Source organism: Mucilaginibacter polytrichastri, assembly GCF_001911425.1.
GTDB classification, from domain to species: Bacteria; Bacteroidota; Bacteroidia; order Sphingobacteriales; family Sphingobacteriaceae; genus Mucilaginibacter; species Mucilaginibacter polytrichastri.
This window is the reverse complement of sequence record NZ_MPPL01000001.1, coordinates 3,213,494-3,305,272: the sequence shown is the minus strand read 5'-3', so window position 1 is coordinate 3,305,272 and position 91,779 is coordinate 3,213,494. Positions and strand designations below refer to the sequence as shown.

Genomic DNA, 91,779 nt, shown 5'->3' with positions numbered 1-91,779 from the left:
TAATGGCGAAACCTGCAAATATAAACCCTACCGACGGTGTAGCACACCTGGTACCGGCGGGTAAGTTATGAACATCGATGTAAGTAGCCAGTATAGAAAAAGCTACGCCCATAAACAGACATAAGATCGTAATTGCAGCAAGGGGTAGTTTAACACGTTTCTGAACATGTAGTATACTCCATATGATATGTATAACCGGGGCCACAATTAATAACAGAAAGCACAATAAAAATACCATATCTCAACAGTTTTTTTGACAACAATTAAGATGGCCAGTTGTTGACTTTACCTAGACAATGTTGATATTAATTTAACATTAAATAGGGGTGCTAACGATAAAAAAAATGCACTTTTTGATTCAATGTAGATTAGAATGGCTCAATTGTTGATAATTTGAGAGTTTATTTAATAGATATATATGCCGGACCAATCAACGTTATATGAGGCTTTAAGAAATGATAATATTCAAGAAGCAAGAGAAATATTAAACGACGAATCAAATTTCCCATCTGATCTTACACCTTTTGATAGGATACAGCTTTTTGAGAAACTAATTCAGCATAAAGCTTTTGATATCATCATCAAGTTTGTAGATCATAAACTTGTAGAAACCGATCTGTACGAATATGACACATTCAATAATACTCTTTTACATAAGGTATTATTTAACTTGAAGGATGACGATGAAAGCATCGCTTTTTTTAATGAATTACTGGCAAAGCTTGAAAATATTAACGATGCGGTGGATAACCAAACTTTATTAGGTTACGCATTTGAAATAGGGGCAGCACCAAACCTAATTAAGAGTTTGATCAATGCTGGCTGTGATATCAATTGGATAAATAATGCAGAGGACACATTTCTGCATAAAATTGCTGCGAATAACCGCATCCAGCCAGAAAAAGCCGCTGCTTACCTTAAGCTAATGTTACAGGAAGGATTAGCTGTAGATGCAGTGGATATTGTGCATAAAACACCTTTGCTAATCGCAATTTCAAACAATAAACCCTTATTGATAGACTTATTGCTCGAAAATGGCGCAAGCTGCAACATCCCCGACGATAAGGGAGAAACTGCATTTTACTATGCCGTGGTGCATCAACAAAGTTTAGCACTCTATTTAAAATTACGCGCATCAGAATCTCCTGATTTTGAGGTAGCTAACAAAAATGGCGAAACTATTTTATTCGAATTTCTGAACAGGTTAAGCCGTCCGTCTGATACAATACTCGAATTTTTAACCACACTAATTGAAGATGGTGCCGATTTATATTTACCCGCCACGTTTTATGGAAGAGAGAAAACACCGGCAGATGTAATTGCAGAGAAGCCTTTTGCTATTTTCAATACCGTATTTCAATTAGGTAAATTAGATGTAGGCAGGGTAGATAAAAATGGCAATTCGATTTTGCATAAAGTTTGTGCCTTTAATGTTAATTACGATAGCGAGATGGCAAAAGACACTTATAGAAAGGTGAAACTATTAATTGAAAACGGTGCCGATGTTAATTTAACCAACAATAACGATGAAACACCGCTCATGTTAGCTTCTACTGATAATCTTAAGTCTAAAACGGTGGAATTGCTGCTTACTCATAAATAATAACAATATATATGTCAATGTCATTTATAATTGCTTGTGAATCAGGCAAAAGAAAAATTGCAGAGATCCTGCTTAAGAATAACGAAGTTGATGTTGCTTATACAGATGAAAAAGGCAGAACCGCTTTACACTATGCCGCCCACAGAGGGTATCTGGATATTGTAAAAGCATTAATTGAGGCGGGATCAGATATTAATTACGAAGATCATAATGGAGAAACACCACTGTTTTTTGCGTGCCTGCAAAAGCAGAAACAAACTGCAATATACCTGATCGATAAAGGAGCGAGGCTTGACATTAAGGATCACCAGGGAAACAGCCTTTTACACTTAGCAGCACAACTAATGCAAGCAGAAGTATTGGAAGAACTGCTGAAAACGGACCACTCTGTTGATCAGGAAAATAATAGGGCTGAAACACCATTAATGTTTGCCGCAAGTAGTAAGAATAAAGATATTATTGCCCAATTTATAAATAAAGGTGCTAATGTAAATGCTGCTGATAAAGGCGGTAATGCGCCATTGTTTTTTGCAGTTAAATCTGGAAGTACGGCCGCTATATTATTTCTAATACAGGGTGGTGCAGATGTTAACCATGCCAACCACCTTGGCGAAACACCATTGCTATTAGCTTGCTACCAGAATAATAATATGGTTATAAAAGTATTGGTAGAGCAAGGTGCAGATCTTACTGTTTCTTCAAATAATGGTTTATCACCTATCTGGTACGCTTGTAATCATAATCAAAAGGAAATAGTGAAACTATTCATCCAAAACGGAATAGACGTCAACTACAGTAAGCCATTGTCTGACGATGCAGATTCGATAAGTTACTATTTGGAATGGGTTCAATCGGCTAATAACTTATCTATTGATAGCAGTTTTTCATTGAGAGAAACTTATGAATACGGTGGTGAAAGCCTGCTGCATGTAGCTGTAAAAAATGGGCATTTAAGTTTGGTTAAGCTTCTTATAGAGAACGGGTCGAACGTAAATATACAAGACGAAAGTGGTAACACACCTTTACACTATGCAGCAGCTAATGGTAAAATTGATATTGTTAAAACGCTGTTAGACCATGGAGCCGATACTGCCGTAGTGAATGTGAAGGAACAAAAAGCTATTGATTATTCAAATATTAAAGGCTTTAACGAAATCACAACACTGTTACTCTCCTATGGGCCGAAAGACCAAGCTAAATCAGAAATTGGCAACATAGCATCTATGGTTACCGAGCCTGCCGCCGCAAATACATCAATCAGTAACAAAAAACAAGGTTTATTAGATCTGAAAGATTTGTTGGATGCAGGCATACTTACCCAGTCAGAATTCGAAATAGAAAAACAAAAGATACTGCAGGGATAAAACAGTATTAATTAACCACTCAACTCTATGACAAATATTTTAAAATCTTTATCCGGTAAATTTTATGTCGCGCTTTTTCTAGTAATATCTGTTTTCTTTCAATCCTGTTCAGAACCTGCAGAAAAGTTTTTTGATGTTGCGCTTCTAAACACAAATACAATAGTTGATTTTGGTACACCTATTTTGGCCAAGCATATTAATGATGAAGCCACTGAGTATCCTAATATTCCGTCGAGCAAGAAAAAAGGTAATGAAGCTTTAACTAATGTGCAAAATAATGTTTTATATATGGAAAAAGCACTTAAAGATGTTAAAGCACTCTCGGCAAATGATGAAAAAAGAAAAGTTATAAAGGCACAATCAATTGCACTTTATGAATACGTAATTCCAGTATATAAAAAAGAATACACGGCTTATGCAAAACTATGCGATGCTAAAGCCCCGCAAGCACAAAAAGATGAGCTTATAAATTTGATTAGGCAAAAATACAATGCCGGATTTGAAAAGCAATATGCTGCTTTGGTATCAAATGGTAAAGCTTTCGCAAAAGACAATAATATAGATGTACACTGGAATTAAGTACAATTAGTTGGACCAATCGAGATATGCACATTTTCGCCGATAAATTTAACCCGTTCACCGGGTAAATATGCCTGTTTACATATTATCTGCCCTTTTGGATAAATTGGCTGTAACGTTTTGATAGTGAGCACGTCTTATTATCGTAATTAGCACAGAGGCTATTACAAATTAAAAGATCATCAAAACATTACAATCATATGAAAACTCAAATTTTAACCATTGCAACAGTGTTATCATTAGCATTAGCAACCAGCACAAACACATTCGCCGCCAACCACAGCAACAACGTTAGTACCGTATTAACAGATGTAAAACACATCAGCAAAATAGAAGTTCGCGGTAACGTTGAACTATACGTATCAGACGGCGCAACAGACAACGTTAAGGTATACGATAAATATTACAGCGAAAGCGCTTTGGTACAAAACCAAAATGGTGTATTGCGCATTTCATCTTACAAAAACGAAAAGTTAGTAGTTTGGGTAACCGCAGCAGAATTACAAAGCATCAGTGCTTACGATAATGCATCAGTAAAATCATTCGGTAAATTATCTGGTATTAACCTGGATGTAAATCTTTACAACCACGCAGCAGCTAACCTTAATATGGAAGCCTACAGCGCCAACATTAATGTAAACGACCAGGCAACTGCTAACTTAACAGGTACCGTTAACGATTTTAACTTAAAATACAACCAATCTGCCACCGTTAACAGCAGCAACCTGGTAGCTACCAACTTAAGCCGTAAAGTTAGCTACGATGGTTTTGCAAAAGCAGAACAGGTAGCCGGTTTATAAGCTAACACACTTTGCAAAAAGTTCATCATATATGTTCACAGCCATCAATTATTGATGGCTTTTTTTGTAGACTTTTCATTGAAGTGCTTGCCAAATCTTTAGAAAGCTTGCCGGCCGATAAGGAATCATCTTAGGTAAATGGATAAAGAATCACGAGGAGATTAAACGCGGAAGTCTGTAAGTGAGGTTAAGCGGCAATTGCTGGATATTTTAATTTTACAGAACTTAAGAATAGTAAATAAGTGCCAGGTAGTTACTAGTCAAATAGTTTTAGTGACAAAATATCAACAATATTGTGCTTAAATTGGCCTTTATTATCTATAGTTATATGAAGGCATTGTTTTCTGTTATCTTGTTGGTTACTTTTTCACATTTATGTTCTGCGCAACAAACTTATGCGCCCGCTGCGTCCTTACCCGCCAAAAATTTGGCCATATTTGGTAGAGGGTTATATCCGGGTAATGATACAACATACCGCTTATTGAAGCATAGCGGGTTTAATACGCTGCTATTATCCAGCTTTTATATTCATGAAAATGGAGACCTGTATTCGGGTGATTCTCATCAACCCATTATTCATAACGGCAAATGGGTAGGAGATTCTTCTTATGTATCAAGGGTGAAAGATCTCAAAAAAAAATCTTCTATATCCCGTATTGAAATTTTACTGGAAGGGCGTTGGTATGGGCAGCCGCCAAATACTTTTGATTTTATTCGTGACTGGTATGACCCATCTAAGACGGTGCCAGGCATCGTAACCGGTATTGGTGAGCAGAGTACGTTATATAATATTTGTAAGGTATTAAAAGAAGTGCTGGGCGCCGATGCATTTTGTATCGATGATGAGTCTGTGTATGACAGCCCTTCTATTATTGCGATGGGTAAGATTGCAGCAAAGCTAAACATGCATATGACACTATGCCCTTTTAGAGGATATGCTTATTGGGGCGATATTTTAAAGGCATCTGATGCAAATGTGGTAGACGCCTTGTATTTACAGTGTTATGATGGCGGTGCAAACAATGAAATTAAAGATTGGGTAGGGGCACTTAAGCCGAAACAGCCAATATATCCAATATTTATGGTACGTGGTTCATTTAGCACTTGCGACACTTACAAGGGAAGTAAATCAGTAGCGGAGATTAAGACCCAGCTCAAAGGCTTTAAGATTGATTATCCGGGAATAAGTGGTGCAGCGATATGGCAGGTAGAAGATTTGAAGAGTTTTGTAATGATGGGATGTGCCGTAAAGCAGCCAGCGTCTGGTAGTGCGGAAAGTGTAGCCGAATTTTTGAGCCAGTTGAAGAAGGCATTGAAAAGTGGATTGTAGTAGGCATAGGTCTGGAGGGAGATGCCTTGTGTAGTGACGCATAACAGTACCAGTAAAGCCTTAAGGTAATTGATTTGGTATGTATGTATTGATACCTCATAATAGCTTATAGCTAATATAGTCATGAAAAAAGCCGGGACAAGCCCGGCTTAACATTTAACTAGTAACCCTAAAAAACTAGTAATCAAGATTTTTATTTAACATCCCAGAATATTTTTGTTGTTCTGGTGTCTTTCGATTTTACACTGTTATAATTGGTATTATAGGCAGTCTCAACAGATGGATATAATAGCCTTGTTGGTGGGGTTTCATAACTAACCAGCGTTTGTGTTGGGAAAGTTAGTTGAGGGTATTTAGTCCTCCGGTATTCTGCCCAGGCTTCATCAGATTGCAAAAATCCAAAGTGTAACCATTTTTGTACATAGATCAATGCCAATTTTTGGGTTGACGTACCTGTGTAGGCTACGGTGGTATTAGCTAAAAAGGTACTAATATCTGTAGCCGTAGGTGCAGTAACGCTACCACCACCAATACTATTTAGATAGTAGTAAAAGTATACCGATTGTGTTAAGGCCGTATTGTATGCAGTTTGCGCATTGCCTAATCCCCAGCGTTCGTAAGCTTCTGCTTTCAGAAAATTAACCTCAGATGCTGTAATTACAATACCAGGCATCTTAATGTTGTTCAGAAAAGTAGTAGAATCTACAATTGAATAATTGGCATAAGCCGTATCCTGTTGCGCAGAGGTATAAGTAATAGGCATTGCTCTGTAATTCTTATTAGGTACAAATACGCTGTTAACCGTTTTACCATACTTATCATACATAACAGGTATGCGTGGGTCATTAGCTGGTAGCATTACCTTATTTAATTTATAATCTGTTGCCCAGTAACTATCAATTTCTGTTAAAGCACTGTACAGAGTACTGCTGGTTGTTGTAGTTAAGGGTTGTAAAAGAACATCTATATTAGCCGGGTTGTAAGTGCCAACGCCGTTACCATCTAAAAGCGGATAAGAAGCAGGACTGTTAAGCATGGTGGTTACCGCTGTTTTTGCAGTTGCTTCATCGTAATTAGAAATACGCATCAATAAACGCAAACGTACAGAGTTAGCATATTGCTGCCATTTTAGTAAACTACCGTTCAGCAAAATGTCAGATTTAGCAAAAGAAGTCTGTACATTGCTACTTGGTTTTGCTGTAGCAAAATAAGTGGCGGCATCGTCCAGGTCTTTTATAATTGTGGTATAAAGCGCCTTCTGATCATCAAATACCGGGTTCTTGATTGTACTTGCAGTTTCCAGATTTCCGGCTTGTGAATAGGGGATGTCTCCCCACATATCAATCATTTTTGCAGCGCGTTCATCCAATACAATTTTGGCTGCCTGCAAATAAATTTGTTGGTCTGCCTGATCGGATGCGGATAAAGTAGGAAGTGTGGCCTGCATAGAGCGATACAAAGCCATTGGGCCGCTTCCGTTACCAGATGGATAGTAAAAGTCTGACCAGTAATTCCCCAGGTATCCATCCGTTGCTTTATATGCAGTATTTACGATATCAAAGCTTGTTGTTTGCGCATAAATAGAAACCTGCGGAAAAAAGAAAGTACGAAGGTTCCAGTAGGCAGGCCTAACACGGTCGCTGTTGAGCATAGCCGTGAAAAATCCGCTGATACTCGGTTTGGTTGATAATTCTGGATTAATGTAATCTTTATCAATTGATTTTTTACATGCACTGAACGAGACAGCCAGTAAAATTATAATATTGATGTATATAAATATTTTTTTCATCGTTGATCAATTTAAATAGTTAAAAAGTGGCATTTAAAGAGAATCCGTAACTTCTGGTTGAAGGTATTGAACCATTATCTATACCCTGACTATACCACTGGCTTCCAATTGCCGTTTCCGGGTCAAGATTTTTTAGTGTGCGGTAGATGTACAGTAAATTGCGACCTATCAGCGAAAATCTTACTTTAGATAGCCCGATATGTTTCACCAGGTTTTGTGGTAACGAATACCCAAAAGCAACCTCACGCAACTTGATGTAGCTGTTATTGTAAATAGCAGTACCATCGTTTACAGAGTTGGGGTCACCGGCGCCAAATTGGTTTTCGTAGTAACTGGCAGCATCAAGTATGATATTATTCGCTTGCCCGTTGGCTAAAACACCCGGTTGGATTACTCCATCGTGGTAAACAGTTTCGCCGGTAGGGCCTGCTGTTGCACTAGAAGCTAATTGTACGTTAACACCCGCGCCATTGGTATAATAGGTTAAACCGCCATGTTGTGCATCCCTATACTTTAGGGTGCTGGTATACATACCTGCGTTTATGCCATATTTTAAAGGCGTAGATATTAACTGGCCACCCAACCTGTAATCAATTACAGTAGTTAATGAAAAGCGTTTGTAAGTAAACGTATTGGTAAAACCACCTACTGCTTTTGGCAAAATGTTGCCCACTTTAACGTAACGAGACTGGTCCATAATATAATAGCCGTTGCCATCTATCATTTTATTACCCTTGCTGTCTGTAGCAATTGGGTAGTCATAAATATTACCTAAAGCTTCGCCTGGTTTTGCAGTAACCTTAATAGAATTACTTTCGGCAGTGTAGAAATCAAGTTCTGGTTCATTAGGAGCCAGTGAATAAACCTTTGTTTTATAAAACGAATAATTCAAACGCACATCCCACTTGAAATTTGGGAATACGATTGGCGTAGCATTTAATGCTACCTCAAGCCCTTTATTGCCTATGGTACCAACGTTTACAATCTGGCTACTGGCGCCGTTACTTGGTGCAACGGTTAAAGGCAAAATCTGGTCATTAACTTTGTTGGTATAGTAGGTTACATCTGCGCCAAGCCTGTCATGTAAAAAACGGACTTCTAAACCTGCTTCATATTCATGTTTTCTTTCGGGCTTAAGGGTACTGTTACCATATGCCGAGGGGATAGTAAGCTGAGAGACCGAACCAGTATTGGTTTGCAGGGAGGTTTGGGCATAAGCAATATTGGAGACGTATGCTGGTGCCGGGTTGCCATTTTGAGTATAAGAAAGCCTTAATTTACCATAACTTAAAAACGATGGCATAGTGTTTTTAAACGCATCACTGAAAATGAAACTTCCGTTTACTGCGGGGTAGTAATAAGTATTATTTGCCGGAGGCAGTGTTGAAGTTGATTCCTGGCGGATTGCTCCTTCTAAAAACAGGTAATTTTTATAAGATAAATTAAGAAGGCCAAACGCACCTTCATTTAAAAGATACTGCCTGGTGTAGGTAGTGCTAAGGATACCGTATGAGTTATTTAAAGAAAAAAAGTTTGCCGATACCAAGCCGTTAGTGGTGCCAGAGGTTTGGTCAAGGTAGCTTTCATGCTTGGCTGTAAAACCAGCATTAACAGAGAAGTTTAAATCTTTTGTGATGTTGTTAGAATACGTTAATAAGGCATCTCCATACAAAATAGAATAAATACCCGATGCCACATTGTAAGCACCCGTACTTGAACTCCCTGCATTAAATGCCACAGGATAGGTGTTGTAATTTTCGGCATCTGTATTGCGGCCGGTGTAATCGTTACCTATTCTCGCCCTGAATTTAAGATGACTTAGTATATCCCAGTTTAAGGTGGCGCTCGAGTAAATACGATTTTCAGTTTCAGTATAGTTGTTTTTTAACGTGCTGAAAAAGTAATCATACAAATTAGGCCTAACGTTAAACACAAAAGCTTCTGCCGGGTTTAGCTGCGTTTTGTTGTATGGCGCATACTCATATCCCTGTGAGGTTAGATATTTTTGCCTAACTAAATCCATTTTCTCTTCCCGTCCAAAAAAACCATCGAATGATTGGGCCAGGCGGTTAGTTTGGTATGGGCGATTATCTGTAATGGTGTTCACATAATTGGCTACTAAGTCAACACTTACTTTTTTGCTCAGGTTAAGTGTGCTGTTTAAATTAAAGCTGTTTTTGTGTACACCAGATTCTCTTTGAATGCCACCATAATCAAGCCGTGTATATGAGATGCGATAATTGGCATTATCTGTTTGATTTGATAATGATACGTTAGCGCTCGAGCTGTAACCCGTTCTGAATATATCTTTATAATTGTTGGGCTGTGGCGAGTAAGACTGTATAGAACCATCCCACCAGCGAACTTGCTGGCCTTCCATTTTGGGGCCAAAGTCTGAATAAGCTCTAAAGTTAGGCCTCCAGCCGGCAGGAGATTTGGCATCTGGTACAGAACCATCTGCATTAAAACCAAGCGCCAGGTTAGTTGCACGGTCATAACCTTGCCCATATACATTTTGGTAATTTGGCAAATAAGCGGCTTGTTCCATTGTGCCGTAATAGTTGAAATCAACTGTAGGGCCTTTGCCTTTTACGCCTTTTTTTGTGGTAATAATAATTACACCGCCTTCGCCATCAGAACCATACAAAGCGGTTGCCGACCCTCCTTTAAGTATATTTAAACTTTCGATATCATTTGGGTTAATATCCAAAACCCCATTACCTTCAATACGTTGATCTGAGTAAAAGCCATTGTTATTGAAGCCGTTTACGCCATACTGCTGTTGGTTGCGGATAATTACTCCGTCTACCACATACAAAGGGGGCTTATTGTAACTTAAAGAGTTAATACCACGTATTTGCACCGTAACGCCGCTACTTGCACCTCCAGGTGCTGTATGTACACTAACACCTGCAACCTTGCCATATAAAGCAGATGCAAAGTTGGTGCTGCCGGCTTCGGTGATATCTTTTCCACTCACAGTGGTTGATGCATAGCCCAATGCTTTTTCCTGGCGTTTAATACCGAATGAAGTTACCACAACCTCATTCAGTCCGCCTGTGGCTGGCTGTAATTTAACAACCAGGGCATTGCCTTCGCCGGCAGGGATTTCCCTGGTGGCGAAACCTATGTAAGAAAAAACTAAAATACTTTTAGCATCAGGAACACTGATACTGAATTTACCATCGGCATCAGTAATCGCTCCTGTTTTACCGTCTTTTAACCTGATGCTTACACCTGGCAAAGGGTCGTTGTTATTATCAAGCACCCGGCCCACAATGGTAACAGAAGCGGCGGCATCAGCAGATATATTTTGATCAGGATCTGCAACCTGCAGTAAAATGGTTTTGTTAATTACTTTATACTTTAATGCGTTGCCTTTCAGGCATTCGCTTAAAGCTTCATCAAGCGAAGCGTCTTTTAATACAATATTGATAGTTTTATTATCAACATCTTTTGAATCGTAAAAGAAAACATAACCGGTTTGTTTGTTAATGTGTTGCAGCACCTGTTTTAAAGGCGTGTTTCTTTCATTCAGATTGATTTTTTGACTAAAGCCTTTTGCGCTGCATTGCAAAAGAGCTATAAACATAATTAGCGTGGTCAATTTCATAACCATTAATGTTTTGGGTAGCCATGCCTTGTGCACAACTAAAGAGAAAGCGTTAAATTTCATACATTTGATGAGTTTGGGTTAACAGAAGCAATACAGTAAAATTCCCGTAATAGGGAGGGTTAGCTCAAACTTTTAGCGCATTCCGATTGCCGTCGGAGTGCGTTTTTTTTGAACAGACCTAAGTGGGAAACCAAGAAATTTAAGGGAGTTTTCGTAAGTCTTTTTTCATAGAATTGGGTTAGTTAAAAAATAGTTTATTGATTTTTATTGTTATGGCATTATAATTATTGATTTTTCTTCTATCCGGTAATGGATTTTTTTGAATGTCAGGATGTCTAATATTTGTGATGCATTTACGTTTCTTGATATTTCGCCAGAGAAGTGCCTGGACGGCAATTTTCCTTCATATTTAATGTCCACATCATACCATCGCGAAAGTTGCCTCATCACTTCCTGAATACTGTTGTCATTAAAATTAAACAGGCCATTTTTCCAAGCCACGGCATCATCTACATTAACTGTTGCCACTTTGATCTTCCCGTCCTTAAACTGGGCTTGCTGGCCAGGCAAAATAGTAATGGCTGTATTGGCTGCTGTTACTTTAACACTGCCCTCAAGCAGGGTGGTATTAATAACGCCCTCATCATCATAAGCATTGATATTAAAGTGCGTCCCTAAAACCTCTACCTGCTGTTGATTGGATACTACCTTAAACGGTTTTTTTGCATCATGCGCTACTTCAAAATAAGCTTCGCCGGTAAGTTCAACTTTACGTTCGCTGCTACCAAAGGCTACCGGGAACTTAATTGATGAGGCAGAGTTTAACCAAACTTTTGTACCGTCTGAAAGGATGAACTGAAATTGGCCGCCACGCGGGGTTGATGCTGTATTATAAATTTCTGTTTCTACAGCAAAAGGTTGTGGTGCAGCGGCATAACTGATTGCGCCGCTTGATAACTTATTAATGGCAGTATTGCCCTGTGTAGCAAGTGTGCCATTTTTTGCGCCATTTAAAATAATTGACTGCCCATTAGATAAGGTTAACAGTGCCTTGTTGCTACCCGGAACCAGATCTGGTTTTGATATATTTTTAACCACTAAAGGCGGCATGGTTTGTTTTTTTATAAAATAAAAAAACAAACCTGCAGAAAGCAGTATAAGCAAGGATGCAGCTATTGATAAATATTGCCAATTTATACCAGAAGGTTTAGTTTTAATATGACGAATGATTTGGTTAAGGCTTTCCTTTTGATCATTTTCCAAAACATCTGCCGGAATGTTTTTTTCCGACGACTGATATTTCAAATACCAAGATTCTACCATGTCCACTTCTTCAGGGCTGGCTTTTCCGGTATTATATCGATCTATAAGTGCTTCTATTTCGTCAGGATCCATAATTAAATAAGGATATATTATCCTTATGTTAACTAAAACAACCTAAGTGTGGCTATGGAGTAGATGAATATTAAAAAAAATGAGAAAAAATGAACGGCAAGCTTAATTCTTAATATTTTGAGTGAATTATTTACCTGTTTTCGCACCGTAAGTGGACTTATGTTCAATTGGAGGGCGATTTCATTGTGCGATAGATTAGCATTTCTGCTCATTTCAAAAATCAAACGCATTTGTGGAGGAAGTGAGCTTACTTCAGCCTCTATAAGGGCCGCCAATTCCTTCATCCGGTATTGCTTATCTGCACTGGGGCTGTTATTGTCAATAAATAATTTGAAAGAACTTATATAGGCTGATTTAACTTTCTGGTGTTTAAAAATATTTAATATCCGGTTTCTTGCCGCAGTATATAAATAGCCTTTTAAATTTAAATCAAAGTTAATTTCATCTCTGTTGTTCCATAAGCCGGTAAACAGTTCCTGCAAAAGATCTTTTACTTCCTCCCTGTCGGGAAACATCTTGTAAGCATGAATATATAATATGCCATAATATCGTTTATGAATTGCCGCAAATGCTTTCAAATCTCCTTGTTTTAAAAGGTTGAGCAAGCTACAGTCATCATATGAGTCGTGTAAAGACATCTCCGATAGGTATGATTAAAGAATGTTTAAATTAATATTAACTTCTTCTCAAATATAAATATCTATAAGTTTATTCACTGATTTTTTTAGATAATAATGTTTATTGCCGTAACTCTTTTTCCTGCAATTTACACAGATACAGTTTCAATAAGTTAAAACGGATAGTAACAGAGCTGAAATTAATCTAACACCCAAAGAGTTTAACAAAGGTCGAAATAGGACTTTTATCTATCACGCACAAACTCAAAAAGTGGAAAGCCCAAAGTCTTTTCAACATTTTGGGCTTTCGATAGTTGAGCAAAATGGCGGAATCGGTCTATCAGCATCCAATCATCACAATCCATTTTTTATGATCTTCAAATAATAACGCCTCCTAATTGACTTATGAGACGGCCTCTTTTATCCCTAAAGCAATCCTAATTAATCAATACACGTTTTTCTGAATTGCTTAAAGTTAGTTTCTTGATATATGATTTTACCGCAGGTTCTATAAAGCCAAACATCTTTAGATAATTGCTTTCGCCCAAAATTTGAACCAATGCGGAAGCCTTAAATGTATCATAATCGCCGCCAATTTCATTATCTGCCAAAAAAGAGAATATGGCATTTCTATACCTTTTGCTGTTAGCATTTTCTGTAGCCTGCCGTTTAATGCCCAGCCATTGCTTGATTACAAACTTGTTATAAGAGTTTACCGGAAAGTTATTTAAGTGTGCATAAATGTTTTTCTGAAAATACAGTTCACCATATTGTTTATTTACCCGGCATTCGAGGTTTTTTCTAACAATGAGTTTAAAGGCAGTATTCAGCATTATTTCTTTAAGATAAGGCACTGCGTCTAACTTATAGTTACTCCAATCTCCACCAAAGCAGTTGTAATGCGTGTTTTTTAGCAAAATAAAACTCATGCGCCTGCAAGCATCAACCGCTTTTACATAATCCTTTTGGGCAAAGTAAATATTGATGAGGTTGATAACCTGCTCTATGCGCCGGTAAATTAAAAGTTCCAGGCCATTAGCTTCTAAAACTGCGCTTTCTGCAAGGCCTTGTAGTAAGTTACTTTCGGCAGTTTTATAATTGTGAGTGCAAAAGTGATAGTAGGCCCATCCCGATAGCCTGTATAAGTTTATAATAGCCCGTTGATCTGCATCGGTAATTAGCGCAAACATATCATCGCCCTTATTAAACGCTTGTCTGCTTTCTGCAACTGCCTTTTTTCGGCATAGCACAACACCATTTAAATAAACATTACAGATTTTTTGTACCTCGATCCTTTTTTCGGCAGAGATCTTTTGGTCTATTTGTTTAGCCAGCAGCAGCTCGTATATTTTGGCATCGTTAATGGTAGTTGCCTCTGTTTTTGGTGCAGGGCTAAAGTTTTTAATCGCTGTAAGAACCTGGTTATCGTAATAAGTTTTCATCGGGTGCTCAATTTAATTACCTAATTCCAGTTGATTTTTAATGAGGTTATAGTAATATCCTTTCCTGCCAACCAATTCATGATGGCTACCAGACTCAATTATCCCCCCTTTCTCTAGCACCACAATATTATCGGCATCCCTAACCGTACTTAAACGGTGCGCAATAACCACCACAGTACGGCCACGGCTAAATACTTTTAAGTTTTCCACAATATCTTTCTCATTATTAGCGTCTAAAGCGCTGGTTGCTTCATCTAAAAAAAGATAATCGGGCTCTTTATATAGTGCGCGAGCAATTAGCAACCGTTGCCTTTGCCCGCCGCTTACACCTTTACCCTGCGAGCCTATCTGGGTGTTTAAACCCAAAGGCTGTTCGCTTACATAATCGCTAAGGTTAACAGATCTTATAACATCTACCAGCTTGTTGGTATCCAGCTCGTTTTCGTTCAATACAATGTTACGGGCAATGGTGTCCGAAAATAAATAGCCATCCTGCATTACGCAGCCGCAACCGGCACGCCAGGCTTTAGGGCTAATCATATTAAAGCTGGTATTGCCCAGTTTTATTTTGCCCGAATCTGCATCGTACACCTTAAGCAGCAATTTCAGCAGTGTTGTTTTTCCGCTGCCGCTTGCGCCAACTATAGCGGTAACCTTGCCTGCCGGTATGGTGAACGATACATCTTTTATAGATGCAGTATTACCCGCGCCGGGGTAGGTAAATGTAAGGTCTTCAATTACAATGTTCTGGCTTACATCTACCTCGTTAATCAGTGAATCTGTAGTAGGTTCCTCATCATCCAGGCGTTGTATCTGTTCTAACCTTTCGGTGCTGATTTTGGCATCCTGGGCGGTTTGCAAAAAGCTCGATAACTGATCTAAAGGGACATTCATTTGCCCTATTACAAACTGTATAGCCAGCATTTCACCAATTGTTAACTGGCCTTCTATTACCGCTTTTGCCGATAAAAAAGAGATCATGATATTTTTGCTCTGGTTAATAAAATGAGCGCCGATCTGTTGAATTTGTGATAGTGACAATACGCTGGTACTTACCTTAAATAATTTGGCCTGGGTACTTTCCCAGCTCCATAACTTTTGGGTGGCACAGTCGTTAATTTTTATCTCATTAATGCCATTAATAATTTCGATGGTTTGCATCTGATTTTTTGCCAGCAGCTCAAATTTTTTGTAATCCAGACGTTTGCGTTTCTTTAAAAACAAGGCTGTCCATAAACAATACAGCGTGCTGCCTATTAAGAAAATCAATAGGATAAACATATTATAATTGGCCAGCACAATGCCGAACACAAAAAACGTCATTAACGAGAATATGGCATTAAGGCTATTATTGGTTAAGAAAGCCTCTATTCTTTTATGGTCGGTAATTCGTTGTAAAATATCGCCGGTCATCCGGGTATCAAAAAAGGATAAAGGCAAGCGGGTTAGCTTGAACAGAAATTCTGTAATGATGGATACATTGATACGCGTACTAATATGCAGGAAAATCCAGCTGCGGATCAACTCAATTGAGATTTGGCTTACCGACAAGATGATTTGCCCTAACAGGATGTAGTAAATAAACTGAAGATTATGTTCGGTTACCCCAACATCTAATATGGCCTTGGTTAAAAAAGGCGACATAAACATAATTAGGCTGCTTACACAGAAGCCGAGAAATAACTGAAACAGCAGCTTTTTAAATTTAAGAATGTATGACAGCAGGAAAACAAGGCCGCTGCTATGCTGAATGGCATCATCGGGTTGCACGTAAAAGGCGTCCAGAGGTTTCAGCAGTAATACAATTCCTTCATGGCCCTGATCTGTTTCTCTGTACGACCAGTTTTCGATAAACTCTTTGTGCGAATATTTAGAGAGTGACCCCACAGGATCGGCTATATAAACACCTCTGTTGGTTGCCTTGTATACAATTACAAAATGTTTTTTTTGCCAGTGTACTATACACGGGAAGTGTACCGACTCTAATAATTTACCAAAGTTAATGCGCCCGCCCACGGTTTGAAAACCGATAGATTCGGCCGCTTTACTAATGCCCAGCAATGATACCCCGGTTTTGCTGATTCTCGATAAATTGCGAATGCGGTCTACATTAAAATTGCGGCCGTAAAACTTCGAGATCATGCGCAGGCAGGTTGGCCCGCAGTCCATCATATCGTGCTGCCTGAAAAGGGGAAACCGCTTAGTTGTATATACCGCTCTCATGTGCTGATAGATTAAAAAGTTCGCTGATGCTGGCTATTACTTCACTTCTGTCTGTGGGTTCGAGGGCCATATTGTAAAAAATAATATCATCGTACCCATAGTTTATAATTAATGTCTCCATGTGGTCTTGCATCTCGGCAGGCGAGCCGATGAAGAGGTGGTCGGGGCTGTCTTTATAAAACGCTTTCATCGCCGCCACGTTTTTAGCATCGGTATGGCAATAACCGCCTATGCAAAGGGTAGTTTGGGGCCGGGTTTTATATTGCAGCTCAAAATTTTCATAATATTCTTGTATCAGATGTTTATCAAAGGCAAGGTCTACACCCGCGTGAAACAGGCTTCGCGAAAAATTGGTTTTGAGTTTTAATGCCGAAACCAAGCCTCGGTTCGATCCACCCAAACTCCATAAATAAGGCTTCACACCTTTATATGGAGGAATAATCACCATGTTTTCCGGATCATCATCTGCATGGGCTTCTTTTTCAAAGTAATCAATAACCGCTTGTACGTTTTCTGTAAAACGGTTCCTAATCTCTTTCATACTCAAACCATCAACCGTAATTTTTGATATGGCTTTATTAATGCCGCCGTTGGCAAAACCAAGATCAATACGATTATAAAACAGGTTAGCCAGCAACTTGTAATTAGCCGCAACCTCGTATGGGTTATGTATGCCCATTAAAATGCCGGCTGCGCCTATTTTTATGTTTTTGGTATAGCCTGCAATAAGTGGTAATAGAATGCTGGGATCTGTCCAGGCCTGCTTAATATCGGGGTTATGGTGTTCGGCCAACCAAAAACGGTTATAGCCAAGTGCTTCGGCACGCATGGCATAATCAAGTACATCACTCACCGCTAATAAACTGTTGGTGTTTTTGTCTCTGCGGCCAAAATCTAATAAGCCTATTTTAAAGTTTGCCATACCTGTTAAATTAAGTCTGTTAATGATTGTATAACCGGCAACTGCATGCTGCTGCCCAATAGATGTATCCCTATACCTGTTATACCAAAGCTGAAGCTAAAATTAGTTACCGGTTGGTTGTTGTAAAAGTGTGATTGAAAGCCAACTGTATCATTTTGCGCAACAGCAAATCCGGGCGTTTTATTATACCAGTACTGGCCGGCTTCTTTGAAATCCAGGATGCCGCTAGCCTCAAAAATTTTAGCGTAAGCAACAGAAGTGCCGCTGGTGCCATATAAAATGGATGCATCTTTAATTTGCGTTTCCTCCACGCTGGTTCTGCGTGTGGTGGCCAGTAAAACATGAAGGGCTTTATCCTGCAGTTTGTTGTTCTGTAAAACCTTGCCTACTTCCAGCAGCGCAAGGGCGGTGCCTAAATCGCCATAACATAAATTAAGGTTGGGCACAGTTGCCCGTTTGCCTGCAAATACCGGGAAATGCGAAATGTATTGCCTGGCTGATTGTTCATTATTTAATATAAAGGTTGCTGCCCCCAGTAAAAGTTCGTCGCATACTGCGGTGTATAGTTCATCTTTCCTTATTTCGATCAAAAAATTAATAATCATGGCATTGCCGTGTGAACTACCGGTATAAAGCCGGGGTTCGGTAAACTCATAATTTGTCCAGTACAAACCATTGTTATCATCGCTCAGTCTATTGGTAATCAGGTAATCAAGCATTTGTTTTTTAACCAGGTTTTGGTAATTGTGCTGAGTACTACGTTTAATGAAATAATAAAACGCGGCACCAGCGCCGTTATAAATGCCCAGATTTTTCCGCCCTATCTTTTTGCAAAACCAATCATATATAACAGTATCGGCGTTTAATAAAATAACATCGGGCAGTAAATCAATATATTTTTGCTGATGAATAAATTCTATTACCCGCCCAAATTCCTGTAAATCGTGGTAAAAGCTGCTGCCTAAAAAGGAGGTATATTGTTGAGGGTCTATGAGCGATAGGGCTTGTATTAAATCTTTTTCGGCCAGTGCAAGATGTTGTTTGCTATCCGTATGTTTGGCATACAGGCAGTTAAAAAGTATTTTTCCGGCCAGGCCGTTGCTTAAGCCAAAACTGTTAAAGCAATAATTGGGGCCATTAATAGCTGCCTCTATCTGGGTAAGTGCTTGCTGGTGCGATATGATTGTTTTGGTTGATAACATAACTTTTAATTAAAACAGCATTAAGTGCTATAGCTACAGGTTGTTTATTTTAGTTATAATTTATAATTTGCTCTTAATTGTTATACAAATCAATGTGATGTTTAACAGTAAACCTTATTATTTCGACAAAGGCAAGTAAAACTTCGACAAGTGATTAGATTAGACGGATTTAAGCAAAAGCTGCTCGTAACAATTGACAAGTGGAAAAAAATAGCCTTGGAAAAATTCCCGATGCGTACACGTATCTCGCTGCATCTAATTATGTGGATCTTTTTGTTTTCGGTTTATTACAGTACCAACAACAGGATCTTACAACCCAATACCACGCTTACACTCATTACCTCTTTTAAAGATCTGCTGCTGGTATGCATTATATTTTACAGCATTTGTTATTATGCTGTGCCACAGCTTTTAAAGTGGCGCATATGGGTATTTGCACTGGTACTGGTTTTATGCCTGGTAATGTGGGTTGTAGTTACGCACGAGTATGCCGTGTTTGTTTTAAATACCTTTAATATCAAAGGTACGCGGGGGTATTTTTATTATAAAAGCTTGGTAGTGGGCAATCTCATGTCGTCATTTTCTATCCAGCAACTTTATTTCTTTTCGCTGGATATTATATACATGGTAATGACGCCCATTGTTATTAAAGGTATTATTACCCTGGCACGCATCTCTTACAAAATGATTGTGCTGGAGCGTAATAAACTGAGTTTGGAGCGCGACAATTTATCGCTCGAGATCAACTTCCTGAAGTCACAGATTAATCCGCATTTTTTGTTTAATAACATGAACAATATTTACTCCATGATAGTGCGTAACGACTCGAGGGCACAAGAGCTGGTAATGAACCTCTCGGATGTAATGCGGTATACGCTTTACGAATCAAACGTATCTAAAATTGAGATTAAAAAGGAGATCGCATTTATAATTGATTACATTAGCTTAGAACAGGTTCGGTACGGCGATAATATTGTAATAAACTGCGACTACCAATACGATTCTGAAGAAAGTTCGATATCACCATTGTTGATGTTTCCTTTTATAGAAAATGCCTTTAAGTACGGCGCGCGAGATTCTATTGAGGATGCCTTTGTGGATATTAAGATCGATATTAAGGATGACGTGCTTAACTTTTCGGTAAAAAACACGTATGATAAAGAAGATGGCGTAAAGGTAGATGATGGCGTTGGAGGTATTGGTATTCAGAACGTTACCAAGCGCCTGCAATTACTTTATCCCGGACGACATCTTTTAAATATTGCCAACGATAGTAATCTTTTTTCGGTTGAAATGACCCTGATGTTAAACTAATAACCTAAAAACCCTTGCAAACTGTATGAGTATTTCCTGTTTAGTAGTAGATGATGAACCGGAAGCCCGGGAGCTGATTGTCAAATATGTTAATGATGTATCATTCCTTGAACTAAAGGGGGTGTGCAATAATGCTTTCGAAGCCATTGATATATTGCAGCAAGAAGATGTTGATCTGATTATATCCGACATACAGATGCCTAAAATTAATGGCTTGGAATTTATACGGTCATTAAAAAATCCGCCTTTTATAATTTTTATAACCGCTTATCCTAATTATGCAGTAGAAGGCTTTGAAATTAATGCGGTTGATTACCTGGTAAAGCCAACATCTTTTAATCGATTTTTTAAGGCCGTAAACAAAGCCGAATCCATGATTAAAAGCCGGATGCCTAACCCGGTAGCCATGGAAAAACGCCTGAAGAACATTTTCTTGAAGGATGGCTTTAAACTTCTGCGCGTACCGATTGATCAGATTGTGTATGTGGAGGGCTTAAGAGATTACGTTCAGATTATGCTGCCCGATAAAAAAGTGATCTCTTACATGCGGATGAAAAACATGGAAAGCATGTTACCGGCCGATCAGTTTATCAGGATCCATAAATCATTTATCATCAATATCGAATATATTAAAGCCATAAAGGGCAACATGATAGAAACCACTGCACAGGTAGAAATACCCATAGGCACGCAGTATAAAGAACACCTACTAAAGGTGATAGGCATGTAGTGCTAAAACAGAAAGCCGCCCTCGGTTATACCAAGGGGCGGCTTGTTATTTTAGGTTGATTGTTGTTGTTTATTTAGCCTGCGTATCATCGCAGGTTGCCAGCGAATTGTCGATACATGATACAAAGTGACAGGATACCTGGCCGCCATCGGTACCGCCTTCAATTTCTTTAAGCTGGTTCTCGTCCAGTTTGGCAATAATATCTTTTTGTAAGTCTAATGGCTGTATTAGGTTTTCTTTTGGCATGGCTTTAGGGTTTTATAATGCGGCTATAGTTAATAGGTAGATGTTGCTGTTATGGTTAGCGAGTTGTTTTTAGCTTCCGATTGAAACTGTGCCTCTATCAGATCTGGTTCTGTGTAAACAATGCTACCAAGATCTAATCTTGAAATAGTTTCTTTTTCAATTAATAAAGCCGGGATTGTGTTAGGTTGATTTTTCATGACATTGCTGGGTTTTGTTGAAACAATGATCACAAAAACGTTTCTCAAAAAAATTTTTATTCGACTAAGGTAAATTCTGATTCGACCAAATCAGGATTTGATAGGTAAAATAAGCGCATTCGTAAAATTTAATTTCAATAATTAATAAAAAACCTTTTATAAATACTGTATTTGCTTTTATTACCAAATTTTAATTAATGAATTGATAATATGGACGTGTTTTTTTAAGACCAAAAAAGAATGCTGAATTTTGTCGAATCAGAATTAGCATTGGTCGAAATAATTGGGCTGATAGTGGCCTGAATGCGTTTTTTGCTTTAATACTAAAATTAAACAAAGAACGATGAAGAACTTTACATTAAAGATTTCGCTACTCCTGACCATGCTACCCGGCGTTAAAGTATTGGGGCAAGGCCTCATTAAAGGCACTATATATGACGAGAAACAGCAGCCACTGTCGTACTCAACCGTAACCATTAAAGATTCAGTTAATAAAATAACGCTGAACCGCATTACCGATAACGACGGAGTGTTTTTGTTTGACAACGTTAAATACGGCAGCTATAAAATATATGTAAGCTCGATAGGTTATCAATCGTTCAGTAAAACAGTTGTGATAAGCAGCAGCGATAAGCAGGCTGAGCTGGGTAAGATTATTTTAAAAACCGACAGCAAAATGCTTGCTGCGGTAACCATTACCGGGCGTAAAAATTTGCTGAGCATACAAAACGGAAAAATTACACTCAATGTTGCCAATAGTGTATTGGGTAACGGTAGTACCGCTGCTGAAGTGTTAAAGGCTGCGCCCTCTGTAAGGGTTGATGAAAAGAGCATCACCATGAAAGGTAAGAGCAACGTACTAATTTTGATTGATGGTAAAGAGGTTCCTAAAAGTACCATGGCCGCTTTATTGAACTCAATGCCAAGCGATCAGATTGATAAAGTGGAATTATTATCTAACCCGCCTGCCAAATACGAGGCAAGTGCATCGGGCGGGGTTATTAATATTATAACAAAAAAAGGGCAGGCCCCTGGCCTTAATGGTACAGTTACCGGCGGCCTTAGCCAGGGTAAGGAGTTTGGCGAAAATGCATCGGGTACGCTTAATTACCGCGATGGCCGCTGGAGTATACTGGGTACGGGCTCGTATAGTAATCGCAACGATTTTGAAAGAGGATATAACGACCGTACTTTTACCCCTAATAATACTTATAGCCAAATACTTAACAGTGATTTTGATCTTGGTGCACAAAAGAGGGCAGCTACCTATAAAGTATCTGTAGACTACCTGGCCAGTAAAAATAATACGCTCACCTTTGCAGTTAATGGATTGTATAACAGGTTAACTAATAATGGCAACTCATTTACCGACGTAATTGAAAATGGTATTACCAGCCAGAATATCAATGCTGTAAGCCAAATGTACAACCGTATCTTTTTCCAAAATTATGATTTAACCGATCAATGGAATATCGATAGTTTGGGTAGCTCGTGGAGCAACAGTTTATTATTTAGCCGTTATAATGATAACTCTACCCAGTTTTTTAACCAGAACTTTGTTTACCCGGGGGGCATTACGCAAAATGGAGCTTTTAGAAATGGCACACCGTCGGTATTTAACTTATACACCTATAAATCTGATTTCGAAAAATATTTACCCGGCCATAATGTGCTGGATGCCGGAATTAAGCTAACAGGTATTAAAAGCAAAAGCGAACCATACCTGGATAGCCTGCTCAATAACCAGTTTATAAGGCAGCAAGATGCTACCCTCAATAAAATTGATTATAACGAAGTGATACTGGCCGCTTACGTAAGCGATACCAAAACTTACAATAAATTAACGGTAACACCAGGTTTGCGGGTAGAGAATACCTCGTATGATATTAAAAACATAGCAAAGCAAAATTATTTCAACCTGTTTCCAAGCCTGAACCTGAGCTATAAGGTAAGCGGCAATTTCACTACCTCGGCCAGCTACTCCCGCAAAATAGACAGGCCGAATTACAGTGATCTGATCCCATATAAACAATACCTGGATAATTACACCGTGCGCGAGGGCAACCCGCTGCTGCAGCCGCAATACTCTAACGTGATAGAGTTGAACGAAGCCTATAAAGACTACATATTCAGCGCTACTTATACCTATGCTACCGACCAGATTGTGCCTTTGTTTACTTATGATAACCAGCAATTACTATACATTTTACAACCCAGGAACTTAAAAAGTGCGCAGATGCTTAACCTGTCATTCAATACGCCGGTTAAGCTGGTAAAATGGCTGAACACGCAATTGGGTATTGATGGTAACTACCAGAATTTAAATATCGATAACATCAGCGGCATCAGCAATGTCTCGACTACCAAATGGACTTACGGTTTTAATGTATACAATAAGCTAACGCTTACCAAAACCATGTCGGCCGATGTGTTGTTTGTATACCAGGCACCGTCACGGTTAGGGTTGATAGATATTAATGCTTATAACACCCTTAATATTGCCATCCAAAAAAGCATCTTTAAGAAAAAGGGAACCATTAAGCTAGGCGCAAGCGATCTGTTCTATAAAACAGCGCCTATTATTACAACTAACTATTATCCGTTTGTAACCCACAGCATTGACCGCAGCGACTCGAGGCGCGCAACGCTCAGCTTTACCTATAGGTTTGGCAAACCGGCCAAGAAAGCCAACTCGAATCCAGATTACCGCGACGAAACTACTAAACGCCTGAACCTGTAAATAAACACTAACTAACTGACCCAAGCCCGCCAATACTGGTGGGCTTTTTCGTTTTATATCAGAATAGTTTCAAAGCTTCATGCTTTACAAGTTTATTGGTTTGCTTCGAAAGATGTGAGGACACTGTAGTTCCCATATCTTTGCCAGAGAAAGCTTTAGGACACGCTGCCACGTCGGGGCTACCTATTTGTAGATAGATCAATAAAAACAAGAAGGCTCCGTAGGTGCGTCCCTCGCTTAGCAGATAAATTACTTGGTTGTGAGTGGGTAGCCCCTAACGAGACAAAGCTCAATAAACATTTATTCCTACAAACAAGCAGCCCCCATGGGGCATGAAAAAATATGGATACACGAATTCTCTCCAAGAAAGGGAATCGCACATGCCCCAAATTCTGGAATATCATGTCTTTCATAGGCTATTACCTCCCAGGAGAGCGAAGATTAACATGTGCTACACCTCGTTACCAAATCCCTGCAAACAAAAAATGCCCCTTTCGGGGCATCTCAATTGTGGTGGTTTAGGTAGAAGATTTCGACGCTTAATTAAGCAGTTTGTTTAACAGGGTAATATGTTTGTTGGTTAATTCGGCAGTGGTAGCGTAGCCGTTTAATATGGGCATTTTGTTAAAGCTGTTTAGTTTATTGAGCTGTATATGGCCCGAAAAGGCAAAGTGATTTTCGGTTACAATTTGCGATACCTGGGTAACCTGGCCGTTAAGTGTACCATTGTTGCCTTTGCCGGTGTTGTATTTTAAATTTATTTTAACAGGCATACCTACGCGCACTTTATCAAAGTTGGCGAGATTTAATGTCCCCTTAAAGGTATAGCTGTTTTTATCGGGCACAACAACAGCAATGGTATCGCCTTTGGCCACACGATCGCCGGATGATTTGATATAGTATAGCGTGCCATTTTGCCTGGTATATAATGGAATCGACTGATTGCTGTCGTCGTGTATTTCACTTACGGCCTTGCCGGTAAGGGCAATAGAGTCGGTGCCGTGCGTGCACAGGCCAGGCTGGTTGGCAATAATGTAGGAGGCATTTTTCTCCAGCGATACAAAAACGTTGCTTTTAATCATATCGGGATACTGAATAAGCGAGGTAACACCGATAATTAATGAAATAGTAAATAATACCATGCTGGTGCCGTAAACCACAAGGCGTTTGGGCGGATCGCCGATAATTTCGGTAATCTCAGAAGAGTTTAAATAAGTATACTTATCCATAAATATTTACTAAGGCAGGTGAAGGGTTTCGGGCCAATACAGATTTATAATATTTGTGCAGGTAATGTGCCACAATAAGTTCGTGCTTGCGTTGGTTTGCCAAAAATACACGGTTTAAAAACATGTGTATATAACTGCTGATAACTTCTTTGCTAAAACCGGCCGTTATTATGCCATCGGCAGTTAACTGATTAATGCCTTGCACAGGCGCAATATTATTTTGCGAACGCAGCGTTAAAATATTGTTCATTATTTTAACGTCTTCACCAAAATAGGTGCCACTCAAAAATTTATAAATAAGGCCCGATACATTGCGATATCTATCGTTAAGCTGTACTTCGAAAGCTTTATCTACCTTAAATTCTTTAAAATAAGCATCCTTGTAACGGGTGATGGTTTCCATTTTTTCGGTCAATGAAAAATCAAAATCGTCCATCAGTTTGTCAACACCTTTGAGGGCAAACAACCAGCGGTAGCGTTCGCCTGCATCGCCATTTAGGTAGGTTAAAAATTCGGCAACAGCTTCGCTATCATTATAAAATATAGCTTCGGCCTGCTCTATACAGGCTGCACTGTAACGGTTTAATTCGCGCTTGTAGGTATCAATTTGTATTTGGGCAATCGTACCGTCGGTGAGGTAATCGGTCAGATGGGTGTATAAGGCATCCATTACATCCTTCCAGAAATCAGGTCGGCTGGAATGATAAAACCGTATACGCAAATGTGCATCAGGGTCTGCATAGCGGATAAAAAACCATTTTTCTATCTTTTGCTCAGCCAAAAAAGTGTTGATTAGCGGCAGCAAAGTTTTTTTCAAAATTTTGTCGGCAGTTTTATGCCCGGTATAAATTTTTATATAAAACCATTGGCTGCCTGGTGCAAATGCATGCGTAACAGCAGGTTTAAAAGTACTGGTAGTTGGCGATTTTTTAGCCAAAGCAATTGGTTTTTCGGCATCAATTGTTTTTACAGGGATTATCAGCTCGCTGCAATAACTGCCTTTGCCTGGCTCATTAATAATATGCCCGTATTGGGCGTCGAGGTTTTCTTTTATAGTTACGCCCCCTTTGGTAAGCTTGTCTGTAAGTATCTGGAGGCTGATACCCAAGGTGAGGTCAAGGGGCAGTTCGTTATCACCTTCAACAAGTGTAACCTGCTCAGGCAGGTTATAGGTGCTTTTTAAATTATCGTAGGTGATATTGGCTTCTTCGTTTTTCTTAATTGCAGCCAGTTTCCATTGGGCTCTTGATAAAATTATGCTGTTGTATTGTACCCGCGGTAAATAGGCTTCGTCGCTCATATAGCCCCAGCTCCAGGTAAAACCTGCCAGGCAACCCTGGCCTTGCAGGTCGCACAAAAATTTGTAGCTGTTTAAGCCAAGCGCATAATTGTGTGCATTGGTTAGTTTGGGTATAATTTCGCGGTCGAGCCGTTGCGATCTTAATATAATGCGGTTGTTTTTTACGCTTACCATTAAGTCTCTTAACGGTATTTGCTGTTCGGGGGGTAATAAAGATGGCGACAGTACCGGAATTTCTAACGCCCGCATATTAGGGCGCATTACCACATTACCAACGCGAGCTTCGGGCAGATGGATAATTTCTGCGAGTAACTTATCGTTGTTTTGCTGCTCGAATTCGGTGCAGTTTAAAAGGTTTTCCTTTAAGCCGGTACACGAGCTGCCAAATCTGCTCAATAAATCTGCACCCGAATTACCGCCGAATGATTTGAGGTTAAACAAGCAGCTATCTTCGGCCTTAAACAAGCTGCCCAGTATATAAGCTGTATGCGATAAATCCTGTTTTTGTTCAGGTTCTGCCAATTGGTCAATATCGGCATTGCTCAGTTGCATTACAGGCGTATTTGGGTTAAAGTTTGCCTTAAGCCAGCGGTTTAGCTTATCCATACTGAATGATTTTTCGGCAGCAACATATCCAGAGAAGATCAGCCCGTCTATAAGTGGGGTAAAGGTACTGCGGTCGCCTTTAGCAAGGCCATACCCAATGCCCGATTCGGCATCAATTGCTTTGAGCAAGGCAACCTCCTGGTCTTCGTAACGCGCTATAAAGCGGCTCTTAAAGTCGTCAAGGTTTTTGCTTTTTCTAACTTTTAGTAGTCGGCTTACCTGCTGTAAGTCGATTGTTAATGGTTCAATAACGTCATAGCCTAAGGTATTTTTTGAGGTATTAAAATAAAGGTCCGTCTGGATAAGGTCTTTTGTGCCTGGTGCAAAAAAATGTTCGGTTAACAATGTGCTGATTTGTTCAAACTTTAACTTTTCGCTCTCATTTGTACTAAGAATGTCTTTGATCTGTTTTAGCGGATCAATTAGGTGCACTATTTGTTGAAGCCCTTGCAGGCGATTAATGAGCGTTTCAAAGGCATCATCGCCACTCACTGAGGGTTCAAGATCTGATAAGATAATCTGGTTATCAATTAGCGAATGAATAAATTCCTGAGCTTGTTCAACTGGTATGTTAAGGGCCGTAATGCAGGCTACCAATTGATTAAATGATACAGGCTGCCTAGCTGCCGACAGGGCATCGTCAAGATAAACCGAACGCTTGATTTCTGAAGAAAAGTATTGGCGCTTGCCTTTGGCAAATTTATATTCGGTGTAGCGGTAATATTCTGTACCCTGGTTATACAGTGTATTGTTAACCGCGTAATTAAGCTGTGTTTTTATAAGCGGATGGTTGGTTAAAAAGCTGGCCAGCTCGGCCACGTGCCACATATCCAGCCTCGAGCTTTTATATAAGGGATTTTGCTGATCGAAGTTAACCTCATAGCCTTTGCCTGCTACCCCGCCCATACTGCAGCCCGCAAAAAGGCCAAATGGGGTGCACCGACCCGACATACGGAGCAAATATTGATATAATGTCTTTACTATTTTTTTGCTGTTTTTTGAATCCTGGTCATCCGCATTAATCCAATGAATCATCTGCTCAAAGAGCTCGGGCGACGAAATGTAGATAGCGTCCTGTATCAGCGGATCAGTGTAAAATTGTTTTAACGCGATAGTAAAACCGGCTTCCGAAGTTTTTAATATATCATTAATTCTGCTTATGGTTTGATACGGAAGCAGAGGTTTGCGCATGATAAAAAAATCGAAAGGGCTTATGTTTTTCATAATCGGTTTAATTAATGTCCACAAATATTTTGTTCACTATTCTCAGAAATTTCTCAAACAAGATGGGTTTATTGAGCAAATGGGTAATTTTTAAATCTGTAAGCATAGCTGCGGGATAGGCTGTGGTTAATATGCAGGTATATTGGTCCATGGCTTCGGCAAAAAATTCTTTCGAGCCCTTTACACTCAGATCTAAAAATATGGCATCTACCTGTGCTTCCTGCAAAAGTAGTTTTACACGGCTATCTATGTGGCTAAACTTACATACCAGAACCAATGAATCAACATTATTAATATAATGTTCAAGCAGGTCAATAGCCGGCTTTTCATCGTCAATTATTACACATTTTATAGGCTGTTCCATGATATTTGCAGTACATGTTGTTAAATAAAGAGCGCTTAAAATCGTATAATTTGCCCCTTGCGGCACTCTTTTTTGATAGTATCAAAGCTATCGGATAATTAACCTTTGGCTTTCTTTTTTCGACGAAGTGCTTAATCGGCTCGACAACGTTAACTATTTAGCTACACCAAAATTTAACTGTAAATTTAACTTTAAGCGGATGTGCCTTGAAGGTCTGAGTGCCAAAAGCAGATGAGCATTAAGCTACCAGTTATTTGGCAGCCTTTGCGGTATTAAGCTTCTTCCTGTATACCGCCTGTAAAGCACGATAAAATACCGCCGGTGCATGATGCCGGGGCTGTAGAACCGCCTTCAATTTCTTTCAGCTGTTCGTCATCAAGCTTGGCAATAATGTCTTTAACCAGCGCCAGGGGGATTGTTAAGTTTTCTTTTGACATGATATTATATTTTTTTTGAGGTGAATAATTTGCGTTGCTGCTGTTAATCCAGCAGGTCATCATCGGTTAATATGTCCCAGATGCCTGTAAAGTCGGTATCAAAGCCACCGCCGTGAACCTTGTCCAGTAGTTCATCATCCATCGGGTAAAAGCCCTGCAAAGCATCAGTGCTTTCAAAAAAATCGTTGCGTATGTTTTTTTCTTTCATGGTCTTTTTTGTTTTAACTAAAGGTATATAAGCTGCTGCTCAACAGGTATTTTATTCGACTAAAGCCCCATTTGGTTCGACAACATAATGGTTTGGCGGATAGCTGTCCTTAACATGTTCTTTTGTCTGTATACTTTAAGTCGCTCTATGCTATCCTTATTAATATTTGTGTTATTAGCAGTGCCGCTATACTCGGCGTTTAATGGAAAACTATTACCAGTGCAGATGCCAAACTCTCATAAAGGGTAATTTATGCTGGTTAAACTTGTGTATACTATAGTTCTGAAGGAATTATATAAAAACAAAAAGACCGCTCAAAATTTACTGAGACGGTCTGTTTTGTTTTGTACCGGGAAGTTTTGCTTATTGAGCTTCTTCAGTTTCTGAAGCAGTAAAGCAAGAAAGGATGCCACCGTTGCATGAAACTGGTACAGCAGTACCGCCTTCAACTTCTTTTAATTGTTCGTCATCTAATTTTGCAATTACTTCTTTGGCAAGGTCTAATGGTTGTTTAAAGTTTTCTTTTGACATGATGTTTGTTTTTTAAAATGTGAATTAAATTGGTTTATTGTATCTGTTAGCTAATTAGATCATTTTTGGCCGGCATCAGGTTTAAAATGCCGCTTGTGTCAGTGTCGAAACCACCACCATAAACTGTGTTTAGTGATTGCTCGTCCATTGGGTAAAAGCCCTGTGATGAATCAGAACCTTCAAAAAAATCATTAAGTAAGTTGCTCTCTTTCATGGTCTTTTGTTTTTCGTTGAATCAAATGTAGGCGAGTATTTGCGCAACAGGTATTTTATTCGACTAATGCTAGGATTGCTTCGACAACCTAAAGATTTTAACCGCAAATCATTAAATAATAGGAGGTAAAAAATAACCGGTTATCAAGAAGTAAGGGGAGGTGAGGCTGTTTAATTTGTGCTGTTTATGCAAAGGCATAATCATACCGTAATACCACTGCGGAGATGAATGCGCCGGAGGCTATTATGAATAGAAGAGAAAAACTTGCCGTATGGGCTGTAAAAGCGTGTAACCAGATACTTTCGTCGAGCGGTTCATGCAGTTATTATAATTATAACGACCTTCCCCGGTGCTAACCGTGTCTGTTTAGAAAAACGCTTTGAATAGCAAGCCAATGTGTATAGAAAAAACTAATTATCAGCATTTCTTTTTTATACTCACAACTTAAAAAAACAGAAGGTTATGACAATGCTAACTAGTAGGGAAAATGAGCGTAACTGAATTGATTATAAGAGCCAAAGATGTTGAAAAGCATTATTAGGGTCGTAAGTTAATGCTTGTTTGGCTATATTAAAATATCGGTTAAGTCTGGGGTCGTTACCTACGCCGGCAAGATAAGCCCAGTTTCCCCAGTTATTGCACACGTCATAGTCAATTAGCTGTTGCTCAAAATAAGCCGCGCCGTAGCGCCAGTCTAACTGTAAATCGTTGCAGAAATAGCTGGCAACGTTTTGCCGGCCCCTGTTGCTCATGAAACCGGTTAGTTTTAATTCGATCATATTAGCATCTATAAATGGCACGCCGGTTTGGCCATTGATCCACTTTTTTAATTTGGTTTTAAACTGCTCATTATCGGCTGATTTTAATTGTTGGTTACTTGATGGTAAGAAATAACGCAAGCTATTTTTCTCCATGCAGAATCCGAAAAAATCCCGCCAAAGCAACTCAAATATCAACCAATAAGTAGAGTCGTTTGCGCCATAAATTGCTTCATAATTTCTTATTGCTTCATAGATCTCTCTAGGAGAAATGCAGCCCAAAGCCAACCATGCAGAAAATTTAGAAGAATATTGTTCACCTACCATCCCGTTACGGGTTTCTTTATAGGTTGATAAAGCCTTTGTTTGATAAAAATAGTGTTGTATGCGTTCATGTGCGGCTTTCGCTCCACCCTCAAATTCTATAGCGGCGCGCGGATCAGCGATTACATTTGAAGTGATCAGGGTCAAATTCATAGCTTCAATTTCAGGAGAAGCGATTGATGGTGGCTTTGGCAGCACTTGCCTAATGGCAACCGTCTTTTCTATCCGCTTTCTAAATTCCGTAAACACATCCGGCAATTGCCCAATCGGGAACGGGAGATCTACCGAATGCAAAAGATTCCGGCATTCAAATGTTGAAAAAGTACAATTCAATTTCGACAGTTCACCGGCAACTTTTTGCTGAGTGTTCAACTCTTCGGGGGCTACTTCTTTTTCGGCATAAATACGTTGCGCACCTTGTTCTTTGGCGAGTTTAAAAATCACTTTTTCAGAGATTCCATTTAAGAGGACTAAACCAGAGCCTGCGCTACGTAGCTCTTCATCCAGTTGCTGCAAACTTTCTTTCAGGAATTTCAGCCGGAAATCTCCTGTCTTTTTAAACCCGAACTTAGATGTTCCAATAAGTTCGTCATCCATGCAATAAAACGGTACGATCAAGTCATTCTCGGCCACCGCTTTCGCCAAACATTCGTTATCCTGTAAACGAAGATTTGTTTTGAACCAGACTAAGGCAATTTTTTTAGAAAGCATGAAAGCGGTTAATTTCGTTTGCTGATTTTATTGTTACTAATTTGCTTTTGCCTGTCACATTTAAACCTGCCGGATAAATTGCCATGTTTAGTCTTCCTCCCTTGTACCCGTTTGCGCCACATCTTAAAGCTGGATGGCTTCATTTCTTTGCGCATCAATTCTATAACCTGCTGTTCGCCAATGCCGAATTGCAGCTTTATTACATCAAATGTAGTGCGGTCTTCCCAAGCCATCTCGATAATACGGTCAATAGCCTCTAAATCAAATTTACGATCAACCATAATTGTATAATTTTATACCAAAAATAAATTAATAAAACGATATTGTACCATTGCTGTCTTGTAAATCAGATTTAATTAGGTATTTCTAATATTGCAATTGTTGGTACCAAAATACCAATATGAAGTAGCTACGATCATCAGCATCAAATTATTTCCGGAGTTGGAAATAACTTTTAAATAAACCTTTGGGAACATTTTGGAAAAAATGATATATGACATAAAACCACTAGCGGTTACCAATGAAAAAGTAACCAGGTGGTAACCCGCTATACTGCACGTGAAAATAAAAAAACTCCTATAAATATTAATTTATAGGAGTTTTTTTATTGTATTATCGAGTAAGTAGGATTCAGGTCGAACACCTAATTCCATTTTTTTAGATTTTTAGATAAGCTTGCTGCAGGGCGGTATAATAACCGGTTATTCAATTACATTGTATATAGTTACAGAATTGGCTTTGTTCTTCAGATTCACAATACCAATTTTTTCGCACTTAAAGGATATCTGTGCTTGATTATGTATTTCCTCTGTAATAATAATCTGTCCGGCTTTTGCGGTTGATTGAAGGCGTTGGGCTACATTAACAACATCACCTATAACGGTATAATCGAGGCGTTTTAAGGATACAGAACCTATATTACCGGTTATCATTTCGCCTGAGTTAATACCGATTGAAATTTGCAGCTGATAGGTTTTATCGCCGGCCGTAAATTGTTCGAGCTCGTTTATTTGCGCTCTAACAGCCAAGGCGGTATCTATAGCCCGGTCTAAATGGAATTTGCCTTTAAAAACCGCCATCACGGCATCGCCCATAAATTTATCTATATGGCCACCCTGTGCTATAATCCCCTTTACAATGGTATCAAACAAACTGTTTAATAACTTTACAACCTCATTTGCTGATGCATGTTCGGTAATTGCGGTAAAGCTGCACACATCAATAAACATTACTGTACCCTCCAGCATTTCGTTTTTCAACAAGCTGCCTTCAAACTCTTTATGGGTCATAAAGTTTAGTACGTTCTCATCCACATACATTTTAAGTATGTTATTTTCTTTAATGGCCTTTATTGTTTCCTGTAATTGCTTTACATGGGTAATTGTTTTTTCCATGGTAACATCCAGGTCGTCAAAATCAACCGGCTTACATACAAAATCAAAAGCGCCCCGGTTCATAGCCATGCGGATATTCTGCATATCGCCATAGGCTGATACAACCACCGCCTTTAGCATGGGGTTGGCTTCGGGCAAACGGCTAAGCAGGGTTAGTCCGTCCATCACAGGCATGTTAATATCACTCAAAATAATATCCAGATCCGGGTGTTCTTTCACTTTCTCAAGCGCTTCTTCGCCGTTGCGGGCAAAAACAAACTCGTAGATATTTTCTCTGATTTTACGTCTGAACTTTTGTTTTATCAGCAACTCCAGATCTTCTTCATCGTCCACTACCAATATCTTGGCCATTATGCTAATAAGGTTTTAAGTTTTTCTTTTAGTAAACTAAAGTCTAACGGTTTGGTTAAAAAATCATTGGCACCGTTTTCAATTGCCTGGCGGTGATTTTCATCATCTCCATAAGCAGTTATCATCATCACTATTGGGGGAGGCGGGGCATTATAATCATGCCTTATTCTCGACAAGAGATCAATACCACTCATTCCCGGCATATTAATATCAGAAAGGATTAACACCACTTCAGAGTGTTTCTCCTGTAAATAAACAAGCGCCTCTTCGCCAGATAAAGCGAAATCAAATTCCAGCTCATGTTCCCGGATCTCTTTCCGGAAACGCTGTAAAAACAGAGGCTGTACATCAGCCTCGTCATCCACTACCAATATTTTCATTTGCCTTAAATATACTTCTTTTAATTATACAGGTAGCCTTATTTCAAATCTGGTATAGCTACCATCCTCGCTTAATATCTCTATTTTACCGCCATGCCCCTTTACCACAATGTCATAGCTTAATGATAAGCCTAAACCGGTACCTTCTCCACTTGGCTTGGTCGTAAAAAAGGGTTGCATTATTTTATCCTTTATTTCATTAGGAATGCCAATGCCATTATCCGTCACTGTAACAACGATGTAGCCGTTTTCTATACCGGTAGCTACAGAAACCTCGGGTTTGTACTCAGCGCCTTTTGTTTTCTTTTGCTGATTTACCGCGTAAAAAGCATTGTTAAAAAGATTGAGCAGCACCCTGCCTATATCCTGAGCTACGATATTAATTAGCGGCAGGTTATCATAAAAATGTGTGGTCAGATCTGCATTAAACGATTTGTCTTTTGCCCTAAGCCCGTGGTAAGAAAGCTTCAGAAACTCATCGGCTATAGTATTAATGTTAGAAATCTGCCGCTCGCCTGTATTACTGCGGCTGTGCTGCAGCATCCCCTTAACAATGTTATCGGCACGTTTACCATGCTGAATAATTTTTTCTTCGTTTTGCTGAATATCATTTGCAATGGCCAATGCTTCATCTACATTACCCGCTTTTAATTCTTCTTTCAATTCATCAATCATTTCACGGTTTACATCCGAAAAGTTATTGACAAAGTTTAACGGGTTTTGAATCTCATGCGCAATGCCTGCGGTAAGCTCGCCCAGGGAAGCCATTTTTTCTGATTGCACCAGTTGGGTTTGAGCTTTTTTGAGGTTCTCTAATGAATGCTGCAGTTCTGCAGTCCGCTCTGTTACCTGCTGTTCTAGCAAATCGTTTTGTTTGGCTATTAATTCGTTACGTTCTTCCTCCTTTTCACGCAATAGGCGTTCTTTATCCAGCGATTGCTGGATGCTTAGATTAAGCACCCCTTTATAACGGTTAAACAAAGACCAGGATATAACTACTACAGCCCATATAATGCTTAACTTAAGAACAACGTTAAACCAATCAGGCAGAAAAAATGAGCTGATAAAAAAAACAAAGAACGGAAAAACGGCTAGCATAAATAACCCTGCAGAACGCCTTTTCTTATACCAATCTATAATGCTGATTACTATAATGCTTAAGACTGAAACAACTACGAGCAGAGCAATAATATACTCCAATAAGTAATCATAGCCCTTCAATACCCTTATCTCAGAATTTATAAATAAAAACAGCAAAGCAATAACCAGTACCAAACTTATGGTACATTGTAGTTTGTATAACCGTGGATAGTTATGACGAACATCCAAAAACATTAGAGTAACTAAAATTGAAAGGCCAACACTAATAGCCCAGGGAAAAAGACTACCATAGAAGTAAATTTGAGGGTATTCTCTAAATAGCAGGCTGATACCTGGCGAAAATATACTTAACCCGCCCAACACAAGCATAATGCTGTAAAGAAGATATACCTTTTCGCGGATGATATAAAAAAAGAACAGGTTAATAAGTGCTGCAAATAGTAAAATTCCGAATATAACGGCGGCAAACAGATCTGCCGCATCACTATCATTATTAACATAACGTGCGTACAGTACTGCATCTTTAAAGCCGATAATGGGAATAGGGTCGGTATCTGAACTATAACAGATGTCGCGCTTGTAAACTGTAATTTCGTTTCCGGCAGGCAATTTATATATAATTTGATCAACTTTTTTTAGTCCATCCCTTTGGCTCCAAGGTACCTGGAAACCTGTACGGTAATAGTGCCATTTCCCATCAGAACCAGATATGAAAATAGCAGCATCCTGCCTACCCAGAATAGTAATTTCCAATACCTTGTTAAGCGTGTTCTTTACCTTATAACGAACCCAATATTCCTGGTATGATTTGTCCGCCTTATCATTCTTTTTAAACAATGTCGAATATTCCGGGCTCGAAACCTGTGCTATGGTAAGTGGTTTTTTTTCTAAAAGGTATTGCCAGTTAGCATCTGGGATATTCAGCGAGGCAGCGGTATCGGCAGTTATTTTAAAAGCTTCGGGAAATGTATTTTTTTGCGCTGCTGCATCAAAACTAATGAGTAATAGCAGTACGCATATCAATTTAAACACTTTCATTGTTTTTACTGGTTAAAGGCAGTTTAATGATAAATGAAGCACCCAATCCTTCCGTACTTTCTATTGCTATGCTTCCCGAATGCCCTTTAACTATAATATCATAGCTAAGTGATAAACCAAGCCCTGTACCTTCTCCTGTTGGTTTGGTAGTGAAAAAGGGCTGCATTATTTTATCTTTTATGGCATCAGATACGCCCTGGCCGTTATCCTTAACTATAATCTCGATAAAATTATCTTTTAAAACGGTGGTGACTTCAACTGTTGGTTTATAGTCTGCACCGGCAATTTTTTTCTTTTGATTAACCGCGTAGAACGCATTGTTAAACAGATTAAGTAATACCCGGCCAATATTTTGTGGTACCATATTAACCGACGGCAGGCTTTCAGCAAAATGGGTAACCAGATCGGCATTAAACGATTTGTCTTTCGCCCTTAGCCCGTGGTAAGAAAGTTTCAAAAATTCATCGGCAATGGTATTGATATCCGAAAGCTGCCGTTCGCCTGTATTGCTGCGGCTGTGTTGCAGCATGCCTTTTACAATATTATCTGCACGTTTACCATGCTGAATGATTTTTTCTTCGTTTTGCTGAATATCATTGGCAATGGCCAGGGCTTCATCTATATTCCCTGCTTTTAACTCTTCTTTAAGCTCGTCTATCATTTCCCGGTTTACGTCCGAGAAATTATTGACAAAGTTTAAAGGATTTTGAATCTCGTGGGCAATGCCTGCGGTAAGCTCGCCCAGTGAAGCCATTTTTTCTGATTGGATCAACTGGGTTTGAGCTGATTTAAGTTCACTGAGCGATCTTTGCAATTCACTGGTGCGCACAGCAACCTCGTTTTCCAGGTTGTCATTCTGCCGGGCAAGCAATTGTTGTTTCTCCTGCTCCTGCGCCAAATTTTGTACCGAAAGCGTTTCTACCTGTACCAGTTTTTTGCGCAGCAGGCTGCTATCCAGCGCAAATTCACGGGCCAGGTAAAGCGATATGCCCAATGCAGGTGCCAAAAATAAGATCAGAATTAATAGCTGATGCGTGAGGTCGCTAATGGTTACCCCGAATAAAAATGGGGCTAGCGCTACTACAGAAACTGCAAAGCCGGAAGCGATAATACCGGCACCACGTTTTTTCATACGTAAGGCCTTAACCGTAAGCCATATTTGTACCAGGCCAAAAATGATAAGCCCTGTAAAAAAGGGCCTATTGATTTGCCAAAATATAATTAAGAATGAAGTAATGATATAAACACACCATAAGCCTATTTCAAGTCGGTTTATTTTGAAACTGAATAAAGTACCCAAAGCCCTGATTACCCATACGGCCCCCATTAACGTAGTTAAAAAAGCTGGGACATATACGCACAGCCAAATTCTACAATCCTGAACCTCGCCTTGCATAACCACTCCCAAAAATCCTAAGGTTGAAATTATGGCATATACTGCAAAAAAAAGATTGGCCCGTTGTGTGGGGTCATACCTGTAAAAAGCGAGATGGAGCAGGCTTAACAGGAAAAAAACGGAAGTGAGCGCAATATAAACTTCATCGCCTTTAATGGTTGTTTTGGTTATTTCTATATATTGATTAGCATCTATGAGTGTTATTTGGCACAAATACAACCAGTTGGAGTTTATGGCAGGGCCGCGCCAGGGTGCAATTCTTACTGCAAATACGTGTTCGGCACCCTGTGTAAGATAAACTTCCTGATTTTGGAGGTTGAGGCCAAGCGGTACTACATTTGATGGATTGGCACTTAGGGTACCGTATTTACCTATTAATTTCCCATCAAGGTATATTTCGGAAGCAGCGCTTTGCAACATATCAAAAATAAATGGCCTGCTGCCCAAATTAGGCCCGGTTTTAAAATGCAACCTTAACCAACCTATTTTAGCTCCCTTAAGTTGTGGAATACGATGTGGCGGATATATTGGGTTAATGCCCCCCCACGAAGCATCGTTGAAAGCAGGCTCTGCAAATTGGGGATTATCCTGGGGGCTGTAACGCCATCCTGTATCCAGCGTAATGCCATTAGCAGGCATAGCATTATAGTTAACAGGTTTTACTTGCGCCTTAACAGTTAAAGTAAGCGTAAAAAGAATAGCAAAAAGTAACTGGAAAGGGTTAAGTGTCATTTAATTAGGGTTGAGGCTAAGATAACAGTAATCATGAACTTTCACAACTTAAAGCTCTTGCTACAATGCCTATTTTGCTAAGGGTAAGGAGATTATAAACTCTGTAAATTCACCTTCCTTGCTTTCTATCTCAATATTCCCGCCGTGCCCTTTAACAATAATATCATAGCTAAGTGATAAGCCTAAACCAGTACCCTCGCCAGTAGGTTTAGTAGTAAAGAAAGGCTGCATAATTTTATCCCTGATAGCATCGGGGATACCCATTCCATTATCTTTTACTGTTATCCTGATATTTTTGCCATCCAGTGTTGTGCTCAGTTCAATTGTTGGTTTATAATCTGCACCGGCATTTGCCTTTTTGTGCTGGGTGGCATAAAAAGCGTTGTTAAACAAATTGAGCAAAACCCTGCCCACATCCTGCGATATGATGTTTACCTCGGGTAAGTTTTCGGTAAAATGGGTTACCAGTTCGGCATTAAACAGTTTGTCTTTGGCACGCAGGCCGTGGTAGGCAAGGCGCAGGTATTCATCGGCCAATTTGTTGATATCCGTAGGCTCTTTAACGTCGCCACCAGAACGGCTGTGTTGCAGCATACCCTTAACAATGCCATCGGCACGTTTGCCATGGTGGATAATTTTTTCCAGGTTTTGCTTAATATCAGTGGCAATAGCAATAGCCTCTTTGGTATCGCCTTTGTTTAACTCTTCCTCCATTTCATCAATAAGTTCCATACTTACCTCCGAAAAGTTATTCACAAAGTTTAGCGGGTTCTGTATCTCATGCGCAATGCCGGCGGTAAGTTCGCCCAGCGAGGCCAGTTTTTCCTGTTGAATTAATTGCGCTTGGGTAGCCTGTAAAAGTTTTACTGTTTCCTGCAACTCATTTTTTTGTTTGGTAAGTTCGGCAGTACGTTCGGTTACAAGCCTGTCTAATTCGGTGTTCCGCTGGGTTGCTATTTGTAACTCTTCGCGTTGTTTTTTAGAGTTAAGCCAACGGGTGTATATCCAGGCAAAAGCAGCCAGTGTCGCAAAACCAAAGTAACTGTTCCATTTATCATGAAAATCGGGGGCTATTAATTCGGTAAGGGCATCTAATAAACCAACAGCAACTAATGGATAGTGTGCATCGATATAAAACTTAAAGGGTTCAAAATCGGGTTCCCTGTTTAAATATTGCAACAGACCAAGCAACACCAGGCAACCAACTATGCTAATGGCAATGCCACCCAATGTGCTTTGTGCAATAGCATAAATAACCCAAATTCCCCAGGCGTAATTGAGCTGATTCTTCCATTTATAATACATCGGTGTATTACTCAATATCTTTTTTAAACGGAGTGTCAGCAAAAATGCTGCGAGGAAGTAAATTATATACATTACTTATATTAAATTTATAGGATGATTGGTATTCGTTTAATTAAAATGGATATGACCATTAATTAGCCAAGATAATTAATTACTCAATTAACCAATTTATAGCCGGATAAACAAATGATGTGCACATAGTAATCTGATTAACAAAATATACCACAAGGTTAGTCAGATGTATTATCGCGTATGAAAACATTTAAATATATTAGCACGGCAAAACACGGCAAAGATGTTGTTTGAACAGGCGGGAGAATTTATTGTGAATAAACTGCGTACTGAGTTATCTGCGCATTTCACCTACCATAATGTAAATCATACTCTTGATGTGTACAGCGCAGCTGAAAGGATAGCTTTACAGGAAGGTATAGCCCCGCAGCAAATGAAACTGTTGCTTACTGCGGCATGGTATCATGATAGCGGCTTTCTGATTAGGACGGATGAGCATGAAGAAGAATCATGCCGGATAGCAATAGATAGTTTAACCGATTTTGAATACAGCACTGATGAAATTGACACATTATGTGCATTAATTCGCGCTACAAAAGTACCGCAATTACCTCAAAATCATTTAGAACAAATATTAGCCGATGCCGACCTTGATTACCTGGGCCGCGAGGATTTTTGGCCTATCAGTGATAAACTATATCAGGAACTTTTAGCTGTCGGCACTGTTAGCAACAAACAAGAGTGGAACTTAATACAGGTAAAATTTTTAGAAAATCATCATTTTTTTACCCAAACTGCAATTAACTCGCGCCAAGCTCAAAAAGACATTAACTTAGCAGCAATTAAAGCGCAGATAAAATAATTATAAAACTAAAGTGAAACAACCGCAATTACCCCATTGGCTTATTGATACCGTTTATATTGTGGCAGGTATATTATTTTGCGGGTTTGCCCTTAAAAGTTTTCTGGTACCCAATCAGTTTTTTGATGGTGGTGTTACCGGTATATCACTTCTATTGCACGAGCTTTATCATTTTAATATTGCTTACGTAATTGTAATATGTAATATTCCCTTTATTCTCATGGGGGCATTCCAAGTGAATAAAAGCTTTGCTATTAAAACCTTTATAGCAGTAATAGGATTGGGGTTATGTTTATCCTTTGTTCCTTATCCGCAAATTACATCCGATAAATTACTGGTATCTATATTTGGTGGTGCCTTTATGGGTATTGGCGTAGGCCTTGCTATACGCGGAGGTTGCGCGCTTGATGGCATCGAGGTGTTGGCATTATACACCGGCCGTCGCATTAGTTTCACCATCAGCGAAATTATTTTAGGCATCAACATTATTATATTTCTTATTGCCGCCATTGAACTGGGGCTGCCAACAGCTTTATACTCTATCTTAACTTACTACACGGCATCGCGCACTATTAACTTTGTAATTGAAGGCCTGGAAGAATATACGGGCGTAACCATTATTTCGAGCGAAAGCACGCAGGTTAAAGAACAATTGGTAATGTCGCTTGGCCGCGGCATAACTGTTTTTAAAGGCGAACGCGGCTTTTTAAAAGAAAGCTTTGATATTAGCCAACCGGTAGACATTGTTTTTACCATTGTAACACGCCTTGAAGTACGCCGCTTGCGTAACCTGGTACATGATATAGATCCCAAAGCATTTATTTTTACCAGCACCATCAAAGAAGCAGCCGGAGGCGTTCTGAAGCGTAAACCGCGCCATTAGTAAATTAACCTCAATAGTTGGCAACGGTCTGAATCTTAGAACGTTTATAAATATCCGATTTTCTATGGTATGGTTAACGGCGTAAATAAAAGTCGGATGCCTGCTTTTTTAACAAAAAATTAAATTAGTTATCCCAATGTGTTAATCGCATAAAAAGGAGATAATCATAATTCACTATCTCCTTAAGTGGAGCCGGAAGGAATGCGGAAAATAACGTAATTAGCTCAAATAAGAATGAAAAGCCCATTACGATTTCTCCTAACAAGCTAATTTTCAAGTATAAGGAACAAGCAATCGGTCAGCCTTTATTTGCTGATGTAGAGGCTATTATAAATGCTTAGAATATAATTGATAAAATTAATGGAGTTTATAATCTTAACTGGAGCATTAGCGGGAGTTACATTGGCTCAATTAAGGCTAAAATAGCCTTAATTGAGCCAATGATTAAAGGATGATTTGCTAATTTAGATGCTTCGGTTAATTTTTTATTACTAACCCAAATTACCTGGCTGTAAGTGCTTCTATCCGGGTAGCCGCATGTTTATTTTGCGGATCCAAGGCCAACGACTTTTTATAGTTAACCAGTGCTAATGTTGGGTTATTAGCAGCTTCCAACACTTCGGCCAGGCTATCATAAGCGTTTGCACTCTGCGGATACATCGACACGTTTAACTTGAAGATGGACAGGGCTGCGAGTATATTTTTTTGACCTAAAAGCTGATAACCCCAGCCGTTAAGTTCGTTCTCGCTCAGGCTAAAAGTTGGGTCATTCTTTTTTAAATGGGCGGCAACTGGTATCGCTTGGTCAAATCCTTGCTGCAATAGCCCGGCTCTTAATTTTTTCAGATTTTTCGGCAAGCCAAAACCGTTGGCCTCGTGCATTTCAGGAATATAGTAGCCCGCAATCTCGTCAATGAATTGATCCGGATTGCCTTGCAACAAATTGGTAAGCACTATAATAGAAAGGTCATCCTTTAAATAGACAAACAGCGCCGATCTGCCGCCACCCACCGGGCCAACCGCAGGGTGCTCCTCCCGAGTTACAGTAGGCCAGCCCAGCGCATAACCATTGGTGAGTCTATTAAAGCCTCCAATTTTGCCATTAATCAGGATAGCCGGTGTCCATAGCAGATCAATGCTGGAGGCTTGCTTGAGCAGCTTTCCACTTTTTAACGCAATTACCCAGTTAGCCATATCGGTAGCAGTAGATTGAATGCCAGCTGCTGTTCTGAAAAATATCGGGAATTGCATATACGCCTGGCCTGGGGTTCTATTTCGCACAAAGTCATCACCCATCTGCCGGGTCATGGTATAAGCACCTGCATAGTTGGGTATCACATCATAAGAATCACCAAAGCGCGTTAGTTTCATTCCTGCTATTTTGAACTGCCGTTCTTCAATGAATTGGGTAAAGTGCATACCACTCAGTTTGGTAATAATCTGCCCAACGAGCACATATCCGGTTTGGTTATAACGGAACTTCTCGCCCGGCTTAAACTCAATGGGTAGCATCTTTACTTTCTGCATGGCTTCCAGTTCATTGTTGTGGCCTATTACCTGCTCTTCGGCATCCAGAATATCTGGCAGGCCAGAGGTATGTGTCAGGACTTGTTGCAACGTAATATTCTTCCAGGTATCAGGTAGGCTATCCAGGTAACGGGAAAGTGGATCGGTAATTTTTAGCTTATGTTCCTCGGCCAGTTGCATCACGGCCACACCTACAAAAGCTTTGGTGATGGAGTTAACAGAAAAGATGGTCTGATCAGTAGCCTTTATATTGTATTCCAGGTTGGCTGTGCCAAAGGTAATATCTTTAATAATTTTGCCATTACGCACTACTGCTAGCTGCAAGCCCGGTATATGGCGCTGTAGCATTTTAGCTTTGATAAAATTATCTATGCTGTCTGAAGTGGAAAGTTGTTGTGCAATAGCAGATGCAGTTATTAAGGCTAATTGAATTAACAGTGATAAAGTAAAAAATTTAAATTTCATAAAGTATAAAAGCGATTGATATTATGAGCGCTAAAATATGTATTCAGTTACGCTCTTTTAAAGCATCTTTCCCCAAATTTCCAATTCTTCTTAATTTCTCAATAAATTGGTTCGAAAAAACGATACTATCGGGAGCTGGGAAAAGTTGAGTTATTTACAGTACTACTCAACTTTTTTCGTTTGCAAAACTATTTAAAGTATCTTGATCTAACAAATAGGCCTCATTATGATGAATTAGGGGTATTGCTCCATCAGATACTCACCCCCTTTATCGACAGCACCTTTAACTAAAACCTTAAACACAACAATTGGCAATGAATATAAAGACACTGCTCTCGTGTAACTGAATTGAATAATAAAGCCTCAATCTATTTTAAGGATATTTTTATTGATTCTTGTGTAGCATGTTTATATAAAAAGGCGATTAGTTTTTTGCCTAATCGCCTTTAATTAAAAAATCAGTTCATTAAGCAATACCTAAATTAAATATTTAGATTAACGTAGAGAATTAATTTACATCGAACCAAAGTTTAGTGGTTAAAACGTCCGGACCTTGATTTGCAACCGCGGCCGTATAGCTTGTGCCGTTAAGTGATTGCTCCGTTCCAGGATATATGAATCTTACAGGTATTTTGCCATTTAGTGTACCTGCAACAGCAGGTTGTAATTGCGGGTAGTCAAGCCTACGCCATTCCGCAAATGCCTCAAGGCCTTCGCCAAACAGCGCAATCCACTTTTGGTTACCTATTGATTTTTTATAATTTGAAGCGTCATATTTAACCGATGCCTGTGCTAAATAATTATTTAAAACTGTGTTATCGGTAATGCCGTACTGGTTGAGCGAGGCAGTTACGGCCTGATTATACAAACCGGCAGCGTCTCCTGATATAAATCCGCGGGCTACGGCCTCAGCCTGATCAAATAAAACTTCGGCATAACTCATTATTACTGCCGGTGCATGTGGCGCCCGGAAATATGCACCTGGTTTAGATGTTTTACTTAAACCCAGGTTACTGGCATCGCCAACTAACAAACCATTGGGAATACCCACGTAAGTTTGCGGAGTTGCGTCTGCTGTTGGGCTTGCGTAAATTGGCAAACGCGGGTCGTTCAGTTCAAATAATTTGTCGACAATAGTTTTACTGATGCGATAGTCATCGCGGGTATCAAACAAATTGCTGATCGGGTTTTGATTAGGCGAGTCGAGATAAACCATTTGTGCCATGCCTGCATTTGAGCTAATATAACCGCTTCCCTCGGCCTGAATATCGGCTAAAACTTGTTGAGCTTTAGCAGGTTCGCGGTCAGCAATGCGTAAAGCTATTCTTAAACGCAGTGAATTGGCGAATTTTTTCCATGCAGAGATATTATTTGTGTAAACAACATCACCGGCAATTGCTTTGCCATTAGGGTCAAGATCTGCCTGTGCTGCTTTCAAATCATCAAGTAATGCGAAATAAACATCCCTTTGCGTATCGTAAGCAGGAGTAAGGTACTGATCAATGTTAATGGCCTGTTTGTAAGGAACATTGCCATATTGATCGGTAAGCAGTGTAAATACCCACGAACGCAGTACCAGTGCTACTCCCTTGTAATTGGGGTTAGCCTGAGCGTCTGCCAAAGAAATGATCTTATTTAGGTTAACTATACTTTTAGAGTAGCCAATGCTCCAAAGATCTTGAAACGAGGTATTGGTAAAAATATACCTGTCGGGATCTGTGTATTGAATTTTGGCCCAATGCTGTACAATCAGCAAACCCGCACCCATATTGTTGCTTACGCCCCAATAAGTATCGGCAGTGTTTTTTATAGCTGCGGTTAACAGGTAATCCGGCTGTGGATTCTGAGTTGCATTTGGGTTTTGATTGGTATCTACAAGTTCCTTCTTGCATGATGTTACCATTGTTAACAATAGCGAACCCGATAGTAGTATAGAGATATATTTAAGTTTCATAATAATTAGAATTTAAGATTGATGTTAAAACCAATGTTGCGCACTGTAGGTAAAGTAAGATCTTCAAGCCCCTGGCCATTACCTGTATTAAATGCTGTTTCCGGGTCGATGTTGGGCGCATTTTTATGAATAATCAATAAGTTACGGCCTACTACAGCAAAGCTGGCCGCCTGGAAACCGATGGCTTTTGCCCATCTCTGAGGCACCGCGTAGCCTAATTTTATTTCTCTTAATTTTACATAAGTTGCATTGTATACAAACGGCGCATCAGCATTGGTAAGCGATTTATAGTAGGACTGTGCTGATATAATTGTGGTGTTTTGGCTGCCATTGGCATTTACGCCGTTGTAAATTATACCATCGTGATTAACAGTTTCGCCATTAGGGCCTGCCGAAGCGTTTGTTGCAATATTAGTAGAACCTACTGTATAATAACCTATACCACCGTTATTTGCACCGCGACCTGGTAGGGTTGATGCCAAGATACCCGTATAAGTGCCTGTGGCATTGGTTCCCGAATAGATCGAGCCGCCTACGTGTGCATCTATCAGTACACTTAAGTTAAAGTTCTTATAGGTAAAGCTATTATTAATACTTCCCAGCCAGTCTGGAGTGTATTTCCCTAAATATTGTATGGTAGGGTTAACAGCAGGTGTACCATCTGCGTTTACAATAACTTGTCCGTTGGCATTGCGTTGAAAGTCAAGCCCGTAAATAGAGCCATAAGGCTTGCCTACTGCTGCCAATACCTGTACTGTACCGTCTGAGCCTAACAGGTAGCTTTGTAAACTGGCCGTGTTATCCAATGAAACAACTTTACTTTTGTTGCGCGAATAATTTACATTAACATCCCAGCTAAAATCTTTAACTTTTACCGGGGTTAAACCTAATTGTACCTCTAAACCTTTGTTATTGATTTTACCGCCGTTAATAAGTTTTTGGATATAGCCGGTAGATTGGCTTACATTAACATTAAGTATTTGGTTAATAGTGTTGGTATTGTAAATGGTTGCATCTAAACGTATCCTGTTATTAAAAAAGGCTGCTTCAAATCCGGCCTCTGCAGATGTGGTGGTCTCTGGCTTTAAGTTTGGATTAAGATCTGTACTGTTAGCGCTTTGCTGCGGATTAGTGCCGAAGGGAGCGGTAAAGTCGTATGTATTGATCAACTGGTAGGGCGTAGTTGGCTTACCTACTTTAGACCAGCCGCCGCGCAGTTTTAAATAACTCAACACGTTGCTTTTAATATCCAGGGCTTCTGATAATACTAAACTTCCGTTAACAGAAGGATAGAAGTAAGATAAACTTGCTTTTGGCAGGGTAGACGACCAATCATTACGGGCAGTAAAATTTAAAAATGCATAGTTTCTGAAACCAAGTTGGCCCGATGCGAAATAGCTATACGTTTTATATTTACTGAAAACATTTGAAGAGATCAGCGGGTCGCGCGAATTGCTTAGTGTGTACAAACCGCTAACAGCCAGTTTAGGTGCCTTTTGGTCGTTTTCTTCAAAAGAGTTTGCTTGTATGTTACCACCCAGCAAAGCATCTATCGAGAAATCTTTATTTAATTTTTTGGTGTATTGCAACCTGCCTTCGGTATTAGTTTCGCTAACGTCATAGGCATCTTCTTCGTATGATCCATAGGGTGTACCGTTGGTACCGTAAGCTATTTTTATCTTGCGGCGGTCGTTGTAATAATCTGTACCCGTGCGGAAGTTTGCCGATAAGCCGTCTATAATCTTGTAGTTTAATTCGGCGCTTCCTATAAATCGGTTTTTTGTCTGGCCAACTGTATTTTCATAAGCCATAAAGTATGGGTTGCTGTAATAGCTGTTGTTCCAGTTAAAGGTGTTGCCATTGGCATTTATGTAGTTTTTTAACTGGCTTACATCAACCTGGCGGCCAAACCAGGTAAACTGTAACATGGTGCTGGTAGCTCTTCTACCGCCCGATCCTGGTAAATTGGCTGCATCATCTTTAATATAATTGGCAACAGTTGTTAAGGTTAGTTTGGGTGTAATTCTATAAGTAGCATTCAGTATAAATGAATTTCGGCCTTGTTCTGAGTTTGGAATTACACCGGTTTGATGAAGGTTATTATAACCCAGGCGAAAATCATATTTATCGCCAGAGCTTGCTAGCGAAACTCCATTATTTAAAGTAACACCTGTTTTAAAGAAACTGCGTACATTATCCGGATGCGCAACAAAAGGCACAGCCACACCATTTGAATTAAATTGAGGTATCAGCTGCCCGTTAAGTGCCGGCCCCCAGCTTTCATCAATACCATCATTAACGCCTCCGCCTTTGCCGTCAACATAGCTAAATTTACCATTTGAACCCTGGCCATATTCGTTTTGATATTTAGGCAAGCCCAGAATGTTTGAAAATGAGGTATTTGAGTTGATGGTAACGCCTAAACCTTTAGAACCTTTGCCATTTTTAGTTTTAATTAATATAACGCCGTTTGCCGCCCTGTAACCGTAAAGCGCAGCAGCATTTGGTCCTTTGAGTACGGTAAGTGACTCAATATCTTCCGAATTAATATCAGCTACACCGTTAGCAAAATCTCTGGAACCGCCTGTGCCTAAAAACTGGCTGTTATCAACAGGTACACCATCAACCACAAATAGAGGCTGGTTAGGACCAGAAATAGAGGTTTCACCGCGAATAACAATTCGTGATGACCCCATATCGCCCTGACTGTTTGTTACGTTTACACCTGCAATTTTACCGCTTAAAGCATTAACCAGGTTGGTTTCTTTAGCTTCGGATATATCCTTAGATTTTAAGCCCTGCACGGTATACCCTAACGACTTTTTGTCTTTAGAGATGTTAAGTGCCGTTACAACCACCTCGTTAAGTGCATTCTGCCCATCCAGCAATGCAATTTGTAAATTAGTTTCTGCTTGTTTTATAGTGATTTCCTGCGTGGAAAGACCGGTGAATGATACCCTGATAACATCGTTAATGTGGGGATGTAAGGTAAACTTACCATCGATATCTGTTTGGGTACCCGTGGTAGTTCCCTTTATCAATATACTAACGCCTGGTAATGGAAGTCCGTCTGACTTGGATGTAATAACTCCACTTACCACCACAGACTGTGCGTAAAGCGTTTGAGCGAAAATTAATGGCAACGCAAATGCCATTATGAATTTGTAAATTTTTAGCATAGTTTTAATTTTTAGCAGATTTATAAAGCATACAATAGTGGGATGAGCGTATTTAGGGCTCTCCGGGTAAGTATGTTTTATTAAAAAAATGATTTATTGGTGATAACCTAAGCGGGGCGCCAGCCTTAAGCGGGTATTAACTAAAAGATTATCGGCGGGATCAGCAACAACATCGTAAGATGCTCAGATGTGAAAATGACGCATAACATTTATATCCCAGGATATAAGATTTCTGGTGTGATATGTTTTTACGTTGGTGGGGGTAGGCGTTCGTTTTCATTATTGTTTATGGATAGGCTTATCAGACCATCCAGTATATTAATCATTTATTATATATATTATCCGGTTTGTAAGCTGCTAATCATGTATGGAAATTTCGATAACACAATTATAAATTATATAAGTACTAAGCATCCTAATAAATTCTTGTGACTAATTGTTATTACATTGATCACATTATCCGCTTTCAATAGAATATTATTACATGCCTAGTGTTGATCTGTGCAACAAACCTTGACAAAGCTACAATTAATTCTACTAAATCTATAGGATTAATTAAATTGTATCTATTTGTATTGATAACCAAATGCTTAATATAAAAGCAGTCGCGATTATTGTTTGTTACTGCCTTCAGTCACAGTATATTAAAGAATAGACTAATATCGGAATGGCTATGCACTTTGCATTGTTTATTATCCTCGTAATTATAAGATCATCGAACAGATGGAACAAAAAGCCAAATAACACCGCTTCTGAGCAACATCCATACCCGTTGCTATCGGGGGATTTATAGATTTCTGGACGTGTGTCATTAGCATGCATCTATGCCAGCAGGCAGCAATAAGGATGTAAAATAGTTACGTGTAAGCAAATGAATTCAATAAGGCAATAAAACTTTTAACGTTATAAAGCCTTTATTTGTAGACAAGGTATAACAATGAGCCTTCGGACAAAACACAAAATGGAAAAAGAGACAAAAAACGAAGACCTCAAAATTGAGCTGCGCACCCTCACCAAGTATGATTACCTGGGCCTGAAAGCATCGATGGTAGAAGCTTATTCAGAATGGGAAGGAGCATCTACTTGGGGCGAGAGCCACATTAGCAAATTAGTTGAGCTGTTTCCGGAAGGGCAGATCTGCATCCTGGTCAATGGACACATTGCTGGTTGCGCCCTTTCCCTCATTGTTGATTATGAAAAGTTTGGTGATAAACATACGTATGCCCAAATTACCGGTAATTACACTTTTTCAACTTATGATGAAAAAGGTGATGTACTCTATGGTATAGATTTTTTTGTACATCCGGATTTCCGGGGCATGCGTATCGGGCGGCGCTTGTACGATGCACGTAAAGAGATATGCGAAAGGCACAACCTGCGGGCTATTATTGCAGGAGGACGTATTCCGAAGTATAAAAACTATGCAGATAAGCTGACCCCAAAAGCCTATTTGGAAAAAGTTAAGGGTAAAGAAATACATGATCCGACTTTGTCTTTTCAGCTGGCAAATGATTTTCACGTCCGCAAAATTTTAAAAGGCTACTTGCCTGGCGATACCCAGTCGCTTGAATATGCTTCGTTATTGGAATGGAACAATATTTATTATAATGAAGAGGCTGCGCATATTAATTCCAAAAAATCCATTATCCGGTTAGGACTGGTTCAATGGCAAATGAGGCCTTTCCCTAATATGGAGTCTCTTTGCGAACAAATTGAATTTTTCGTAGATGTGATCAGTGATTATCAGAGTGATTTTGTTTTATTTCCAGAATTGTTTAACGCCCCCCTGATGACAGCCTATAACCACCTGAGTGGTGCAGATGCCATGCGCGAGATTGCAAATTTTACCATACCGCTTCGTGATAAGTTTATGGAGTACGCAATTAGCTATAACATCAATATCATAACAGGGAGCATGCCGTTTATGGAAGATGGTGTGTTGCAGAATGTAGGTTACCTGTGTCGCAGAGATGGCTCTTATGAGATGTACCGGAAGATACACCTGACGCCGGCTGAGCAAAGTGCCTGGGGCATGGTTGGCGGTGATACCATTTCAACCTACGATACAGACTGTGGCAAAATCGGTATTTTAATTTGTTATGATGTCGAGTTCCCGGAACTACCTCGTTTACTGGCCGAGGAAGGAATGCAGATCTTATTCGTTCCCTTTATGACAGATACGCAAAATGGTTATACCCGTGTACGTAGCTGTGCGCAAGCCAGGGCTATTGAAAATGAATGTTATGTGGCAATTGCAGGTAGTGTAGGCAATTTACCTAAAGTTCATAATATGGATATTCAATATGCGCAGTCTGCAGTCTTTACTCCTTCTGATTTTTCTTTTCCGAGTAATGGTATTAAGGCCGAAGCTACCCCCAATACCGAAACAACACTTATTGCTGATGTAGATGTTGATCTCTTAAAGGAACTGCATAGTTTCGGGGCGGTAAGGAATCTAAAAGATCGGAGGCTCGACATTTATAAGCTTATCAATAAAAGCAAAAAATAGTATTTAGTCATAGCATACCAACATTTGTGCTCATAACAGAAGCTTTAAAAGTTAATAAAAATACCACTTTGATGACCTAATTTATATCCATACACTGAAAAAAAACGGGTTGGCCGCCAACAGGCTGCTTTGCGATAAAGTGAGCTATACTTACACTTTCGAAAGATCTATTCAATAATTTGAAACACTTTGGATTTGGATCGTTGATTCAATAAGGTACTACCAAACACTCAGAAACAAAAGTTATGTCGCTTTTATCGCAATATTGTTTTCATTACCTAGTTTCCGGTTTGTTTTATGAATGCCACAGGGTTGACCTCCACCCTTAAATTAATTTAATGAAAAAAATAAACCCGGTCATTTAATAACCGGGTTTATTTTTTTCATTAAATGTTTTAGACAAATAGTTATCGAATTTGGTGATTATGCTTGGTTACCACACCACCTGCCGTATTTGTGCTTTTAGAGTCAGCCGGGAAGCCTGGGATATTATAATAAACAACAAAATTACCGTCATTCTGTACAACCCAGTAGAAATAAGGGCCGCCCGGACCAGGAGGAATAGCTGCCTGAGCGCCACCATTCGTTCTCCAGATCTCACCTCCGGCAGCATAAATTATGATGTTCATGTATTGATCGAACAACGCATACATTGGCGCACTGTGAACACTGCCTGATGACCATAACGCCTGTGACATACCGACCTTATAAAGGCAAAGGTTGGAGTCATCTTGGTAAGTTAAAAAGTATTGGCGATTTGAGGAGTAAACCCGTTCATTAACCCCGATGCGGCCACCAGCTTGGATCACATCAGTAGTACCAGGAACAGTAATTTGGGCATTTGATTTGAAGCTAAGGCAAATCAGAGATACGAACGCAAAAAGTAATGCGATTTTTTTCATTTTGATAACTTTAGGTTAATTATTTAATTTAGAATAATCAAATTTAACTATATCATTTAGAAAAGCAAGATGTCAGAAAATAATTTTTTGTAAAATTTCAATTAAATAATTGCGCTGTAAACAATTGCTTTAAGCATTTTCATAACATGGTTTCCAGATAACTCAGATCAACTATCCATACATTATGCCATTTTTAAGATCGGCCTTATCGTTAAAATGAGGTTGCCTGGATTTTAGCTAAAAATCCGGAACTGCCCTTTGTGAAGATCGCGTGTACCCGACGCGATAACACGCTGATTAAAACCACCAAAACAATTAAATCTTTATCTTTTGCTAAATTTCTCTAACGTGGTGCTTAAAGTTAAAAGTACGAAACGGGTAATGCTTTTTCTGGTAACATCAGTCGTTGTATTATTATCAGCATAGTACTGCAAATTATTTCCTTGGTTAAATAAATCATTGACCTGAAAACTTAGTGTAAGTCTGTTTTTGAAAAATTGCTGTGCCAGACCTGCATTGATGATCAGATGATCTGTATTGACAGCGGAGGAAATGCCGTAAATAACCTGTTTACTGGCATCACAATTCAGGGAGAAATTCTTTGCTATTTCCACCTGGCTTCTTAAACGATAGAGAAAGGTATTCACGTTACCAGCAATCTGTGACGTTTGGTTATAAAGCGTGTGATAATAATTATAGGTGACAGAACTGCTTAGGGAAAGATTGGCTAGGTTGATCCAGATTCGAACCGACTGATCGATATTCGTTATCCGGCCCTGATTTTTAATACCCTCGGAGTAGAATATATTTTTTCTTAACACCGAGTTACCATCCAGATCGAGATTTAATGCCTGTTTTCCAATGGTTGTAAGTGGAGCAGTAAAATTATAGCCTATGGAAATATTGTACGTTCCGTTGGTGTTAAGATAGTGAGTTACTTGTTTCAGGTTATTCAAGGTATCATTGATAAAAAGGATATTGCTGACGACCTGATTTTTAATCAAAGTCGCACCGGCTCTTAACGACAAATTCTGATTATGCTTTTGATTGAAGAAATTATACTTGACATTGATTGATTGATTAACCGCAGGCTTTAAATCAGGATTGCCCACGACAGTGTTTTGGGGATTTCTAACGTCCGCTACCGGCCTTAACTGATCGGTTGTGGGAAAAATAATGTCGCTGAAAGATTTAATTTCCAATGAAGAACTTTCCGAAAACAGATAGTTAACTTTCATGAGCGGGGCTATATTAAAATAGGTATTTCTTGATTTTGCGATTTGGTCATCAAGTGAAAAAGTAATCGAACCGGGCTGCAGAACAGCTCCTACGCTGGCACTTAGCTTGCCGCTGTTATAGTTATAACTAAAATTTAAGTTTTGGGTAACGATTACAGACTGGTAAGCCTGGCTAAGCGAATCTACTTCGGTCGGCACTCCCCGGTCAGACTTTTCTGTTACTAAAGAACTATTTTGATCCCATTTCAAATAACTATAAACAAGGTCTAATTTACTATTGGCGCTGAGTAATTTACTGGCAGAGAGTTTATAATTAATCCGTGTTGACTTATTGGTGGCTAACAGTTGTAAATTTGACAAGGAATCAATCTTTTGGGAGCCAAAGTAGTGAATCGTATCTATTCTATTCTCCAGTGAGCCGCTATTATTTTGACTAATTTGTAAAGACATGTCCATCAATATTCCAAGTCTTTTAAAGTTGTGTCCGGCAAGTATGGAAATGTCTTCACTGCGGTCATTGGAGGTGATCAAATCATTACTTCGAAGTTCCTGATTGATCAAGCCTTGCTGACGGGAAGCCAATTGGCTGGTCATGTTCCGCACGTGATATTGAAACACGGGCGATATGATGACGAAATTATCCGGATCGGGACGATAGTCAAGATTTGCCTTCAATATGGTACTCTTACCTGTTTCATCATTTAAGCTGTTCTGACTATTATCAATGTTACCCTGGTCATTAACCATTTCACTGTTGGATGTTATGCCCCAATTGTTATGCATTTTACTGTAATTTAAGGCGGTGCTCAGATTAAGATGTTCGGTTATGGGGTTTCTGTAAGATAAAACTGCATTGCTACCGGTGTTGATTCCTTCTCTATTCTCCGCAAGATTCAGATTTCCGCCTATAGACGTTTGCAGCATGTCGCGCCACAGATTGCCATTACCGGACAGACCGCGCCGGTCGTCAGATCCGCCGTTCAGGGAGAAGTTGCCAAAAGAACCGGAATTGATGCCGTCTTTAGTCGTGATGTTGAGGGTTTTTTGGGTTTCGCCTGTTTTTATACCTGTAAAATTGCCCAATGTCCCATAATCGTCGATCAGTTGTATCTTATTAAAAATTTCGGCCGGTAGCTGAGCGGCAAGTGCGTTAATATCTCCGCTAAAAAACTCCTTCCCATTGACCTTGATTTTATTGACAATCTCACTTTGAAATACGAAATTCCCTTCCTCGTTTATCTTTAAGCCCGGCAACATTTTAAGTAGTGCTTGTAAGCGCGCCCCTTTATTTACCCGGTATGCACTGGCATCGAATTCAATGGTATCTTTTTTATATTTGACAGGTATAGGCTTTGCCCTGATTATTACCTCTTTAAGCATATTGGCATGCATTTTCAAAATTATCGGCGATAATTTTATAATATGCCTGCCAGCGGTATCTTGAATGATAAAGCCGACATCGCCATAAAGCATCTTCCTTACCTCGAAATGAAATTTAGTTGATTTAACATGATTAAAATGGAAATAACCATGTGAGTCGGTTTGATTACTGGATGTGTCTTTTCCGTCGACCAAGTTTATTACTTCACCTTTTGAGGCTTTGCCTGCCGTATCAATCAATTGACCTTTTATCTCATAAAAGATTTGTGCTTTTGAAGGAAATATAAATGCAAGACAAAAGAAAAAAGAAAAGAATGAATTTCTTAAATACATTTATGATTTCGGTCTGGCCGTATCAAACCTACAAATAAAAGTTTAATTCTAAATTAATTGGGGGGAATAATTGCTGACTTAGTCCCACAACCTTTCCCTGCCATTCTGCTTTTGTTAGTTGAAACATAAAATCATCTGGAAAGCATAAGATATTACGTTTTACAGCTTGTTTTAATGCTCTATTTTCAGTTTCATAGAGCGAGGCAAGATCAAAATCAAACATTATTTTTATGCCCCTGATTTTATATATGCTGCCTAATATTGAATCATCTGTGATGACCTGGAGTATGCAATTTATTGGGTGATTTTGGTGACTTCTGAAAACAAAAAATGCCTTAAATGATACATTTAAGGCATTTTTGATCTGCTTTGAAAGATACTTAGTGGTGGTTAATGTGCAAATTTTCGAACTATTGATGTTAAAAAAATATCCGAGAGCCCTGATAGCGCTTCATGATTTTAAAAAAGCGGCTACCTGAAAATGGTTATAGAATCAAACTTTAGCAGATGGTAGAGGAAAAAGGTTATACAGTTCAGGGCTGTATGTTATGGGCGCGGCCGGCATTTACGTATCAGTAACTAGCTTTTACCTGTTTAATAATATAAAGCCCCAGGCGGAAATAGTCGAAGTGTTTTAACCATGTATAATGGGATAATTACTGTAAGTGGCAGCATTGCTATTAGCCAGCTATAACGAAGAAAGCCAGTCAGCCTAAGGCTCATGCAATCGACGCTGAAAGTAATTCTCTTTCTTATAAAATTAGAAGGTTAATAGTTGCGAGGAATCTCTTTAAATAAGTTAAACAAAAAATATAGATTAACTATTGTTGTAATGCTAGGGCAGTAGCTTAATTTAATCTGGAAAGGAGATGCTGCTGTCTTGTGCAGTATTCTAAACCGATACTTTAACGGTTCATAAAAACAGGGGCGACAGGATATTTTTTATCAGATCTATTTACAATGCTTAAAAAATCAAGTTTTGATTTCTTAACCGGCCTCGCCGGTAATAACCACAAAGATTGGTTCGACAAACATCGTATTGACTATCAGAATACTTTGGACGATTTCACACTGTTTAATCAAAATCTTATCGACGCGATATCCAAATTCGATAAGTCAATTGCTCAGTCAGATTTGCAGGGCCGGGATTGTATCCCCCGCTTAAATAGGGATCTGCGATTTGCAAAAGATAAATCACCTTACAAAACTTATTTTTATTCCATTATAAATGAGGGCGGAAGAAAAAGCGGCCAAGCCGGATATTTCATAGTAATAAATCCTGGTGAATGTTATATAGGTGCCGGAGCGTTTCAGCCTGAACCTGACCTGCTAAAAAAAATCCGCCAGGAAATTGATTATGATCTCGAGGCATGGAAGAAAATTGCTGAAGACAAAAAGCTGCTCAAAACATTTCCTGAAGGAATAACTGCACAGGAAATACTGCAAAAAGTACCAAAAGGTTTTGATAAGGATAGCCCGGCAAAAGACTTTTTGAGAATGAAAGGTTTTTTTGTCAGGAAATATTATCCTGATTCATTCTTTTGCGGCAAAGATAGTTTTTCAACCATCCTGGAAAGTTTTGAAGCATGTCAGCAGCTTATTAAGTTTATCAATACTATTTAACCACAACCATGAAAGAAATATTGAAAAATAAAAAATTGGTACTTCAGCACATTCCTGGTAAAGGTGCCTGGACCTATCACCTGGTAATTCCCGGTACGAAAGAGATTCGTGGAAGGTGGGGCTTTATGAAAGTGTCCGGCACTATTGATGGCTACGAATTTAAAGATTTAAATCTGGCACCGCTAACCGGAGAAGATAAGCGTATCTCTATCAACGGAGATATCCGCAAAGCAATTGGCAAAGGCGGTGGTGACAAAGTAGTCGTTACGATGTACAAAACTTCAGATAACCGGTTAACTCATGAAAACGAAGTAAAGGATTGTTTTAAAGATGCGGATGTGTACAAGAAATTTACCATACTGCCAAATGATGAACAGGAGCATGTCATCAGAGATATCCTGTCGCAATATGACGAGGATAGCCAAGAAAAGAAAATTATCGCCCATATTAAAAAGCTATCATAGGATTTAAAAAGCAATATCCGGGTAATTATCTTACTTTTTCAATCAAATGCTGGTCATCAGCCTTGCTGAAATTTCTGCCATGTTTTATTGTTGAAGCTCCAAAATATCGGTTCTGACGGATTAGAACATCGAACTAATCGGCTCAATGAAACTGCCTGTGCTATCTTATTTTTTAATAGAAGTTAGGGGCAAAAAAAACGCTGGACAAATTCAGAATTATCTGACTTGTCCAGCGTTGTGGAGCCGGAGGGTTCCGAACTATGTGCTTAAAACCCGCGGAAACACTGTTTTTCCTATTTCAAAAATCAAAAGTGCCACGATTGTGCCACAACTGGTTTTGAAAGTGAAAAAGCCACCTGAACCAGGTAGCTTTTTCACTTTTGGAGACAATTTTGTCTCCCAGTGGAGCCGGAGGGATTCGAACCCTCGTCCAAACATGGTATAAGGTAAGCTTTCTACGTGCTTAGTACTGTTTGGTTGTAGGGAAGGGGAAGGTCAGTTACTCACCTATACCGTCTTCCTTAGGTGCTTTATCTCGCCTGCTATGCACACCATTAAGCAGGCCAGTTTCATCTTTCGATGCCCCGTATACCGATCCGATGAAACGGAAAACCGGTGGGACAAAAGCTAGTTAATTCTAAATTAAGCAGCTAAGGCGTAAGTGTTTTCGCCATTTGAAAGTTTGAGCGTTCAGATTTAAGCGCTAATTCACCCAACGCGCTGCATGCTTACTTACTTATCTCCATCCTGTCAATTCCGGTCGACCCCATTTCTTATAGTCATCAGTCATTGATTGTTAGTTATTTAGAATAACTAACAATACCAGATTAGATTAGTGGGTACAAATGTACAAAAACTAAACCAGTTAGCAGGCCAATAGTTTTCACTAATGACTAAACTCTTCCCGGATAAACCTTCAGGGCCTCTTCCAGGCATGTCATTGCGCTTTGCAGGTCATCACTGTTTAAAACGTATGCCATCCTTACCTCGTTGGTTCCGGCACCGGGGGTACTGTAGAAACCTGTAGCAGGGGCCATCATTACAGTTTGGTTATTGTAACTAAATTCTTCCAACATCCATTGGCAAAACTTATCGGCATTGTCAATCGGGAATTTAGCTACCACGTAAAATGCACCACCAGGGTTGGGGCAATAAACGCCATCCATGCCGTTTAATGCTTTCACCAGTACATCTCGGCGGTGGGTATATTCTTTATTTACAGCCTCAAAATAGATATCTGGTGTATCAACCGCAGCTTCGCCGGCAATTTGCTCCAGCATCCCGGCGCTTAGGCGGGCTTGGGCAAACTTTAACCCGGTTTTAATTACTGCTTCGTTTTTAGTAATCAGGCAGCCAAGGCGGGCACCACACGCGCTGTAGCGCTTGCTTACGGTATCCATTACCAAAACGTTTTCGTCCAAACCATCCAGGTGCATGGGCGATATAAACTCGCGGCCATCGTAGCAAAACTCGCGGTAAGCTTCGTCAGAGAATAAAAACAAGTCGTATTTAAGGCACAGAGCCTTTAGCGCTTCCATTTCTTCTTTAGAATATAGGTAACCAGTAGGGTTATTGGGATTGCAGATAATGATCGCCTTGGTTTTATTAGTGATCACTTTCTCGAATTCGCTGATCTCGGGCAGGGCAAAACCATTTTCGATGTAAGACAGAATTGGTTTTACTACAATATCACTCTGGCAGGCAAAGCCGTTGTAGTTGGCGTAAAACGGTTCGGGTATAATTACCTCATCGCCCGGGTTAAGGCAGGTCATCATGGCTATGGTAATAGCTTCAGAGCCACCTGTGGTTACAATAATATTTTGCGGGGTAATGTTATACCCCAGTTTGTTATAGTATTCAGTTAGTTTTTGGCGGTACGATAATGTGCCTTCAGATGGGGTATAGGCCCATACTTTAAAAGTGCTGTTATGTATGGCGTCCAGCATCCCTTGCGGGGTTTCAATATCGGGCTGGCCGATATTTAAATGAAATACCTTTTTACCCTGCAGTTTAGCATTGTCGGCAAAGGGGGTTAGTTTACGTATAGGCGAGGCGGGCATTTGCTCACCTTTGTGCGAAATTTGCGGCATGGGTGCAAAGTTAACAAAAAGATAGCTGCCCTATAAACGAAGAGCGGCGCAAATTTTTTGCGCCGCTCTTCGTTTATGTTTTGTGTTAGAAGCAAATTACCTGCTGCTGGCAGCCGGTGCCGCAACCACTTCGCCCACAATGTTTAAATATTTTTGTGGTGTTTTAGCGTTAGAGGTTACAATAATAGTTTTGTTAAAAGGAGCTACAACAGCTGCATTGTAAGTGATCTTAATTACGCCCTTGTCGCCTTTTTTAACAGGTGTTTTGGTATAATCTGCAATGGTGCAGCCACATGTTGGTTTAACGTCGGCCAAAATTAGAGGCTCTTCGCCAATATTGGTAAAAGTAAACTCGGTAGTAACTGGTTTACCCTGAGGTATTTTACCGAAATCATGCTTTTCTTCGTTAAATTTAAACTCGGCTTTATTATCAGTCTGTGCTGAAGCAGTAAAGGCAAAACCTATGATTACTGCGCATAATATCATTAACTTTTTCATATCCTTGTATACTTTGTACAAATATAAAATGTTTCAGCGGAAACCAAAATTTTACACGAAACGGTTTAAAGAATTGTAAAAGCACAGAATAACAAAATACAATTTTATAACTTTGACTTCTAATCAAAATATAATATGCCTCAGACCGCACAACTTACTACCAACGGGTTTGATTCTGCCGAACTTAATTTTGAGGACTTTAAAAAGATAGTCATCAATGATTACCGTATTGGCTTTGAAAGCCGCCAGGCAGCATTGCTTGGCCGCCGCGAAGTGCTTACGGGTAAGGCAAAGTTTGGCATATTTGGTGACGGTAAAGAGGTAGCCCAACTGGCTATGGCCAAGGCTTTTAAAGCCGGCGATTGGCGCGCAGGCTACTACCGAGATCAAACTTTTATGTTTGCAACCGGCATGAGCACCATGAAAGAGTTTTTTGCGCAATTGTATGCCAATCCCGATGTGGATAAAGACCCTGCATCTGGCGGCCGCCAAATGAATTGCCACTACGCAACCCGCTATTTGGATGCAGATGGTAACTTTACCAATCAGGCCGAAACGATGAATTGTTCGTCTGATATTTCGACCACTGGCGGGCACATGCCCAGGTTATTAGGGTTAGCTTATGCCTCAAAACTGTATCGTAATAACCCCGAACTTGCCGATCAAAAACAGTTTTCTGTTAATGGCAATGAAGTAGCATTTGGTACCATAGGCAATGGCTCAACATCCGAAGGTTTGTTTATGGAAACCTTTAATGCAGCAGGCGTTTTACAGGTGCCTATGGCTATCTCTGTATGGGACGATGCTTACGCCATTTCTGTACCAGCCAGGCTGCAAACCACTAAAGAAGATATATCCGAAGTGCTCAAAGGTTTCCAGCGGGAAGAGGGTACTAACGGTTACGAAATATTTAAAGTGCGCGGGTGGGATTATGTTGCCCTTTGCGAAACCTATAGCCGCGCCATTGAAGTATGCCGCCGCGAGCAGGTGCCTGTTTTGGTGCATGTAACCGAGATGACCCAGCCGCAGGGCCACTCTACCTCCGGCTCGCACGAACGTTATAAATCAAAAGAAAGACTGGCCTGGGAAGCCGAGCACGATTGCCTTTTGCAAATGCGCAAATGGATCATCGCATCGGCCATAACCACAGAGCAGGAGCTTGATAAAATTGAGGCCGAAGCCAAAGTGCACGTGCGCGAATGCCAGCGCGAAGCATGGAACGAACTGGCTGATGTAATTAAGACTGAACTGGAAGAAGCTGCATCATTAATAGATGCTGTTGCGCAGGAAGCCAACGCGCAGGATGATGTGGAAGATGCCGCCATTGCATTGCGCTCATGCGTAGATCCCGGTCGAAAAGATATTGTGAGCGCCATCCGTAAAACGCTTCGCCTTACTATTAAACAAAATTTTGAAGCGAAGAAAACGCTTGTTCAATGGTTAAATCAGCATAATGAGCTAAACAACGAGCGGTATAATTCTAAGCTGTTTACAAATAGTGCAAATTCGCCGCTTAAGGTACCGGTAAATCCTGCTCAATATGAGCAGGATGCCCGCTTAATAGATGGCCGCGAAGTACTAAACGCTTGTTTTGATGCCAATTTTGGCCGTGATAAAACCATTGTTGCCTTTGGCGAAGATGTAGGTAACATTGGCGATGTTAATCAGGGCTTTGCCGGTTTACAAAGCAAATACGGCGATCTGCGGATTACCGACACCGGTATTCGCGAAGCTACTATTATAGGGCAGGGGCTGGGTTTAGCCATGCGTGGTTTACGCCCAATTGCCGAGATCCAATACCTCGATTACCTGCTTTACGCCATGACCGTATTAAGCGACGACCTGGCATCTTTAAGCTACCGCACCAGCGGCGGCCAAAAAGCGCCTGTTATTGTGCGCACGCGTGGCCACCGGTTAGAAGGGATCTGGCACTCCGGATCGCCACTGGGCGTAATATTAAACTCCATGCGTGGTTTACACATTTGCGTTCCGCGCGATATGACCCAGGCGGCGGGCATGTACAATACATTGTTAAGGGGAGATGAGCCGGCTTTAGTCATTGAAAGCCTGAATGGTTATCGCCTGAAAGAAAAGCTGCCGGCCAATGTTGGCGAGTTTACCGTTCCACTCGGCAAGGCCGAAATTATAAAAGAAGGTACCGATATTACGGTGATTTCTTATGGCTCAACATTACGTGTGGTGATTGAGGCTGTAGAAGAACTGGAGAAATTGGGTGTTAATATAGAAGTGATAGACCCGCAAACGCTTTATCCTTTTGATACCGATAAGCTGAGCTTGGCTTCGTTAAAGAAAACCAACAAGCTTTTGGTTATTGACGAGGATATCCCGGGTGGAGGGTCGGCCTATATACTACAGAAGGTGTTGGAAATGCAGGGCGGCTATTATCAACTGGATGCCCAGCCTAAAACCCTTTGTGCCAAGGAGCATCGCCCGCCTTATGGGTCAGACGGAGATTACTTTAGCAAGCCATCTGTTGATGATGTGATTGAGGCTGCTTACGCCATGATGAGTGAGGCTAATCCGGGTAAATATCCGCCGATTTATTAACATTGTAATAACTTAAATATTGTAAATTGCTTCATAATTAAACCTTATGAAGCAATTCCTTTTAGCGCTCATCTGTCTTGTAACAATTAAGGCCAGCGGCCAGGATACAACTAAGCATCTAACTCAACAATCATCTTTAAGGGTTAGATTAGATACCAATAAACTTGTTTACAATGAACAGGGGAAAGCCCTGCGTTATTATCAGTATGAAAAATTAATTAACACAGGCGATTACACAATTACCTACAATGGATCGCCTGCCGATCCGGCTACTAAAAGCACGCTAAAAAAGCTTACCGACCAGGAAAGAAATTCACGCTACGAAACTGTTAAAAAGTTCATGGTTGTAAAAAGTCCTCTGCTACAAGAAAATATGCAGCTTAGTATTACGCCTTTAACACCCACCATTAAACCTGCCGAATTAGAAAATAAAGTTATTGTGCTCATATTCTGGTCGGCCGAATGTCCGCCTTGTACCGAGAGCTTTGCCAGTTTGAACGAATTTTTGAAGCAGATTCATAATCCGGAAGATTTGGTGATATTGGCAATAACACCCGATGATCAAAAAGCAGCAGATGCCAAGCTTAAAGAAAAACCACTATTGTACGCGCAATTGTTGAGCAATGGCCTATCTATTATGAACGCTTACCAATTGAATAATTACCCCACTTTTGTTGTTGCCGATAAAAGCCGAATCATTAGATATGCTGTAACAGGGAGTGGCCCGCTTACACTACCCATGTTAAAAAGCACAATCAAAGCCGTACTTTTTCAATAAGCAGGGCAGGCTAACAGAATTATCTTATTTTTGCTCCGGGCATTAAAATGCCGATAAACGACATATGGATTCTACTACTTTTACGGCCGTAGCCGAAACTATTAAAAAACGCCGCACCATTAAACCGGCAACCATGAATGGCAACAAAATCCCTAACGGAAATGTTGCTGCATTATTGGAGCTGGCAGATTGGGCACCTACACATGCATTAACAGAGCCATGGCGCTTTATCGTTTACGAAAATCCGGCTGATTTTTGTTTGAAGCATGCCGAAATATACAAGGCAATTACCCCGGCCGAAAACTTTTCTGAAGCTACTTATACCGGTTTCCAGAATACAGGTAACAAGGCATCGCACGTGGTAGTTACTTATATGCACCGCAACGAATTGACTAAGATCCCGGTTTGGGAAGAGATTGTTGCCGTAGGTGCTTCGGTACAAAACTTATTGTTAGGTGCTGCTGCATTAAACATTGGTTGTTTTTGGAGCACCGGTGGTATGGCTTTAAAACCGGCTATGAAAGAGTTTTTAAATTTAGGCGAGCTTGACCAGGTAATTGGCGTGCTTTATTTAGGATATACCGACGACCAGCCTGAGGGTAAACGTAAAGTGCCTTTGGAAGAAAAGATAACCTGGGTATAATTACCCTTTAGTTTTTTCTTTTTGAAATAATTATTTAACTTTAGGATATTAATGAGACTGCCGTGACGGTGGATTATATGTAAAAAGGTATATTTGTATCATACCTCTACAATAATAAACCTGATAAGCCTGTTCTAATTTAAACTTATTGATTTACTCAAAAAGCAAAAAATGAAGAAAACATTTTGGTGGATAACTAGCGTTCTGGTATTGTGTATGATAATTACTGTAAGCTTTAAAGCCGCAGTTGATAGTAGCACAGTTAATGCCAATAATACCACGAAAACTGCTTCCTTAACAAGTGAAGTGCGTTTTGACAATATGGTATCTGATGTTTACAAAGCCGCCGGATTGCAAAATTCGGGCCTTGATCTGGGTACTTTTCAAAAGGCAATTACAGGTTTTTATAATCTTAAACTGGCGCACAAACTGCCTTTTAGCAGTAATATTTTAACTGTTGTCGATTTTAACAAACCCAGCCACGAAAAACGGTTGTGGATAGTTGACCTGCAAAGTAAACTATTGCTGTTAAACACATGGGTAGCGCACGGGCAGGGTAGTGGCAATGATTTGGCCGATCATTTCTCTAACAACGAAGAATCGCATCAAAGCAGCTTAGGCTTTTACGTTACAGATGATATTTACGTAGGTAAACATGGCCGCTCATTAAGATTGGATGGTATGGATAACGGCTTTAACGACAAGGCCCGCGAACGTGCCATTGTATTACATGCTGCAGATTATGTATGCCAGGGTACTATAAACCAATTAGGCCGTATAGGCCGCAGTTTTGGTTGCCCTGCTGTATCGCCCGATGTAATTAACCAGGTGATAGGTACTTTGAAGGGAAAAACGATGATTTTTATCAATGGCCCGGATACTAAATATAATTCAAAATATTTGAATACTAATCTGGCCGCGAGCTTTGCTGTTCCCGATACTGCGTCGCGCCCTGTTTTAAGTGCAAGATTATAAGTTTACTAACACTAAATAAAATACAAAGCCTCCCGGTACATCGGGAGGCTTTTGTTTTTTGTGACTTGCTGGCGTTCTGGTTACTTGAAGGATCTTCTGAAATATGCACACTGTAACCAATCGAAGAAGATTCTTCACGATGTTCAGAATGATAACGTGTCTCGGTTGTACAAGTTAGCGGCATTGCCACTATTAACTCAATGCCAATAATATTAAATTAACCCACCAGAAGCGACAAGTCTTTCGGCAGTGATCCATCCGGAAGCATCAGATGCCAGGAAGGTAACTACTTTGGCAATATCCAATGGCTGGCCAACGCGGCCGAGCGGGGTGGTTGCAATAAAGCTGGCTTCCATTTCGCTGCCTTTTACACCGGCTGTTACAAAACCTTCTGTTTCTACAGGCCCCGGCGCAACAACATTTACCCTGATGTTTTTAGGGCCTAATTCTACAGCCAATACTCTTGTCAGGGTATCTAAAGCTCCTTTTGTGGCCGAATAAACACTGGCACTATGCGTACGTGCAGTACTGGCTACAGAGCTGATGTTAATAATGCTGCCACCTGTTGCCGGGATGTATTTCAAGGCTTCCTGAGTGGTAAGGATTGGGCCTAATACGTTGATATTAAACTGGCGGTGAAACTCATCTTCTGTTACACCCTCTATAGGTGCAAATTGATAAACACCTGCATTATTTACAACAATATCAACCTTGCCATAGGTTTGGCCGGCGGTTGCAAATAGTTGTGCTACTTCGGCAGCGTTATCTACACTGGCTTTTACTGCAGTTGCTTTACCACCAGCATTGGTAATGGCTGTAACTACGTTATCAGCATCAGCCTGGCTGCTTGCATAGTTTACAATAACACTTACACCTTCGGCGGCTAATGCTTTGGCAATACCTGCGCCTATACCTTTAGAAGCGCCCGTTACTACGGCTACTTTCCCTTTTAAATTTAAGTCCATTTTAAAATCTAATTATTTAAATGTTTGAATGTATTTGATCGTTCTATTGCGTACATCAATAAAACTGAAGTAAAATTACATTAATACATTCAAATACTTTGATGTATTAATGTAATTTTTTTTAACCTTTTAATTGTTGCAAAAATTTTGTGTAAGTATCAACAACATCTTTGTCGACGGCATATTTAATATTTCGCCCCTGTTTTTCGGCAATCAAAAGGCCCGATTCAGTTAGTTGTTTGATGTGGTGAGATATGGCAGATTGTGTCAAATCAATCATCTCTACAATATCGGCACACTGCATGCAACCGGGCGATTTGCCCACTTGCTGCATAATCCTGATGCGATGCGGGTCGCCCAGTGCCTTTGAAATCCGTTCAAATTGTTTGATATCCATTGTATTTATAAATGCAAATATATCAATAAGTATTTTTATGTTGAGTTTTAGGTGTAAGGGATTATAAAAAGGCCTCATATCCGATAGGATATGAGGCCTTTTCAATTTAACGGATGTCGCATGCTGCGTAAGGTGGGCAGGCCACCGCCATTGATATTTTAAATTCCCAGAAATTTCTGCATGTGTGCAAAAAGCACAATATCTAAACCATATACATCCGGGCGGTACTGTAGGGTGCCGGTTTCGTCGGCCCAGCAGGTAACGTAGGTAATGTATACCGGTACTTTTTTAGGTAAGGCAACATCTGTAGGTTTCGGGTTGTCTTCGCTCATAAATTGCTTAATCATTTCGTATTTGTCACCATCACCAAACAGGCTGTGTGCCAAATCAAGCGGTTTTTCCAAACGCACGCAGCCATGGCTTACCGCACGCATTTTTAGGCCGAATGCAGCTTTTGCTGGTGTATCATGCAAATAAACACTGCTTTTATTAGGGAACAAGAATTTAATCTTACCCAACGAGTTATCATCGCCCGGTTTTTGTTTAAACTCGTATTTGGTGAGATCTTCAGAACCCCATTTAATATTCTCGGTGTCTTCCAGTTTTTTGCCATTCTGGTAAACTTCTATATTGTTGTTATCCAGGTAATATGGATCGTCTCCGGCATGCTTTACAATTTCTTTATTTACAATGCTTTGAGGGATATTCCAGATCGGGTTTACCTGTGCTTCGTAGATCAGGCTGTTTAACTGCGGTGTTTCGCGCGAGAATGGACGATCTGTTTTGTCGCTGTCATCATACTCAACCAGGTTATTGGTATAATCCTTATTACGGCCTTCGCCTACGCAAACTTTCATATTGAGGGATGATTTTCCACCTTCCATTACATCCAAACGGAAATCGGGGATGTTTACAACCACATATTTGTCTTCCGATGGTTTATTTTTCCAGCGCAGGCGTTCCAGATTCACTTTAATAATACGGTCTGTTTCTTCTTTGGTTAATCCTGGTGCGGTATTACCGGCGGCTAATGCTTTTTGTAAAGCTATATATTGCGGGTTTTTAGGCTGAATGCTATCCAGGTAAGTCTTGATATTTTTTATGCCCAAAACCTGATTAACCGAGTTACTATCGGGGCGCAAAGTTTTAGTGAAATAACGTGCATAAATACGGCGCGGACTAATTAAACCAAATTGTAACGCGTTTGAATAATTGATGAGTACATTAGCCGTCATCACCTCCAGCTCGGCCATATCGTGGTAGGCTTCATCAGTAGTTTTAATAGCGGTTTTGTCGTAAAACTTATTCAACAGGGCGTTATAAGCCTGGGCATTAAATATTTTTGGATCGAGGCCGTGCTCGCCTGCTTTTTGTAAATACGTGTTAAAAGATTTTAGGTCATTGTTACCTAAATGATCCATCACATAAATTGGATCATATTCATTCTGTGCGTAAAAAGCTGCAATCTGTTGCGGATTGGTGAGGTTTTTCTTTTCATCGGCCAGTACTTTTTGAAACACGGGAGTAAGGCCTTCGGGGGTAATGTTTTTGAACGCTTTGTTGGGCGTAATTTTGTAAAGCGCATTTGCCATGTCAGAACGCTTCTTTTTACAGCTTTCTACGGTTAGCAAGAGTAAAGCGCACACCATTAGTAATAAGCTAACGGGCGCTTTTTTTAGTTTATGAGTAATATGTTCCATTTATTAAATTAGTTGTATGTGCCAACTATAGCAATCATAATACCATAAAGTTTTAAGCAGGTTATTTTTATGTTGAAAATGATAAGCCAGCATTGTTAAATTTGAACCATGAGCGCAGAAAATTTGCCCGAAGTATGGTTACGCGGACCACTGGATGATATAACCGAATTATTACAACCTGTAGCGCACGCCTTAATGCAGGCCAGCGAAGAAATAGAGACTTTAATGCAGAACTTTCCAGAAGAATTATTGTGGAAAAGGGTAGCCGGTATGGCATCGCCTGCTTTTCATTTACAGCACATGGCCGGCGTGCTCGATAGGTTGTTTACTTATGCCAACAATAAACAATTAAGCCCGGCACAGCTCGAGTATCTGGCAGAAGAGGGTAAGTTTGAAGAAAGTGTTACATCCGGTCAATTAGTGAACACATTTGCCTTGGCGGTTCAACTATCGTTACGGCAGTTAAGCCGCATTGATGAAAGTATTTTGACGCAATACAGGGGCGTAGGCCGTAAAAATTTACCATCAACAGTAATGGGTCTGCTGGTGCATGTGGCAGAGCATACCATGCGGCATACAGGGCAATTGTTAGTTACTGTAACAGTTTTAAAAGCGGGCAGGTTAGAGCCGGTTAATAAAACCGGGGATCTGCTCAATGGTAAGTAAATGGTCTACAGGCAAGCTATCAACAGCATGTTGGGGCATATAAGGTACCTGGGCTGTTTTAGGGTCTTGCACGGCAATTATTCCTTTAAGTGATTTAATAATTTCCAAGCCTTCTACACCATCGGCATTTGCGCCCGACAGCAGGATACCGGTTACACCTGCCCCATACGCTTCGGCTGCGGTTTGGAAGGTAACGTCGATACTGGGGCGTGAAAAGTTTATTTTTTCAGAGTCGTCTAAAGAAAAATAGCCGTCTGTTTCTATCAATAAATGATAATCGGCAGGGGCAAGGTATATATGGCCCGGTAGTATGGCTTCTTTATCATCGGCCTCTTTTACGGGCAGGCTTGTACGTAAGCCCATTAACTGGCTCAGGCTCGAATCCGAGTCGTTTTTACGGTGCAAAATAATAACAACTGGGATGTTTAAATCGGGGCGCAGGTAGGTTAAAATATGCAGTATAACTTGCAAACTCCCAGCAGAGCCACCAATAACAACAATTTTTTTTTGAAAATCAGTTAGTGAATTTTGCGCCATATTTTTTCTTTACCTTCCTGCCGGTATTTAGAAATAATGGGTGACAGTTTTAATGTTTCTTTACTGCCAAGTGCCAAAAATCCTAAGTTTTCCAGGCTATCATCAAAAAGCGCAAAAACCCTGCCTTGAAGCTCTTTTTCGAAATAAATAAGTACATTTCTACACATAATGAGTTGAAACTGATTAAAAGAGCTTTCTGATACTAAATTATGTGTCGAAAAAACCATCCTTTGGCTCAGCTCCTCATCAAACTTAACTACATTATAACTGGCCGTATAATAACGGGAAAAATCCTCTTTCCCACCTGCTGCAATGTAGTTTTCTGAGTACTGTTTCATCTGGCTCATGGGGAATATCCCGGTGGTGGCCTTTTGTAAAACTTGCGAGTTAAGGTCTGTAGCATATAACAGTGACTTATGCAGTAAATTGGCTTCTTTAAGTAAAATAGCCATCGAAAAAACTTCTTCACCTGTAGAACATCCCGCATGCCAGATCCTGATAAAAGGGTAGGTAGCTAGCACAGGCAAAACATGCTCGCGCAGGTTTTGATAAAATTTAGGGTCGCGGAACATTTCGGTTACATTAACTGTAAGCTGTTCTACAAAGCGTTTAGCATAATCAGCATCGTTACACAGGCGGTATCTAAATTCTGCAAAGCTCGGAAAGCGATCGAGTGTAAACAGGCGGTTTATCCTTCTTTTTAACGAAGCTTTAGCATAGTCTGTAAAGTCATAGCCATACAGCTCGATCAAATCGTTTAGTAATAGTTTTATTTCCTGTTCACCGACGGGGGTATCCATTTAATTATAAGTAAGTGTTTAGCAAATCAATCAACAAATCCACATTAACTGGTTTGGATATGTAGGCATTAGCACCTGCTTCCAGGCATTTCTCCCTGTCGCCGGGCATAGCCTGGGCCGTTACGGCAAATACAGGTATATCCTGTATTTGTTTATTACCGCGTATGCGGCCCAGCGCTTCATATCCATCCATTTCGGGCATCATCATATCCATCAATACAACACCAATGCTATCATCTTGTTGTATCATATCAATAGCTTTTACGGCATCGGTTGATGACAGGCAGGCATAGCCTTTTGATCGTAAAGTGAGGCTCAACGCAAAAATATTGCGGGTATCGTCATCCACAATCAGTACTTTTTTGGCATTGGGAGTAGTGGTCATAACCAGAATTTAGTTTTTATCATATAGCCATACACGCAGCAACGATACCAGCTGATCAATATCAACCGGTTTAGAGATATAATCTGATGCACCCGCGCTAATGCATTTTTCGCGGTCGCCCATCATGGCTTTGGCGGTTACGGCAATAACCGGCAGGTTTTTAAACCGAGGGTTCTGCCTTATTTTGCTGGTACTTTCGTAGCCATCCATCTCGGGCATCATCATATCCATTAATACGATCGAGGTTTCGGGGTGATTTTGCAACTGCTGCAAGGCCTCTTTACCGTCTGTGGCAGATATTACGCGCATCTGGTGCTTCTCGAGCGATTTGGTGAGCGAAAAAATGTTGCGTACATCGTCATCGGCAATCAGCACGGTTTTATCTTTTAGTACCTCATTAAGCGGGCCGTTATTGTTAGTGCGCGATATATTGGGTTTAGTTGTAGTTTCTTCTACCAGGTGCATAAACAAAGCTACTTCATCCAGTATTCGCTGGTAGGAGTGGGCCGTTTTAACCACGATGGAGTCTGCATATTGCTTAATACGGCCTTCTTCTGCCGATGACAGGTTTTTGCCCGTAAAAACAATAATCGGCAGGTTTTCTAATCCCGGATTTTGTTTTACAACTTCCAGCGTTTCATAGGCATTTTTGTCCGGGAGGCCCATATCTAATATCACGCAGTCAACCTCGTTGTTTTTAAGTGTGTTTACACCATCACTCACGCTGCTTGATACGGTAGCTGATACATTAAAGCTCTCCAGGAAGTAAGCCAGCGCTTTAGCATGTTTGGCATTCTCTTCCACAATCAGCACCTTTTTTGGGCTTCGGCTTAAGGCATCTTCAAGCTTGGTAAACATCTGCTTCATCTGCTCCATGGCAACCGGCTTATTAATAAAGTCGACAGCGCCACGCAGGCGGCTTTCTTTTTTAGCTTCCATAGATGACATAATATGCACCGGGATAGGCTTGGTGAGTGGGTTGTTTTTCAACGCTTCCATTACCTCCCAGCCATCCATAACTGGTAATTGCAGGTCGAGCAGTATTGCCAGCGGGCGATATTTAAGGGCCATTTCTACTCCCTGGTCGCCACGTACGGTAATTACGCCTTTGTAGCCGCGCTGGCGGGTAAAGCCCAGCAGTGCTTTAGCAAATGCGGTATCATCTTCAATAATTAAAATGATCTTATCGCCTGTAACAATGCTTTCGCGGTCGTCATCAATATCGTTTGGTATCGTAGGCGATAGGTGCTTTACGCGGTCGCCTGCTTTTACCTCTTCAACAACTGTAGCTGGTGTGTCTATACGCAAGGGTTGCGGTAACGGCACGGTAGCAGGTTTTACTTTAGGTATAATTACGGTAAAGTTGCTACCTGTGCCCGGTTCGCTGGTTAGCTTAATTTCGCCGCCTAACAAGCGGGCCAGTTCGCGGCTGATAGACAGACCTAAACCTGTACCGCCAAACTTACGCTTGGTTGAACCATCGGCTTGTTTGAATGCCTCGAAAACCATTTCTTGCTTGTCTTTAGGGATACCTACGCCTGTATCTTCGACAGAAAATTCGATCGTTGAAGCATCATCTGCCGAAGGCTGGATCGTTAACTTAACAGATCCCGTGGCTGTAAACTTAAGCGCGTTACTCATCAGGTTTTTGATAATCTGCTCCAGGCGCATCTTATCGGTCTCGAAGGTATCAGTAGCTTTAAATTTATTGTCGATAATAAGTTCCAGTTTCTTTTCGCGGGCAATAGGGCTAAACAGCGATTGCATATCTGATGCCACACCGGCCAGATGGATGTTCTCATATTCGAGTTCCATTTTACCTGCTTCTATTTTAGAAAGGTCCAGCAACTCATCAATCAAATCCAATAAACCATTGCCAGAGTTAAGTATCACCCTTGCAGATTCGGTTTGCTCTTCGGTTAAGTTTTCTTCTGTATTCTCAGACAGGTATCTCGACAATAACAGGATAGAGTTTAGCGGCGTGCGCAACTCGTGCGACATGTTAGCCATAAACTCAGACTTGTACCGGGTAGTTTGTTCCAGTTCTGCCGCTTTACGCTGTATCTCTGTGTTACGCTCGTTGATAATTTTGTTGCGTTCTTCCAGTTCGCCGTTGGTTTGCTGTAGTTCTTCCTGCTGTACGCGCAGCTCTTCTTCTGATGTTTGCAAGCGCTGGGTATGCGCCTCCAGCTCGGTGTTCAGGTTTTCGAGTTCGCTGTGCTGTGCCTGTAACTCTTCAGACTGTGCCTGGGTTTCTTCCAGCAGCTCCTGCATTTTTTTGCGGTTTTGCGCACTTACTATGGCAATGCCGATGTTACCCGCTACTGTGCGTAAGAAATCGAATTTGCGTTCGGTGTAGCCATTAATAGAGGCCAGCTCAATAACACCACGCACCTTATTGTCTTGAAATACCGGGATGGCTATTACATTCTTAGGTTTAATACCACCGGTACCGTGGCTTACAGAAATATAATCAGGATCAATATCGTTCAAAAATATTTGCTTGCCGCTGGCGGCAACCTGCCCTAGTATGCCTTCGCCTGCGGGGATCAATTTATTGACATTTGTATTTAAGGCATAACCGCTTTGCAGTCTTAGCACATGGTTTTCAAAAGTATAAAAGGCACCTACCTGGCTTTTGGTATAGGTAGCCACAAAATCAAGTATATCATTAGCTACTTCGGCTACATCTTTTTCGCCCACCATACGGTCGTTAAGCTGGGCAATACCGGTTTGCAGCCATTCATTGTCAGAGAGTTTGGTAAAAGAGAAATCGAGCGATTCGGCCATTTTATTTAAAGAAACAGCCAGGCTGCCCAAGGTGTCTTTCTCTTTGTCAACAACCCTAATCTCATATTCGCCGTTAGATATTTTATCGGCAATACCTTGTATTACACCAATACGGTGTGATGTTTCAATATCTTTATCTTCCAGCGCTTTTTGCAAACGGTTACGCTCGGCCAAATCACTGGTTACTTTAAAGTAAGAGAATATCGAAATTATAATTGACAGGATAGCCGCAAACACTATTACAACTGGTGTAAAGGCCGAAAATTGTTTAAGCCTGGCAGTACGCTCCACCAACATCGCATTTTCGTCGTGCTCCATGGTGGCAACGGCTACACGTAAGGCATCCATATTGGCTTTGCCCTGGCGCAGGTCATCAACAGTAACAACCTGCCCCGATCTTTTTTTGTTTATTAGTTGTTCCAGCACGGTCATCCTTTTCAGCATGATCTGTTTTATCGCTCTCACATTTTCTTGTTGCCGGGCATTGTCTGTAGTTAAATCCTGAGCTCTGTTAGTGTTTAACAATGCTTTTTCATAAGAGCCGTTATACGGTTCCAGAAATTCGTCCCGGCTGGTTAATAAATAGCCACGCTGGCCTGTTTCGGCATCTTTCATGGTTGATATTACCGTTTCGAGCGATTGGATAACGCTGCTGCTATGGTCAACCATTTGCGAGCTGGCGAGCAGGTTTGTAATGCTGATGTACGAAACTATAGAGCTGATGATGAGCAACAGCAATGAAAGGCCGAATCCAATTTGCAGATTACGGGTTACAGTAGTTTTCATTGATAACTAAGTATATTTTTATAAGGTTTATTGCAATTTTTCTTTGTGGCTAGGGACGGTAAAGTAGAAGGTAGCACCATGGCCCGGTTCACTCTCTACACCAAATGTACCACCATGCCGCCTGATGATTTCGGCACAAATATAAAGGCCCATACCCAAGCCCTGAAAGCGGTTTGACGATTCTTCTACCCGGTAAAACTTATCAAAAAGCTGGTCCTGTTTTTCTTTAGGTATACCGATGCCTTTGTCGCGCACGCGCAATGTTACTTTATTGGCCGGTAATACGGCAACCTCAACAAAAATATCATTACTATCCGGCGAGTATTTAATAGCATTGGTGAGGTAGTTAAGCACTACCTGCTCTAAACGTAATGGGTCGCCCTGTATTTTAACATCGGCCAGGCCGGTTTTTATAATATGTTTGCCGGGGTACGATTGTTGAATAATATCGATAGCACTATCTACAAAGGGTTCAAAATCAAACTCTTTAAAATGATATTCGAGACTGCCTGAGATGATTTTTGAGGTATTGAGCAAATCTGCAACCAACTGGTTCAGCTTATTAAGCTGTGTTTTTGTACGGTCGAGGTACATGCGGGTATGCGGCTTATTATCTTTCTCGAAAGATTTTTCGGCCAGCTGTAAATAGCCTTTAACAGAGGTAAGCGGTGTGTTTAACTCGTGGCTGGCTATGCTGATAAATTCGTCTTTTTTACTTTCTGCTTCCTTACGGTACTCAATTTCTTCGAGTAGGGCAGCCTGTATGCGGTTAAGCTCGTCTGTTTGCTCGTAAAGTTTAATAAAGGTGCGAATCTTGAGTACCAGGATGTCCGGATCAATCGGTTTAACCAAATAATCGCGCCCGCCGGAGGCATAACCTTTACTGATAAACTGCTTATTAATTTTAACTGCCGATAGGAATATAATGGGGATATCCTTTGTTTTACTGTAGCCAACAATAGCTTCAGCCACTTCAAAGCCATCCATACCGGGCATTTGCACGTCCAGTATGATAAGTTTATAGGCGTATTTAAGTATTTTGCGTAAAGCTTCTTCTCCCGACAAGGCTGTATCGACGCTGAAATTATGCGTTTCTAAGATTTTTTTTAACGCAATAAGGTTTTCAGACTTATCGTCAACTATTAGTATCATGAATTTATCAATTCGGTAGATGAAAACGTAAATATAGAGCTCTGCGTTGTTTAAATCAATTATAAACAAGTGTTAACACTAAAATAATTTGTTGTAACTGTACTGTATGCTTTCGCATTAATCAATCATCGTCCGTAAGACTACGGGTTGTTGCTATAGAAAGTAAAATGTTCGTTTTTTGTTTTAATGTTTATCCGGCATTTTTTTAACATTCTTGGCAACCCAAAACAATTAAGTATTGCATAGCTTTGTTATATAACGGATATGGAAAGCAAAACTGCCAATTTTACGCATATTGATGCCAATACCAATTACCCAACCATGGTTGACGTAAGCGATAAACAGATTACCAAAAGAACCGCTGTAGCACAGAGTATTGTGGTTTTGGGCGATGAAATTATGGCGCTATTGAGCGGTAATGATATCCATACTAAAAAAGGTCCGGTTTTTCAGACGGCAATTATTGCGGGTACCATGGCGGCCAAAAAAACAGCCGATCTGATACCCCTGTGCCACCCCTTAGCGTTAGAAAATATTAAGGTTGATATCTGTATTAATGAAACCCGTGAAGTGGTGATTATGTGTACAGCTGTAATTACCTCGAAAACTGGGGTAGAAATGGAAGCCTTAACGGGGGCCAGTATAGCTGCCCTAACCATTTATGATATGTGCAAAGCTTTTTCGCACGATATTGTGATAAAGGAAACCAAACTGATACAAAAAACAGGAGGGAAAAGTGATTACCAAACCCAATAAACCACATCAGAAACACGCGCCTTTGGTGCGCCCCAACCTGGGTGATTTCGGCAAAAATGAACTTGGCATTTTGGGTGCGCCATGTGGTGTAATCCGCGGGTTGGTTGCACGTTGGCTCTTGTTGCTGGATGGTAAATGGAAGGTTGCTTACGTCGATGCCGATCATCGGGAAGATGGCTTGTCTGATGACCTGCTGGAGGGTGCTTCTTTGCAATATACCGACAAAATAAGCCACAAAAGGATAGATTTTAAACAGGAAAATATTACTCATTTAAGTAATAGAATATTGTTCAATAACCAGGACTTAGTACTGATTAACGGCAACCATTTTAACGCTAAAAAGCAGATTGTGATCATCCACCCCGGTAAGCCGCTGGATGAAAAGCTGGAAAAGCTGACCGATGTAGTTTTAATATTATTAAGCGAACATGCGCGCATTCCCGAATTTTTGGAAGCGCATTTACCAGATATTAAAAATATCCCTGTACTGGCTTTGCACGATGAAGCCCGGATCATTTCTTTCTTAACTATATTTTTGAATGAGGCTGTGGCCCCGCTGAGCGGGTTGGTTTTGGCTGGGGGGAAAAGTACCCGTATGCTTACCGATAAGGGTAGTATAGCTTATCACGGCATAACACAGCGAGCTTACATGTTTGAGATGCTGGGCCGGTTTTGCGCCCATGTTTACCTATCAGATAAGGGCCAGAATGGGTTCGAAACCATTGAAGACACTTTTACCGGGCTAGGGCCTTTCGGCGGGATATTATCTGCCATGCAGCGCAATCCAAATGCGGCATGGTTAACGGTGGCTTGCGATTTGCCTTATTTGAAGCCCGATACTATAGACTACCTGGTAAAGCACCGCAACCCATCTAAACTGGCAACGGCGTTTTTAGATAGCGACAGTAAATTTCCCGAACCGCTGATTACCATTTGGGAGCCGCGCGCTTACCCGGTAATGCTACAGTTTTTAGCGCAGGGATATTCGTGCCCGCGCAAAGTGCTGATTAATAGTGATATTGAATTGCTGACCGCGCCTGATGTAAGCGAGTTTAGAAACGCAAACAGCCCCGAAGAAAGAGACGAGGCCTTGCGCTTTTTCAAGTCAGAAAATCATTCTTTCTGATCTTCGATCAGCCATTTTAGCTTCTTGTAGCTTTGCTCGTGGTAAGTAACCTTGCCCGATTTAAAACGGCTTTCGGGATCGTACAGATAGGTTTTAATACCTAAATCCTGTGCCGCTTTTATTTCAGATTCGGGGTCATCACCTATGGCCAGCAACTCATTTTTATGGTAACCGTATTTCTCCATAATATCCACAAAAATATCGCGCTTGGTTTTAGAGCTGATCTCGGGATCGACTACAAAAACCTCTTTAAAATGGCTGCGAACACCCAATCCGTCAATTTTGCTTTGCTGTAGTTTTACAAAACCAAATGTGACCAAAAATTTGGGTAGGTTGATAGATTCAACAATCTCGTAATCTTTATAAGGCTTGATCGGCTTATTGTAGGTGGTGTTTTTCAATAGTTCGATAGCGTTGGTTGTAAACTCCTCGGTAAAACCATATTGACCTGCCACCTTTTGAAACGGAGTACGGCTTAATGCTGTTTTTGCTTCTGCTAACTGCTCATCATTAAGGTTGCCGCGATGCTCTTCCATCAAATGTTCAATTACTTCAAATATCTCGTCGCTGATTGATTTAGTTGGGAATATGGTGTTATCCATATCTAAAATAAGTGCCTTTATCATATTAATAAAAGGAAAAAAATATACGTAATGTTTTAACTATTGGTGATAGTTACCAGCTGATGCTGAAACCGCAGCTTATAAAGAAAAAAGAAACCCGTAGCCGAAACGCCGCATACTACCGCCATTGCCCACCACAAGGTAGTGTAACCCGATAGCGCAATGATCTGACTCCCAATAATTGGCGCTAATATCTGCGCGGTAGACCATGACATGGTGTACAAGGCTGCATACTGCCCGCGGTTATGATCGTTGGTGCGCACCACCCAAAAGGAGTTCATGAAAGGCATGGCAAACATTTCGCCAAAGGAGATAACAATGATAACCAATGTAGCCACCAGTACGCTTGGCGGCAGCCAGTTAACCATAGTAAGGGCAATGCCGGTTAATATTACACCCATGCAAATGTAGCGCAAAGGGTGCCGCTTACCTTCTAGTCCGCTTATTAGCACCATCTCTACAAAGGCCACCAGTAACCCATTCAATGCCATCATGCCGCCTATTACCTGTTCATTAAGGTGCCATTGTGTTTTATAAAATACCGGCTGTATGGTAAAGGTTTGAAAGAAGCACGTAGCAAATAAGGTGGTCAACAAAATAAAGACGAGGTATACAGTATCTTTGTAAGGCGAGCTTTTAGCGTCGGGATGGGTTACATCTGTATGTGGTTTTTTGTAGTTTGATCTCGGCATAATTTTCAGCAGCAACAAGCCCGACATTAGATTGGTGCAACCATCAACCCAAAACAATAAGTGATAGTTATGCGCAGCCAAAAAGCCGCCCAATGCACCACCGAACGACCAGCCCAGGTTTACCGCCAGCCTGTTGAGTGAATAAGAACGGGTTTTATTTTCGGCAGTGCTATAAGCCGCTATTGCGGTAGAGTTTGCCGGCCTAAAGGCATCATTGCACACACTTAATACATATACGCAGCAGCAAATGCTGATAAATGTAGTTTGATATCCTAATACAATAAATAAAAAACCTGCACTTATCAGCGAACCTACCTGCACATCATAAAATCCATATTTATCAGTAATTTTTCCGCCGATAAATGCCCCGGTGATAGAACCCACGCCAAACAAAGCCATGATGATACCTGCCTGCACAATAGTAAAATTCAGCGCCTGGGTGCAGTAAATAGTCATGAAGGGCAGTACCATGGTACCGCTTCGGTTAATTAAAACCACCAGCGACAAGTACCAACTGTTACGGGAGAGCCCGTTGTATGCTTTTTTGTAGAGTTGGATAGGGTTCATTTAGGAGATGTGCAATTGTGCGAATGTGCAAATATGCAGATGCTTTGATTTCGAATTTCAAATGTTCGATTTCGGATTTATTTGTACATCTGCATATTCAAATCATCCGCAGCTCAATGTCTTAATTTGCACATCTGCATATTCGCACATCTGCACATTAAAACAGCTTCGCCGTTCTGTTCCTCAAATAATGATCTGCAATAACCAATGCAGCCATAGCTTCAACAATAGGCACAGCGCGCGGTACTACACAAGGATCGTGGCGGCCTTTGCCTTGTATTTCGGCAGCATCGCCATTGGCATCAACCGTTTGCTGGTTGGTCATGATGGTAGCCACCGGTTTAAAGGCAACCTTGAACTCTATAGGCATGCCGTTGCTGATACCACCCTGGATACCACCAGAGAAATTGGTTAAGGTTTTGATCTGGTCGCCGGTGTTTACAAAGCGGTCATTATGCTCGGAGCCCTGCATTTCGCTGCCTTCAAAGCCCGAACCGTATTCGAAGCCGTGAACAGCATTAATGCTGAGCATCGCTTTGCCCAGATCGGCGTGTAGCTTATCAAAAACGGGCTCGCCCAAACCAACGGGGCAGTTGGTAATAAAGCAGGTTACTTTACCGCCAATGGTATCGCCCTGTTTGCGGATGATATCAATCTTTTCGATCATCTCCACAGCCGTAGCCGGGTCAACGCAACGGACAATGTTTTTCTCACGCTCCTCAATAAAAGCCTGCGGGTTGCTGATATCTACATTAGGCGCGTCAATTTTACCAACGCTGCTTACGTGGGCAATTACCTCGATGCCTTTTGCTTTCAGCATCAGTTTAGCCACGGCGCCTGCCGCTACACGCGCTGCAGTTTCGCGGGCCGATGAACGGCCGCCACCACGGTGATCGCGGATACCATATTTACTATGGTAAGTATAATCGGCATGCGATGGGCGGAACACGTCTGTATTATGGCTGTAATCTTTAGAGCGTTGATCTTCATTAGAGATGATCATCGCAATAGGCGTACCGGTAGTTTTACCTTCAAATACGCCCGAAAGGATTTTTACCGTATCTGCCTCTTTGCGTTGTGTAGTAATTTTAGACTGACCGGGTTTGCGCTTATCCAACTCAGATTGAATATAATCCAGATCAATGTCCAGTTGAGCCGGACAGCCGTCTATAATTACCCCAATCGCTTCGCCATGCGATTCGCCAAAAGTTGTTATCCTGAATATTTGCCCGAAGGTATTGCCTGCCATTGTCTGAGATGTATGTAGTCCGTAAGTCGGTAAGACCGAAAGTCCGGAAGATGTTAATAGTATTTTTGTCATTGCGAGCGATAGCGCGGCAATCTCGTAGTCAATGCTTATTCGATCTGCATAGCTACGAGATTGCTTCGTCGTACCTCCTCGCAATGACAATTTTTTTTTAACCGTCATGCCGAACTTGTTTCGGCATCCCACGTGCTAAGCAAACGTGCTTGTCCTGTGGGATGCTGAAACAAGTTCGGCATGACGGGGGTGTAAAACGTTAAACGTCAAGCGTTTCAAACCCTGCTTTTTCCAGATCTGTCCAGAATGCCGGGTATGATTTGTCAACCACTGCGGCTTCTTCAATTTCCAGTTCTGGAATTACCAGGGCCAGCGGTGCAAAGGCCATCGCCATGCGGTGATCTTCGTACGTTTTGATGGTCATTTTTTGAGGGATAAACTTCTCGCTGCAGTCCAATTTGTAAACCTGGCCTTTTTCAATCAGTTTAACACCCATTTTGCCCAACTCGTTTTGTAAGGCTGCAATACGGTCTGTTTCTTTAATTTTCAAAGTTTCCAGCCCGGTAAAGGTAGCTTCGTGGCCTAAAGCCGCACATACCACAATAACAGTCTGCGCCAAATCAGGGCATTGAATCATATCAAAGATCTTACGCACAATTGGCTTAGGTTCTTTCTTCAGATACACGCCACCGTCTTTAAACTGTGAGGTGATACCGAAGTTGGCCATAATTTCGCCAATTACGCTATCTCCTTGCAAACTGTATGAGGTTAGGCCGGGTAAAAATAGTTCGGCTTCGTCGCTTAGGGCTGCAATGGCATACCAGTACGATGCCGCGCTCCAGTCTGGCTCTACCCAAATGCTGGTTTCTGCAAATGGCTGCGGTGCAATGCTGATCACGTTATCTTCCCATTGGTGCTGGATGCCTGCCTGTTGCAGCATGCTCAACGTCATTTCTACATAAGGGCGCGATGTTAAGTCGCCTTCAATTTGTAGTCTTAATCCTTGGGTCAAACGAGCCGCGATCAATAATAGCGCAGTAATATACTGACTGCTGATATTACCCTGAATGCTTATCAGATCGGTTTTTTGTTCAAAGCCGCCTTTGATATGCAGGGGAGGGTAACCATCCTGTTCTACATAGGTAATATCTGCGCCAAGTGTACGCAAAGCATCAACCAAAATGCCAATAGGGCGTTGTTTCATACGCTCGCTGCCTGTAAGAATCACTTCTTCGTTAGCGATGGCATAATAGGCCGTAAGGAAACGCATGGCTGTGCCGGCAGGGCCAATGTTTATTTCAGTTGTCGGAGCCTCACCTAAATCCTCTCCGGAGGAGAGGATTTTAAGATCTTGATTCCTCAAAATATTGGCAAGTAGCACAGCATCTGCAGCGTCAGAAACGTTGGTTACTTTTACTTTACCCTGGCTTAAGGCCTCAATAACGAGTGCACGGTTGCACTCGCTTTTTGAGCCTGTGAGTTGTATTGTAGTATTTACCTTTTTACTGTTTTTACGCAGTATGATGTTTGGTTTCATCAGCAGTTATACGTGGGTTAAATTTTCCTTAACACCGGTACCAGCATTCATGATCTCGGTTTGTTTGCGGATTGATTCGCTGTGGATCAGCTCTAATAATTTCTCGGTAAAATCGTTATCTAGTTTCAGAGCTTTACCGTATTGAACGCCTTTTTTCAAAATCTCATCCCAACGGTTAACTTGTAAAATAGTGATGCCGTTATCTTTTTTGTAGTTACCGATTTTCTCAACAATCTGCATACGTTCAGCTAATTTCTGAATTACTAAATCGTCAATTTTATCGATGCTGCTGCGCAGGTCGGCTAAGGCATCTTTAATTTCAGCGCTTTTAACTTCCGGCTTACGTAATGTAAGGTGGTCAATCAGTTCGGCTAATGCTTTAGGGGTAACCTGTTGTTTAGCATCGGTCCATGCTACAGAAGGGTCGATGTGCGATTCGATCATTAAACCCTGCATATCCATATCCAAAGCTTTTTGGCTGATGTAAGGGATCAGGTCGCGGTTACCGGTAATGTGGCTTGGATCATTGATAATCGGCAGATCTGGTGCATGCGTTTTTAAGTTGATGGCCAGATCCCACATTGGCTCGTTACGGAAAGCAGATTTCTCGTAAGAAGAAAAACCACGGTGAATAGCCGCCAGTTTAGTAATACCTGCATTGTTGATGCGCTCTAAAGCACCTATCCACAAGGTAATATCAGGGTTTACCGGGTTTTTAACCATTACCGGTACATCAACACCGCGCAGTGCATCGGCAATTTCCTGTACGGTAAAAGGGTTAGCGGTAGAGCGTGCACCTACCCAAAGGATATCCACACCTGCTTTTAATGCTTCTTCTACGTGTTTAGCAGTGGCAACCTCCACAGCGGTTGGCAAGCCTGTTTCTGCTTTAGCGCGTTTTAACCATTCGAGGCCAATGCTGCCAATGCCTTCAAACTCTCCGGGGCGGGTACGTGGTTTCCAGATACCGGCGCGTAGCGCGCTTACTTTGCCTGTTTGGGCTAATAGGTGGGCAGTTGCTACTAACTGTTCTTCAGTTTCGGCACTGCAAGGGCCTGCAATTAAAAGCGGTTGATTGTCGTTGGTTGCTTTAATCCAGCTGCTAAGGGGTTGTATTTTAAGATCAAGTTTCATACTACGTTTTGTTGGTCCGAAAGTCCGTATGACCGAAAGTCCGGAAGTTTTATTTTATATTTTACTATTGTTATTTACTCTTGAATTTTTTTGTACTGTAATGTTTCATCTTACGGACTTTCCGACCCCGGACTTCCAGACTACTACACGCAAATTTACTCTTCTACATACCTTTTATATTCACCCAGTATGTTAAAATTGTGTGTATATTTTAATACCTGGCGAATGGCTGTATCGTAAGCTTTATCATCTTCCCATTCCACGTCCACATAAAAATTGTATTCGTTACGCTTGCCCAATACCGGCATCGACTGGATCTTGCTCATGTTAACACCTTCTTCAGCAAGAATATTTAACACCTTGGCCAATGAGCCGACTTCGTTACTTACCTGGAAGCACAATGATGCTTTATTAGCGTTGATATTAACCGCATTTTCGTGATGGGTAAGGATCAGGAAACGGGTGAAATTCTTTTTGTTCGATTCAATACGGCGCTCCAAGATTTGCAGGTCGTACAATTTGGCGGCCAGTGAGTTTGCAATAGCAACGGTATCGGTCAGTTGCTCTTCGCGGATGCGTTTGGCGCAGGCCGCAGTATCGCTGCTTTCAACTACTTTCAGTTGCGGGTGTTCGTTAAAGAAATCATCACACTGGCGGATGGCAATAGGGTGCGACATCGCAGTTTTTATATCCTCAAACTTAACACCCGGCAAACCCATTAAGTGCAGTTGGATAGGTAGGTATATTTCGCCGATTACAGGGAAATTGTAGCTCAGCAATAGCGAATAGTTTGGTAAAATGCTGCCTGCTATGCTGTTTTCGATAGCCATTACCACATAGTCGGCTTCGCGAGCCTGCAACTTGTCGAATGTTTGTTTAAACGAGTTGCACTCTATCGTTGTAATGTTTTCGCCAAAGAATTTAAAGGCCGCTTCTTCGTGAAAAGAGGCCCTGATTCCTTGTATAGCTACCCGTGGTTTCTGCTGTTCCATAATGCGTTAAAAAAAAAGTCCCGGCTGTTGGGCCGGGACTTTTTCTGATTTTTGTATGTCTTGTTATGGCATATATCAGTCCCGGCTCTTACTGCTAAAGTAAAAGTAGAAACCAAAATAATATGCACCTGTGTATTTCATTTTTATTATTACTGTGGTAAATGTACTGTTAAAAATTAAATTGTCAATAGAAAATTTTTATTTTGTTAAAATAAAGGGGGTAAACAGAATTTAATTGGGTAAAATAAAGATTTGGCAGTTATTGGGTGATTGAAAAAGTGGTCTTTTTAATAAGCTCCGAATTTAATTTGTTACTTATCAATAATTTTTAAATGGCGGTACAATGCTTATCTGTTTTATGGTTGTGCTATTTTTTATGATATGATTCAATTTGAAGAACGTTATTAAAGGTTGCGGAGCAGATCTAACATCGCTGAACGTTAGGAAAGAATCAGCAGGATTGGACCCGTTAATATCGCCATCGTTAACTTTATAATATATCTGCAGGTCCTTGAATTTCTTATTGCTTTTTAAATGAACAACATAATTGATGGACGAATCGATATTATATTTTTTGATCAGATGTGTATGATCTACTATAACTTGTTTTTCGCACCAACCATCGATGATTTTTAAAGTGTCGCTTTTGTAAATTATCTGCTTATCAGAGAATATAAGATCACCAATGAAAATATTGTTCTTTATTGAAATTGCTTTTGTTGCACTCGCATTAGTATTCTCAGTTAAGCCTAAGAAATCGAAATAGGAAAGATGAGCATAAGCGATTGCCAGCATTATTAGAGATGATGATATGATATAAATGGTTTTTTGTTTGTGATACTTAATTAAAACGGAAAGGATGATTATAGTAGAAACTACAACGTTGAATATGAAAAATAAATTAGTTAAACCGGCAGCTTCAAAGTCGTTACCATTATTGGTTAGTTTGATAGTTATATCAGTTACCAGTATTGGTGCTATTACCAATAGCATACATAACCATACGGGGGTATTGAATTTCGCTGATAAGTAGGCAATTATACCAGCTATAACGAAAGTAAAGATTAATGCGGCTATCGATAAGTAATGCCCTAAAATCGCATCTGCAATTATCAGTACAGTAGTAATCAGTATTACTTTAAGCGTGTTCATTAATATTGCGACAGGTTAGACATCGAACAATAATAACGAATTTAATTAAGTAAAATCTACGCTGCCTTCTCCTGCTTATATTCCCTTTGCAAGGCCCTTGCCGTTTGCGTGCTGCCATCGTGGCTCCAACCTGGTGGGTTAAATAGATAGCCGAGTTTGTTTTTAATACCAGGTGCTTTTTTTACATCATGCACCAGTGCTTTCCATTCGTGGAAAATGATGTTGACTGCGCTGGTATCTTCGGGTTGGTGGGTGAGGCCGTATTTGATAGGTTCGGGCAGGTTTTCATCCTGATAGGTGCCGAATAGGCGGTCCCAGATGATGAGCATCATGGCCATATTTTTATCGAGGTAGGGGATGTTGGAGGCGTGGTGTACCCGGTGGTGCGACGGGGTAACAAAGATCCAGCCGTACCATTTGGGCAGGTTAATCTGGAATTGGGTATGTACCAGATTACCGTAAAGTTGGGTGATGAGGTAGGCATACAATATATCTATAGCGTTAAAACCCATCAAAGCCAGTGGTAGGTAAAAGAAAACCCGGTACAAAGGCTCGAATACGGTAGACCGGAAACCGGTAGAAAAGTTAAAATGCTCCGACGAATGGTGGGTTACATGCATGGCCCAAAAAAAGCGGCAGTAATGGCCGGTGTAGTGTAACACCCAGTATAAAAAATCCTGCGTTACAATAAGCACAAACCAGTACCAAAATACATTGCTGATCTCGAACAACCTGAACTTGTAAAAGTATTGCAGTACAAAAAACGTGGATCCCTTAACAACCAGGTTAATAAAAAAGGTAATGGTAGTTAAATAGATATTAGTAAGCGTATCGCGTTTTTCGTAATAATGACGGTTTTCGCGGTAGCTAAGCCACATCTCTGTAATGGTTAAGGTAACCAACAGGGAAATTAATACTACTACAGCATCATTTTTAGCATTAAGGGGAATCATACTAACAATAACTAAAAAAAGAAAGAATGTGTTTTGAACGAATTACAACGCTGCGTAGTATTTTAAACTCTCGCAAAGTTCGTCTTCCGTACAAATCTGATTTATTTGATAAGCGCCTACAGCCTTTAATAACGTACAATTAATGGTATTTCCTTCGTTTTTCTTATCCTTCTTCATTAGTTCAATTAAAGCACCGAATGTTGATTCTTTAACTTTGTATTTAGGATAAAATCGGGTTAATACTTTAACTATATCATTAAGGCCGTCTTCGGTTAAGCCGGCATTCTTTTTAACGGAAAGCCAGGCCTCGCAAATCATCCCGATGGCAATAGCCTCGCCGTGGGTAAGGTGATCCGCATCGTTATCAAGCGAATAAGTTTCAACAGCATGGCCAACCGTGTGGCCAAAGTTTAAGGCCTTGCGGTGGCTTTTCTCCGTCGGGTCCGAAATTACGATCCGGTTCTTGATTATCACAGATTGCGCGATCAGATCAGTAGATGGGATAGATAGATCACTGTTTTTAAGCGCTTCCCAATAATCTGCATCAGCAATTAAGCCGTGCTTCAACATCTCGGCCAGGCCGGATAGTATTTCTCTTGATGGCAGGGTTTTCAGGAAAGCCTGCTCTATAAATACGGCTTTAGGTTGGGTAAAAGTACCGATGATGTTTTTAATACTATCCATATCGATACCGGTTTTGCCGCCAACAGAGGCATCAACTTGGGACAATACCGTAGTAGGAACGTTTACAAAATCAATACCCCGTTTAAAGGTTGATGCCGCAAAACCACCCAAGTCGGTAACCACACCGCCGCCTACATTAATGAGTAGGCTATGGCGGTCTGCACCAAAATCGATCAGCATTTTCCAAACACCGATGCAAAAGTCGATAGTCTTGTTTTCTTCGCCGGCGTTAATCTCTATCAGGTCGTAAGTTTTACCTGCAAATTTCTCTTCTACCAAGGGCAGGCAATGTACACTGGTATATTCGTCGGTAAGGATAAAAAATTTAGAGTAATTACCCTGCTCCACAAAATTGGCCAGCTCATTAAGGCTATCGTTTAAGTAAACATTGTAGCCAATGCTTTCTATCGTATTGTTTTGTACTGTATCCATAATTAAACTACCGTGATCTTTTGGCCCCTGAAGTCAACAACGTCACCTTTTTTTACTTTAAGGCGTTTACGGTAATCAACCTCACCATTGTATTTTACTTCGCCCTCAGATACTACAATTTGTGCTTCGCCGCCGGTTTGTACCAGGTTTGTTGCTTTTAACAGTTGTATAAGGGGGATATATTCGCCTTCGAGCTCAAAATTTATCATGATGGCAAAAATAAACTATTCGCAGGATAATGAGTTATAATAATGCATTTTCTAACTTTGCCAAATGGTTTCTAACGATACTTCCGCTGCACCCAAAAAAAACGTTCTTTCTTTCGAAAACACCGAGATTGCTTTTAAGCATCTTTCTAATGGTAGTTTAGATCGCGCTTACTGGTTATTTAAGGCTATTAACAATAACACACTGGTTAAAGTTGGCCCGCCAATGACCAATTTTGCGATGAAGATTGGCCTGCCGATTAAGAGTATAATTAAAGCCACCATATTTAAACAGTTTTGCGGCGGCGAAACCATTGCCGAATGCGATGCCGTGATTAAAGAATTACAAGCGGGGCATGTAGGTACAATTTTAGATTATTCTGTAGAGGGCGAAGATGAAGAATCTATATTCGATTTTACCCGCGACGAGATTATCCGCACCATTAACCGCGCAACAGGTGACAAAGCTGTGCCGATCACTGTATTTAAAGTTACCGGTGTAGGCCGTTTTGGCCTGCTCGAGAAATTAGATACAGGCGCTGCCCTTACTGCCGAAGAAGAGCAGGAGTGGCAAAAAGTGCAGGAACGTGTGTTGGCCATTTGCCAAAAGGCGTTTACCGCCGGCGTGCCCGTAATGGTTGATGCCGAAGAAACCTGGATACAGAAAACAATTGACGGCCTTGCCATGGATATGATGCGCAAGTTTAACCAGTACAAAGCCATTGTTTATAACACCTACCAGATCTATCGCCATGATAAGCTGGAATCATTAAAAGCCGATTTTAAAGTAGCCAAATTGGAAGGCTTTATCCTGGGTGCCAAGCTGGTGCGTGGCGCTTACATGGAAAAAGAGCGCAGGCGTGCTGCCGAAATGGGGTACCCTTCGCCCATACAAGCTACCAAAGAAGCAACCGATAAGGATTACAACGAAGCTCTGAAATTTTGTACCGATTACATTGAGAAAATTGCTTTTGTAGCCGGTACGCATAATGAGGATAGCTGCCTGGTACTTACCAACCTGATGACGCAGAAAGGCATCCCGCATAACCACCCGCATGTGTATTTTTCGCAACTGCTTGGTATGAGCGATAACCTGAGCTTTAACCTGGGCAGCGCCGATTATAATATTGCTAAATACGTACCTTATGGCCCTGTTAAGGCAGTGTTACCATACCTGTTTCGCCGGGCGCAGGAGAATACGGCTATTGCAGGCCAAATGAGCCGCGAGCTGAGTTTGATTTTAAAGGAAAAGAAACGCAGGAAGGTATAGTGGACTTACGGTGATGTTTAGAAGCCACTTCGAAAACACAAGGGGACTTTTTTATTTTACTTTTTCCCGGTACCTAGGTTTTATTTCAAATAGATCAAGGTCTTTTACATCTGTCAATTTATTTATTAATTCAGCGGTGCCTCCAATGAATGATATATCAATGTCAAAATCAGAAAACAATACACCATTCTTTTGAGTCAGGGAAAATTGCAGTTGGATTATCCTTTATTTCATTCTTAGCCCAAAGTTCTTCTAATTCGGAAAGTAACCCTTTATATATATGGTCTTCATTCCAATCACTGGTTTTCAAAAAGCAGTAATAATAATTTACTTCTACGTCGCCGTGTATTTCTATGATGGAGTCTCTGATTTTTGTAATTTGAGTATTATCTAAATCCCCTTCGCTAGGAAACCAAATATATTCCGGCCATTTCTTTTTTTCTTTTATAATTTCAAGTCTTATTTCTTCTGTTATAGAAACTGCTGTTTTTAAATCGAATTCTTTATTATACAAATGAAAGAAATTAGGCCACGTTAAGGATTTAAAATACATTCTATTCTGATCTTCTACTTCCTTCGTAATTTCGACCCCACTTTCTTTTAATTTTTTTATTTCAAAATTTATCCAAAATGGATGAAGGATAATCATATATCTTTCAAAAATCAGAGGGCAACATACCGTAAGAAGATCCCAAAAACGATCGTTAATTGAGTAGTCGTCTTTTCTATCTACTTCTACATTAGGTCCTAAGGATGCTTGCCTTGAGATCCAATCTGGTAACTCTGGATTAGCTTTGTTCATACAATGTTTTATTCTGTTAGAGTAGTCTAAAATATAAATCTAGAATCTCAAATATGACATTTGCATCAGTGGATTCGCCTCTTATAAGTCATATACGTTTACAAAGACATATTTCTGCAGTGGATTAGGCGTTGATCTCCGCTGAATTTGTATCGCGCATTTTTAAAAGAAGGCTATTACGACGGAATCCCTATAGCCGGATCAGGAAGAATATACCGTAACAATCAGCTTTGGATAACTCTTACTGCTCATCGCCGTGGCTCTTACTTTCTGTTGCTAAAATAATATCGCGAATTTTTTCGTCAAGCTCCTGGGTAGATGTTTCTACCATTAATAGCTCGTCTTTGCCAACCTCGTAATTGTGCGCTTTAAACACATTCATCAAGCCCAGTATAGAGGCCAGCGGTTTGCGCACCTCGTGCGATTGGATATGTGCTATTTTAAGCAAAGCCTCATTTAATATTTTGTTTTTATTACGGATAGCCTTGTTTTTACGCCTGATGATAAAGTACTGAAATATTAACACGATAGAGAGCCCCAGAAAAATAACTGAGCTTACCAATACTGTTATAATGGTTAGGTTCTTGGTTTTTTCAGACTGGTTGAGTAATAGGATCTGCTGGTCTTTTTTTACAGCTTCATATTTCAGCTGCATATCAGCGGTTTGCCTAACGCTTTTAACCATTTGTAAAGAATCGCGCATGCTGGCTACCTTGTTACTGGCCATTAAAGCCTGCTCGTAATTATGGTTGTACAGATAGCAAGCGTACATGGATTCGTAAACCTCCATTTGGCGGTAGGGTTCGTTGATCTTTCTGGTAATGGCAAGTGCCTGATTTAAATAGGCCAGGCCTTTATTATGTTGGCCCATGTAGTATAAAGCCTCCCCAAGCCAGCAATAAGAGTAAGTTAAAGAGCGTAACTGATTATACTTATTAGCCAGCGTAATGGCCTTATCAGTATAGTATAACGTTTTATCGTAAGCTTTTTGGTCTTTGTAGTTCTGTGCTATGTTATTGTAAAAGCGTATTCTGAGCTTTTCATAGGCATTGCTGGATTCTGCTATCTTAAGCCCCTCAAATTGAAGCTTGAGGCTGGTTAAATCATCTTGCGGGCGTTTTATTTTTAAATAATAGGTATGGGTAAACATGGCTTTCAGGCCAAGCATTTCTATTAGCCCGGTGGTATCATGGTGTAGTTTGGCAGCGTTTAAACCTTTGTCGGCAGTGCTGTTTGCCATTATATAATTACCGTTCTCTTTGTGCAGGTTGGCAATAATGCGGTAAATATGTGGCAATGGCTGGTTTATCTTCCACCTTTCGGCATCCTCCAGCGCTTTAATGGCAATTTGCATGGCTTGCGAATGGTTGGCAGATTGCCAGAAATAAGTTGACTGAAATATTTCGGCATATACCAATGCTTTCTTATTGCCGGTGTGGATGTTAATATGGTATAATTGCTGTATTATCGGTAGCAGCAGCTTTGTATCTGCATTCTCAATTTTACCAGCCCTGGCTATTAATTGGCTAACGTGTGCGGTATCGGCATAAGCATTCGGCTTGTAGGTATTTTGTGTACTTGCATGTTGCCGGCAAGATGACAATATAGCCAATGACCATAGTGCAATAACGAGGTAATATGTTTGATAAGGTTTATGCATTACTTCACCAAAGTGAACGAGATGCAAAGTACAAATTTTTATCCTGAAAAGATATTTACTTAATTAAAGCCAACAAAGTTTTGATTTTGTATAGCTGCCTGGCCAAATGCATACTTATGTTAATAGGACAGCGTATTTCTTCTGGCAAAATGCCGGCTATTTCTGCAAATACCTGCTGGGCCATTTTAACTAGCCGGTGGATATTTTAGAAATAGGCCGCTAAATAGAGATGAGTAATAAAAAAAACCGTAAACCATCTCTTTTAACTATCATGAAATTTAGTAGCATGATTTCTCAGTGCATATCTCACCAAGGTTGTTTGTAGTATTTAGCACTAATCAATACTGTAAATCATCCGGAAATTGATATTTTTAAACCATGGAGCAAGTTACCCTCAGTAAATCACAAATAATCAGGTCTCGTGTTAAAGGCGTTGTAGGCGGATCGATAGGTAATTTGGTGGAGTGGTACGATTGGTATGCTTACTCGGTGTTTGCGCTATACTTCGGTGGAGCATTTTTCCCGAAGCAAAATGAAACCGTACAGTTGCTTAACACGGCAGGGATATTTGCTATCGGGTTTTTAATGCGCCCCATAGGAGGGTGGGTAATGGGCACTTATGCAGATCGTAAAGGCCGTAAGGCGGCGCTTACCTTGTCTGTATTGCTAATGAGTGCAGGCTCATTAATAATTATGCTGGTACCGGGCTACAAGCACATTGGTATTGCTGCCCCAATTATACTGGTATTAGCCCGTATGCTGCAAGGTTTAAGCATTGGTGGCGAGTATGGAACCGCAGCGACTTACCTTAGCGAAATTGCACCTAAAAAACATCGTGGGTTTTACTCCAGCTTTCAATATGTAACATCGTGCATGGGGCAGTTAATTGCCCTTACCATCTTATTGGTGCTTCAGCGGTTTTTGCTAACCAAAGAACAACTGGGCGACTGGGGCTGGCGCATTCCGTTTGGCCTGGGTGCTGTGCTGGCCGTATCTGCCATTTACCTGCGCCGCAGTTTACTGGAAACAGAATCTTTTAAAAACGAAAAGGTATCCTTATCCCGCAAGGGCACATTAACCGAATTACTGAAGTACAAAAAAGAAGTACTGCTGATAGTTGGCTTTACTATAGGTACAACGGTGGCCTTTTATACGTTTA

General features: G+C 40.5%; 75 protein-coding genes and 1 other RNA gene. 22 read left to right on the top strand and 54 right to left on the bottom strand.

From position 1 onward, the window contains the following. On the bottom strand, positions 1 to 238 hold a 238-nt coding region (locus RG47T_RS26435; protein WP_216351059.1), incomplete at its 3' end, for a hypothetical protein. A gap of 180 nt (positions 239 to 418) precedes the next feature. On the opposite strand from RG47T_RS26435, the gene RG47T_RS14025 reads away from it, so the two are divergent. From RG47T_RS14025 to RG47T_RS14005, 5 genes are all read left to right on the top strand, one after another. Beyond that, a complete protein-coding gene (locus tag RG47T_RS14025; protein WP_074490053.1) occupies positions 419 to 1,603 on the top strand; it encodes an ankyrin repeat domain-containing protein in 1,185 nt (394 codons plus the stop codon). A gap of 17 nt (positions 1,604 to 1,620) precedes the next feature. Further along, positions 1,621 to 2,967: an ankyrin repeat domain-containing protein gene (locus RG47T_RS14020; RefSeq protein ID WP_245770817.1), complete on the top strand. Its 1,347-nt coding sequence runs from the start codon at positions 1,621 to 1,623 to the stop codon at positions 2,965 to 2,967. Between the two features lie 27 nt (positions 2,968 to 2,994). Further along, positions 2,995 to 3,546, top strand: a complete 552-nt coding sequence (locus tag RG47T_RS14015) for a hypothetical protein (protein ID WP_074490051.1) — start codon at positions 2,995 to 2,997, stop codon at positions 3,544 to 3,546. Between the two features lie 200 nt (positions 3,547 to 3,746). Then, on the top strand, positions 3,747 to 4,346 hold the full coding sequence (locus tag RG47T_RS14010; RefSeq protein WP_074490050.1) for a GIN domain-containing protein: 600 nt from the start codon (positions 3,747 to 3,749) through the stop codon (positions 4,344 to 4,346). 328 nt (positions 4,347 to 4,674) lie between these two features. Further along, complete coding sequence (locus RG47T_RS14005) at positions 4,675 to 5,676, top strand: hypothetical protein (RefSeq protein WP_074490049.1); 1,002 nt, start codon at positions 4,675 to 4,677, stop codon at positions 5,674 to 5,676. Between the two features lie 193 nt (positions 5,677 to 5,869). Here the strand turns inward: RG47T_RS14005 and RG47T_RS14000 are convergent, their stop codons facing one another. From RG47T_RS14000 to RG47T_RS13965, 8 genes are all read right to left on the bottom strand, one after another. Continuing rightward, on the bottom strand, positions 5,870 to 7,465 hold the full coding sequence (locus tag RG47T_RS14000; protein ID WP_074490048.1) for a SusD/RagB family nutrient-binding outer membrane lipoprotein: 1,596 nt from the start codon (positions 7,463 to 7,465) through the stop codon (positions 5,870 to 5,872). A gap of 19 nt (positions 7,466 to 7,484) precedes the next feature. Beyond that, positions 7,485 to 11,141 (bottom strand): SusC/RagA family TonB-linked outer membrane protein, encoded by a 3,657-nt coding sequence (locus tag RG47T_RS13995; RefSeq protein ID WP_083627406.1) that lies wholly within the window; start codon positions 11,139 to 11,141, stop codon positions 7,485 to 7,487. Positions 11,142 to 11,351: 210 nt separating this feature from the next. Continuing rightward, entirely contained in the window at positions 11,352 to 12,476 is a 1,125-nt protein-coding gene (locus RG47T_RS13990) for a FecR family protein (protein ID WP_074490047.1), read from the bottom strand. 32 nt (positions 12,477 to 12,508) lie between these two features. Then, entirely contained in the window at positions 12,509 to 13,114 is a 606-nt protein-coding gene (locus tag RG47T_RS13985; RefSeq protein ID WP_074490046.1) for an RNA polymerase sigma-70 factor, read from the bottom strand. Positions 13,115 to 13,530: 416 nt separating this feature from the next. Next, a complete protein-coding gene (locus RG47T_RS13980) occupies positions 13,531 to 14,535 on the bottom strand; it encodes a hypothetical protein (RefSeq protein WP_074490045.1) in 1,005 nt (334 codons plus the stop codon). 12 nt (positions 14,536 to 14,547) lie between these two features. Beyond that, on the bottom strand, positions 14,548 to 16,758 hold the full coding sequence (locus RG47T_RS13975; RefSeq protein ID WP_074490044.1) for a peptidase domain-containing ABC transporter: 2,211 nt from the start codon (positions 16,756 to 16,758) through the stop codon (positions 14,548 to 14,550). After that, the gene (locus RG47T_RS13970) at positions 16,736 to 17,680 is read right to left on the bottom strand and encodes an LLM class flavin-dependent oxidoreductase (protein WP_074490043.1); all 945 of its coding nucleotides are present in this window, start codon (positions 17,678 to 17,680) and stop codon (positions 16,736 to 16,738) included. The genes RG47T_RS13975 and RG47T_RS13970 overlap by 23 nt, the downstream gene beginning before the upstream one ends. Before the next feature lie 5 nt (positions 17,681 to 17,685). Beyond that, positions 17,686 to 18,882 carry a lanthionine synthetase LanC family protein gene (locus RG47T_RS13965; protein ID WP_074490042.1) on the bottom strand — a complete coding sequence of 399 codons (1,197 nt, stop codon included), beginning with the start codon at positions 18,880 to 18,882 and terminating at the stop codon, positions 17,686 to 17,688. A gap of 150 nt (positions 18,883 to 19,032) precedes the next feature. On the opposite strand from RG47T_RS13965, the gene RG47T_RS13960 reads away from it, so the two are divergent. Beyond that, positions 19,033 to 20,196, top strand: coding sequence for a sensor histidine kinase (locus RG47T_RS13960; protein ID WP_074490041.1), 1,164 nt, complete (start codon positions 19,033 to 19,035; stop codon positions 20,194 to 20,196). A 25-nt stretch (positions 20,197 to 20,221) separates the two neighbouring features. Next, a complete protein-coding gene (locus RG47T_RS13955; protein ID WP_083627405.1) occupies positions 20,222 to 20,926 on the top strand; it encodes a LytR/AlgR family response regulator transcription factor in 705 nt (234 codons plus the stop codon). 69 nt (positions 20,927 to 20,995) lie between these two features. On the opposite strand, the gene RG47T_RS26100 is transcribed toward RG47T_RS13955, so the two are convergent. Together RG47T_RS26100 and RG47T_RS26095 are read right to left on the bottom strand one after the other, a co-directional pair. After that, positions 20,996 to 21,172 (bottom strand): class I lanthipeptide, encoded by a 177-nt coding sequence (locus tag RG47T_RS26100; protein ID WP_171972533.1) that lies wholly within the window; start codon positions 21,170 to 21,172, stop codon positions 20,996 to 20,998. 29 nt (positions 21,173 to 21,201) lie between these two features. Then, on the bottom strand, positions 21,202 to 21,369 hold the full coding sequence (locus tag RG47T_RS26095; protein WP_171972532.1) for a hypothetical protein: 168 nt from the start codon (positions 21,367 to 21,369) through the stop codon (positions 21,202 to 21,204). 343 nt (positions 21,370 to 21,712) lie between these two features. On the opposite strand from RG47T_RS26095, the gene RG47T_RS13950 reads away from it, so the two are divergent. Continuing rightward, positions 21,713 to 24,109, top strand: coding sequence for a TonB-dependent receptor domain-containing protein (locus RG47T_RS13950; RefSeq protein WP_074490040.1), 2,397 nt, complete (start codon positions 21,713 to 21,715; stop codon positions 24,107 to 24,109). A gap of 539 nt (positions 24,110 to 24,648) precedes the next feature. On the opposite strand, the gene RG47T_RS13945 is transcribed toward RG47T_RS13950, so the two are convergent. The 14 genes from RG47T_RS13945 to RG47T_RS13895 form a co-directional block, all read right to left on the bottom strand. Then, positions 24,649 to 25,338 carry a biotin/lipoyl attachment domain-containing protein gene (locus RG47T_RS13945; RefSeq protein WP_074490039.1) on the bottom strand — a complete coding sequence of 230 codons (690 nt, stop codon included), beginning with the start codon at positions 25,336 to 25,338 and terminating at the stop codon, positions 24,649 to 24,651. After that, a complete protein-coding gene (locus tag RG47T_RS13940) occupies positions 25,331 to 28,468 on the bottom strand; it encodes a lantibiotic dehydratase (RefSeq protein ID WP_074490038.1) in 3,138 nt (1,045 codons plus the stop codon). The genes RG47T_RS13945 and RG47T_RS13940 overlap by 8 nt, the downstream gene beginning before the upstream one ends. Positions 28,469 to 28,475: 7 nt before the next feature. Continuing rightward, on the bottom strand, positions 28,476 to 28,832 hold the full coding sequence (locus RG47T_RS13935) for a response regulator (protein WP_074490037.1): 357 nt from the start codon (positions 28,830 to 28,832) through the stop codon (positions 28,476 to 28,478). 272 nt (positions 28,833 to 29,104) lie between these two features. Next, positions 29,105 to 29,269: a class I lanthipeptide gene (locus RG47T_RS26090; RefSeq protein WP_171972531.1), complete on the bottom strand. Its 165-nt coding sequence runs from the start codon at positions 29,267 to 29,269 to the stop codon at positions 29,105 to 29,107. 43 nt (positions 29,270 to 29,312) lie between these two features. Further along, a complete protein-coding gene (locus tag RG47T_RS26085; RefSeq protein ID WP_171972530.1) occupies positions 29,313 to 29,477 on the bottom strand; it encodes a hypothetical protein in 165 nt (54 codons plus the stop codon). Positions 29,478 to 29,840: 363 nt separating this feature from the next. Further along, complete coding sequence (locus RG47T_RS26080) at positions 29,841 to 30,008, bottom strand: class I lanthipeptide (RefSeq protein WP_171972529.1); 168 nt, start codon at positions 30,006 to 30,008, stop codon at positions 29,841 to 29,843. A 46-nt stretch (positions 30,009 to 30,054) separates the two neighbouring features. Beyond that, positions 30,055 to 30,222, bottom strand: a complete 168-nt coding sequence (locus RG47T_RS26075) for a hypothetical protein (protein WP_171972528.1) — start codon at positions 30,220 to 30,222, stop codon at positions 30,055 to 30,057. 506 nt (positions 30,223 to 30,728) lie between these two features. Next, positions 30,729 to 32,015, bottom strand: coding sequence for a DASH family cryptochrome (locus RG47T_RS13925; RefSeq protein ID WP_074490035.1), 1,287 nt, complete (start codon positions 32,013 to 32,015; stop codon positions 30,729 to 30,731). 8 nt (positions 32,016 to 32,023) lie between these two features. Next, complete coding sequence (locus tag RG47T_RS13920; RefSeq protein WP_074490034.1) at positions 32,024 to 32,296, bottom strand: TIGR03643 family protein; 273 nt, start codon at positions 32,294 to 32,296, stop codon at positions 32,024 to 32,026. A gap of 420 nt (positions 32,297 to 32,716) precedes the next feature. Next, entirely contained in the window at positions 32,717 to 33,760 is a 1,044-nt protein-coding gene (locus RG47T_RS13915) for an adenylate/guanylate cyclase domain-containing protein (protein WP_171972527.1), read from the bottom strand. Next, the gene (locus tag RG47T_RS13910) at positions 33,760 to 34,140 is read right to left on the bottom strand and encodes a response regulator (RefSeq protein ID WP_074490032.1); all 381 of its coding nucleotides are present in this window, start codon (positions 34,138 to 34,140) and stop codon (positions 33,760 to 33,762) included. Before RG47T_RS13910 ends, RG47T_RS13915 begins: the two co-directional genes overlap by 1 nt. A 24-nt stretch (positions 34,141 to 34,164) precedes the next feature. Then, a complete protein-coding gene (locus tag RG47T_RS26430; protein ID WP_074490031.1) occupies positions 34,165 to 36,279 on the bottom strand; it encodes a sensor histidine kinase in 2,115 nt (704 codons plus the stop codon). Continuing rightward, positions 36,266 to 38,407, bottom strand: coding sequence for a sensor histidine kinase (locus RG47T_RS26755; protein WP_074490030.1), 2,142 nt, complete (start codon positions 38,405 to 38,407; stop codon positions 36,266 to 36,268). The genes RG47T_RS26430 and RG47T_RS26755 overlap by 14 nt, the downstream gene beginning before the upstream one ends. A gap of 69 nt (positions 38,408 to 38,476) precedes the next feature. Continuing rightward, on the bottom strand, positions 38,477 to 39,784 hold the full coding sequence (locus tag RG47T_RS13895; protein ID WP_074490029.1) for a sensor histidine kinase: 1,308 nt from the start codon (positions 39,782 to 39,784) through the stop codon (positions 38,477 to 38,479). A gap of 223 nt (positions 39,785 to 40,007) precedes the next feature. Here RG47T_RS13895 and RG47T_RS13890 point away from each other — a divergent pair, with 223 nt between their 5' ends. Beyond that, the gene (locus RG47T_RS13890; protein WP_074490028.1) at positions 40,008 to 40,586 is read left to right on the top strand and encodes an HD domain-containing protein; all 579 of its coding nucleotides are present in this window, start codon (positions 40,008 to 40,010) and stop codon (positions 40,584 to 40,586) included. A 13-nt stretch (positions 40,587 to 40,599) separates the two neighbouring features. Then, positions 40,600 to 41,469, top strand: coding sequence for a YitT family protein (locus RG47T_RS13885; RefSeq protein WP_074490027.1), 870 nt, complete (start codon positions 40,600 to 40,602; stop codon positions 41,467 to 41,469). Between the two features lie 501 nt (positions 41,470 to 41,970). Here RG47T_RS13885 and RG47T_RS13880 read toward each other — a convergent pair. From RG47T_RS13880 to RG47T_RS13870, 3 genes are all read right to left on the bottom strand, one after another. Next, the gene (locus RG47T_RS13880) at positions 41,971 to 43,461 is read right to left on the bottom strand and encodes a serine hydrolase domain-containing protein (RefSeq protein ID WP_074490026.1); all 1,491 of its coding nucleotides are present in this window, start codon (positions 43,459 to 43,461) and stop codon (positions 41,971 to 41,973) included. 508 nt (positions 43,462 to 43,969) lie between these two features. Continuing rightward, entirely contained in the window at positions 43,970 to 45,415 is a 1,446-nt protein-coding gene (locus RG47T_RS13875; RefSeq protein WP_074490025.1) for a SusD/RagB family nutrient-binding outer membrane lipoprotein, read from the bottom strand. A gap of 5 nt (positions 45,416 to 45,420) precedes the next feature. After that, complete coding sequence (locus RG47T_RS13870) at positions 45,421 to 48,594, bottom strand: SusC/RagA family TonB-linked outer membrane protein (protein ID WP_074490024.1); 3,174 nt, start codon at positions 48,592 to 48,594, stop codon at positions 45,421 to 45,423. 961 nt (positions 48,595 to 49,555) lie between these two features. Between RG47T_RS13870 and RG47T_RS13865 the strand changes: the two genes are divergently transcribed. Continuing rightward, positions 49,556 to 51,103, top strand: a complete 1,548-nt coding sequence (locus RG47T_RS13865; RefSeq protein WP_074493436.1) for a carbon-nitrogen hydrolase family protein — start codon at positions 49,556 to 49,558, stop codon at positions 51,101 to 51,103. A 407-nt stretch (positions 51,104 to 51,510) separates the two neighbouring features. Here RG47T_RS13865 and RG47T_RS13860 read toward each other — a convergent pair whose 3' ends face one another. From RG47T_RS13860 to RG47T_RS13850, 3 genes are all read right to left on the bottom strand, one after another. Next, positions 51,511 to 52,005, bottom strand: a complete 495-nt coding sequence (locus tag RG47T_RS13860) for a hypothetical protein (protein ID WP_074490023.1) — start codon at positions 52,003 to 52,005, stop codon at positions 51,511 to 51,513. Positions 52,006 to 52,328: 323 nt separating this feature from the next. Continuing rightward, the gene (locus RG47T_RS13855; RefSeq protein ID WP_074490022.1) at positions 52,329 to 54,956 is read right to left on the bottom strand and encodes an outer membrane beta-barrel protein; all 2,628 of its coding nucleotides are present in this window, start codon (positions 54,954 to 54,956) and stop codon (positions 52,329 to 52,331) included. A gap of 28 nt (positions 54,957 to 54,984) precedes the next feature. Further along, positions 54,985 to 55,197, bottom strand: coding sequence for an ORF6N domain-containing protein (locus RG47T_RS13850; RefSeq protein WP_262493265.1), 213 nt, complete (start codon positions 55,195 to 55,197; stop codon positions 54,985 to 54,987). Positions 55,198 to 55,916: 719 nt separating this feature from the next. Here RG47T_RS13850 and RG47T_RS13845 point away from each other — a divergent pair. Beyond that, positions 55,917 to 56,579: a DUF2461 domain-containing protein gene (locus RG47T_RS13845; RefSeq protein WP_074490020.1), complete on the top strand. Its 663-nt coding sequence runs from the start codon at positions 55,917 to 55,919 to the stop codon at positions 56,577 to 56,579. Between the two features lie 8 nt (positions 56,580 to 56,587). Further along, positions 56,588 to 57,043 carry a DUF1905 domain-containing protein gene (locus tag RG47T_RS13840; protein WP_074490019.1) on the top strand — a complete coding sequence of 152 codons (456 nt, stop codon included), beginning with the start codon at positions 56,588 to 56,590 and terminating at the stop codon, positions 57,041 to 57,043. Between the two features lie 400 nt (positions 57,044 to 57,443). Here the strand turns inward: RG47T_RS13840 and ssrA are convergent. The 3 genes from ssrA to RG47T_RS13825 all read right to left on the bottom strand — a co-directional run bounded on the left by ssrA (position 57,444) and on the right by RG47T_RS13825 (position 59,631). Then, positions 57,444 to 57,811: a transfer-messenger RNA gene (gene ssrA / locus RG47T_RS13835) on the bottom strand. Between the two features lie 125 nt (positions 57,812 to 57,936). Further along, positions 57,937 to 59,133: a pyridoxal phosphate-dependent aminotransferase gene (locus RG47T_RS13830; protein WP_074490018.1), complete on the bottom strand. Its 1,197-nt coding sequence runs from the start codon at positions 59,131 to 59,133 to the stop codon at positions 57,937 to 57,939. Between the two features lie 96 nt (positions 59,134 to 59,229). Next, positions 59,230 to 59,631: a DUF1573 domain-containing protein gene (locus RG47T_RS13825; RefSeq protein ID WP_074490017.1), complete on the bottom strand. Its 402-nt coding sequence runs from the start codon at positions 59,629 to 59,631 to the stop codon at positions 59,230 to 59,232. Positions 59,632 to 59,766: 135 nt separating this feature from the next. Here RG47T_RS13825 and RG47T_RS13820 point away from each other — a divergent pair, with 135 nt between their 5' ends. From RG47T_RS13820 to RG47T_RS13805, 4 genes are all read left to right on the top strand, one after another. Then, positions 59,767 to 62,199, top strand: coding sequence for an alpha-ketoacid dehydrogenase subunit alpha/beta (locus tag RG47T_RS13820; protein ID WP_074490016.1), 2,433 nt, complete (start codon positions 59,767 to 59,769; stop codon positions 62,197 to 62,199). 46 nt (positions 62,200 to 62,245) lie between these two features. After that, positions 62,246 to 62,977, top strand: a complete 732-nt coding sequence (locus tag RG47T_RS13815; protein ID WP_074490015.1) for a peroxiredoxin family protein — start codon at positions 62,246 to 62,248, stop codon at positions 62,975 to 62,977. Positions 62,978 to 63,041: 64 nt separating this feature from the next. Next, positions 63,042 to 63,620, top strand: coding sequence for a nitroreductase family protein (locus tag RG47T_RS13810; protein WP_074490014.1), 579 nt, complete (start codon positions 63,042 to 63,044; stop codon positions 63,618 to 63,620). Positions 63,621 to 63,791: 171 nt separating this feature from the next. Next, positions 63,792 to 64,595: a murein L,D-transpeptidase catalytic domain family protein gene (locus tag RG47T_RS13805; protein WP_074490013.1), complete on the top strand. Its 804-nt coding sequence runs from the start codon at positions 63,792 to 63,794 to the stop codon at positions 64,593 to 64,595. A gap of 212 nt (positions 64,596 to 64,807) precedes the next feature. On the opposite strand, the gene RG47T_RS13800 is transcribed toward RG47T_RS13805, so the two are convergent. The 3 genes from RG47T_RS13800 to RG47T_RS13790 form a co-directional block, all read right to left on the bottom strand. Beyond that, on the bottom strand, positions 64,808 to 65,560 hold the full coding sequence (locus tag RG47T_RS13800; protein WP_074490012.1) for a glucose 1-dehydrogenase: 753 nt from the start codon (positions 65,558 to 65,560) through the stop codon (positions 64,808 to 64,810). A gap of 121 nt (positions 65,561 to 65,681) precedes the next feature. Next, positions 65,682 to 65,957, bottom strand: coding sequence for an ArsR/SmtB family transcription factor (locus tag RG47T_RS13795; protein WP_074493434.1), 276 nt, complete (start codon positions 65,955 to 65,957; stop codon positions 65,682 to 65,684). A gap of 158 nt (positions 65,958 to 66,115) precedes the next feature. Continuing rightward, positions 66,116 to 67,657 (bottom strand): L,D-transpeptidase family protein, encoded by a 1,542-nt coding sequence (locus tag RG47T_RS13790; RefSeq protein WP_074490011.1) that lies wholly within the window; start codon positions 67,655 to 67,657, stop codon positions 66,116 to 66,118. A gap of 108 nt (positions 67,658 to 67,765) precedes the next feature. Here RG47T_RS13790 and RG47T_RS13785 point away from each other — a divergent pair, with 108 nt between their 5' ends. After that, positions 67,766 to 68,323, top strand: a complete 558-nt coding sequence (locus tag RG47T_RS13785; protein WP_074490010.1) for a DinB family protein — start codon at positions 67,766 to 67,768, stop codon at positions 68,321 to 68,323. Here RG47T_RS13785 and RG47T_RS13780 read toward each other — a convergent pair. The 5 genes from RG47T_RS13780 to RG47T_RS13760 are packed head-to-tail and all read right to left on the bottom strand — an operon-like array spanning position 68,279 to position 74,773. Then, positions 68,279 to 68,860 (bottom strand): chemotaxis protein CheB, encoded by a 582-nt coding sequence (locus RG47T_RS13780; RefSeq protein ID WP_074490009.1) that lies wholly within the window; start codon positions 68,858 to 68,860, stop codon positions 68,279 to 68,281. The two genes, RG47T_RS13785 and RG47T_RS13780, sit on opposite strands and share 45 nt — an antisense overlap. Continuing rightward, positions 68,842 to 69,660, bottom strand: a complete 819-nt coding sequence (locus tag RG47T_RS13775; RefSeq protein ID WP_074490008.1) for a CheR family methyltransferase — start codon at positions 69,658 to 69,660, stop codon at positions 68,842 to 68,844. Before RG47T_RS13775 ends, RG47T_RS13780 begins: the two co-directional genes overlap by 19 nt. 4 nt (positions 69,661 to 69,664) lie before the next feature. Continuing rightward, positions 69,665 to 70,045 (bottom strand): response regulator, encoded by a 381-nt coding sequence (locus tag RG47T_RS13770; RefSeq protein ID WP_074490007.1) that lies wholly within the window; start codon positions 70,043 to 70,045, stop codon positions 69,665 to 69,667. Between the two features lie 9 nt (positions 70,046 to 70,054). After that, entirely contained in the window at positions 70,055 to 73,621 is a 3,567-nt protein-coding gene (locus RG47T_RS13765; RefSeq protein WP_074490006.1) for a response regulator, read from the bottom strand. A 27-nt stretch (positions 73,622 to 73,648) separates the two neighbouring features. Next, a complete protein-coding gene (locus RG47T_RS13760) occupies positions 73,649 to 74,773 on the bottom strand; it encodes a hybrid sensor histidine kinase/response regulator (protein ID WP_074490005.1) in 1,125 nt (374 codons plus the stop codon). A gap of 264 nt (positions 74,774 to 75,037) precedes the next feature. Here RG47T_RS13760 and moaC point away from each other — a divergent pair, with 264 nt between their 5' ends. Beyond that, on the top strand, positions 75,038 to 75,529 hold the full coding sequence (moaC, locus tag RG47T_RS13755) for a cyclic pyranopterin monophosphate synthase MoaC (protein WP_074490004.1): 492 nt from the start codon (positions 75,038 to 75,040) through the stop codon (positions 75,527 to 75,529). Continuing rightward, entirely contained in the window at positions 75,510 to 76,655 is a 1,146-nt protein-coding gene (locus RG47T_RS25560; protein ID WP_083627404.1) for an NTP transferase domain-containing protein, read from the top strand. The genes moaC and RG47T_RS25560 overlap by 20 nt, the downstream gene beginning before the upstream one ends. Here the strand turns inward: RG47T_RS25560 and RG47T_RS13745 are convergent. The 10 genes from RG47T_RS13745 to RG47T_RS13700 all read right to left on the bottom strand — a co-directional run bounded on the left by RG47T_RS13745 (position 76,643) and on the right by RG47T_RS13700 (position 86,891). Continuing rightward, complete coding sequence (locus tag RG47T_RS13745) at positions 76,643 to 77,281, bottom strand: HAD family hydrolase (protein WP_074490003.1); 639 nt, start codon at positions 77,279 to 77,281, stop codon at positions 76,643 to 76,645. The genes RG47T_RS25560 and RG47T_RS13745 overlap by 13 nt on opposite strands. Positions 77,282 to 77,313: 32 nt before the next feature. Then, entirely contained in the window at positions 77,314 to 78,537 is a 1,224-nt protein-coding gene (locus tag RG47T_RS13740; RefSeq protein ID WP_074490002.1) for an MFS transporter, read from the bottom strand. Positions 78,538 to 78,694: 157 nt separating this feature from the next. Then, positions 78,695 to 79,786 (bottom strand): chorismate synthase, encoded by a 1,092-nt coding sequence (aroC, locus tag RG47T_RS13735; RefSeq protein ID WP_074490001.1) that lies wholly within the window; start codon positions 79,784 to 79,786, stop codon positions 78,695 to 78,697. A gap of 271 nt (positions 79,787 to 80,057) precedes the next feature. Beyond that, a complete protein-coding gene (aroA, locus tag RG47T_RS13730; RefSeq protein WP_074490000.1) occupies positions 80,058 to 81,335 on the bottom strand; it encodes a 3-phosphoshikimate 1-carboxyvinyltransferase in 1,278 nt (425 codons plus the stop codon). A gap of 6 nt (positions 81,336 to 81,341) precedes the next feature. Then, positions 81,342 to 82,469 (bottom strand): chorismate mutase, encoded by a 1,128-nt coding sequence (locus tag RG47T_RS13725; RefSeq protein ID WP_074489999.1) that lies wholly within the window; start codon positions 82,467 to 82,469, stop codon positions 81,342 to 81,344. Positions 82,470 to 82,624: 155 nt separating this feature from the next. Continuing rightward, on the bottom strand, positions 82,625 to 83,461 hold the full coding sequence (locus tag RG47T_RS13720; RefSeq protein ID WP_074489998.1) for a prephenate dehydratase: 837 nt from the start codon (positions 83,459 to 83,461) through the stop codon (positions 82,625 to 82,627). 318 nt (positions 83,462 to 83,779) lie between these two features. Beyond that, complete coding sequence (locus tag RG47T_RS13715) at positions 83,780 to 84,613, bottom strand: hypothetical protein (RefSeq protein WP_074489997.1); 834 nt, start codon at positions 84,611 to 84,613, stop codon at positions 83,780 to 83,782. A gap of 56 nt (positions 84,614 to 84,669) precedes the next feature. Continuing rightward, positions 84,670 to 85,566, bottom strand: a complete 897-nt coding sequence (locus RG47T_RS13710; RefSeq protein WP_074489996.1) for a sterol desaturase family protein — start codon at positions 85,564 to 85,566, stop codon at positions 84,670 to 84,672. A gap of 42 nt (positions 85,567 to 85,608) precedes the next feature. After that, positions 85,609 to 86,682 (bottom strand): 3-dehydroquinate synthase, encoded by a 1,074-nt coding sequence (aroB, locus tag RG47T_RS13705; RefSeq protein ID WP_074489995.1) that lies wholly within the window; start codon positions 86,680 to 86,682, stop codon positions 85,609 to 85,611. 2 nt (positions 86,683 to 86,684) lie between these two features. Next, on the bottom strand, positions 86,685 to 86,891 hold the full coding sequence (locus tag RG47T_RS13700) for an RNA-binding S4 domain-containing protein (protein WP_074489994.1): 207 nt from the start codon (positions 86,889 to 86,891) through the stop codon (positions 86,685 to 86,687). A gap of 64 nt (positions 86,892 to 86,955) precedes the next feature. On the opposite strand from RG47T_RS13700, the gene RG47T_RS13695 reads away from it, so the two are divergent. Next, positions 86,956 to 88,158, top strand: coding sequence for a proline dehydrogenase family protein (locus RG47T_RS13695; RefSeq protein WP_074489993.1), 1,203 nt, complete (start codon positions 86,956 to 86,958; stop codon positions 88,156 to 88,158). Between the two features lie 169 nt (positions 88,159 to 88,327). Here RG47T_RS13695 and RG47T_RS13690 read toward each other — a convergent pair whose 3' ends face one another. Continuing rightward, positions 88,328 to 88,960 carry a hypothetical protein gene (locus RG47T_RS13690; protein WP_074489992.1) on the bottom strand — a complete coding sequence of 211 codons (633 nt, stop codon included), beginning with the start codon at positions 88,958 to 88,960 and terminating at the stop codon, positions 88,328 to 88,330. A 241-nt stretch (positions 88,961 to 89,201) separates the two neighbouring features. Then, positions 89,202 to 90,620 carry a tetratricopeptide repeat protein gene (locus tag RG47T_RS13685; protein ID WP_074489991.1) on the bottom strand — a complete coding sequence of 473 codons (1,419 nt, stop codon included), beginning with the start codon at positions 90,618 to 90,620 and terminating at the stop codon, positions 89,202 to 89,204. A gap of 378 nt (positions 90,621 to 90,998) precedes the next feature. Here RG47T_RS13685 and RG47T_RS26750 point away from each other — a divergent pair. Next, positions 90,999 to 91,779: MFS transporter (locus RG47T_RS26750; RefSeq protein WP_253187521.1), on the top strand; the 781-nt coding region annotated here is incomplete at its 3' end.

Excerpts from the sequence above, each read along its gene's own strand:
- RG47T_RS13685 (WP_074489991.1), bottom strand. The coding sequence starts at position 90,620 with ATGCATAAACCTTATCAAACATATTACCTCGTTATTGCACTATGGTCA.
- RG47T_RS13725 (WP_074489999.1), bottom strand. The coding sequence starts at position 82,469 with ATGAAACTTGATCTTAAAATACAACCCCTTAGCAGCTGGATTAAAGCA.
- moaC (WP_074490004.1), top strand. The coding sequence starts at position 75,038 with ATGGAAAGCAAAACTGCCAATTTTACGCATATTGATGCCAATACCAAT.
- RG47T_RS13815 (WP_074490015.1), top strand. The coding sequence starts at position 62,246 with ATGAAGCAATTCCTTTTAGCGCTCATCTGTCTTGTAACAATTAAGGCC.
- RG47T_RS13805 (WP_074490013.1), top strand. The coding sequence starts at position 63,792 with ATGAAGAAAACATTTTGGTGGATAACTAGCGTTCTGGTATTGTGTATG.
- RG47T_RS13940 (WP_074490038.1), bottom strand. The coding sequence starts at position 28,468 with ATGAAAAACATAAGCCCTTTCGATTTTTTTATCATGCGCAAACCTCTG.
- RG47T_RS13830 (WP_074490018.1), bottom strand. The coding sequence starts at position 59,133 with ATGCCGCAAATTTCGCACAAAGGTGAGCAAATGCCCGCCTCGCCTATA.
- RG47T_RS14025 (WP_074490053.1), top strand. The coding sequence starts at position 419 with ATGCCGGACCAATCAACGTTATATGAGGCTTTAAGAAATGATAATATT.
- RG47T_RS26755 (WP_074490030.1), bottom strand. The coding sequence starts at position 38,407 with ATGACACTTAACCCTTTCCAGTTACTTTTTGCTATTCTTTTTACGCTT.
- RG47T_RS13935 (WP_074490037.1), bottom strand. The coding sequence starts at position 28,832 with ATGGAACAGCCTATAAAATGTGTAATAATTGACGATGAAAAGCCGGCT.
- RG47T_RS13950 (WP_074490040.1), top strand. The coding sequence starts at position 21,713 with ATGAAGAACTTTACATTAAAGATTTCGCTACTCCTGACCATGCTACCC.
- aroC (WP_074490001.1), bottom strand. The coding sequence starts at position 79,786 with ATGGCAGGCAATACCTTCGGGCAAATATTCAGGATAACAACTTTTGGC.
- RG47T_RS13910 (WP_074490032.1), bottom strand. The coding sequence starts at position 34,140 with ATGAAAATATTGGTAGTGGATGACGAGGCTGATGTACAGCCTCTGTTT.
- RG47T_RS13715 (WP_074489997.1), bottom strand. The coding sequence starts at position 84,613 with ATGAACACGCTTAAAGTAATACTGATTACTACTGTACTGATAATTGCA.
- RG47T_RS13860 (WP_074490023.1), bottom strand. The coding sequence starts at position 52,005 with ATGAAAAAAATCGCATTACTTTTTGCGTTCGTATCTCTGATTTGCCTT.
- RG47T_RS13895 (WP_074490029.1), bottom strand. The coding sequence starts at position 39,784 with ATGTATATAATTTACTTCCTCGCAGCATTTTTGCTGACACTCCGTTTA.
- RG47T_RS13740 (WP_074490002.1), bottom strand. The coding sequence starts at position 78,537 with ATGAACCCTATCCAACTCTACAAAAAAGCATACAACGGGCTCTCCCGT.
- RG47T_RS13700 (WP_074489994.1), bottom strand. The coding sequence starts at position 86,891 with ATGATAAATTTTGAGCTCGAAGGCGAATATATCCCCCTTATACAACTG.
- RG47T_RS13775 (WP_074490008.1), bottom strand. The coding sequence starts at position 69,660 with ATGGATACCCCCGTCGGTGAACAGGAAATAAAACTATTACTAAACGAT.
- RG47T_RS13810 (WP_074490014.1), top strand. The coding sequence starts at position 63,042 with ATGGATTCTACTACTTTTACGGCCGTAGCCGAAACTATTAAAAAACGC.
- RG47T_RS13985 (WP_074490046.1), bottom strand. The coding sequence starts at position 13,114 with ATGTCTTTACACGACTCATATGATGACTGTAGCTTGCTCAACCTTTTA.
- RG47T_RS13965 (WP_074490042.1), bottom strand. The coding sequence starts at position 18,882 with ATGTTATCAACCAAAACAATCATATCGCACCAGCAAGCACTTACCCAG.
- RG47T_RS13955 (WP_083627405.1), top strand. The coding sequence starts at position 20,222 with ATGAGTATTTCCTGTTTAGTAGTAGATGATGAACCGGAAGCCCGGGAG.
- RG47T_RS13980 (WP_074490045.1), bottom strand. The coding sequence starts at position 14,535 with ATGAAAACTTATTACGATAACCAGGTTCTTACAGCGATTAAAAACTTT.
- RG47T_RS13970 (WP_074490043.1), bottom strand. The coding sequence starts at position 17,680 with ATGGCAAACTTTAAAATAGGCTTATTAGATTTTGGCCGCAGAGACAAA.
- RG47T_RS13840 (WP_074490019.1), top strand. The coding sequence starts at position 56,588 with ATGAAAGAAATATTGAAAAATAAAAAATTGGTACTTCAGCACATTCCT.
- RG47T_RS13695 (WP_074489993.1), top strand. The coding sequence starts at position 86,956 with ATGGTTTCTAACGATACTTCCGCTGCACCCAAAAAAAACGTTCTTTCT.
- RG47T_RS13855 (WP_074490022.1), bottom strand. The coding sequence starts at position 54,956 with ATGTATTTAAGAAATTCATTCTTTTCTTTTTTCTTTTGTCTTGCATTT.
- RG47T_RS13795 (WP_074493434.1), bottom strand. The coding sequence starts at position 65,957 with ATGGATATCAAACAATTTGAACGGATTTCAAAGGCACTGGGCGACCCG.
- RG47T_RS13890 (WP_074490028.1), top strand. The coding sequence starts at position 40,008 with ATGTTGTTTGAACAGGCGGGAGAATTTATTGTGAATAAACTGCGTACT.
- RG47T_RS14015 (WP_074490051.1), top strand. The coding sequence starts at position 2,995 with ATGACAAATATTTTAAAATCTTTATCCGGTAAATTTTATGTCGCGCTT.
- RG47T_RS26095 (WP_171972532.1), bottom strand. The coding sequence starts at position 21,369 with ATGAAAAATCAACCTAACACAATCCCGGCTTTATTAATTGAAAAAGAA.
- RG47T_RS13870 (WP_074490024.1), bottom strand. The coding sequence starts at position 48,594 with ATGCTAAAAATTTACAAATTCATAATGGCATTTGCGTTGCCATTAATT.
- RG47T_RS13865 (WP_074493436.1), top strand. The coding sequence starts at position 49,556 with ATGGAAAAAGAGACAAAAAACGAAGACCTCAAAATTGAGCTGCGCACC.
- RG47T_RS14005 (WP_074490049.1), top strand. The coding sequence starts at position 4,675 with ATGAAGGCATTGTTTTCTGTTATCTTGTTGGTTACTTTTTCACATTTA.
- RG47T_RS13945 (WP_074490039.1), bottom strand. The coding sequence starts at position 25,338 with ATGGATAAGTATACTTATTTAAACTCTTCTGAGATTACCGAAATTATC.
- RG47T_RS14020 (WP_245770817.1), top strand. The coding sequence starts at position 1,621 with ATGTCATTTATAATTGCTTGTGAATCAGGCAAAAGAAAAATTGCAGAG.
- RG47T_RS14010 (WP_074490050.1), top strand. The coding sequence starts at position 3,747 with ATGAAAACTCAAATTTTAACCATTGCAACAGTGTTATCATTAGCATTA.
- RG47T_RS13825 (WP_074490017.1), bottom strand. The coding sequence starts at position 59,631 with ATGAAAAAGTTAATGATATTATGCGCAGTAATCATAGGTTTTGCCTTT.
- RG47T_RS13720 (WP_074489998.1), bottom strand. The coding sequence starts at position 83,461 with ATGGAACAGCAGAAACCACGGGTAGCTATACAAGGAATCAGGGCCTCT.
- RG47T_RS26100 (WP_171972533.1), bottom strand. The coding sequence starts at position 21,172 with ATGCCAAAAGAAAACCTAATACAGCCATTAGACTTACAAAAAGATATT.
- RG47T_RS13770 (WP_074490007.1), bottom strand. The coding sequence starts at position 70,045 with ATGACCACTACTCCCAATGCCAAAAAAGTACTGATTGTGGATGACGAT.
- RG47T_RS13875 (WP_074490025.1), bottom strand. The coding sequence starts at position 45,415 with ATGAAACTTAAATATATCTCTATACTACTATCGGGTTCGCTATTGTTA.
- RG47T_RS26090 (WP_171972531.1), bottom strand. The coding sequence starts at position 29,269 with ATGTCAAAAGAAAACTTAACAATCCCCCTGGCGCTGGTTAAAGACATT.
- RG47T_RS26080 (WP_171972529.1), bottom strand. The coding sequence starts at position 30,008 with ATGTCAAAAGAAAACTTTAAACAACCATTAGACCTTGCCAAAGAAGTA.
- RG47T_RS26430 (WP_074490031.1), bottom strand. The coding sequence starts at position 36,279 with ATGAAAGTGTTTAAATTGATATGCGTACTGCTATTACTCATTAGTTTT.
- RG47T_RS13915 (WP_171972527.1), bottom strand. The coding sequence starts at position 33,760 with ATGGCCAAGATATTGGTAGTGGACGATGAAGAAGATCTGGAGTTGCTG.
- RG47T_RS13995 (WP_083627406.1), bottom strand. The coding sequence starts at position 11,141 with ATGAAATTTAACGCTTTCTCTTTAGTTGTGCACAAGGCATGGCTACCC.
- RG47T_RS14000 (WP_074490048.1), bottom strand. The coding sequence starts at position 7,465 with ATGAAAAAAATATTTATATACATCAATATTATAATTTTACTGGCTGTC.
- aroB (WP_074489995.1), bottom strand. The coding sequence starts at position 86,682 with ATGGATACAGTACAAAACAATACGATAGAAAGCATTGGCTACAATGTT.
- RG47T_RS13975 (WP_074490044.1), bottom strand. The coding sequence starts at position 16,758 with ATGAGAGCGGTATATACAACTAAGCGGTTTCCCCTTTTCAGGCAGCAC.
- aroA (WP_074490000.1), bottom strand. The coding sequence starts at position 81,335 with ATGAAACCAAACATCATACTGCGTAAAAACAGTAAAAAGGTAAATACT.
- RG47T_RS13990 (WP_074490047.1), bottom strand. The coding sequence starts at position 12,476 with ATGGATCCTGACGAAATAGAAGCACTTATAGATCGATATAATACCGGA.
- RG47T_RS26075 (WP_171972528.1), bottom strand. The coding sequence starts at position 30,222 with ATGAAAGAGAGCAACTTACTTAATGATTTTTTTGAAGGTTCTGATTCA.
- RG47T_RS13690 (WP_074489992.1), bottom strand. The coding sequence starts at position 88,960 with ATGAACAAAGCTAATCCAGAGTTACCAGATTGGATCTCAAGGCAAGCA.
- RG47T_RS13820 (WP_074490016.1), top strand. The coding sequence starts at position 59,767 with ATGCCTCAGACCGCACAACTTACTACCAACGGGTTTGATTCTGCCGAA.
- RG47T_RS13710 (WP_074489996.1), bottom strand. The coding sequence starts at position 85,566 with ATGATTCCCCTTAATGCTAAAAATGATGCTGTAGTAGTATTAATTTCC.
- RG47T_RS13845 (WP_074490020.1), top strand. The coding sequence starts at position 55,917 with ATGCTTAAAAAATCAAGTTTTGATTTCTTAACCGGCCTCGCCGGTAAT.
- RG47T_RS13920 (WP_074490034.1), bottom strand. The coding sequence starts at position 32,296 with ATGGTTGATCGTAAATTTGATTTAGAGGCTATTGACCGTATTATCGAG.
- RG47T_RS26085 (WP_171972530.1), bottom strand. The coding sequence starts at position 29,477 with ATGAAAGAAAAAAACATACGCAACGATTTTTTTGAAAGCACTGATGCT.
- RG47T_RS13745 (WP_074490003.1), bottom strand. The coding sequence starts at position 77,281 with ATGATAAAGGCACTTATTTTAGATATGGATAACACCATATTCCCAACT.
- RG47T_RS13785 (WP_074490010.1), top strand. The coding sequence starts at position 67,766 with ATGAGCGCAGAAAATTTGCCCGAAGTATGGTTACGCGGACCACTGGAT.
- RG47T_RS13780 (WP_074490009.1), bottom strand. The coding sequence starts at position 68,860 with ATGGCGCAAAATTCACTAACTGATTTTCAAAAAAAAATTGTTGTTATT.
- RG47T_RS13880 (WP_074490026.1), bottom strand. The coding sequence starts at position 43,461 with ATGAAATTTAAATTTTTTACTTTATCACTGTTAATTCAATTAGCCTTA.
- RG47T_RS13800 (WP_074490012.1), bottom strand. The coding sequence starts at position 65,560 with ATGGACTTAAATTTAAAAGGGAAAGTAGCCGTAGTAACGGGCGCTTCT.
- RG47T_RS13760 (WP_074490005.1), bottom strand. The coding sequence starts at position 74,773 with ATGATACTAATAGTTGACGATAAGTCTGAAAACCTTATTGCGTTAAAA.
- RG47T_RS13925 (WP_074490035.1), bottom strand. The coding sequence starts at position 32,015 with ATGCTTTCTAAAAAAATTGCCTTAGTCTGGTTCAAAACAAATCTTCGT.
- RG47T_RS13765 (WP_074490006.1), bottom strand. The coding sequence starts at position 73,621 with ATGAAAACTACTGTAACCCGTAATCTGCAAATTGGATTCGGCCTTTCA.
- RG47T_RS13790 (WP_074490011.1), bottom strand. The coding sequence starts at position 67,657 with ATGGAACATATTACTCATAAACTAAAAAAAGCGCCCGTTAGCTTATTA.